The following is a 113,990-nucleotide window of genomic DNA, read 5'->3' as shown; positions in this document are numbered from 1 at the left end:
CGTGATTTTTATAAACATTATCCCTCTTTTTTCCTTCTTCTCTATATTAACAAAAAATAGCGGTATTGTACACCTTTTTGCATACAACACCGCCATCTACATAGTATCTCAGTTACTGTACACACATACGTGTCCAGTAACTGAATTTGCCGTGGCTTCGCATTTAAATACGGCAAATTCCTGCTGCCACCACGTTTTCTTACGGCACTTTCGGTTCCAAAAGTGCCTACCCATGAACCAATGTCAGTAAGTTAAGCTTTAGCGTTAAATCCCCTATAGGAGTCTAACATATTTTTAAATTGATACTTGACAAAAATGTCAAAATATGCGACCGCTCTCGCTATTGATCTTTTTCAGAAGTAGCGAGAGCGGCCCCTGTAATTAGAAATATACTTTCATTTACAGGAGGCACATATATGACTTTCGCTAGTAAAAGTTAAATAACAAATAACAGTACATAAAATACTTTGTTAAATAACATTCTTATAGGGATAGTTGAGCTTAATGCTCTTCTATCCCCATTTTTTACAAGTTTTTACTAATAAAAAATCACAGATTTGATAATATTCACGAAATATAAAAATGGAGAGATTATTGCAAATTAATAATCTCTCCTGTTTTTGACCACATTTTATAAGCCATAAGTTATAGTTGCTAAAATCTACCCAAAAACACCTGTTAAACACCCTCTTGAAATGGGCTAAAAATGGGCTAAAATGCGAAAAATGGGTTAAGCAAAAATCGCTTAACCCCTTATTTTTCAATACTTGTAGCTTAGTCTTCTACTTTAACGATTTCTTTCTTGTTGTAGCTTCCGCAAGCTTTGCACACTCTGTGAGGCATCATCAGAGCACCGCACTTGCTGCACTTTACTAAGTTCGGAGCACTCATTTTCCAGTTAGCTCTGCGGCTGTCTCTTCTTGCTTTGGAAGATTTGTTCTTAGGACAGATAGACATGGTTACACCTCCTTAAATTCATTGAATATCTCCTGGATAACCGACATCCTTGGATCGAGCGACCTAGTGTCACAGGTACAAGTCCGAAGATTAAGATTTGTACCACATCTATTGCAAATCCCCTTGCAGTCTTCTCTGCACAGGACTTTCATAGGCAAGCTCAGTAGCAGTTCGTTGCAAACCAACTGGTCTACATCCAGATTGTACCCCTTCATAAAGGTTCATCATCTAAACTCTCCTCCTGACCGTCCTGCACCTCAAACTCTCGTCCAAAATCCAGTTCGCAGTCGAAAGATACTGGCTCCAGACAACGCGCACAGTGACCTCCCACCGTCAGCGTCGCATGACCACTCATCGTATACTTATGCCGTGTCTTAGCCGTCAGTTCCAGTTCAAAAGGCTCAGCCTTCTCAATCTGAAACGTCTCTCCGTCAAAATCAACAGAGTCCAGCGCAGTCTCGACTGTATAGACTTTCTTTCTACCCTCGCAGTTAAAAAGTTCCGATAAATGAATCAGCATACTAATCTCCTAATACGCACTTTGATATTATACAAAGGTCGAGCGCGTTTGTCAATGATTAATTTTACATATTTTTGCAAATTTTAATTCATATTTAATTATTTTACCAGTGCAAGAGTCTCGCGGGCGATAGCCAGCTCTTCGTTGGTCGGAACCAGGAGAACCTGAACCTTGGAGTCGTCAGCAGAGATGATTCTCTCCTCACCTCTTACGTTGTTCTTCTCCTCATCCAGTTTAACGCCTAAGTAGGTCAGGCTGCTGCAAACATCTTTTCTCATCTTGATGTTGTTCTCGCCGATACCAGCGGTAAATGCGATTGCATCTACACCGTTCATAGCTGCTGCGTATGCACCGATATATTTGATTACGCGGTAGTCGAATACGTCCAGAGCCAGCTGTGCTCTCTTGTTGCCAGTCTCAGCTGCTGCTTCCAGATCACGACCATCGCTGGATACGCCGGAGATACCGAGCATACCGGATTTCTTATTCAGGACTTCGTTCATCTCATCCAGGGACAGACCTTCTTTTTTACCTACGAAATCGATGATAGCCGGATCGAGGTCACCAGAACGTGTACCCATAACCAGACCTTCCAGTGGAGTCAGACCCATGCTGGTGTCTACGGATTTGCCGCAGTTTACAGCGGAGATGCTGGCGCCGTTACCCAGGTGGCAAACGATGATCTTCATCTGATCATACGGTTTTCCAACGATCTCAGCGGTTCTCTTAGATACGTAGCTGTGGGAAGTACCATGGAAGCCGTAACGTCTAACTTTGTATTTCTCATAGTATTCATACGGAATACCGTAGGTGTAAGCGACATCTGGCATGGTCTGATGAAAAGCGGTATCAAATACAGCTACCATCGGTACGCCTGGCATAAGTTCCTGGCAGGCACGAATACCGATCAGGTTTGCCGGGTTGTGAAGCGGTGCCAGATCGTTGCACTCTTCGATCGCTTTCATGGACTCGTCGTTGATTAAGCAGGAAGAAGTAAATTTCTCGCCGCCGTGTACGACACGATGTCCAACTGCACCTACCTCAGACAGGCTCTTGATAACGCCGCTCTTCTCGTTAGTCAGGGCTGCCAGAACTGCGTTGATAGCCTCTGTATGGGTCGGCATAGCGATCTCAGATTTCTCTTTTTCGCCGCCCTCCGGCTGGTAAGTCAGCATACCGTCGATGCCGATTCTCTCGCAAAGACCCTTAGCCAGAACGCCCTCTGTCTCAGAGTTGATTAACTGATACTTTAAGGAAGAACTTCCGCAGTTAATAACTAAAATATTCATGGTAATAGATTCCTTTCTTTATAACATCACAATTCAGCCGCAGGTATTCTCTATATGCGGTTCACACGGAAGCATCTGCAAAAGCGTCTGCACTGCCCTGTTGTGAACTGCAGGATTATGTATGAATACCGGGCTGAACTGTAATTATCACTTTTAATTCTTAATTAAACGGATTTAAGATTCTCTGACGCGGTGCCAGTTCTCCATCCATTTGATTCCAATTGGTATTAATTATGCCTGCTGAGCCTGTACAGCTGTGATAGCTACTACGCCTACGATATCGTCTGCGAAGCATCCTCTGGACAGATCGTTTACCGGCATGGACAGACCCTGAAGAACCGGGCCATAAGCGCCAGCTTTTGCAAGTCTCTGAACCAGTTTGTAACCAATGTTGCCTGCTTCCAGGGACGGGAATACTAAGGTGTTAGCATGTCCAGCTACGGTGCTGCCCGGTGCCTTAGCCTCGCCTACAGACGGAACCAGTGCTGCATCAAGCTGAAGCTCGCCATCCAATTTCAGTTCCGGGAACTTCTCATGAGCAATCTTAACTGCATCTGCTACCTTGGTAACATCATCATGTTTAGCGGAACCCATAGAAGAATAGGACAGCATAGCTACCTTCGGCTCTGCGCCAACCAGCATCTTGAAGCTCTCTGCGGACAGACCAGCGATCTCAGCCAGCTTGTTGGAATCGAAGTCAGTGTTTACTGCACAGTCAGCGAATACGAACAGACCGTTCTCACCGAACTCGCAATCCGGAACTTCCATCAGGAAGAAGCCAGATACAGAGCTGATACCCGGTTTGGTCTTCAGAAGCTGCAGAGCCGGACGAATGGTGTTGCCGGTAGAATGGCATGCACCAGATACAGCGCCGTCAGCATCGCCGCACTTGCACATCAGGCAAGCATAGTACATATAGTCTTTCTCCATCTGCTCTTTTGCGACTTCCGGAGTAACACCTTTTTTGCCTCTTAATTCAACGAACTTGTCGATGTATTTCTGCTTATTCGGATCATTGTACGGGTCAACGATGGTGGCACCGGAAATGTCGAAGCCTTTGCCGTTTTTCTCAATCTCTTCCGGAGTACCGATGATGATCAGATTTGCGATACCCTCTTTCAGAATTTTCTCAGCTGCCTCGTATGTTCTCTTGTCCATTGACTCTGGAAGAACGATGGTTTTCTTGTCTGCTTTTGCTCTTTCCTTAATCTTGTCAATAAATGCCATGGTTATAAAACCCCTTTCATAAGTGTGTGTCTATTACTGCTAACATTATATACCAGTTGTTTATTGTATACAAGAGCGATTTTCAAATTTTTGATTAATTAAATTTTTAACAAGATGCACTATAATTTTTCCTTTACGCTCCCGCACTTCCACTATATAATGTAAATGAAGCAGAAAATGGCTGCTATTTTTTACAGATTTTTCTGCCGCAACAGCAACAGTCTTTTATTTTTATTTCTATTATAAATAGGCTGCTACAAAATTCCTCGCAAAAATGCAAAAAACAGGATTGAAATTTATGAAAATCGTTGGTTTAATTACCGAATATAACCCGTTCCATGCCGGACATCTGTATCATATGCAGCAGGCAAGGGAACTGACCGGCGCAGACTACTGCGTCGTCCTGATGAGCGGCAGCTTCGTCCAGCGCGGCGAACCCGCCATCTTTGATAAGTACCGTCGTACAAAAGCCGCTCTTCTCGCCGGTGCCGACCTGGTACTTGAGATGCCGGTCGCTTTTTCTACCGCTTCGGCGCATGAATTTGCCGCCTATGGAGTCGCGCTTCTGTCGGCGATCGGTGTGGATGCCGTTGTGTTCGGCAGTGAATGCGGGCAGATTGAATTCCTTAAGCAGGCTGCTTCTGCGCTGAACCACGAATCGGCAGAATTTCAGGAACGGCTGCGGAAAGGGTTGAAGGCGGGACTGACTTATCCGCAGGCACGGGCGAAGGCGCTGGGAGAAACACAGGCGGGCGGGACAAGAGTTGAAAATGTGGAAGATTTTCACGCAAATACAGATGTGTCGAACTCTCATATATGGTCTTCCATTTTAAACTCCCCTAATAATATCCTTGGGATTGAATATCTGCGGGCGGCGGAAGATCTGCACAGCCCGATGGAATTTTATACGATTTCGCGGGAGGGAAGCGGATATCATGAGGATGCACTGTCTGAAGCAAAGTTTCCATCCGCTTCGGCAATTCGCGGGATAGTTCGGAAGAGCTATGAAAAACTGTCAGCAGATGGTCCAGCTTCACTAAAACAGGAACCGGGTTCTGATTCAAAAAGTGAGATTTCATTTAATATTTTAATACCTCATCTGCCAGCCGTGACGCATCCCGCATACGCAGGGGCGCTTCCCGTTTTTACGGATGACTTTTCAGAACTTTTAAATATGGCTGTTTTACAGATGCAGAAATCTTCAGCGAAAGGTTCCATTGCTGCCACAAACGCTGTTATGCCTTCCAGCACTTTGTCTGTTGATACCAATACGCAGGCTATATCCCGCATCGCAGATCTCTCCCCGGAGCTTGCCGCCCGTCTTGCAAAACCACCTTACTTTCCTCTCTCTTTTGAAGAACGGATTCAGGCGTTAAAGACGCGCCAGCTTACCTACACGCGTGTCAGCCGGGCGCTTCTGCATCTGGTACTCGGTATGCGCGAGGAAGATATTTCCCGGTGGAAGGACGAGGGCTATGCACTCTATGCACGGATTCTCGGTTTTCGCAGGCAGAGCAGCCCTCTGCTCTCCTGTCTGCATAAAAAAAGCAGCATCCCCCTCATCACTAAAATGGCAGATGCCGCCCAGAACCTCTCCCCGTCGGCGCTCGCGCTGCTGGAGCAGGAGGTGTACGCCTCGCATTTATACCAGACGGTGCGGATGAAGCGCAGCGGCGTATTTCAAAATGAATATACAGAAGGACTGGTTTTTGTATAAAAATGAACCAATCTTCAAGTCGAACGTCCGTGAGACTTGGCGCGTGATTCTGGTCAGCGAAGCTGACATATTCCATACAGAATCACTGCGCATCTCCGCGGAGCATTTATCTCAGTCGGAGACCCACCTCCCACTGAGACAAATTTGCTATTACTCGCCACCTAAAGAGGTGGGACTCTTCTCGACTGAAATAAAACTTACAAATGGAGGAAACCACAGTGAATAGAAAACCACCTATTATCATCGGAATTGCCGGAGGAACCGGTTCAGGAAAATCCACTTTTACAAACCGTCTGAAAGACGCATTTGGTGATCAAGTAACCGTGCTTTACCACGACAACTACTACCGCGCCCACGATGACATGCCATTTGAACAGCGCAAAAAGCTGAACTACGACCACCCGGATGCATTTGAGACAGAGCTGCTTCCTGAGCACCTTAATAAACTGAAAAACTGGGAGGCGATCGACTGTCCAACCTACAACTACGCCAACCACAACCGCGCCAAAGCAACCATTCACATCGAGCCGCGCCCGGTTATCCTGTTGGAGGGCATTCTCGTTCTCTATGACGAAGCACTCCGCAATCTGCTCGACATCCGCATTTTCGTCGATGCCGACGCCGACGAGCGCATCCTCCGCCGAATCTTACGTGACACGAAAGAGCGCGGACGCGATATCGAAAACATCATCGACCAGTATCTGACTACCGTCAAACCGATGCATGCTCTCTTTGTTGAACCGACCCGCGCCTATGCAGATGTCGTTACAAACAGTGGACGGAATGAGGTTGCATTCTCGCTGGTGCGGGGGAGATTGCACGGCTGCTGGAGGAGGCGAAGGCGGAAGAATAATATTTCAAAATATTGGGATCATCGAGGTCACAAATGAGGTCATCGAGGTCATGATTTGATTTCTGACCTCAATGACCTCATTCTGACCTCGATTTACACGCCAAAAAGCAGCGGTATCACACAGTCAGCGCTCCATTCTTTTTTGAATGTCTCGCCACTGCCGATACCGCCGCTTTTTCCTATATACTTTTTCTATGATGCCTGCTCTAACATAACATTTTATTTAATTCATAACCACACAGCTCTGCTCGATCTCAATTTGGCTCTCCGCAATCACTCCCTGAAACCGTTCATATTCCGCCGGTTCCATCCGCCAGGCAATTCCACAGCCTGCTGAGAGTTCGCGTGGGACAGGCACCAGGCGCCCTCTGATTCCCTGTTCCCGGCAGAATGCCTCCATCTCCATCGCCGCAGCCGTCGTGTGAAAGGTAAAAATCCGATATTCCCGTTTCTGCCTCATCATTTCCACCTATTTAATATTCCAGAGCAGCATCACGCTTCAAAGGTAATGGTGAAACAGCCGTTTTCCAGCACCTTGGTGTGCCCCTCTTTTCCATGATACTCCAACGTGCGCTCAATATTCGCCCGGGTGTGTGCCTCATCGCCAAGCACACGGATCTGTTTTCCCGGATGTTCATCCATCGCATCCATCACCATCAAAACCGGTTCCGGACAGGAGAGTCCCCGCACATCTACCTCAACAAAATCTGACATTTTCCGTTTCCTCTTTTCTTTATTTCTTTCTACGTTTCATATTTGCCGCTGCAATCACGAATAACAGGGCAATACATACAATTACGGCAATTTTGCCCGGCATCGCCGGACCACCCAAAACGGCTGCCTCTGTCTCGGTTGCCGCTTTTGCTGCCGCACCAACCAGGTTAAAATTGTGTGCAAGTGCCGCCCCTAACAGCATTCCCAGAAAGGTTACCGCACTGTCCGAGGAGCCCTGCCCTGCCAGAATGATCTGACGCAGCGGGCATCCGCCAGCCAGAACGGCTGCAAATCCAACGGCATACATACCCAGAATATTCCAGAGATGCTGGGAGTGCGCGATCGGCTGACCGGAAAAGCTCAAATGGAAATTGCCAGTTGCAAGGTTAAAAATCAGCATGACTGCAAACAGTGCGCCGATAATGCTGAGCAGATCAAAGTTTTTCATCAGAATCACATCACGGATGCTACCTGCAAAACACATACGGCTCTTCTGTGCCAATGCACCAATCAGGAGAGCCGCAACCAGGGAAATCAGAACCGGTGCGTGCTTGCTTCCCGGTCCTTCCGTGCTGGCTGCGTATACGCCTGTTACTGCTCCAATGATAAAAAGCGCCAGAAGGAGCACCGGAAGCACATATCCGCTTGATTTCTGCGTCTCATACGCTCTGCCCAGCGAAAATCCCTTTTTCAGGAAGAACGAACCAGTTGCAATACCGCCTGCAAATCCAACCAGCGCTACATACGCATTCAGGTCACCGGCTGCCATACGCAGAACCATACGCAGCGGACACCCTAAGAATACCAGCGCGCCGATTACCATGATCGCACCCAGAACAAAGCGGATCATCGGTGAAGAACCTGCTGTCGCCTTATACTCGTTCGTCACCAGTGAGATTGCAAATGCTCCCACTGCAAATCCTACAATCTCCGGACGGAAATACTGAACCGGTGCTGCTGAGTGAAGTTTCAGCGCGCCCGCCGTATCACGTACGAAGCACGCAATACAGATCGCCATATTGGCCGGATTTCCAAAATACGCCAGCAATGCTGCCAGCACACCCACAAGCGCGCCTGCCACTGCCAGCTTCCATGTCTTGTCAAATACTTTCATACCTGCCTCCTTTTTTATTTCATGTACTCTTAAAGTTTTTCTCACACTCGTCATTGTGGGTGATTTCACGCACCACACTCGCATTTCATCAATACATATCAGAAATTTGAGTGCATCTGGCAAAAAAATCATCTCACAAAATCAAACAAGAAAAATTTCAAGCGCGTACATTTCATGGATCTATCCATACTTTCCGCAGACAAGTATAACATCCTGTATTTTTATGGTAAAATCGTTTATATTGATATTTGCTATAAACTTATTGATATTTTCAATAAATAAAGCTACACTCTTCTTTAGAGATTGTTTTCACCTGTCTACTATTCATTTTAATTTTGGATTTTATCACAGAATCATTAAAAATTGATTTTATCTATAGAAAGGATTTTAAATATATGGACATCCGCCAATTAGAAGCTTTCGTGTACACCGTCAAATATCAGAGTTTTTCGCTTGCCGCCCAGAAGCTGTACATCTCACAGCCGACTGTCAGCGCCCACATCCGCAGTCTGGAGGAGGAATTTCACACCCAGCTTTTAAAGCGCACCACCAAATCGCTCTCCCTGACTCCTGCCGGGACAAAATTATATTCCTATGCCACGGAGATTCTGACCCTGCAGCAGAAAGCAATCGTGGAACTCGCCAACGAGACGAAACCGCAGCTTCGGATCGGCGCATCCTCCGTTCCGTCCCTTTATTTTCTGCCGGAACTTTTAAGCGCTTATCACGCAGTTCATCCTGATATCCGTGTCTATGCCTCCTGCTCAGACAGCCTGGACGTTGTACATAAGGTGGATGACGGCATCTGCGACATCGGTCTGGTCGGAACTACTACCTCGGACACCTCCTGCGAATTTCTCCCCTTTGCCTCCGATGAGCTTGTGATCGCCGCCCCCGCCACGCCACATTATCAGGCTTACCAGACTATGCCATCACCGCTGGATGCCCTCTTAAAAGAACCGTTTCTGCTCCGGGAAGATAATTCCGGCACAAAGCAGGAAACCCTTCATTTCCTAAAAAATAAAGGGCTTTCACTCGATGATTTAAATGTTATTGCCGTGATGGACGATGCCGCCGCCCTCAAGCAATGTATCATGCTGGGAATGGGCATCTCCATTCTCTCAAAAGCAACTGTGCAGGCAGATGCACGGCAGGGGAAACTGCTTCTCTTTCCGCTTGGGGAAGCTGCCTTTCTCCGGAAACTCTATCTGGTGTATTCGCCGGTTAAGTATATGGCAGAGGAAGGCGGGGTGTTTTTGGAATTTGCGAAGAGGTTTTATCAGCTATAACTGTCCAGCATTATCAACCCCCATAAAAGTGCTTTCTAAATTTCCTACACCTCTTCCCCCACCAACAATCCATACAATGTCGGCTTCACATGCAATTCCTTCATCATTGCCTCTAATGCCGCCCCGTCTGCTTTCTTGCCCTGGCGGATCGCACGGATCATGATGTTTTTCGGTGTGTGTTCCATGTCGATGAATTCGAGAATCTGCGTCCGGTAGCCGGACATTTCGAGGAGCTGCCCACGGATTCCGTCGGTCAGAAGCGCCGACATACGCTCTTTCAGAAGGCCGTACTGTAAAACCGGCGACAGAAGATCGTTCTGAATCTGCTTGTTAATCTCATGCTGACAGCATGGAACGGAAAGAATGACTTTTGCGCCCCATTTGACCGCTTTTGCCAGCGCATAATCGGTCGCTGTATCACAGGCGTGCAGCGTCACGACCATATCGACCTGATCGACGCCCTCATATCCGGCGATGTCGCCGTGCAGGAAGGTCAGGTTCTCAAATCCAAACTTCTTGCTCAGGCGGTTGCAGAGCGCAATGACATCTTTTTTCAGATCCAGACCGATGACACGGATCGAATATTTTTTCAGCACATGCAGATAGTAATACATCGCAAACGTCAGATATGATTTCCCACATCCGAAATCAATGATCGTATTCGTCCGATTCGGATCGAGATTCGGAAGTACATCCTCAATAAATTCCAGGAAACGGTTGATCTGGCGAAATTTGTCGTAGCGGGATTTCACAACTTTGCCTTCTGCCGTCATGACACCGAGATCTACCAGAAATGGGACTGGGACGCCTTCCTGAAGGACGTATTTTTTAGTACGGTTATGGGATAACGACGCCAGACGTTCTGAAAACGCTGCGGCATCCATGCCAGCCGACAGTCCTGTTCCGGCATTTTTCTGCTGTTTCGCATTGCTCTGCAGTTTACCATTTCCCTGTATTTTAGCACTTCTCTGCATCTTTCCGTTTTCGTGACTTGACTGACTCTGACCCGATTTTTCGAGCGAATTTTCTTTCACATCTGCATGACTCTTCGCCGGCATCTGCTTTCCAGCTTTCTGCACATCACCTGCTGCCACCGATACCGTCCGATTCTCTGCCCTTTTAACCCCCACCTTCTTCTCTTTGATCGTCACCGTCCCCTTCTTACTGATCAGAATATTGACAATCCCGTGAAGCGACGCGATCTCCGCATTGCGGTAACGGTTTTCCAGCTCTCCGAGCAGATACTCGGCGGTCTTTTCTGCGTTCTGATTTTTCTGAAATGCCTGTTTTTCCGTAAATTCTTCCGTCTGAAAAGCAAGCGCCCCCCGCAGAAGCAGAGGACGCACAGTTAATTTCAGATAGGATTCACGGGTTCTCGGGTTGCTGAAAATGATTCGCTCCAGATCGGCATCGAGATACCGCAGAAGCACCTCTCTCAGTTCCTGTGATTTATCCATATGAAACTCCTATTAGTTCTTAAAGCTGTGTACTGGTGCCGGGATACGTCCGGTACGTTTGACAAAGTTGTCGCAGGAGAAACGGTTGACCGGAATGATCGGCGCATAGCCAAGCAGACCGCCGAACTCTGCCGTATCGCCCACTGTTTTTCCGATGACGGGAATCAGGCGGACTGCCGTTGTCTTCTGGTTGATCATGCCGATTGCCGCCTCGTCCGCGATGATACCGGCGATCGTGGTCGCTTTCGTATCGCCTGGGATCGCAATCATATCAAGACCTACAGAGCAGACACAGGTCATTGCTTCCAGCTTCTCAATCGTAAGCGCACCCTCAGAAACTGCATCGATCATGCCCTGATCCTCGCTGACCGGAATAAACGCACCGCTGAGTCCGCCAACATAGGAGGACGCCATAATGCCGCCCTTCTTAACCTGATCATTTAACATTGCCAGCGCTGCTGTTGTACCCGGTGCACCACTGCGCTCTAAGCCGATCTCTTCCAGAATCTCCGCCACACTGTCTCCGACTGCCGGAGTCGGTGCCAGCGACAGATCAATGATGCCAAACGGAACGCCCAGACGTTTGGATGCCTCCTGTGCTACCAGCTGTCCAACACGGGTGATCTTGAACGCCGTCTTCTTGATCGTCTCACACAGCACCTCAAAGTTCTCGCCACGTACCTTTTCCAGAGCTGTCTTTACAACTCCCGGACCGCTGACGCCGACGTTGATGATCGCATCCGCCTCAGTCACGCCATGGAATGCACCTGCCATGAACGGGTTATCATCCGGCGCGTTGCAGAATACAACCAGCTTCGCACAGCCGAGGGAATCATTGTCCTTCGTTGCCTCTGCGGTTGCCACAACCATCTCGCCCATCAGACGGACTGCATCCATGTTAAGACCTGTCTTGGTAGAACCGACATTGATGGAGCTGCACACACGGTCGGTGCAGGCAAGTGCCTGCGGGATCGAGCGGATCAGAAGCTCTTCCGCCGGTGTCATTCCCTTGGAAACCAATGCGGAATAGCCGCCGATAAAGTTGACGCCTACTTCTTTCGCTGCCTTATCAAGTGTTTTCGCAATCTCTACAAAATCCTCGCTCTTCTTACAGGCGCTTCCACCTACCAGCGCGATCGGAGTAACCGAGATACGTTTATTGACGATCGGAACCCCAAATTCACGTCCGATGGCATCGCCGGTCGATACAAGATCTTTCGCATAAGTTGTAATCTTATTGTAGATCTTCTCATTCATCTTCGCCAGATCACTGTCCACACAGTCTAAGAGGCTGATACCCATCGTGATCGTCCGCACATCCAGTTTTTCATGCGCGATCATGTTATTAGTTTCCAGAACTTCCTGCATGTTAATCATTGGTTTTACGTCCTTTCTGAAAATATTTGCTTAGATTCTGTGCATACTGGTAAAAATCTCTTCTCTCTGACAGAGAATCTTTACGCCGATCTCCTGTCCCAGCTTGTCCAGCTCATGCGCCATATCATCAAAGGATGTCTTGGAACCGGAAATATCCACGATCATCATCATATTGAAATATTCCTGCAGGATCGTCTGCGTGATGTCAAGAATGTTCATGTTGTGGTCAGCCAGATAATTACACGTTTTTGCAACGATACCGACGCGGTCCTGTCCAACGATAGTAATAATAATCTTACTCATAGCTTTCATCCTCCTGTGTGCTCTCCGTCCTATGGCGGAAATGTTTTTATGACTTACTAATTTCTATAAAAACTCAACTGCCATCCGGCTGCTGACTTTTATATCTAAAATGATATTTCGTTACTGTACACGGGTAGGCACTTTTGGAACCGAAAGTGCCGTAAGAAAACGTGGTGCCAGCAGGAATTTGCCGTATTTAAATGCGAAGCCACGGCAAATTCCGTTACTGGACACATATGCGTGTACAGTAACGATATTTCTGTCAACCCCACACGTTTGTTCATGCCTCCAAGCCATAACCCCAAATATATCTTCTGGCTTGTTTTCAGACTTTGTATAACCAATTTTAATACTTTTACGTCTTCTACACCGTCACAATCTGCGACACTGCATCGCGTTTTGCCACTGTGATCGGGAAATCATTCGCCTTATACGGCGTATCTCCCTCTGTGATCTCCAGACGCACCGTTTCATATGCCAGCTCTTCGTAATTATTTTCCTTACTCAGATGCCCCAGGAAAATGTGCTTCAATTTGTCATGCAGAATGGAACTTAAAAGCCGCCCCGCATTTTCATTGGAAAGGTGTCCGTAATCGCCTAAGATACGACGCTTCAGGTAATACGGATACGGTCCTGCCTCCAGCATTTTGACATCGTGGTTGGCTTCCAGCAAAATCGCATCCAGCCCCTGCAAATGGTCAATGATGTACTGGGAATAATGCCCCATATCCGTCGCCACCGCCACCGATCTTTTTTCATTCTGAACCCGGTAGGCAACAGGATTCGCTGCATCATGGTCGATCCGGAACGGTTTGACTTCCAAATCTCCTACCATAAAATCAACATCCGGCATAATCGGGTGCATCAGATCTTCCGGAATCTCGCCAAGACTCTTGGAATCCTGAATTTCCTCTAATGTCTCTTTTGTGCTGTAAATAGGTGTGCCATATTTGCGCGCCAGCACGCCGAGCCCTTTGATGTGGTCGGAATGTTCATGCGTGATGAGAATTCCATCCAGTTCCCGCGCATTCAGCCCCAGGTCATTTAACCCCATCTCAATACGCTTGTTGCTGATCCCCGCATCCACCAGAACGTGGGTGTTGTCGCTTCCTATATAAATACAATTCCCGCTGCTGCCGCTGGCAATACTAACCATCCGCATATGTATCCTAATCCTCTTTTCCTAAAAATGACGCTATCTGCTTCCGAATATCCTCAATCCCGCCGTTGTTGTCCAACACACGCGTCGCAAAACTCCGGTAATCGTCCTCGGATGCCTGATTTGCCATGATGCCCCGGCATTTTTCCTCGCTGTAGCCGCGGCTTGCCATCAGACGCTTGATGCGGTTTTCCACCGATGTGTATACATACCAGATTTCATCAAACATCGCATTATGGTCGTCATCATAGAGAGCTGCCTCCACAACGATGATCTCCTTGTCAGAATGGTTGATCGCATAGCGGATCTCCTCCCACGCCATCGGGTGGATGATGGCGTTCATCGTCTCCACCGCCTCTTTATTCTGGAAAATAAGCGCCGCCAGCTTTTTGCGGTCAATGCTGCCGTCCTTATTTAAAAAGGAATCACCCAGCGCCTCTACCACATGCTGATAGCCTTTCTTACCCGGCTCCATGAGCTGGTGAGCCACTTCATCTGCCTTAATAATTTCCGCGTCAAATTCCTCCTGCAGCACACGCAGGACCTCACTCTTACCGGAACCAACGCCTCCGGTAATACTGATTATCTTCATGTTTATCTGTACCTTTCCATTATTTCGTTTCAAACCACGAATTTCCCATCTTCATATCGATTTCCAGCTCCACCTGCAGCTGCGCCGCACGTTTCATCTCCGTCGCCAGAATCGACTGCACCTGTTCCAGCTCTTCTTTCCAGGTTTCAATCAGGAGTTCATCGTGCACTTGGAGGACAATGCGGGAACGCAGTCCTTCGCGGCGCAGGCGTTGATCGACGCGGATCATCGCAATCTTGATAATGTCGGCTGCAGTTCCCTGAATCGGGGAATTCATCGCCACACGCTCACCGAACGAACGCTGCATAAAATTGCCGGATTTCAGCTCCGGAATCGGTCTCACACGCCCATACATAGTCTTGACCTCGCCGTATTTCCTGCCCGTTTTTACCAGACCATCGAGGAAACGTTTGACATCCGGGTAGGTTTCAAAGTAGCGCTCAATGTACTCGGTCGCTTCCTTGCGGGAAATGCCGAGATCTTCGCCCAGCCCAAACGCGCTGATACCATATACGATACCGAAATTGACTGCTTTTGCATTGCGGCGAAGCTGCGGTGTTACTTCCTCAAGCGGCACATGGAATACCTGCGACGCCGTGATCGCGTGGATGTCCTCCGCCTGCCGGTATGCCTGGATGAGGTTCTTGTCATTCGACATATGCGCCAGCACACGCAGCTCAATCTGGGAATAATCAGCGTCAACCAGCACACAGCCCTCGCGCGGTACAAACAGCTTCCGGATCTCGCGTCCCAGCTCCATACGCACCGGAATGTTCTGCAGATTCGGCTCTGTACTGCTGATACGTCCTGTCGCTGTGATCGTCTGGTTAAAGGTTCCGTGGATTCGTCCATCCTCCCGGATAAATGCACCCAGCCCGTCCGCATAGGTCGATTTGAGTTTCGCCACCTGGCGATAGTCTAATACTTTCCGCACAACCGGATACTCCGGCGCCAGTTTTTCCAGCACATCCGCCGCCGTCGAATAGCCGGTCTTCGTCTTTTTGCCGCCCGGCAGGGACATTTTTTCAAATAAAACCTCACCCAGCTGCTTCGGGGAATTAATATTAAATTCACAGCCCGTCTCGGCGTAAATCTCCTGCTCCAGTTTCTCTACCTGCGTCTGGAGGCGTTCGCCGTAGGCTTTCAATTCCTCCCGGCGCACCTGAATACCTTCCTCTTCCATATGGTAGAGGCTGTAAATAACCGGCATCTCTATCTCATAAAAGAGATGCAGCATTCCATGTCTTCGAAGCTGCCCCAGCAGGATTTCCCGCGATTTCCACGCCGTATATGCCATGTAGCAGACACAATTCAACGCTTTCTCCGGCATTGTCTCAAATGCATCCGACAGCGCCGTTTTTCCAAGCAAATCGACCTGTGACGGCACGGTCATATCCAGGTAATCGCGCGCCAGGTCATCATATCCATAGGTATCCTTGAGCGGATTTAACAGATACGCCGCCACGCCTGCGTCCATAACCGCACGGTTTCCTTCTGCATTCCGGATGCCGTCCACGATCCGGCGGCTGTGATTTTTAAGAAATGGAAGCTGGATCTTGAGATCCAGAACCGTCACAGACGGAACCACCTCCATCAGGCGTTCCAGCTCCTCCGCCAGATACTGTCCGGTCAGGAACCCAACCGCCGGGATCGCATAGATCGATGTCCCGTCCAGGCAGAGTGCCAATGCCACAACCTTTCCTTTTTCAATCACCAGCTGCGCGCCGATCTCCTCCGCGCACTGTGCACGGTCAAAAATCACCTGTGCCTCGCCAAAATCATTTACCAGACGGAAAGATTTTTCCATTTCTGATGACGCAAAGGCGTCCTCACCAAATTTCTGCAGAATGGACTTAAATTCCAGCTGCTTCATATACTGATATGCCTCCGGCGTATAAAGCGAATCCAGCTTCGCCTCCTCCAGCGAAAAACCAATCTCGCAATTGATGCGGATCGTTGCCAGATCCTTGCTCATCTGCGCCATGTCATAATGCTCCCGAAGCGCTTTCTGTGCGCGCGGCGGCTTTACCTCATCAATGTGTGCATACGCATTCTCAATGCTTCCGTAGGTGGTAATCAGGCTGGTTGCCGTCTTTTCACCGATCGATGGCACGCCCGGAATATTATCCGAAGTATCGCCCATCAGCGCCTTTACATCAATAAATTCGATCGGCGTCACCTGATACTCCGCCTTCACATCCTCCGGGTAATAGTCGCGTATCTCCGTCGTACCTTTCGAAGTACGCGGCATCCGAATCTTAATGTGCGTATCTGCAAGCTGCAGCAGGTCACGATCTCCTGATACGATAGAAACCTCCACGCCCTCCGCCGCACAGCGTTTCGCGATCGTTCCCAGAATATCGTCTGCCTCATACCCCGCCTTGGTAAGAATCGGCACGCCCATCGCTGTCAGCACTTCCTTCATCACCGGAACCTGCTCATGCAGCTCCTGCGGCATCGGTTTTCTCGTTCCCTTGTATGCCGCATACATTTTGTGACGGAATGTCGGCTCTTTCAAGTCAAATGCCACTGCCAGATAGTCTGCCCCCTCATCTTCGATCACCCGGAACATGATATTTAAAAATCCGTACACTGCATTGGTGTGGAGTCCCTTCGAATTTGTCAACTCCGGCACCCCGTAAAATGCCCGGTTGAGTATACTATGACCATCTATCAGCACTAATTTGCCCATCTGTTTCCGTCTCCTGTTCTATCACTTGTTGCTTTTTTCTATGGTGCCAGCCAAATCCTGACCTGCAGCATCACCGTCACCAATACCGCCATCACGCCCAGCGTATTGACCGCATACTCCATTTTCCGGAAGCGCCACATCCGGCGCACGCGGGCATATGACTCAGCAATCCGCTTCTGCAGTGCGCCCATGATATCAAAAGTACCCGATCCGGTGTCCAGCTGTTTCAGTCCGACATCCACCATAAAATAAATTTCCAATTCTTCCTGACAGTTGCGGCAATGTTCCAGATGCTCCAGAAACGCTTCCAGCTCATCCCCGCTCAGTTTATCCTGGATATACGGCGTCACAAGACGCTCCGCTTCCCGACAGGTCACAGACGCCACCTCCTTTTCCAGTCTGTCATTCCATATGAATTATCATTCACGCATGACGCGTTCATAAACCCATTTGAACCTAATCATACCTTATTTTAATGAAACACGCAAGCCCCTGCGAATGCTTCGCTTCTTAATTTCAAAACAAACAAAAAAACAGTTGCAATCTGTCTCCAATTTTGGTAAGATAAAAAGCGTCGATAGACAGCCGGCTTGTCGGAATGGCAGACGAGGTGGACTCAAAATCCATTGGTGGCAACACCGTGCGGGTTCAAGTCCCGCAGCCGGCAGATTTGAAACCCCTTGAAAATATTGGATTTTTCCTTTATTTTCAAGGGGTTTCGGTGTTTTAGAGGTAAAACATGTAAATGTAAAAACAGGCTTTTTAAAGGTATTATGCAACACGAATGCAACACGAAAAAAGGACTATTTTTACATCACTTCACACATTCTGGATATGTCCGTCCTCTGCTATCCGATCTGCAGTAATCATCCAGCCATCCGAATCAAACGCATACGCCTGCCCGTCAATCAAGTAGACCGTATCATGGTGGTAGGTGTAACCGCTCAGTAGATACCACCAGCTCCCATCCTGTAAAAGCCAGCCCTCAAGGTATTTGCCGGATATCCAGCCGTCTGCAGTCTGGATCCACGGATCGCCGTCGGCAAAGCATTTATTAATTGGCTGCACACGCTGATCCTTGGTGTAGCGCTTGCCTGTGTCTGTACCTTTTGGAGTTGTTCGGATGATAAGTGAGGACGCAGTGACTCTCAACCCGCGTATGCCGCTCTTAATTTCTTTAAGATCGGTGATCACCGTTTTTGACTGTTCTGGTACCCTGCTGTTCTCCGCCGCCCAGGTCTTTTTAAACGCCTCAAATGTGCCATAGCGCTGTTTGAGAATGTTGGTACCGCTGCCCCAGTCCGGCAAATAAAGATGCGGTTTGTCTTCCAGACTCTTCCAATCTCCTCCCCAGGCAAGGCCTAACCCCTTCGCCAATTCCGACGCCTTTTTAAACATGCCAGTACTGTCATTAAAAGCATCGTCAGACGTGCTACCGTCGCCATCGATATCCATTTTTAAATAAAAATCAAAGGCGATTCCCCACTGATGTTGTGAGCTGTAGCTGCTGCCCCGCGCATTGGTTACCTTATTTCCTGGTTTTGTACGTCCCTGCGCGTACAGTGCGTCCTGCTCTGCCACCGTCCGCAGAGTTTCCCCGATGGCTACCGTGATGCCCTCGGTCGCACAGGCTTTGATCCAGGCGGACGCAATGCGCTGGAGGCGTGGGTGGCATAATGTAATATCTCTCATAGATTTGTCCTCTTTTCTTTATGATATGAAAAAATATAAAATTTTGTTTTTGGGGTATCTTGCAAAGATTTTCCGCATATGCTATAATGCCGATAGGCAAAAAGATATCAGTATCCACGATGATACAAAACGAAAGCCCCTGAGTGGTCGAGACTCAGGGGCTTTCTTCCTGTTTTGAACAGTCAGGCATCTGCAGGCTGGTTACCGTTTACTTATCGTCGTCCAACCATTTGATGATGTAGTGGCAGGCTACACCAGCCGCGACGGCGATAATAAAAGATATCAAGTATTCCACGATGGCACCTCCTTCCTGTCACCAGTTTCGGAGGCGGTAACTCTGACATTATAGCATATAAATTTCTTTCATTCTACCGGCTTTCGTCGATTTTCCCCTCTTGTTGCGATATCGCAATAGCAGCCATGACCCGGACTGCCGCGGGAGATATCCGGATCACCTCCTTCTATGCATGGTTGTCTCCGTTTTCACCTTTGCTGTCAATCTTGTTTTTAAGGACGGCTATGTATTTTGCAAGCCATTCCGGCACTGGTGCTCCCATGCGCCCAGCATTTTCAGTAATCGACAATGCCTCATTGAGTAAATACCAGACCGTTACCAGTAATGACAGCATCGTATTAGGCAGCGATGCTCCCAGCACACTTGATGTCTGGATAATAACGTAATCAATTACCATCGCCACCGCGATCACAAACAGATAAGCCACTTTTTTGGCGATCCCGATCGCCCCCTTGCGGCTACTCCACCCATAAGTCTTATCGTTTGGATGCTCCAACGCCTCTACCCTGCTTGCTGCCATACCGGACAGATAATCAATCACCATGAGAGCCAGAAGCAACCCCAGCAAATAAAAAGTAACTCCCAGCTTGTTGCTGAGGTAGGCCACCAATCCGGTCGCCAGCATCTGCATTGTTACGCACGCATTTCTACTCATCTTTCCACCTCCTCCGGATGTTCTTTCAGCCATTTTTCAGTCGCTTTTTTCCAGTAAGTCGGCACCTCTTCCAGTGTCATTTTCCCGCTTCTGATTCTTTTCCCATAAAACGCCCCCATTACTCTACACCTTCTTTCTCTGCCAGTTCGCTGGTGGCTTCCCCCAGGTCGCTGATCGCCTCGTCCTGCACTGTCTGCCCCTCTTCCAGAGCATCCAAGCGTTTCTCTGTGTCAGTTTTCGCACGGAAAGAAAACGTGGTCTGTACGCCATCAGATACTTCCTGCGAGGCTTCAGATTCAAGAATCAAGTCCTTATATGTCCCGACAGTCATTCCAGCATTATTCTGGAATTTTACTTCTGCCAGATTTTCTGGGGTCAGTGTTTTCCAAGCCACCAGCATATCATCTTTGCTGTTAAACTTAGCCGTCACTGCCGACAGAGATGCGCCTGTCTGCAGTTCGATTGTTGTGTTGTCTTTGAGAATCATTTTGTCCATGTTCTTTTTCCTCTCTTTCTTTTTTGATATATAAATAAAGAGCCTTTCGGCTCAGTATTTTCAAATTCAGTTATTCTTTTAAATAGCGACCTGAAAAATACCATTTCAAGTAACGAAACTGTTATTAATCCAAACATCGCAAAAAGCGTCTTAACCGTTTTTAATGGTTGGGATTCAAATGCAGCCAATTATAACTCATTTTTTAAAAACAAACTATCCATACTAATCACGGTCTGGGTATGGAATAATACAATCGGCAATTTGGAAGCTGAGCGCGCACAATGTATGATACACAGCTCAAAAATCATGTATAGATATTACGATTACAATCATAATTGGAGCGAATGGGGATAACACAGTAAAATAGCGAGGCTTCCACTCATCTAAAAGAAAGTGGTAGCGAAAATAGCTTTTGCGCTGCTTTTCAATCGAGATATCAATATTACACTAATGTTAATTATATGCTAGCAAACGGAATCTACAAAACGGGCAAAACGGGCTTGAATCTTCCGTTTGAGAGCTATTGGATCATAATAACCTTTAACACATCCAACAACCTTGGAAATAGTTCGACCGCTTGGATCACGCAATTTGCCATTTCGACCGATTGGAGTGATAAAGCTATTTATTTTCGAAGAAACATAAACTACACCCCGACCACTTGGGAATCCTGGAATAGACTTGTAGCAAGTTAAATAGCGAGGCTTTTTTTGTTCCCGTATCCTATTTCAGAGACAAAATAAATAAATCCTATTCAAGAATAGAAGTTTTCATCTTCGGAAAACTTGTAGTGATAAGGATTAACGTACTTATTGATGATTTTGATAAATATTACGGTGAAGCAACGGATGACTTAAGAAATATCCCAGCTTTGGCACATTTAAGTGATACTCTTGAAGTTCGAACACCCGGAAGCCTTAGAACAAGTGACAACGTTACCACCCTGAAACAATGCGGAACCGTCCTAATAAGTGGCGGAAAAATATTCGCCGCTATTCCTGAAAAGATAATTTCATCAGGATATATAAGTGGTCAAATCATCACATATTTATTACAGTGAAATAGCGAGGCCTTATTTACCAATGCTCTTCATACTGTCAGTGCCAACGACAGTAACGGCATAAAAAATGACATGTATGCTAATTGGAATACTTTTAAAACTGGTGTAGCTGCACTTCTGTACCGAAATTCTGCCGAGGCATGGATCGGACTTATCAATAAATACGATAATGCTAAAGGAAGCGTTTTACTGATCAACTCCTGGGGCTCAATTAAAGTTTACCGACACTATGGAACCGTTTTAACTGACATATATGTGGCATCTTGAAATCGTAATTTAACTGTGGAAAACTTACTCTGTTTTTGTCACAGATCGTCCCCCACTCCCCTGTCCTCTCCCATCTCCTATTTTTGCGCACAGCAAAAAAGCCGCCATTTCTGCCGACCTAAAAAGTTATGCCACTCTCCTACCTACGCTGCATATTTACGATAAGACTCTCTGACATTGTCCTGTTTTATATTACAGTATATCAGTGTCGTCTCAATCTTGGTATGCCCCATCAACACCATAACCTCCTCTATTCTCATTCCGCGGTTTAGAAGGTCCGTGGCAAAAGTCCGACGGAACCGGTGCGGATGCACATTTCCAACGCCTGCCTTTTTGCCAAGATTCTTTACAAGATACTGCACTCCCGCCACCGTCATGCGGCTGTACGGCTTCTTAGCTGACACAAAGAGCGGCTTGCTCGCCAACTCTTCCATCGTTAACCCTTCTTTACTCATCCGCCAGCGTAGATAACGATAGAGATGAAAACACGCACCGTCTGATATATACAGCCGGCGTTCTTTCCTGCCTTTTCCCATCACTTTAAACTCCTGCTTATATAAATCAATATCGCCCGCATTAAGGCTGCACAACTCCGACACACGAACGCCCGTGGCATATAAAAACTCTATGAGCGCCCGATCCCGTGGACGGACGCAAGCCATCCGGAGTGCTTCCAGTTCCTGCGCCGAAAATGCCTTTTTGATAGTACTTTCGATCCGGAGTGATTCAATCCGCGCCACAGGATTATCTTTCACAAGGTTTTCTTTTTGCAGGAAGGTCCAGAAGCTATTTAGATACCGCATCCGCCCCTGCAGAGTGACCATGCTGATTTTATTCCGCTCCCGGAGCATTCCAAAATACCACCTCAGATCCATCGTGGTGATGTCCTCAATGTTCTTCCGGAGTGCATTCCGGCAGTTGGTAACCTCCCGGATGTACTGCGCCAGCGTATTGTCCTGGCGCCCAGACACCTTTTTAGACGCCACAAACAAACGCATCTTTATGGTATCGCTGTCTGTGCCCGTTGCCTGGAGCTCATTCTTCTCTTCTACTACTCTCACATCGTGGAAATTGATGTACAGGACATTCTGCAGCTTGTCCAGCTGCTCTTCATCCAGGCAACTACTCATTGCGTTTACCACATTCATTAATAACTCTTCTATCATATAAAATCTCTCCTTCCGATACTTTTAAGGTAACAAAAAAGAGAGATTCTGTAAAATTTTCTCAATAAAATTACGATTTTAGATATATCCCATCATTTTCGCGCCCCGTGAAAATGGTTTTTAGTTTCTCTTTTGCCACGTGGCTGCATTTGGACTAGCGGTATAAATACATCCACTAGAACTGATTGCCACTATCAAGTAATTCCAAACAAAGGCAATAGTAACATTTTGATCCGGAGCTAGAGTTGTATCCCAGTTTATAATTCCAATCACAGGGATGCTGCCATTTTTGCTATATGTTTTAAATATATCGCCAATACTGGAAAGTGAAGAAATATTTGTTATTTTTGCCTTTTCGGAGAGCTCGCTATTTAACTTAGTAACCGCATTCTCTGCCGCCACCAGCCTTTTATCCAGCGCCGCGCCCTGCGTTCCTGCCAGAACGGTGGAGGCATCCGTTGCCAAAAGGTTATTTACAATCTTATTTTTGTTGATGAGCTCATTCATAACCTTATTGGCGATCGCGTCAATCAGCGCCTGCGCGGTACTCTCCCCCAAGGCACTCACTACCAAACCGTATGTATCGGTAGTCTTGACTTTCGCAGCCGTTCCGTCAAAATCGCCCAAACCCTGAGCAATCTTTTTTGCTTCCGCTGCCGATGCTGCCGCTTGTGTCTTTGAATTATCCGCTGCCGCTGCGCTACTTGCCGCCGCTTTCTTCGAGGTATCCGCTGCTGTTGCACTTCCGGCCGCCTCACTCGCTTTGCTTGTGGCAGTTTCGATTGCCGACTGGATATCATCAACCGCTTTCTGTGCATTCTGCGATGCGCTGGAAGCATCCTTGGACGCCTGATTAACATTCTGCACCGTATCGTTCACAGTTCCTTGTATCTTCTCAAATGCCGCCACATTTGCCGCCCTGACATCCTTGCCGTAAGCCGCATCTTTCCAGGCTTTAATCTCTCCGCTTAAATCAATGTTATCAACCGCCATCTTTAGCCCTCCAATCCATCTACAAGCTCCTGTGCATAGTTCGTCACTGCTGCCACGCTTTTGAGGATGTCTTTATCCACTATGATACGATCCAGACGGACGTTGTCCTTTGTGATAACTCCCTCATCGTTGATCTCACTGTAAACGATGCTCGCCCGCATTCCTGCTGCCGTCTCAAAGGTTGTGATTGCCGTTACTTTTTTCATTTTATCAAGCCCTCCATATATTTTTGATAATATTCAGTACCAGAGATTCCCAACGTCTCTTTCTGCCGCTTCTCTTTCCGGTTCCATCGGTCAAGACGCTCCTGCTCATGACCTGCCTGTTTTGCCTTAACCTCCCAGTCAAACCCAGCCCCCGGCGGTCCCTGCACCACAAAGCGCTCCGCTGACCGTTCAGAGATATAAAACAGCGCATCCGCATATCCTTGTAAAAACACTTGATATTCTCCGGATATGACCTGCGTAAGCATCGGATCCAGCCAAACATAAGATTGTCCATCCTCACCTATCTGCCCGCTGCCAACATCTCCAAACATTGGAGATGCGGTCTCATAAGCTGACAAGCAAAGTTTTCCATAGTTTGGCGTCTGCACAATCCGGTGCTTTTTTCCTGTTACATTCAGATCTCCGCCGACCGTAGCGTCTCCGGCAACATACATTTCATCCGGGTTGAGTCCTGCTGCCCTTTCTCCGTTTTCGCAAAATTCAATTCCAAAATGATATATTTCACAATAATTTCCGTCTAAGTTTTCTCCTAACCCATCAAATATTCTAATATCATCTGGCGTCATTTTGATACATGTACCTTTGTCAGCAATTCGAACAGCCGACCATACTTCATTATCATCACTAGAATCGCCTATATAATGAGATACATCAAAATCCACCGTTACTCCATCTCCACATAATGAAAATGCTTCGTTATTAAGTGAGCAGATCATATTGCCTGTTTTGTCGTAGGCTTTCAAAACCCCATTGCCATTACCTGATCCGCCCAGTGCCAGCGTCCCGCCCTTAATCCGATCCGCATACATCGTCCCAGATGTGATAAAATCTGCAATCAGATTTCCGTCGATGGTCCATGCATTCCGGTATACGCCATTATATCCGCTGGTAGAGAACCCGATACCGTTCTTATTGAGCCGAATTACGTTCTTGGCGTTGGTTTTTGTTGGCGCGTCCAGAATCAGTATTTCCTCCGGCTGACCATTTTCAGACCGCCCGATCACTACATAGCCGCCAAGTCCGCCGCTGATGAGCTGCGTTGCATTGTTGATCTTCTGGTCAATGCCTTTTGTTGCCGCCTGTCCTATCTGTTCGACTTTTGCAGACAATTCTTTCTGTGACTTTGCTGTGCTTCCTGAGAGTGTCGCAACCGTGCCGCCCAGGGAAATCGTATCCTTTCCTGGCTCCTGAAGGTACCGGGTGCGTTCTTCCAGGATATAAAGTACATCCACACCGTGAGGGCGGGAGATTACTTTTGTCCAATATCCTGTTTTCAGGCGTTTTATATCCACATTCACATTCGCCAGATCCACCGCTGTCAGCTTCAGGACATCGCTCAAATAGATAGACTGTTCCAGGTATGCCCGCGCTTTTTTGATGAGGTTCTCCGGCAGTGTGACATCTTCCCATTTATGCTGTTGGAAGATCCATCCATATTTCCGCACCGCATCCTCGTCATAAATAAAGTCTTTCCCTCCGTTGACCGATGTGATATCGACTGCTGTAGTAATGCTTTCGCCATCCGAAGATGTTGTTTCCAGATCTGCACCGATCGGGATGAGCGCCGTGAAGAGTTCCGTTGCATCCTGTGTCTTACTGTAGTCTGCAAGGTTGACACCATATCGAATAACCTGGTCATTTATTCCACCGCCATCTGTTAAATAGTCCAGATAACGTTTTCCGTCCTCATACCGTGTTCGAAGATATCCGCCATGCGTTTTTACCAGCTTATCCCGCAGACAGTCCAGGAGTTCGAATAATCTGAGTTGCTTCGATTGATGTAGTTGTTGCTATCCACCACATTGACGCGCCCCAGAAGGTACTTCTTCCGCGCTTCCACCTGCGCGTTATGGCTATTCAGCACCTGCGTCAGAAACTCTACAATACTACCCTGAAAGTCAAACGGGCGAACGATGCTGTCACACAGATAGGCAAGATCCGATTCACAGGTAATCTGATGTGTCCGGTTGAACTCTTCCTCCGTGGTTGTACTCCGGCCACGGAAGATCTCCACTCCATCCTCATAGACAAACAGTTCTGATGAAAGTGGGTGTATCTTGCCATAATATGGATGCTTCGGCGTGATTTTGAATTTCAGATATCCCGGAGAGTTGCCAGCATAATCTTTCAGAGTTGGGGATTCCAGCCGAAGGATCTGGTTCAAAAGTGGATATTCTTTCCCGTCTGTAACTACCGCAATCCTGTACATTACAAAACACCTCCTCTGAAATCAATCGACACTGTTCCATTTCCTGTAAATTTCATCATGTTTCTACCACTTCCGAGAACGATATCATAGTTCTTATTAACTCCTTCCACCAGTTCAAACACCTGTCCGCCTATCTCAACGTTCATAGCCGCACTGCAGGTAATCTCCGGCACAATCGGCATATCCGAACCAATTACTTCCAAAGTCAGCGATCCGGAGACAGATATCTCACTATAGCCACGAACGATTCCGTTCTCAAATGAAAACAGATCCCACAGCCAGTTTTCTGCCGCTGTGTATCGTTCCATCTTGAACGGCTGCACATCTCCAGAGAACACGAAGTCCGCAAGAACATCACTATTCTTCGTGCTCTGCAATGAAAATCGCCCCTCATAGTAATAATTCGGATCGTCCGGAAGAATGCATTTTACAACTTTTCCATGCAACGCCCTGGCGATTTTACTGCTCAGGTCATGCCACTCTGTATAATCGTCCAGAAGGGAAAAATTCAAGGTCAGTGTTCGGTTTTTATAGCAAATCTGACCGTTCACTTCCGACAAATCCAGGAGTCCGTTTGCTCCCGGAATGTCTACCTGGTCTGTCTTGGCTTCCGGAAAGGAAACACTCATTGATTCCAGCTTGAGACCCCAGTCTGTAAATGTTTTAAATTCGCCTATCTGCACATCTGGATAAATCATCGTTCACTCTCCTTCCGCGCTTTTTCAATCTCAATATCGACCGTCGGTGCCACGATTGTACCAACTTTTTCTCCATCCATCGTTACCTCTCCGGTTATGCTACCTTTTTCAAGGACAACCACTGTGTTTCCTTGTCCGCCGCCCGGCGTTGGTGCCGGCGATACCTGATTTCCTGCTACCACAGTTCCGGATCTCTGTAATGCAATTCCCTGCATACTCTCCACCGCCCTTTGAGCAGAGCCAGCCGACGTTTTTTCCAGATTCGGTGTTTCTGCCACGATACCGCTCTCAAATCCGGCGATCATGTTTTTGCCGATAACGTCCCGCATCAGCTTCGATGGGGAATGAATACCAAGGAAATCCTTTGCCGCGTCAAACGCTTTCTTCGCTGCATTCTTCGCCGCCTCTGCCAGCTTTCCAACCGAACCCGTGATTCCGGCTGTAATGCCTGTGATGATATTCTTTCCGATATTGCCCCACGACTGCCCTGTAAATCCCTTGACGATGCTCTGGGCGCCATTTTTCGCAAGACCTAAGAGTTTGGACGGCAGCGATGTGAGAGCACTCACAATGCCACTCAGGATGCTGGTAGCCGCTCCTTTAATCGCTCCGAGCATCCCTTTTAGGCCACTTGAAATTCCTTCACCTGCCTTTTTGGCAATTTCAAGAAGCTTTTGCGGTAAACTCTGTATTGCTCCAACAATTGCTTTAAGTATCTCTACGGCAGCTGAGGCAATCGCACCTACCATTGATATAATGCCATTTCTCAGCAACGTAATAATATATATTCCAGAATTAACCCAGTTAAATGCCTGCAAGGTACTTACGATCGCCTGGATAATTTGCGGCAAGGCTGCAATAAGATCCGGAATTGCCTGAATCAGTCCTTTTCCAAGAACCACTATCAACTGTACACCGGCCATTAACAGCTTTGGTGCGTTGTCATTGATGATTCCGGCAATGTTTATGATGATCTGCGGAACATACTGAAGCATCGCGGGCAACCCGTCCATCAGACCCTGTGCCAGCTTTAATATCAAATCAATGCCGCCATCAACCAGTTTTCCGGCGTTGGAACGTAAGTTTTCGGTAAAGCCCTCTACCAGCGGAAGCCCTGTTCGATAATCGATGGAAGATTCTCAGCAAATGCACTCGCCATCTGACCGGCAGCGTCGATCATTCCCATGACGCCGCCTGTTTTGAAGCCTTCTGTCAGGTTTGATACTGCATCAATGCCAAGCTTTGTCATATCCGTCAGCGGACCTTTGACAGACTCATAAATCTCCAATGCAAGGCTTTCTGCTGTTGAGCCTAGGATTGTAAGCTGACCGCCCAGATTATTCTGCATGGTTTCTGCCATATTAGCGGCAGCACCGCTACAGTTATTGATAGAATCTGTCAGTTTTTGATAATCCCCGTCCGATGCGTTGACAATCGCCAGAAGACCAGACATTCCATCTGTTTCGCCAAGCGTAGCCGCCATATTGACCTTCTCGGCCTCAGACAATCCACTAAAGCCAGATCTTAGGTCGTCCATAATCTCGTGGAGCGACTTCATGTTTCCATCACTGTCTATGACAGATACACCGAGCTGATCCATTGCCGTCTGGACTTCCTTGGTTGGCTTTGCCATACGTGTCAGAATGGTTCGCAGGGATGTACCTGCCTGGCTCGCTTTGATTCCGGAATTTGCCATCAGTCCGACCGCCGTTGCAACATCCTCCGCCGAATATCCCATTGCGCCGGCGACTGGCGCCACGTACTTGAACGTCTCGCCCATCATGCCGACGTTGGTGTTTGCATTGGAGGATGCCTGTGCCAGGACATCCGCAAAATGCGTGGAGTCCTGTGCCGACAAGCCGAACGCGGTAAGTGCGTCAGTAACGATATCAGATGTGGTTGCCAAGTCCTCGCCGGATGCTGCAGCAAGGTTCATGATACCCTCGATGCCGTTCAGCATATCGCCGGTTTTCCATCCAGCCATTGCCATGTACTGCATCGCTTCGGCGGACTCGGTAGCGCTGAACTTCGTCTTTGCGCCCATCTCCTTAGCTTTATCCGTCAAGGCTGCCAGGTCTTCGCCGGATGCGCCGGAAATAGCCTGCACTTTCGACATTCCGGATTCGAAATTCATGCCGATGTCCAGGACAGCTCCCGCAGCATTCTTAGCCTGGGAGACCACTTCTGTCAGCATATTTCCGAGAAGAACTGAAAAAGCATTGCTCCAAGTTTCGCTAACTCTCCTCGAATTTTTTTCGTGAGAGTCTCCTATATCCTCTGCATCATCCTCTAGCTTTTTTTTGCTTTTTTCGCTGTAAACCCCCATGTCTGAATAGGCTTTTTTGTACGAATTTGGAATGTTATATCCTTGCTTTTGATACTCTTCCGCTATCTTTTTCGCATCTGCTTTTAATTCATTGACGCTTTTTCCACTCTCTTTTGCAAGTTCTTCAAAAGTCTTTTTTGCCGACTTCTCTGTCTCTTGCAGTCCTTTTTTTATCCCGCTGCCGTCCAGCTCTGTGCCAATCTTTACAGTTCCATCATAAGCCATTTATTCCACCTCACTTTTCAGTGAGAGAAATCATCGGCTCATAATGGCTCTACTTGATTTGCTCTCCATTCTTTATCTTAATTTCAAATTCTTTTCCACAATTCCGCCCTTTACACGGTACGGTTATCCCATGACAATCTGATTTTTCAGAAAAAAAAATAAGCATGGAATAACCGCAGTAAGGGCACTTTACCCGTTTTGGCATTCTTCCATCCTTCTTTTCACATACGCCCGCATATCTGCGTTACGCTTTGCCAGTCTCAACCGGCTATCCATCGTTGCCTGCGGCTCTTCCAGGGAATAAAGTGTCCGCATCTGCTTGATATACGCTTTTTGCTCTTTTCCCATTCCTTTGGTATCACAGGTCCGCCAGTACATGACTTTCGCCATCCGGGTGTTTTCGTCCAGTGCCTCAAACATCGCCAGGAACTCCCACCAATGCAGGGAGTCGTTCAGCGTCTGCCTGAGATTGATGCCGTACTGCTGCCGGAATGCCGCATAAATCAGCGGAGCATCCTTTAAAAAGCAATATCCCCGCCGCGTCGTCCGACGTTTGGAACCGCCACCTTTCCGCGCTGGTTCTCCGCCTCGATGGAACCACAGCATATAATCTACCGCAGCATCCAGATCCGGCGGGATATTTCGAACGTAGAACAGATTCAGCGCATTAAGCATCTTCTGTTCATCGCTAATATCCTGCCGGAACATTTCTATTTCTGCTGCCATCATCGTCCGATAACCAAAGGCTACATCATACACCACTCCGCCAATAGTCGCCGTACTGGGGAGCCTGTCAAAAGTTACAGACCATTTCATCATTTGATTTTATCCATCGAAAAGCCGAGCGCCTCTTCTTTCTGCTTTGAAACCTCGCAAAGCATCTCGATGTAGACATTTTTTGCTTCTTCCACATCGTCGCAGTCTTCGAGGACATCCTCTCCGGTAGATTCTTTCACAAAATTGCGGAACATTTCGATAGTGGCTGACATGATTTCTGTGAGTTTCCCCTTGCGGTTGATTTTCTTCTCGCTTTCAGCCATGTGGTCAAGGGCTTTTTCCATTGCCGCCGCATCCTTTAAACGGGTAATCCTAAAATCTACTTCTCTACCTCTGATCTGCATCTTTCATCCTCCTATTCTGCCGAATACGTATACTCCGCCGGTTCTGCCCCAATCTTCTGCAGGTTGACATCGATGGACGATGATTCTCCCGCATTGCCGCCACCCTCTGAATTGACGATTACGGACACCTGACCTTTCTCACCTTTACCATTGAGCATACAGAAGTACACATAATTCGTTACCGCTGCGTTACCTTTCGCATATTTCATCGCATGGGACAGCATGAAATCCTGCGCTGGATCGCCAATATAACGATCACCAGATACCGCAAAGGATCTTGCTGTTCCAGTCTTCTGGGTAGATTTTCCGGCACGGATATAGGTTTTTTCTGACGTTACCGGGTTAAGATTCGCATCCAGACCCTCGACACCCATCTGCACAACCTCATAATTTTTTACTTCTGTAGTTACTCCCTCTGACGGCTTGGTATCAATCGCCAGTACCCAGTCATCTGCCGTTACCCAGCCTTCATAGGACGCGTTCGGCGTTACGCCTGCCATTAATTCACTAATTTTCATCGCTTGTCTCCTTTCTCAAAATAGACAATCCGGCACTGTACCATGTACCGCGCCATTCCTTCCTTTACATTGACGCCCGCCAGATTTGGCATATTCTGGAGCGTCTCCATCTTCTTTATCTGGCAACTATTCGGAAATTCCGGATAGTTCCGCTTTTTATTCTGCTCTTCCAGCCAATCCATGAAAGCCTGGGCGAAATTCATCGCCGTGAGGTTCAGATCGTCCGTATCGGTCGAATACGGCTGCACAATTATAATCGAGAAACCATATTCTTTTTCAGACCCCCAAAGATACTTTTTAAGCAGCTTGTCCGAATAGTTTGTTACCAGCGAAATGCCGCTGTAATCATCCGAATAGTTAAATTCCAGGTACTGACCCGCCAGCTCCTCGGCTTTTGGTTGGAAGAACGCCGCCACTGCATCATGCTTTGTCATGTCACTTACCTCCGAGATAGTTTTCCAGTGCCCGCACCAGATCGCTCTTGCGCGCCCTCATCATAGCCTTGTCCCATTCGGATGTAGCCTGCGGATGGCGGAAATGGCTGTATTTCAGCTTCTTTCCGGTGGAGGACTTGTGTGGTGGGGAATAATATCCCATCACAGCGCCGCCATCCATCAGCGGATAGTTCGGACCGTATGCCACGCCCTTGTATTGGTAATGAGCATATGGCGATTGATACTCAATCACACCAGTGTCTCCCTCTACATGGACGCTGACATTCTGGGCAAGTGCCAGGCTGTCAGCCGGAACATACGGATCCATCAGCCGTTTTGCTTCGTTGGCGAGAAACAGAAGACCATCATTGCCCCTTGTTTTCTCTTTGGCAATCTGATCCGATGTTTTATTCCATTTGATTTCGACATCCATCATCAGCCCCCCAGTCTGTAGTGCTTCGCCATCCGATAGGCGGTGTTGTCTGAATATGCGCTGACAAGAAACGCATTCGGCTTATTCCGGCGCAGGACTTCCGCCGCCGTGTTAGGGCTTTTTCCAGTGATCTCGTCCGCACATTCGCCTAACACTACTACATCCCCCGGAGACGCCGAAAAATCGCTTCCGGCCGCTTCCAGAGGAATACGTACTGTGTAGGTGTTCGTCTGCGATGCTTCAGTATCATTCTGAACCACAGTGATCCCAGACTTCCAAAAACATTGCTCGAACACACTCTTGCTCCACGCCGTTCCAACCTTCCGGAAGACTGTAATTATCTGATTGTAATTCGGGTTCATTCTCACACCCCCCGATAAAGCAGTGGCGTATTTCCCAGATACCGGCAGATGATCTCCCGGCACTTTTTCTGTTTCCCCTCTTCGGTGTAAATCGACCGTGACAGGTCAATCGTGCCGGATTCTCCGTCGTTGGAATACGATGTCAACGGACCGCCAAAATCAGATGTGCTCTGCGAAGCCTTGTCCGCCCGATAGAGCAGTTCTGTCAGCTCACAGGTGCAATCTTTCACATCCTCCGTCAAAAGGCTGATATTCGCCTTGATTCGGTCGAATGTGCAGCTGTCTATGATTCGTTCCGCCTGCTTTTCCCAAAACGGGAAGTCTGTATCCGGCACTGCAGGGGAACGCCCCTGCAGATATCCGGAAATGTAATAGTCCCGTGTTACATAAGCCATTGCATCAGCTCCTTACTAGGCCTGCGCTACCAGAGTGATTGCCTTGTTTACGGCAGAAGCGTCAACTGTGAACGTCTCTGTTACCGGAACAAAGCCTTTCTTCGTGATCTTTGCCGCATAGGTGCCTTTTCTCAGGTTAAACTCCGCTTTACCAGCCGAATCCGTCTTAAGGATCGCACCATCTACGTTGATACGGACATCCTCATAGGCCGTCGGGCTGGACTCTTTGCCATCCGTTACCGTAAAGGTTACCTTCTGGGTAACAGCCGGAGTGCCCGGCTCCAGATAAGCAAATGTGCAGCCGGTACGATCCTCATTGAGGCGGGTTGCCGGATTCGGGAGCGCCCAGCCCATGCGGAATACTACACGAAGCGCAATCATATCCTGCTGTGCCAGGTTATAAACGATATCCTTCGTATTCGGATCCTGGATAACACCCTCTGTCAGCAGTTTTACGGTAATATCCTGGCGAATCGCGTAAACAGCCTTGGAGAAATCGCCGACAACCAGCTGTGCGATATCCGGCATGAAGGAACCGTTCTCCGGGAACTGGATCGGTACGCCATCCAGCGCATACTTGCTGGAATCCTGCATATTATGTGTGAAAATCGGCTGCTTGTTTGAATCACGCAGTCCTCTCAGCTTGGACTTGAACGTCATCGGGGCGATTGCTCCGGTTACCGCATAGCCATCATCCTCAACTTTAGAGAATACACCGCCCTCTCCGAGTGTCAGATCGTAGTAGTCCTTACCGGAAGATGGGGAAACATTGTTCCCAGCCTGACGCGCCAGGGTAATGATATCTGCCTGCCACTCTCTCGGTCTGTTATCGCCAAAGATAATTGCCGCATCGACTCTCTGACCGATTGCCTCATTGACTCTTGGGGTAATCTCGCCCAGAATATCAATCTCGGCATCATCAAATACAGACTCCGGGATCGGCACGATAACCGCCAGCTCTGCCGCAGTCAGATATACATTATCCCATGCCTGCATAGAAGTCTGCTTCATCCCGGTGTCGCCATCCACCCAGTATGCGGTCGGAAGGAAGTCCAGAACGCGGATACGGGTCTGCTTGGATGTCATATTTGGAAGCTTGCGCGCCATTCCCATGAATGCGGACTGTTTCGGTGCATCCTGGAAGATGGTAGATACAATCTGCTCACGAATTAAAGCTTCAACTGCTGATCTATCTGTGATATTTACTGCCATATTTTACTCTCCTTTTCCGAACAGGTTTCTCAGTGCTTCGTTCGCCTGTTCTCTCTTTGTCTGTGCATCGTTATTGATGCTGATGTGCTGCTTACCACTCTCGGAACCGGCGCAGAACTGCCAAACAGGTAATCATTATCCTTTTTAACCGCTGCCAGAGCCGCGTCAATGTCCTGTGTCTGATTCTTCGATGCCTTTAAGCCATCCACATCCAGAAGCGCCATGATCGCGCGCTCGTTCTTGCCGGATGCCTTCCGGATCGCCTCCTTGACCGCCGCATCAAACGCATAATCAGATTTGATTTTCTCGATCTCCGCATCCTTGCCCTTCATCTGCTCGGATAATTCATTGATTTTGGTCTGGAGTCCCGCTGCATCGATGCCCTCCATCGCTTTCAGGGATGCCTGCGCGGTCGCAAGCTGATTCTTATAGCCGTCCCTCTCCGCTGTCAGGGAGTTCACCTGCTTTCCAGCCTCCGCCATGATATAATCAATCTGTTCCTGCGTCAGTCCTTTTTCCTTGAGTGTCTCAGTCTTAAAAATTGCCATGCTGCTTCCTTTCTCGGCTTTTTGCGATGGGTAGCCGTCCATCTTAAAAGTAGGCTTTTACGGCAGCCACGCCAAAAGAGTATAAAAATAACACGCATTTCTGCGTGCTGATAACTGATTTTGGTTATAAAAATACCACCTATCTGCTGACGGGTGGTATTTAATCGTCCCTATGGTTCGGACATTGCAAGCATATTTTTTTATAATCTGGAGTTTCTAACACCTTCTCGGGAATTGTCCATTCTGGTGCCAGCCCTTCCACATTCATGTGGATGTCATAGCATATTCCTTCATCAATTTCCGTATCCATTAACGGACAGCTAAGTTTTTTTATTGCCATATCATTCTGCCACCACAAATCAATAACCATGCCACTTGCAATTCTTACATATTGTTTCCCAGTCGGATTTTTTCTTAAATCTTAACGGGACAGTTTCTTTCTTTATGATCCCATCTACCGCATCTGAGTTTTCAATACAATCAATATTTTCTATTTCTACATCCACCAATGGACATAATACAACATCAGGCGCCTCCATGCTTTAACACCTCCATCGCTGCCTCAGCAGCATCATCGTATTGCTCTCTCTTAAACGCTGTTCTGATAGAATTGTTCTCGTTATTAACAAAAGCCGCACCTTTATCACTGTAATAATTCGTAAATGCTCCATTCCATTTTGTTGTCGAAAACAACGCATTCTGAATATAACTTTTAGCTTCTAATTCCGTCACGCCGTGGTTTCTTTCTTTGTTTACATGAGCATCATCAAACGACAGCTTACTAACATCCGGAATGCTTGGATTCAATGTGATTTCTCCCCTCATTCCGGCTTGCTTTATACCTGCCTTTATTTTATCATTTTTCTCCGACTCTTCAAGCCTTTTCTGTTCTGTCTTTGTTGGTGTAAACCGCCCGCGCAGACCATCTTGTGTGATCCGCTGCTTCTGCTCTGGCAGATGCATTGTCTTTGAAAAATCAGCATATTTCTGCAACTGTCCCTGATACTTGGCTTTTTTGAGAATAACATCCTTTTCATCCGCGCCGCCCGTCTGCAACAGCTTCACCTGCTGCCGGGTCGCCCGCATATTCCGTTCCATCTTACGCTGTTCCTGTAACGCCTCATAAGTGGTGTAAGACTTGCCGTAGTAATCTTTCGGAGTGTTTTCCTCGTCTAGCATCTCTTGCAGCTGATCGTCGGTGTATGTCCGCGTGGACACGCCAGGAATAAACGGGCTGTAATCATGATAGCAGTTTGCTCCATGCAGACCCGTCACGGTACCAAGCCCGCAAACGCTCTGTAGCTGCTCCATTGTCCAGACACGCCCTTGCCAGGCTGATGCGACGGACGGGCGCCCACATGATAGGACACCTCATAAGTGTTTGTCCCGAGGTCTGCTGCCACCTGCTCATTTATCTTGCCCTGCACCTGCCGGAAGCCGGTCATAACTGCCCTTCTGGCCGCTACATCTACGCGGCTGTGAACGCCTGAATCATAATCAATCCAACGCAGCCCCGAGTTTGTCATGCGGCTAACAGTCCGTTTGAGGACAGTGCCATAATCAAAACCGCCAGACTGTATATCCAGAACAGCATTATCCAGCGTGGAGCGGTAGAACGTCATAAGCGGCGATACCTGTATACGTCCATCAGGTCCGCGAATCGCGAAGCCCATTGAACCGGCGATATTCTTATATTCTCCCGAAAGCTGAGACTTGACCGCTTCGGTCAGTCGGATGAGCGGCGTGTTCTCTTCGAACGGCAGCATCTTGACGCCGGATGCTTTGTAGGCTCTGGAGTGCTGATAATACTGCTCATACACTTCATCTGAAAAAATGTGTTCCATTTCCTCGTCACTCTTCTGCAGTGTTTCCTGCACCCAGTCTTTTATTTCTGATTCTGCCTTCCCGAGTTCCTCCAACCTCCGGATCTGCCAGTCAGACGAAGCGGTCGAAAAGCCTGCGTCTTTGATTCGCCTGGCAACATCCGACATGATCCGGATCTCCAATTCTGAAAACAGATTTCCAGTTTTCAGCGCCAGTTTTTCAAGTTCTCCCTGCGTCACTCAATCACTTCCCCTGTGCTGCTGATTTCACTGATTGCAGCTTTGGCTTCCTCTTCGGTTTCTCCGTACCACTTCATTCGGTACTCATACAGAGCCATCGCACCCATCGCCACATCGGCGCGATCGTTGTCGCGCTCGGCCTTGGCGTCAACTACGATGGAATCATCCCACTGGAAGGACAGATGATAGTCTCCGGCAGGGCACAGATGGTAGATGTCGCACCAGAATGCCATCGCGTCAACCAAATCTGTCAGCGCTTTCTGCAAAGCTCTCTGGCAATCCGAAATAAAATCATAAGATCGCTGCTTGCTGGCTTTGATTTCCTCTGCCGTCTTGTCCGTGTTGTTTGGATCTGACAAAGTGCCGTAAGCCAGATTGCACCGGAACTCAATCAGGCGCATCTGTTGATTCCAGCCATTGTAGTACGCTGTGTCGCGGATAGCCGGAGAAAAGACATCCAGAAGCGGCTTGTCCTGCGCGCCAGCGGCATATTCGACGCCCCTGTACAGACGTTCCTTGCCGCCCGGATACTCATAGCTGTTTGTATCTGGATTGTATTTAAGCAGGCTCTGAGCGATATGTACCGCTGTCTCCTTGCTGTCATACTCCCAGTTGATTTGCATGTACCGCCGATCCGCATCCTCTATCTGCTTGATCGCCCGCGAATACACCGACACGCCCAGAGGACTGCCGGAATCTCTGTTATTTCCAAGCGGTACGGTAAAATACCCGATCGGAAGTTTCTGGATCCCTGAAAACTGCATTTCTTCTGCCAGTTCCGCCCATCTTGGCACCGTGCCGATCGGAACCTCCGTCCCCAATATTCCCTCCGTCCGTGCTATAAAGACGTGGTTTTTGATTGAGAGCACATCCCCACTCAGACTATACAGTTCGATGCGGCTGTAAATTTCATTGCCCTTCCGAAACTGATCCAAAAATGCGCAGCGCGTCATTTTTTCGGAGTCAAAATCAAGTGGGAAAAACATATCCGCCTGGATATACTGGACCGCGATGGTTCCGTCAGGTGTGATGTACGGTTTAAACACCATACTGCCTTTCGCAAACGCATATTCTGTCTGTACTCGGAGTTTTCCAAGCACCTGCTGATAAACCGCATCCATGCATTCAGCCCTTGGACTTCCCTCCACCTTGCTCTGCAGCTCCAGCGTAGTAAGTCTTGCAATCTCTCCCGCTATCGTCGCCGGAATGTTGGCATTGTCTGTGTTATGCAGCCAGGGAGCCTTTTCTTCGTACATCCGGGACCACAATTCAATTAAGGCACTGCTCCGTCCGGACATGGCAAAATCAATCTGCTCATTTCCGAGGACTTTCCGCAATGCCTCATACATTTTCGTATAATTCATTTTTCATCACCCATATTTAATAAGCTGCTGATCCGCCGCTCCAATGTGTACTCAAAACTATCCAGTGAGTCGATATCACTGGTACCATCATCCAACCGGACATTCTTTGTCAGTTCCTTCGGGTCCCACACTGCTGTGCACAGCGCATTTACCAGACTGTTGCACTCTCCCTCAACATACCAAAAGCGCCCCTGCGCCATCAATATTAGCACCGCGTTGATTCGGTCATTGATGGGAGCTTTCAGCGCATTCTCGACCCGAATCCAACCGAGTCCGTTGTGCCGGAGACTGCTCCGGATGCCTGCGATCAGCGTCTGCTCTGCGCTATCTGCATAAACCGTCGTAATATAGCCGTACTGCCCTAAGACTTTCTGGACGAAGTTACAGAACATATCTCCCAGCATCTGAGGATCTATCTCTATCTGGTTGCCCGACTCATCCTTGCATCGAATCCACTCCGATGCAAGCACCACCACATTGTGGTAACTTCTTGTAATGGCGGTAGCCGTGAATGAATGCCCCGACCCGCTGCCACCGAAGTCAATCCCCAGATTGATCTCCATGAGGTCCGTTGGCTTGCCCTGAATCTCGAATGTGCTGGATCCTGTGCTGATAGCATCTGCAAAACGGCGGTAAATCAGACCCGTTGCCACCACGCGCATCCCCTTGATATCCCGAAGATACCAAATCGAATTAATATCGTATCGGCTCTCAATCTCATGCAGACGTTCCGGCGTGATGTTGATGTTATCGTAGATGGTGCAATGCATGTAGTTGTATCCACCAGGGAACTCCCCCGCCTCCTGCTGCTTCTGGTATCGGTCAATGTACTCTGAGTAGATGGCAGCACGCGGGTTATCCGGGTTTAAGTCCCAAAAGACCTTTAAGCGTTTCGCCGCCAACTGACGGTTAAACGCCTCTTTGATGGTTTTATCATGATGCAGGTTGATCTCCGTGGCAATCCACATTCCGTAAGAGTTGCCTCGGATCTTCTTGTAGCTGTCTTCCTTGCCGCCACCTGCGAAGATAACTATCTTCTGTTGCCAGCGTGTCGATGGTCCCTTGACAAATAAAGCCTCATTGTCTTTGTATTTGCCCCAGTGGCATTGACCGCGGAAGATTCCTTCCAGGCCCAAGCCATTACAAACCCCAATATTCAGTTTGGCGTTGCCGACCGTTGATCCAGTCGCTAAGTGGATTCTATCCGGTGTTGTCTTGAGCTCATGAGCAAAAGCAAAAATGTTATCCACCGTCTTACCGGCACGAACCGCACCCTCCGCCACATTGTAAGAGCATTCGCGGCACTTTCGGATGTACTCCTTATGCTTTTCCGAGAAGTTAAATTCTATGGTTTTCTTTTTGACAACCTTACTCGCCATAAATCTCACCCTCTATCTCATCCAGATCTTCTATCTCCTGTCCCTGTCCAGTTATCTTATCGGTCTGGGCTTTCAAATGCTCCATCCGGCTCCGCTGTTCGTCAGTGGCTAAGTCCATATGAGCCGCCAGCCATTCCAGCGCTTTCATGCGGTCAGCCAGCTTTACGCTCGCCCCATCTTTACCCTGCTTAACTTCGGCAATGATGCTGCCGTCCACATCGCAGGACTCCCGAAAGCGAACTGTATTGATGACTTTGGTAACTGGTACCTTCTGCCCTGTTTCCTCATCCGTTATCATAACTGGTCCGAACGCTCCCATGACCTGAACCTTTTCCCGCCCGAACTCGACATAATCGGTAATGTCCGCGAACGCGATATCCATGTACTTCTGGAAGATATCAGACTCATCCAGAAGCTCCCGGTTAAGGCGCGCCTGCTTTAAGCGCTGGATTTCGGCTCTAACTCCATCTTTCGCCAACAATCTATATCCGACAGATGCCGCCGTTGCATAATCACAACCGTACGCTTTCTGGTAGGCTTTTGTAGTGTTGAAGCATCGAACGTAATACAAGCAAAAAAGCCGTTGCTTGTCATTCAAGTCAGGGTTTTCTATAACCTGTCCCACTTCCTCTGCAACCGCTTTCTTTACTCTTTCCGATCGTTCGTTCTTCTTTTTCGAACGCTCGCTTTTCTTTCCCGAACGTTCGCCATCCCATCCGTAGGTGTGTTTCCACCTGCGGACGGTTCCTTCTGGTACTCCAAGCTGCGCCGATATCTCAACCAGCTTCTTGCCCTGCTGATATAATTCTTTCGCCTGATCTACTCTGGCGTCCGGCGCTCTTGCCATACCACCACCTCTCAATCGTGTTTGTTTTTGGGGATAAGAAAAGAGCCACGCTGGGCGACCCTTTAATATTCAAATATGCATTTATGCCTGTGAAAACTCATATAATTTATATTTTTTCCAAAACTCAGCATACTTCTCAACTTGATTCTTCAATTCTTTCATTTCTAAATCATTGAAATTAAATTCTTTTATTTCTTCTTTGGGTTTCTCACATTCGCCCGCCTTGTCCCTCACAAATTCTGCAATAAACTTTAATTTCTTGAAAATGTCATTTGCTTCATGCTGAGACACAGATTCATTAAATGCTTTACAATATCTATTATATCTTAGTTCCAATGCCGGGATGTTCATTTTACATTCAGCACAAACTCGAATTCCAAACGCATAATACTTGCCACTGATTTTGTAAATAAAAACATGTTGACTAAATAATTTATCCAAGTAATCCATATAATTTTCCCCTCTCTTTTCTTTCATCATACCTCATATTCTGACAAAAGAAAAGCACCCATCTCGCGACAGGTGCTATCTCGAAAGGATATTTATTACCATGAACCACAAAACAAGTGGATCGGCGTGCTGTTCCGCCAAACAACCGCCAAATCGGGACGGAAGGACTCGAACCTTCGACACGCTGGATATAAGCCAGCTGCTCTAACCGACTGAGCTACGCCCCAGGGGGTCCCCGCCGGGTCACTGTCCAGTGGGGTTGAAGTACATACGGAGGAGCATTCAACGCTCTTGCAAGCGTGTCCGTTGAAGCTGTCAGCTATAAGCCTTTAGCTTCATGATACACTATACCACTTTGATTCGTGACATGTGTGACATTCGTGACAAAATTTATTTTTATCCCATAAATCTCGAATACTCTTTTTTCATGCTAATTTCAGTCGCCCCGCGCCCCATGCGTATAGCTACCTGCTCCCATGTCATTCCTTCAAAAATCCGATATCGGATAATACGCTGCATCCGCACCGGAATCGTATTGATCCACACTTCCACGTCCTGTTTAATCCGCGCCGCATTCCGCAGGCGCTCTTTTAACACTTCTTCCAGACGATCCTCTGCACCTGGCTCTTGCATTGATGCATACGCAAGTCCCTCAATCCGATACGTCTGCATCGTATATGGAAAATCATGTGATGAGCCTTTGACAACATCCTGCTCTTGCCGTTTTTTTGCTCTCCTAATCTTTTCCAGCTCTGCTTTTGTCTCCTTGACCTGGGCGCAGGCATCTATGTACTGCTCCAATATCCGTTTGTCCAACGGTACCACCTCCCTCTATTTTCCTACGCGAACCTTAACTGCCCGCTCGCATCCTCGCCCAGACGATCCGCCCGGCAGTTTGGCAGCCTCTTCGCAACGCATAACTCTTTCAGATTCGCCCGCACCAGTGCCGTAGGTATCGGCGGACACACAGCGTTCCCGCAACGCCGTACCTGCTCCGCTCTCGGATATGGCTTCCCGTCGCAGTCCCGGTCGATGATGTAGTCGTCCGGAAATCCCTGGCAGCCGTATAGCTCTTTCGGTTCCAGCATCCGCAGTCCGATATCCACAATCTGATATTCAGTACCATATATCGTTACCAGTCCAAAGCGATCCTGTGCTGTGATAGTATCAAGCGGCGCTTTTATGTCCTGCCCAGTACCGGCACCGTAATACTTCGTCAAAAACGCCCGCACCTCTCCAAAATGCCCCGGGGAGGTCGTCACTGTATGTAATGGCTCCCTTATATCTTGTCCGGTACCGCTCTTATAAAATTTACTGATAAACGATGTAACAAGACCGTATCTGTTCGAACCATCTACCGTCATAAGCGGATCTTCTATTCCTTGACCACGCGTTTCATTTTGCGTCGTTTCCGTATGGTACTGAATCAGTATCGGCGCAGCCACAAAATTTCGATTTCCGGTTGTTATTGTCGGGAGCGGACTTCTTATATCTTTTCCGACATTATTTTCGTTGTTGCACATAATACACGGTGCCAGCGTTGCCTCCACAAGTCGATTGTGATCGACCGTCGTAATAGTATCTATCGGATCGTTTACTCTACTCCCCGCGCCGGAATAGTTCCCGCCATATGCTTTGTCAATAATCGGGGCAAGTTTTGGCTCAACGACTCCAAAACCATGCTTTCCCGTAATTGTCGGCATTGGCTGCCGGATATCCCCCGGTTTACGTTCGCCGCCATGATTGCACTGGATCAAGAACGGCTCCGGGTTATCCAGAATGAATTTCTTGATTCCACGGGCAATGCGATCCATTGTCTTCTTCGCCAGCGGACGCACCGCCCGGATTCCGTACTTTTCTTTAATTTCTTCAGCGCTATCGAAGATGCTCGGACATGGGAGTGAAAAATCCAGCTGTGTATACGCCCCCACATAAGGTTTCAGCAAGCCAGCTTTTACCTCCGGGCTGTCTGCCGGTCCGTGGGTATGTCGCGCCCATGCGATCGGCTTGCCATCGCATCGCGCAATCAGGAAGAACCGCTTCCGCATGGTAGGAGCTCCATAATCTGCCACCACCAGCTCCCGGAACTGCACTTCGTATCCCAAATCAGTAAGCTGCTGGATAAATTTATGAAACGTTTTTCCCTGCTTTGCCTTGATCGGATGCTTCCGACGCCCCAGCGGTCCCCACGTCTTAAACTCTTCGACATTCTCCAACATTATCACGCGTGGACGTACCAGACCTGCCCAGCGGCAGCAACCCACGCCAGACCGCGAATAAACTTGTCCTTTGGCTTCCCGCCCTTTGCTTTGCTGAAATGCTTACAATCTGGAGAAAACCACGCCAGCGCCACCGGATGCCCGCCACATACTTTGACCGGATCTACCTGCCACACATCCTCGCAGTAATGCTTCGTGTACGGGTGATTTGCCTTATGCATCTTGATCGCCTCTGGATCATGATTGATCGCGATATCTACACAGTACCCTGTCGCTTCTTCGATGCCGGTGCTTGCCCCGCCGCCCCCAGCAAAGTTATCTACTATCAATTCTCCGTTAATCATCGTTGTTCCGTCTCCTCACTTCATAAAATCCGCCATACTCATTTGAACAGGTTGATTTTTCTCTTCTACCGCCCGCTTCTGTCTGATTTCTTCCAGCTCTTCCAGACGTTCCGGCTTCAGCCATTTGTCAGCTCGCATTTGGTCTACGGTCTGTAAATTCTCATATCCAAAGGCGATCAGTTTCCTTTCCAATCTCTCGATTTTCTTTTCCTGCGCCTGCTGCCGCTGCTCTTTCTTCCTCGTTTGCTCGGACTTTTGCAAATCTGATTCGTGGTATACAGTGATTCCATTCTGGATATCCTGTAAATCCTGCATCAAATCCCGTGCTTCCGTCCTGGCTGCCCGGACATTGAGGACTTCTGCTTTTAGGCTCTTATCTATCAAGCGATAGAAGGCGTTATTCATTTCCCACTTCTCCAAGATCTCATCCCGTTGCACTTTTATGTACGCCCGGCAGATATCTAGGCTGACAGGCTTATCAAATACCTTCAATCCTTTTGTGATGGTCGCCCACTCTTCGCCGTCGAACAAGGATAGCTGCTCTCCTTCGCGTCGCCTGCCACTTTTTTTCAGGTCGTAATATACATTGCCTTTTTTCTTGTCCAGTTCTTTGCCAAGTATCGGACAAAAGCCATAGTTTCTTTCGCACCAGTGCGTGCACCGTTCAGGTCTATAGTTGATATGCCATTCTCTTGCGCGTTCGTTATAATATGCATGATTTCTGCACACCCGCCCATGATGTTTTTCGACCAGCTCCTTATATTTTCTTTTTTCTTCTTCCAGACGCTCGTCGTTCTTTTTCTCAACACTGGCGTTGTAACTATAATCATCCTTTGTTCGATGGCATACGCACCAGCACTGTATACACAGTCCGCCGCCTTGCGTTCCATACAACTTTGGATCGTTTTGTGGACAATCTGGCTTGTCATACGGACATCTTATAACAGGGTTATCGTTTTCATAGCACCAGTCAATTCCAGCCGTTGACATGTTTCCAATCACATTTCTGCCCTTTACATACAAGCCGCAACCTGTTTTGTAGACAAAATTATCACTATATCCACGGACATATTCAAAACCCCCATAAATGTTCTCCAGTGGGCTTTTACCATAACATCCACCGGGCAGCCTAACCTTGTCTGTCGGGAAATTGTCCACGGTGTATCCTGCTGCCAGAAGGGCTTGTGTCAAAAGATTGTACTCCGCCACTTTTCCACCTTCTTTAAATCCCTTGGCAAGGACGCATCCCGAAAAAGTTTTCCATTTGCTCCCGCAGCTCCCCCGGCGTCTTGTCATATTCTTTTGCGATGCACTTTTCGCAACATGGGTATTTGTACGCCAGTGTCTTGGATATTCTGGCATCCCAGCTATTCAGGCGCGCACCACAGCTATTACACTCTTTATCTAGCCACTTAACCCTCTTCATCTGCTATGTACTCCTCGCACGCATCTTCATCCCCCGCCGGATGCCAGTCGCAAAACTCATCATACCAGCAGTTCCAGCACGCTCTATTGCATTTTTCGCTCATACTTCCCCCTTGCTTATTAACTCATTGATTTCATGCCCCTTCGGCTTCCAAAGATGCAGGCAGTTCTCCACAGCATTGACATATTCACTCTTTTTCGGATGGATCTGATAGGCTTCTTCCTCATCTTCGAAAAAGACGTCTTTCAGCACGCACATATCGTCCCAAGTGGGAACTCTGAACTTTTTCTTCGGAGACACGGATACATGCTCCATTCCGTCCTCGTTTTCACTCCATATCACACTGCACGTCCCACAATCAGGAAGTTTGATCCATGCGCTATGAACCGGAAATACGATGGTGTGCCCCCAAATCCGCTCGCTGTTTAATATATCTTCGATTTTTTTCATTCTATGACCTACCTTCCTGCAACTTTTTCCGCGATCACATCACACGCAGCATCAAAGCCTTTCGAGAACTCATCCGATGCATCGCAACCGCCCATCTCTTTCACTTCCTCGAGGATTTCATCGCGGATCCGGGCTCTCTCCTTATTCAGCACTATCTCATCCATGCGCTGTTTAAAACGTCGGTTTTTCGCGTCAATCTGCCGCCAGTCAGTTTCCAGTTTTAATTCTCCGGCGCAGTGCTGCACATCTGTAAATTCCGCCGTCAGATTCATTTTTGCCTCTTCTAGTGTCACAGGCGTCGGATTTTCCGCTCTTAACACCCGCGCCAGCTTAAGCGCCGCCTGTGCCAGCTCCGCTGCTTCTTCTGCCATCTGCTCCAGCATGGCAGGCGTACCGATTTTCTCAATCATCATCGTTCTGACCTCCTTTTACCGCCAGTCTGGCTCGACTCCGCGGTCAAACATTACCAAATCCGCGTATGTAATACTGTGCCCGCCAGTAACCCGCACCAGATGCCGGTGCTTGCTGATCACTTTCACCTTGCGGTGCAATGTCAGCGATTTCTCGATCGTGTCCGACACCTGGACTGTGACCGTATCGCCTACCTGCACCCGCTCTCTCATCTTGTCGATGTCGCTCGCCCAGATTCCGCCCGCGGCATCTGGGTTTTTCTTTTTAGCCTGGCATTCTGGTTCTGTCGATACTTCTGCCTTGTCCTGACTTTCTGTCTGTACTTCCAGCACTGGTGCCAGAAAATAGACTGCTTTAATTCCACGCAGTCCGCCGCCCTCCCGGTAGACCTGCCCGAGCTCACACATTCTCTCCAGCGCCGTTCTTGTTCTCGATTTATCCTCATCGATTGCAGCTGCAATCTTCTGGAGCAGCATCTTTTTGCCACCAGTGAGTGCCTTACGGATAAGCGCATACCGTTCATCCATGCTTTTCATCGTCCTCTAACTCCCTTCATCCCGTACCGGGTTCCACAGCGCTTCCAGCCTCGCCCTGCGCCGCTGCGCCCACCATGCCCCACACCATCGCATCGTAGTCGTAACCATGCTCTTCCAGGTTGTGAAAGCGGTTCTTCTTGGAGACTTCGGCGGCCCCATCCTGCCTCTGCGGATTCTTTTCTCTCCTGTCCCAATTTCTAACCGCTGCTTTCCAGTCCTTCATGCGATTCTTACCGACCATCCAGCCGTTACTGGTGTAAAAGTCAATAAAGCGTGCTGCATCCACGTTCGTATAACCCATTTCCCGGCAATATTCACTCACATTCTCCAGGGTGGGCGGCGCGAAGCGCTTTTCTTTTACACCCTCTAGGGTGTTTTCTTTTAAATCATTATCATACTCATTATCATTATCAGCTTTTTTTGCTTTTTCAGAAAAGCATTTGCTTTTTTTGCTTTCCTCAGAAACCATTTGCTTTTTATCAGAAGCATTTGCTTTTGGTCTTCCGCCTTTCTTCCCTGCTTCGGATCTGGCAGCACACACTTCTTCATAGCGCTTATTGTCTTCTTCGAGCTTCTGTTTGATAATCTCGAATACGAATGCAATAGCAGGATCCTCCGGTACTACGTCCGGATTCTTCTGAAAGGCATAGATAGCTTTGATGAGTTCGCCAGCCTGCTCATTATTCATTTTTTCAATGGCTGCTCCCCAGCTCTCATACATTACAAAACTTTTTTTATCTGCCATCTAAGCCCATCTCCTTTCCTGCCTGCCAGTCCCTGTAGTAGCAGATCCACGCATCCAGCAGCAGGGTCACAATGCCACCCCGAATGCATGGCTTTAAATCGTCAAAAACATCATCCGAATAAATCTTGCGGAAGTTCTCCATCCACATGGATACCTTCCAGGGTTCCCGGTTCCTGCGATGCATCACGACCGGAATCTCGCCCGCCCTGGCGTCCCTGGAGGACTGTTGCAGCGCTTTCCGGAGTCTCAGGTCTTACACCCGCTTGACCTCGATATGTACGTCCGGCAGTCCGATCACATCCGCATCGCCGGAAGTCCCGCAATACTGCTGACCCCGGCGGCAATTATATCCATAGTCCCGCAGGATGCCAGCAAGCTCACGCTCTCCGCGTTTTCCTTTTTCTCTCTGCATCTTCCCCATCCTGCTTATCCTCCATCTCTGAACATGCTGAGCTGTCCATATACGCCTTTAGGTTCTCTTCGGCCCATTCCGATAAATTTAAGCGCTCCCGCCTGCGATGCGCGAATCGCTTGTACTCGACGTTCCTGCCGCTCATGCCACCGTTTTGTGTCTGCGCGCCCTGAATCCGTTTCTTCTGGAAGATAATAACCTTTTCCATCATCGCGATTCAAAACTGCATAATCAGCCCGCAAAACTTCTATTCCATCCCGAAGCATCCGATCATCACATCTAAGGCGCTTACACAGCTCCTTGCGCGTCTGCGCATTTTTATGTCCTACTCCCAATGCATTGTATAATGCACTGGTAAACAGCTCCATCTGCGGCGTCACTTTCTTCTTCGCCAACTTGCTTCCCCCTTCCGGAGCGGGAGGGTCGGTCTCCCTCCCGGTAAACCAATGGCATCCTGTAAAGGTTGGTAATATATAACACGGTAAGGCGTGCCAGGATGCTGTCTACGGGTTGCTATGTACAAGCCCTGTGGCTGTTGTACCGTTATAAATAACTCTTGCCAAACTCGGCAATAAACTGCTCCCTGGTGCCGATGTGCGCTTCATAATACTCCTGTGCTCGGCGTTTCAGGCTCTCGTCGAACTCTTGATTCATATGGACGCTGTACGGCGTCATGTTATGCCAGTCCGGGCGGAGCGGAACGATAAAGCCATATGCCTCCGATCTGCTCCGGTTGGCTCCATTAAAAACATGATGGATTGCTACGTTGCTACTTCCAGTGATGATGCAGTGCCCCAGATCAGCCGTCAAAACACTATGTAGTCTTTTCATCTTTTCTCCTGTTCTGCTCATACAGCTGTTTCATACGCTCCAGTTCTTCTGGCGTTGCCGTCTCAATACCAAGCTGCTTGCATTCGCTTATCAGCCGTCCAAGAGATGCGCCATTTCAGCACTATCATACCGGCTGGAACCTTTTAGCATAACGTAGGTTCGATAATTTATTCCGTCTGTTCCTTCGATCACCTGCGACGTTGGCTTCAGATGAAACATTTCTCGCTCCATTACATCATTTTCAGCTTCGTCTGTATCGGGAATCCTCACATAGTAACGGGAGCCTCCTACTATTTCCACTTGGCCGTAATCCCGTAACATTGTATTATGAGCCCGAGGTTTTGAGATTTTACGGTCTTCCGCTAATTTCGATAGAAGCACCCAGTAATACGCATTCGCATCCAAGCTCCGTTTGTCGCGCCATTGTTTAACCGTGATCCGCAATACTTTGTCCTTGATTTCGTCGATGGATGCCGCCACATCTGACTCAAATTCGAATGTCAGCCGCAGCCGCCCAGTCTTCCAATCCCTTGACACATCTATTAAAGTTCCTTTGCTCTCCACATTTAATCATCTCCGTACTTTGCCTTCAAAGCATTCAGCATGGTTCCTGCTTCATTTCCTGTAAGACTATCCCATGCACGATTATTAGATGCAAGCCAATACTCCATATCTACCTTATGCTTTTTACCTAAATTCTTAAGGGTTTGTATCTGCGCTTTGCTTGCTAAAGGCTCGTCCCCGGGAATAACATTGTCAAATGGCTTCTGTTCCTCTTTGAGCCACAAATCAAAACCAAGTCCAGTGTGAATTGCCACACACTTCACAAACGAACGCGTCATGCTATTCCAGACACGCTGTTGATTCATGCTGTTGTCCTTTACAGGATTGCTTCCGTTCATGACCGGTGACTGCATGATGTATTCCTTGCCATCAATTACAACTCTGATGCGAGTTTCGTAGCAACGATTTCTAATTCCGCTCTTATCTTCAAATTCAAGATCAGTATAATAAAGGCTTCCGCCTGTTTTGGGGTTTGGAATTGGTTCAAAATAAACCTCTTCTGCTCCGTATTCGCGCAGAATGTCAATGCACTTCGCCCAATTTAAATATTTAATTCCTTCTCGTTCCATGCAATATCGAGATATGTCCACTTTTCTGAGTTCACTATATGGTTTCAGCATGATCTTCCTCCTTTGTCCAGTCGCCGGAAAAGAAGAACCTAACAAATTCTTTCTTGTCCTCCTCCGGCATCTCATCCAAATGCTCTTTAGCATATGCGTATGCATTTTCAACTCTTACTACTTTCCCGGCTTCTGGTGTGCCGGTCATTCCCCTGTAAACACCGCAGCAGTCACATCTTTCCAGCATCCTGTAACTCCTTTTTCTTTTTCGCAAGCTCTTTCAGCAGTCGCTCCATATCTCCAGCGTGGTCGAGGAAGGCTTGAGCACTCCAACGTCCTTCCGCGCCGCGTGTAAAGCTCCATCCATTTTGATACACGATAACATCTACGTCTGCTACGTGACCCGAAAACCAAAAGAACGCCGTAGGCTTGCGTCCAGTAAGCTCCTGACTTCTTACCTGCGTGGTATTGATCTCCAACACCATCTCCAGCGCCTCATGAATCTTCTTCCGGCGCATCTTCTCAATTTTCTTTGCCAGTCTCTTCTTCATCAGAATCCTCCCGTGCTACTTCCACAGTTGCAAGAAATGCTATATAGAAATCTGCATATGCTTTCGCCAGCTCTTCTCCCGAAAAATACGTTTTCAGAAGCGCCGCCGCCATTCTTGCCAGGGCTCCCGGAAGAATTGAAAATTTAACATCACCGATGATAAACGCCCCTGAATCTCTGATTGCATCATACTGGATCGTGGTACCAAGGATCATATCCCCCTCCAGCTCCATCGGCTCCCTTTTACCTTTAAATGTTGCTTTTACCATTGCATCCTCCCGAATCTCTTGATATAATTAAGCTGTTAATATTTTTATTAATGTGACCGTTCAGCTCTGCCAAGCTGGCGGTCTTTTTCTTTGGTTTCCCATAACCGGTGTACCGGCTGGCGTTTACCATCGCCCCGGCACGGTTGGTTCCGTTGGTTCTCCTGCTCATCTTTCTTATTCAATGCCATTGCAGACGCTTTCCAGCAATTCCGCAATCTCCTTTCCGCTGTAAACAGCTCTGTTGTTTTCCGGTGTTTCATTCCCCAGATAGCCTATAAGGTAATGCGTCGCAAGCTTGACGCGTAATCCATCATCACGGTAATCTTCTCTGACTCTCAGATCTTCCCGTGGCATACCTCTGAGGATTTCTTCGACTCTCTTCGACATACTCCTGTCCTCCTTCCCCTGCTGCCAAAAACAGCCTTTACTGCTTCTCCAGCCTCAAACAGCTCTCGCCCCCCCTCATCACACGGAACGCTGGGCATTTTTCTTTTAAGCATAATTCAAATCTCGTCCGTGTAACGTCCCCTTGTCCAACAAGTACGGCTGGAAATGTCTCCATCACAGTTCTGAACGGGCAAAACTCCATTTCTCTTTCTCTCATTTAGAACATCCCCGCCGCCTGTGCAATCGCCACCATCGCCCCGGTCGCCACCGCTGCAATCGCCAGACCGGTAAAGGCTAATCGCCAAGCAAACTGCAGATCTGCCTGTGCTCTACTCAGTTCCTCGCCCAGCACCTCAATGATCCGCTGGTTCTGACTTCTCAGTTCCATGCATTTCAGTTCTCTTCTCATTACGCTTCCTCGCTTTCTTCTTATAATCTTTGCACGGGTATTCCCGATCGGATTCCATACACCGCCAGCAACTCCGGCAGGTCTTACACGACTTTTCTTTCATTTTCATATTTTGCAATCACATTATTGCGAATCTCCAGAAGCCGCAGCACATACGCCCCAGACACCTTCCACGGCGCAGATTTAATATTATGGAGCGTTGACAGCGATACTCCCAGCTCACCAGCAAGTTTTTCATTTGTCCAACTGGTTCGAATCTTAATTTCGTTTATCCAATCCGCCGTGCAATAGCTCCATGATGGCTTTTTCTTAAATGCAGTTCTTTTCATTTCTTACACCTCCTTCTCATCCTCTGTTGCGAACAGAATTCCCCCTACTCAGCTAATGACATCTGAGCATTGGCATCCCGAATCAATCCGGTTCTATCGGCAAATCATCCGTCACACGCTTTTTGAACTTCTTCTGAATTTCTGCCGTTGATACTGGAACTCCTACAAGTTGTACAAAATGTCTCTCTCGCCCGCTGCTGTATGCAACATGGCACTCCTTGAATTTTCTGTCATATATCATGAACGCCATTCGCTTACTGGTAGCTTTCTGGTAAAGTTTAAAACCAGGACTGGAGTCCGGCCAAACCAGATAAAGGCATTCTTTTCCGCCGCCCTCCAACTCCGCATCCAGAAGCCAGTCCACTGATCTGTTTAAGACCTTTGACAGCTTTTCCAAATCATCCAAATCGATCCGGATCTTTACATTTTCAATTCCCACCAGCCGATGGGGTTTGATTCCTGACTGCTCTGCCAGCTTCTTCTGGGTCCATCCCATTTCTGCTCTGGCTTTGACAATGTTATTTGCAATGTCGCAATAAAAATCAAAGCCAATACGTTCCAGAATCTCGTTCTCAATAAAACGCATCTCTTTTGCCTCCCTTCTAGGTTCGCTCTCTTTATTGGAATACGCCTCTTTTTAATTGCCATCCCCATCCTTTTGTCCTATACTGTACCTACAGGCTCCTGCCAGAGCCGAGTACAACAAGGAAAAATAAAGCATGAAAAAAATCATTATCTTTTTTCTTATCATTTCAACATATAAGGTATCAACCAACCTCTACTACTTCTTTCGTATACGACATTTAAGTCAAATGCATTTAGAATGGTTATCAGATAGAGCACCTAATTTTCCAACTTACAAAGCCGAAATTATCTCACTTTTCAAAAAAGCTGGTGTAAAAAACATATCCATTCCAATAACTCAGTCCGTTGGCTTTGGCAGAGCTGCAACCTTTGAAGCAGATGTTTTTACCAACTTTCCCTCCGCTCACTCAGACATCTCTGGTGGAGCCGTTCGGATGTTTTATGAAGCCGAAGGTATTTTTCGACAACGCATATTCGAAACATTCAGCCCTGTGTTTTGGATAAATTCGGTTGTTTTCGCACCAAAAAAGTTGCTTGAATATCTCGGTTTTGACGAAAATAAATCTCTTTTTAAAGCATGCAATGTTTTGCTAACTTTTATTTGGTGGGTATTCGGAATTACTATCATGTTCTTCCTGCCTAAGCTCAAAGAAATCATCATCGAATTGTCTGGAAAACTTTGAAATAAACTTCGTTAGCATGATCAATGATTCAGCGCTCCCATAATCTGCTATCTGTTTATGTGCGGATAGCAGATTTGTTATTATCGGCGCCGAATATCTTTTCCAACAGATATCTTCATCCCTCTCACCTCCCTACTCCAACAGATCCTCGATCGCTATTCTGCTTCCGCGAAATACTCCACCGGAACGTCGAAGTATTTTGCAAGAATCAGAAGCTTGTCGAACTTCGGCGCATAGTTTCCATTCTTCCAATTAGAAAGTGTTGCTGTCGAAATTCCAGTATCTGCTGCAACTCTATAGTCTGTTATATTTCTCTTGTCTCGCAGCTCTGCATATTTTTTATACAAAATAGACACCTCCTTCTTTAAAATCTATTGACTTTAGCTAAGGTTTCTTATATAATCAAAGTACCACCTAAGTTATTTAAGAAACCAAAGCCTATGTCATTGTTTGTAGCTTAGATATCTTAGCTACATCCATACAATAGCATAGATATCTTAGCTTGTCAATATTTTTAGCTAATTTTTCTAAGCTATTCAGGCGGAAAGGAATATAATGTATGAGATTTTTGAACAGCTACTTTCCAAGTATGGAGTAACCGCCTATAAAGTAGCTAAGGAAACTGGTATTACTACTGCAACGCTGTCTAATTGGAAACAAGGGAAATACACTCCCAAGCAGGATAAGCTACAGAAAATTGCTGATTATTTCGGCGTGTCTTTAGAGTATCTGATGACCGGAAAAGAAGATGTCGTAAAAGAAAAAGCCCCAGAGCTTACAGCCCGGGACGAAAGAGATATAAAGAAAGACCTCGACTCCCTGCGTAAGAAACTGGCCAATAAAGAATCTGGTCCAGCGGCATATGACGGGCAGGATATTCCGGAAGAAGATATTGATCTGTTTTTGGGACAGGTGGATCTTATGCTCCGACGAGTGAAAATCAAAAACAAAGAAAAATACAATCCGAATAAAAACAAAAAGTAGGTGATCTGGGTTGAATGACTATGTCAGAAAAAAGGCCTTAGCTTATAGAAGAAAATTTAATACTTCTGATCCGTTTAAACTGGCCGACGCTCTTGGCATCGAAGTCATGACCTGCGACATTGGTTCCCGGCTCGGCTGCTATATGTATCTGAAACGGTCAAAGTGTATCTGGATCAGCGAATCTCTCGAAGGCAATGAGCGAATGTTTGTTATGGCTCATGAGTTGGGGCATGCAATTCTGCACCCGAAAGAAAACTGCTATTTTTTAAGGACTCACACCTTGCTGAATACGAAATTAGAAGTCGAAGCAAATAAATTTGCTGTGGAATTTTTAATTCCGGACGAAATATTAACAGAATATCTTAAATACAAAGAATGCTCCATCGAGCAGGTATCCAGATTATTGGGGTATCAAAAAAAATTAATTGAACTACGATTAAAATAGCTTTGGCATTTTAATAAAAAACACTAAGGAGAAAAGGTATGAAAAGAAAAATATTTTTTGTAGCATTGCTGTGTACATTCTCTTTGTCGGCTTGCGGCGGTGGAAACACATCGACAACCGAAACGCCAACAGAAAGCTCCGTCGAAGAAACTGTTGCCGAAGAAAGCACTGCAGAAGACAGCTCCGTTTCCACTGATAACGATTCCGATGGCTGGGGAAGTGTACGAGCGTTAGGACTTGATAATTCAACCATGCTTTCTATTTATCAAGACTATCAGACCGCTTGGGAATCTTCTCCAGAAGATCCGATTGCGAAAAGAGATTATGAAGCACAGGTTAATGAAGAGATTGCAAAAAAATATGGTATTTCAACAGATGATGCTTCTCACGTATATATGTATGTACTGGGAAACTACGATAAAATAGCTGCTGAAAACGGTGCTTCCGATACATCAGAAATTCAACTTCATTATGGCGATTTGCTTAGTACCACTGTAAACGGGACAACCATCGTCCTGAAAGCCAAGATTACATCTAGTTTGACTAAAAAAATGACCGTAGATAGCTGCTTTTACGATGTATATGACGCGGTCGAAAAATATGGTCTGGATCAATATGATGAATTGCAATACTGGGCAGTCGCTGATATGACAGACGGAAGCGAACAAAAAGTTATTAGCTTTACTGTTCCACATGATACTCTTGAAAAAATCGCCAATGGGTCGATTGTAGAGGGGCAGTTACAAAGCTATTCGACCGATGTATGGTTAAGCCCTGCTTTACAGTGATTTCCTAAAGCGGTCGATTTCGACCACTTTAAATAGCAAAACCGCCCGGTATTGGCGTACCGAACGGCTTTACATAGATTTTCTCTTACAGGATCACTCCCGGAAGATATAATCAAACTTGAACACTTTGAATTATATCATTCTTCCGGGCGCTGCAAGGGGTGTATTTCCTATACCCACCAAGGAGGATGATATCATTATGGCAAAACGCAAAAATTCACTCCCATCCGGGAACTTTCGTGTTCTGGCTTTAGATTACACAGATCCGGATGGTAAACGTCATTATAAGTCCTTTACCGCGCCGACCAAGAAAGAGGCGCGGATGCTTGCAGACGAATGGAAATTATCAAAGAAAAGGAACCGCGCCGAAAATATATCCGTTCGTGTCGCTGTCCAGCGATACAAGGACATGAAAGCAGCCGTCCTTTCCCCGTCTACCCTACGCGGCTATGCAGGACTCTTGCGGACGCACTTCCAGGGCGATTTCGGCAGCACACGCCTTAATGAATTGAACAGCCAGATTGTACAGATCTGGATATCTGATTTATCGAAAAGGCTTAGCCCTAAGACCGTCCGAAATGCCTATGCGCTTCTGACAGCGGCTCTCGATATGTTTGCCCCCGACCTTTCTATCCGCGTACAGCTTCCCGCCCGGAAGCACCCGGAGCTATATTGTCCGAACGACGCAGACATCCAGCGGCTCCTGGCTGAATCTGCGGGAACTGATCTGGAAACAGCCATTCTTCTGGCGGCATTTGGTCCGCTTCGCCGCGGCGAAATCTGCGCCCTGACTTCCCGTGATATCAAGGGGAACACCATAACTGTCAGCAAAAGCATCGTGCGCAGCGAAGACAATGAGTGGATAACCAAATCGCCCAAAACCTACGGCAGCTATCGGACCATACAAATGCCAGAATTCTTTTTTAAACATATACGCGGTAAAAAAGGGCCGCTGTGTAATCTGAACCCCGATCAGCTCACGCGAGAATTCGAACGGGTTCTGGATCTCTGCCAGCTCCCCCACTTCCGCTTTCATGACCTGCGGCATTACTCCGCGTCCATCATGCATGCGATCGGAGTTCCGGATCAATACATTATGCAGCGAGGCGGTTGGTCCTCTGACAATGTGATGAAATCCGTCTACCGGAATGTCATTGATTTGGAGGCAGAAAAGCAGAGTCAGCTGATCCTTGAACATTTCCAAAAAGTTGCAAACGTAAAATCATGCAACACGAAATGCAACACGATGCCTGAAAAGCATTGATATTAAAGGCTTCTTCGCGGGTTCAAGTCCCGCAGCCGGCAGATTTGAAAGCCCTTGAAAATATTGGATTTTTCCTTTATTTTCAAGGGCTTTTGGTGTTTTCAAGCAAATATCTATCAGCCTTTCTTATCCTGTTTCATCTCCCGCCTTTTCTTCGTCATCAGACCGCCAATCCGCCCGCTCTCCTTGGCAGTCAGGCTTCTCCAGCCATACTGCCGTACCTTGTCTGCCAGCCCAATTTCTTCCGCCACCTCATATTTCAGCCGCTCTGCCGGGGTCATTTTCTCAAAATCCACCTTATTTTCATCCATAAAAAATACTCCTTTCCACCTTGTGTACTCAGAGTATGTCCATTTTCTGGAAATCTATTCGTATTGTCTTTCTCCGTTCAGCTGCTCTTTTACCTCATCCGACTCATCAAGCTCTTCCGGCAGCTGCTCCGTATCATCCCATATTTCCTCCGAATCACCCCAATTATATTTATCCTGAAAATTTTTTTCCTGATCGATCAGAAAATCCAGTCCGGCAGCTGCGCCTCCAATGGCAGCCCCGATCGATGTCACACCGATTCCACCTACAAAGAGGACAGCGCCAATGATTGCCATTTTTTCATCCATTTTTTCATTTTCCTATCCTCCTATGCCCTGGCTGACAGATAACCTGCTGCCTGACGGCAAAGCCGAATGATTTCCTTGACTGCCCACGGTAGGAATACACCGTAAAACAGGACACAACCACATATCAGAAGCAGACAGCTGCCCTCTGCCGCAATACCCAATCCGATGAACATCAGTCCCATCGCAAAATGTTCAAACAGACTCGCTGCACCCAGAACGAACAGCATAATTCCGCCAACAAATACCAGCACCGTCATCAGTCCCAGCACCACAAGTATCGCTGCCAGTGCGACCGCCAGCCAAAAAAAACCTCCCACGGTTCCCGTCACCAGCTTAAAGATAAACGGAAGAACTGCAAGCACTACCAGAACTGCCACAACCATTCCAATCTTGGAACCGGTTATTTTTTCTTTTAAGCAATGCAGCATCTCGCTCAGACGGCTTCTTTGATTCTCATTGGATGCCGCATTTTCTCCCGTTTCCTCATCCCGAAATTCCCGGAATGGGGCATCCTCGGTTCCAGCCTGAAATCCTGCTTCTTTTTCTCGTTCTCCCTGTTCTGCCCCACCGCTTCTGGATAAAGTCGTCCGCCTTTCTTCAAACCGGCTGTCATTGTACCCCCGGTCTGTAAATTCGCCGCCACTCCATTCACTCTGCAGCTCCATCCGGATTACCTCGGCAATATGCTCCGGACTCTGAAATTCTGCAAGTACCTCTTCTTCCTTCTCCGGTCCTGCCTCCTCCAGATAATCGCGGTAATAGTCAATCGCATCCCGTTTTTCTTCTTCCGGAATATCCTGCAAGAGCGCTTCCAGCCTCTCTAAAAATACTTCTTTTTTCATGATCTGCCTCTCCTTATCCCTCTTTCAGTATCTCTGAAATTTTTCCTGCATACACGTTCCACTCACCCCGGTAAAGATTCAGCTGAATCCGTCCCGCCTCCGTTATTTTGTAATACCGTCGGTTTCTGCCGTCGATCGCCCGGTCATATGTTTCCAGGCAGTCATCCTTCTGAAGCCGCCGCAACACCGGATAAAGCGTGGACTCCGATATTTCGATTGCCTGACGGACATCCTGCGTGATCTTATACCCATATGTTCCTTCTGCAGATTTTGATACAACTGAAAGGACGATCGCATCCAGAAGCGCAGCTCCTGTATTAAAAACCATCTTATCCCTCCTACGATTCACTGATTTAAAATATAATATTTTTTCTTGTTTAATATTATATGTTATATAATATTGTATTTGAATTATATATCAGTGTTCCTTCTTTGTCAATATTTTTCCAAATATCCTTATGACTCACTCCAATCCATCTTTCTGCTCCCACAACCCTTCACCACGCCGTATCCCGCTCCTCATCACGCAAAAAACAGACCGTACAACCTATGTTCCATCACATACGCCATACAGCCTGTTTTCATTTTTATCTTAATAAAATCACCAAATAGCTTTCTACCACACCAGAAAAACCCTGCTCTTTCTTCCAATCCCAGAAACACCCGACTGCGTTCCGGTCAAGAATACCATGCCCCACGCCATCACAAAAACGGCTGCCACCTCCACATTCTTCCTGTGGAAGCGACAGCCTGATGATTCTTTCATCCTCCGTCTGACGCACTATCTGTCCGATGGGAAACTGGCGTCAACCGTTTGATTAGTTTTCTTCTGCTTCCTGATTCTCAAGAGCTTTCATGCTCAGGCTGATCTTGCGGTCTGCCTCGTTGAAATCAACTACCTTAGCAGTGATAACCTGTCCTACGCTCAGTACATCGGATGGTTTGTCAACATGCTCTCTGGAAATCTGGGATACGTGAAGAAGTGCATCTACACCTGGCTCCAGCTCAACGAATGCGCCGAAATCAGTCATACGTGCTACCTTGCCTTCTACTACGTTGCCTACAGCATATTTCTCAGCTGCGTTTGCCCACGGATTGCTCTCCGGGAACTTTAAGCTCAGAGCGATCTTCTCGCCGTTGATATCTTTGATCAGAGCTTTTACTTTATCGCCTACTTTGAAAACCTTCTTCGGGTTCTCAACTCTGCCCCAGGACATCTCAGAGATGTGAAGCAGACCGTCAGCGCCGCCAAGGTCGATAAATGCACCGAAATCAGTTACATTCTTAACAACACCTTCTACGGTCTGACCAACAGCGATCTTCTCGAATAATTCTTTCTGCATAGCAGCTTTCTTCTCAAGCAGGATCTGCTTGCGGTCGCCGATGATACGGCTTCTTCTTCCGCTCGGATTGAACTCGGTAACTACGAACTCAATCTCCTGACCTGCGTACTTGGATAAGTCTTTATCATAAGTATCAGAAACCATGCTTGCCGGAATGAATACACGGGTTCCCTCAACCTCTACTACGAGGCCTTTCTCCATAACCTGTGTAACTTTCTCTTTCAGAACTTCCTTGTTCTCGAAAGCTTCTTTCAGACGTTTCAGACCCTTATCAGCAGCCAGTCTCTTGTAAGATAAAGCAGCCATGCCCTCTCCGTCGTTTACTTTCAGAACTTTTGCTTCCAGTTCGTCGCCGACCTGAACTTTGGTTCTAAGATCTACGCCCGGCTCATTGGTGAATTCGCTTCTTGTGATGATGCCTCGGATTTGCTTCCAGCGATGCTGAGAATGATTTCGTCTTCCTTGACACCGATAACCTGACCGGTAACAGCCTCTCCTGTACGTAATCTCTTGAATGATGATTCTTCAAACATTTGTTCAAAACTTAATTCTGACATTAGTATGAACCTCCTCGATAATTTGATTTGGGGTCGATGCCCCGGCTGTAATACCTACGCTGCGCACAGTACCTGTTATCTCAGGCTTGAAATCTTCCAGTGTCTGAATGTAGTAAGTGTGTTTACATTCCCTGCGGCAAATCTCATACAACTTTTGTGTGTTAGAACTGTTCTTGCCTCCAATCACAATCATAACATCAACCTGTGAAGCTATCTGCCTCGCCTCAACCTGTCTCTCCTGTGTTGCATTGCAAATCGTATTTAAAACAAGTATATCATAATACGTTTTTGAAATTTTTTCAACTAAATCTTGAAATTTATTGTAGTTAAATGTCGTCTGCGCCACGATACAGAGCTTTTCATCCGGTCTGAGTGCCAGATTTTCAAATTCCTCCAGTGACTCGACTGCCAGAGTATACTCATTTCCCCAGCCTTTGATACCCTCGACCTCCGGGTGGTGCTCATTTCCCACGATAATCACGCGGCGTCCGGCTTCGCACTGTTCCCGGACAATCTTGTGGATCTTTTTGACAAATGGACAGGTCGCGTCCACAAGCTCCAGTCCCTGGCGTTCCAGGAGTTCATAGATCTCCCTGCCTACGCCGTGGGAACGGATGACGACCACGCCTTCTTTCAGGGCTTCCAGTTCCTCCTTCGAATGGATGACCTGTACGCCCTTCTCTTCCAGATCCCGCACCACCTCTTCATTGTGGATGATGGGACCGTAGGTATAGATCGGCTTCTTCCCCGTCGCTATCTGATCATATACCTTCTCGACTGCCCGCTTCACGCCAAAGCAGAAGCCAGCCGTCTTCGCAACTGTAATTTCCATGTTCCTGCCCGCCATTCCTCCTATTCCTCATCGTCTTGGATAAATAAATCCCCTCTGTCTCCTTCATAAAATCCACCTTTGCTCCTGTCTCTCATAGCATCCCGCGAATTCTCCAGAATAGAAATTCTTCCGCCTTTAATCGGCAACTCATTTACCCTCATTCTTATAGTTTATCATACTTTAGACTGCTGGTAAAGTCTAAATCGACGTAAAATTATATAAAATTTACACGATTAACTGATTTTGCAACCGCATTTCGGAATTTACGCCGCATTCAGTCCCTGTCTTCGGAAATTGCCGTTACTCCTTTTGCCTCCCGGCAGCCGGATCGGCGTCCGGATCATCCGACCGGATGCCTGCCAGACGCATAAACTCACGCATCGCCGCCGTCACATAACGCCCCCTCTTGACCGAAAATGTGATCTCCCGCTCAGACAGCGGGTCGTCCAGCTTATAATAGACCAGCCTCGGGTCCTCCGGACGCCACTGTACAATATCAGAACGCACAAACATCGCTCCAACCCCGTTGGAGACGATATTTAAAGAAGTCAGCACCTGATCCACCATCATCACAGTTTTCATCGTAAAACCGCCGTTGCGGCACATTTTCGCGCCTCGTTTATACATATCATTGCCCGGTTTCATCGTGATAAACGGCACATCCTTAAAGTCCTTTAACGGAACCGCCTCCACCTCCGGTTTTAAAAAGGACTTGGACAGAATCTCCTGCCTGGACAGTCGGTATGGCTGCAGCTTCCGGTTAACCGGAAAACTTTCCGGAACTGCCAGAATCAGATTTTCCTTCCGGAATAAATACCGTTTGATCGAAGTATCGTCCTTCTCCATCGCCGTCTCCAACACCAGATCCAGCGACTCATTTTCCAACCCCGCTTTCAGCTCCCGCGTATTTCCTTCTGTTAGGTCAATCGTAACCTGCGGATATTTTGTCTGAAAACGGGCAATCAGATCCGGATACACAAACGAGCAGAAATAAGATGCACCGCCGAGCGCCAGCGTGCCGCCCTGAAGCCCCGCAATATCTTGAAAATACCGTTCCAGATTCCGTTCCAGAAAAAGAATCTTTTCAACGGTACGGATGTAATACGCGCCCTCCTTCGTCACCGTCAGCGGAATCGTACTGCGATCAAAAATCGGCGCTCCCATCTCTTTCTCTGCCTTCCGCACCATGTTGCTGAGTGCTGGCTGGCTGATAAAAAGCTTCTTCGCCGCTTTGGAAAAACTCTTTTCTTTGTAAACCTCATACACGTACTTCATTTCATTCAGCATTTGTCAATTCCCCCTGTCCATTTTCCATCCTGCTTTGCTTAAATGATGTTACGATTCTTGCACACATGACCCGTAACGAATTTTGCCATAGTTCTGCACTTAAATATGGCTGATCCACTTTCCCATATCTCTATGCTAAAATCTGCTATAAACGAATATAACCGCCATATCTAACAGTTATTTTTTATTGTTATTATTTTATCATAAGATTTCTATATCTGTAAACAAATAAACTGTATTTTCCGTCCGTTTTCAGGCAGAATCCAACTTATTTTACAAAACTTCCAGGTGCGTGAATCAGCACTCAAAAGAAGCTGCGAACACCTGCGCTCTACACATCTAAGGCAGCTAACCTGCGTCCACAGCTTCCATTTTTAATATGGAGGTTTATTCAATTCCTAAGCTTTTACAAATTCCTGATGTTTTATATTGCGACTGCTCAAGGGGAAATCACAGCCACAATTCATGCAGTCTTTCATTGACAATTCGTTCTTGATACTTCTTAATATATAGCCATATTATTTGTCGCCCAAACAAACAACCTTGCCGTCTTTTACGATCAGAACTTCTTCTGGTGTTCCCTCGTCGAAGATAACGGTCGGATTGTACTGTACCATGTCGATATGTACGGTCGAACGTGCAGGCTGTCCATAGTAGAATCCGTTGCCCATTGCGATGTGGCAGGTTCCTCTTGCCTTCTTCTCTTCCTCGAAGTCTCCGTTAAACATACAAGCCGGATTAAGTCCAAGTCCGATCTCTGCGATGTTGTCGGAATCTTTAACTTCTGCGATCTGACGGCGGATTTCTTTACAAATCTTCGGATCGCCGCCAACTACCTCTACGATACGCCCTTGTTCGATTCTTAACTCAACCGGTGTGGTCGGGCATCCATAGTAGCAGATAGGTCCATCAATTACCAGTTTGCCATGGGTTGTGTCGATCACCGGTCCTAAGGAAACCTCGCCGTCAGACCAAGCCATTGCATCGCCCGGATTTCTCGCGATACCACATTCGATGATCGGCTCCATCTGATTCATTTCCATGTACAGGTCGGTACCAGCCGGTGTGGTGATGTGAGCCATCTTATGACCTCTCCAGATAGCCTGCAGCTTCTCGCCATCTGCGTAAACTGCTTCGTAGTCTGCCAGAGCGCCGCCTCGTGTGAAGTTATCGATACTTCTTAAGCAGATGGAAACCTCACGGAGTTTCTTCTGGTTGATGAGCTCTTTCAGATGGTTATTGTATATAGCTGCACCGGATGCAGTTGTCATGCCGACAAATACATCGCAGGCATCCATGCCAAGTTCCAGAGATTTCGGGAAAATGGTTGCTTTATCTTTTCCACGAATCGGCATCATGTATACGCCGTACTCAGCGCCGCAGTTTAAAGCGGCTGCTGCCATCGCCTGGGTCATTCTCTCGTCGGTCTGAGGGTCAACGACAATCAAAACTTCCTCGCCCGGTTTAACAGCCATCAGGTTGCCAAGAAGATACTGCGCACGTTCCATACATTCGATAATTCTGTTATCACTCATAGTTCATTCTCCTCGCTTTTTTTATTATTTGACAGTTTCTGCATCCAGCCGATTTAAGCTATCTGCCTGTCATTGTTCTCTGTTTCATAACTGTTTATTTAGTTTTTCTGTTCCTCATGAGGTTTGACTATATACTATCAAACCCGCACACACTTTATAAACAAATATACCCATTTGCGAATATGTTATAAATATTTCGTGATAAGGGGTTTACCATCCTGCTGGAAGCATTTCCAGTGCGCTGAAAATTGCGTAGAATACGGTACTGCCGTACAGCAGGACGATAATCGCCTGCATCGGCTTGCTTGCCATCCAGCCGCAGTTCCATACCGGCTCAATGTCACCTGTTTTTCTTGCTCGGGAGGCGGTGCTTCACATCCAAATCAGACTTAAAAATACCAAGAATCCCCGTTCAGCCGATACACTGGCCGAACGGGGATTCCTGGCGTCATACAAAACAGTAAGGTATATTTATATGGTTATAATTGGGGCGAACTGTCTAGTTGGATGCAATAGTTTTATTTGTCGCCCAAACAAACAACCTTGCCGTCTTTTACAATCAGAACCTCTTCTGGTGTTCCCTCGTCGAAGATAACGGTCGGATTGTACTGTACCATGTCGATATGTACGGTCGAGCGTGCCGGCTGTCCATAGTAGAAGCCGTTGCCCATTGCGATGTGGCAGGTTCCTCTTGCCTTCTTCTCTTCCTCGAAGTCTCCGTTGAACATACAAGCCGGGTTAAGTCCAAGTCCGATCTCTGCAATGTTGTCGGAATCTTTAACTTCTGCGATCTGACGGCGGATTTCTTTACAAATCTTCGGATCGCCGCCAACTACCTCTGCGATACGTCCTTTTTCGATCCTTAACTCAACCGGTGTGGTCGGGCATCCATAGTAGCAGATAGGTCCATCAATTACCAATTTGCCATGGGTTGTGTCGATCACCGGTCCTAAGGAAACCTCGCCATCAGACCATGCCATTGCATCGCCCGGATTTCTCGCGATACCACACTCGATGATCGGCTCCATCTGATTCATTTCCATGTACAGGTCGGTACCAGCCGGTGTGGTGATGTGAGCCATCTTATGACCTCTCCAGATCGCCTGCAGCTTCTCGCCGTCTGCATAAACTGCTTCATAGTCTGCCAGAGCACCGCCGCGTGTGAAGTTGTCGATATTTCTTAAGCAGATAGAACCTCGCGAAGTTTCTTCTGGTTGATGAGCTCTTTCAGGTGGTTATTGTAGATAGCTGCACCGGATGCGGTGGTCATGCCGACAAATACATCGCAGGCATCCATGCCAAGTTCCAGGGATTTCGGGAAGATGGTTGCCTTGTCTTTTCCACGAATCGGCATCATGTATACGCCGTACTCAGCGCCGCAGTTTAAAGCGGCTGCTGCCATCGCCTGGGTCATTCTCTCGTCGGTCTGAGGGTCAACGACAATCAAAACTTCCTCGCCCGGTTTAACAGCCATCAGGTTGCCAAGAAGATACTGTGCACGTTCCATACATTCGATAATTCTGTTATCACTCATAGTTTTAATCTCCTTTTCTTGTTTTGTCTGGTTCCCTTAAATTTTTGCACCTTTGCAAGTGGGAATTATTTCTGTTTTTTTCCTTTTTATCCGGAAAACGTGGACTTTTCAGAACCGGGGGTTCCATATTCCATCTTTGATTCACGTTCTGCACAAATTTGTCGTTTCCCCGCTTTCCGGGTTTCATACATAACTACTGCCCAGATATATTTCACATTTCATACGAATCCGGGATGTTTCTTTCTAAAACTCAAGCTGCCTTTTTGGCTTCTTCCTGATTGAAAATATCGTGATCCAGTTCACCCTCCATCTGAGAAATGCAGACAGATGCTACCAGGTCGCCTACAGAGTTAGTAGATGTGTGAATCTGGTCGATGATACGATAGATTCCAGCTACCAGTGCGTATGCATCCAGCGGAAGTCCCATCTGCGTCATCAAGGTTAAGCTGATAACCAGACCAATCTGCGGAGTTGCTGCACAGCCAACGCTTAAGAAGGTTGCCTGTACAACCAGCATAATCTGCTGCTGAATACTTAACTCTACGCCGTACAGCTGTGCGGCAAAGAGAACAACGATACCAAAGTATGCACACGTTCCGTTCATCTGAGCGGTACATCCAAGTGGAAGTACGAAACTCGCAATATCTCTCGGAACGCCCATCTTCTTCGGTGCTACTTCCATTGATACCGGAAGAGCTGCTGAAGAAGTACAGGTACTAAATGCGATCATCCAAGGTTCAAACGCTTTGCGCCAGAACTTCATCGGATTTACCTTTCCAATCACGATAAGGAAAATGCTGTATCCAACAGTACTCATGATAATGCAGGCAAGATAATCAGTTAAGATGAATTTCAGAACCGGTCCGAAGATGGCAACGCCATATTTTGCAAGTGCTACAGTCATCAAACTGAATACGCCGTAAGGGATGATTCCAAGAATCATGTCGATAACCTTAAACATCGTCCGTGAACAAAGGCTGATGATGTCACATAACTGCTGTGCTTCCTTGCCAATGCTGATGATGGCAAATCCAAGAAACAGGGAAAAGACGATAATCTGCATCATCTCGCCGCTTGTCAGTGCCTGGAATGGGTTGGACGGAATTAAGTCGAGCAGTGTCTGGTAGATACCCGGAAGTTCTTTCACCTCCATTGCTGTCTCTGCCGTTCCCAGCTGCAAGCCACGTCCCGGTTTGATGATATTGGCAAGTATCAGACCGATGGTTGCTGAAATACCGCCAGTTGCTAAAAACCAGATGATGGTTTTAACGCCGATGCTTCGAAGTTTCTTGATATCGCCCAGCGAAAGTGCCGCGTCGATGATACAGAAGAACACCAGCGGGACGACAATCATCTTGATCAACTTGATAAACAAATCTCCGATGAACTGGAAGAACGGAAGGACATATCCGTTAATGATCTCATTCTCCACGCCGCCCATAAAATTTAAGACGTAACCAAACGCGATACCTGCAAACAATGCAATGAATATTTTCACGTACAACGGAGTTTCTTTTTTCTCCGCCCCATTTTTAGTTTTCTCCACCATGTAATACCCCCTTATGTAATGTTTTTTTATTTCTCGTGTTCCTCATGAGGTTTGACTACATAGTATCAAAAAGCCAGATTATTATAAACAAATATATCGAATTGCGAATAAGTTATAATAATTCAGTGATATAAAGTTAGTTCTGACTTACTTTTTTAGATATTGTCTCCACAATAAAAATAATTTTATTTTTGCAAATCAGTTCCGTGCTGTTTTCTGTAAAATACTAAAAGCGGGTAAAAGTTTTTCGCTTTTACCCGCTTCTTGCTTGAACCTTCTTCTTAAAGGTTTCTATTTTATTTCGTCTGTATCATCTACTTTTTTAGAAATGGCATTATATGTGAATCATTTTAGCTTTTACTGGTTATCCGAAACATAAACCGCTGCTTCTGTTCCTGCAGTCGAACCAAACACAACCGCCTCGGTCAGCTCATTGCCGGAGAGCACACCTTCACCGTCTACTGCCGCTGACAGGATCGGACCTGCTGCATAAAGACCATTGATCAGCTCGCCGCTATCTTTGTTTAGCTGTTCCGCATTGTTGCTGACAACCAAGGCAGCTGCCTTTCCATCTGCCTCATATACCTGAGATTCCTCAAAAACCGGAATCAGGGAGACATCGGTCGCTACCAGTGCCAGGCAGTCAATTTCCTGATCCTTGCCGTCCACCGTCACAGTGATGCGGTCAAGCGCACCTTCTTCATCGTAAGCGACGCTCTTTAATTCTGTCTTATATTCAACTGGAATCTTCAGCTCTTCGACTTTTTTAAGCAGCGCTTCCTGTGCAAGCTCATTCAGATTTCCCTCTTTTGCCGGGAAACTGCGGGCTACCGTGGAACCTGCCTCCTGTGTCAGATCGCCGTACTCCATTCCCAGTGTGTCGGCAAGCCAGTCTTTCGCCTCTTCGCTGTTCTCCGATACATCTGCCGCCATATCCGAATTGTTCGTATTATTTCCTGCCGTCATAATATCCGACAGATAAATCTCAAAATCATCCGTAAGATTCGCCTGGAACTGCTCATCTGTATTGGCTGCATTGACATACGGCGCCATCTCCGCCATATCTGCCGCCAGCTCTTCGCCCGGTGCCAGAATCAGGATCTTCGACGGATCCATGCCCTCGGCTGCCGCCTGAACCGCCGCGATCAATCCGGCGCTGTCTCCGCCTGCGATGACAAGCTGTGCATCCGATGCTTCTGCTTCTCCGACCGCTTCGGTTGCTTCCTCGCTTGCCGCTGCACTCTCTGCCATATCTGCCTTACTGCCGCATCCCGCCAGTGCCGCTGTTCCCAGAACCGCTGCCGCCGTCAGAATCCCTGCCTTTTTAACTGTATGGAATGATTTTTTCATAATCGTTCTCTCCTTTCCCTCTCGCCAGAGTTCCTGCAGCTGTCTTCAAACATGCACAGTACCTCCCGGTTGTGGATTTCAGTCTAACATAGAACCTGCGGCGAATCAATTAAGGTTTCTTTAATTCTTACGGCGGAAAAAACGAAATTTTCTGTTACTTACACAAATCCGCAATCACCTGTGCAAAAATCTTCGCGCTTGCCACCAGATCACTCACATAGGCAAATTCATCTGCCCCGTGCATCCGGTTGTCCACGCCCGGCATCGACGCGCCAAATGCAACGCCGTTTTTCAGGTCATGCACATATGTGCCGCCGCCGGTGTAGTTGCACTCGCCCTTGTTGCCGGTATAAAGCTCATAAGCATTCAGAAGTGTTCTGACAAACTCGGAATTGCCGTCTACAAAATGCGGCTCTCGCAGCTGCGGGGACTCTAACTTCATGCCGTGGGACGCAAGTTTTGCCTCCACCGGTTTCAACAGGTTGTCATCATTGCCGCCGATCGGGAAACGTCCGTCAAAGTACGCTTCCATCCGTGTCTCCGTCATCGTAAGCATCGTGAATGCCAGAGACAGCGCTCCGGATCCTTCTGCCTGCATCGCCACGCCAAGCGCCTTTCCCTCGGTATCATTCCACGGGAAGCACTCAGTCAGGCTGTGAATCAGCTTCGTCTGTCCGCAGGATGCAAATGGCAGGCGATCCAGAAGCAGAAGCAGGGATGCCAGCGCATTTTTGCCTTCCTCTGGTGTCGAGGCGTGTGCGCCCTCACCGACTGCGGTGATCACGATCACATCTTCCTCTGCCTGCAGCTCAAACTGTACGCCAGTCTCCTTCGTCACGCCCTCTGCCATCGGACGTACCTCTTCCTCGGTCAGTCCTGTAATTGTCGCATGCGCCTTGCCCGGAACAACATTGATCTTGATGCCAGCCTCGATGGACAGGATCCGCGCATTCTCCGTCGATACCTCAAAAGAAGCTGTCACATGCCCCGGGAAACGTCCTTTTTCGATATTGATAACCGGGAACGAAGCATCCGGGGAAAATGTCATCGGCGCTTCCTTCTCCACTTTATAATAATGTTCAATATCGCTGCTGCCGCACTCCTCATCTGTTCCCAGAATCAGGCGGACATTTTTTGTCACCGGGATTCCCAGTTCTTTGACCGCACGCATCGCATACAGAGCTGCTACCGCCGGTCCCTTGTCATCCGCCGTGCCGCGTCCGTACAACTTTCCGTCTTTTACAATCGGTTCAAACGGCTGTGTCACAGTCCAGCCCTCGCCTGCCGGGACAACATCCAGGTGTGCCAGAATATCCAGCTGGTGCTCACCGTCGTTTAAATCGGCGGTTCCTACATAATTATCGTAATTGTTGATGGAAAATCCATACTCTTCCGCCATTTTGAGTGCCTGTGCCAGTGCGCGGCTCGGACCTTCGCCGAACGGATCGCCCTCCTGGTATGCCGAACGCTCGCTGTTGATGCTGCACAGCGTGCATATGTCATCTAACATCTCCTGCTTGTGCGCCTCGATATACTGCTCGATTTTCTTTTTATACATAAATCTTCCGCCTCGTTCTTTTCCTTTGGTTATTATTTGGACAGAATTCCAGCCAGTACCTGGTTCACTACCTTTCCGTCTGCCTTGCCCTTTACCTTCGGCATCAGGGTTTTCATGATTTTGCCCTTGTCAGACGGTGCCGGATTTTCAATGTCAAGCTCTGCCAGAACACTTTTGATCACCTCTGCGATCTGCTCTTCGGTCAAATCCTCCGGTGCAAATTCCTGATAAACTGCCAGACGTGCCTGTGCCTCCTCGCGGATATCCGCACGATCTGCCGGAGCCAGTTCCAGAGTCTCCTTCGTCTGCTTGATCTCTTTCTTTACAACTGCGTCCGCCTCTTCCTCAGTCAGCGGGGAACGCTTGTCGATCTCCGCATTTTTCAGTGCGGATAACAGCATGGATAAGGAATCTTTTCTTGCTTTGTCTTTTGCTTTCATGGCTTCTACCATGGCTGCACGTACTACATCTACTCTGCTCATATGAAATGTCTCCTTTTCTGATTTTTTCTATATTTTCACCATGCCCAGGGGGGGGCGATGGGGACTCTCTCTTATTTCGCCATGCCCAGGGGTGCGATAGGGACTCTCTCTTGTTTTACCATGCCCAGGGGTGCGATAGGGACTCTCTCTTGTTTTACCATGCCCAGAGGTGCAAAACCTGCGGTTTCACACCCCTGTCCGGCTGCGCCGTATAGCAGAAATCCCCCTTTCAGCGCCTGAAAAATAAATTTTCCATTCGCTGAAACAGTGCTTTCCGCTGCATGGCTTTAGTTACGCCCAAACTCGCTTAACTTAAGCTTCGGATTCCGCTCTTCCACCATTCCCACACTCCAGCTGTTGACAAACAGAAGCAGTGGATTGTCTTTGAGGTCTTTGATCCGCTTCATATCCGAAGTTCCCTGAATCTTGGCAACGTCGATCTCGTCAGCGTTTTCTACCCAGCGGATGTACTCGTATGGAAGTTTTTCCAGCTTGACTTCTACATTGTACTCATTTTCCAGACGGTAGGTCAGTACCTCGAACTGGAGGACGCCGACTACGCCGACGATGATCTCTTCCATACCTGTGTTGAACTCCTGGAAGATCTGGATCGCACCTTCCTGGGCGATCTGGCTGATGCCCTTGATGAACTGCTTGCGCTTCATCGTGTCCATCTGGCGCACGCGTGCAAAATGTTCCGGTGCGAACGTAGGAATGCCTTCAAATTCTACCTTTTCACCTGTACAAAGTGTATCACCGATCGAGAAGATACCCGGATCGAATACACCGATGATATCGCCCGCATATGCCTCCTCGACGATCTTTCGATCCTGCGCCATCATCTGCTGTGGCTGGGAGAGACGGATCTTGCGTCCGCCCTGCACATGCGTTACTTCCATGCCTGCCTCAAATTTGCCGGAACAGATACGCATAAATGCGATACGGTCGCGGTGCGCCTTGTTCATATTTGCCTGAATCTTGAAGACAAACGCGCTGAAATTCGGAGAGAACGGATCCACCATGCCGGTTGTCGTATTTCTCGGCAGCGGCGAGGTTGTCATTTTCAGGAAATGCTCCAGGAATGTCTCTACACCAAAGTTTGTCAGCGCCGAACCAAAGAATACCGGGGATAAATTTCCGCGGCTGACACGCTCCATATCCAGCTCATCGCATGCGCCGTCCAGAAGCTCGATATCATCCATCAGCTGCCGATGGTAGTCTGGACCGATGATGGAGTTAACCTCATCGCCCTCTAACGAGAACTCCTGAGATGCGACCTCCTTCTGTCCGCCCATTGCTGCTGTGAAAGTTGTGATCTTCTTTGTGGCACGGTCATACACGCCCTTAAAATTCTTACCGCAGCCGATCGGCCAGTTGACCGGACAGGTACGGATGCCAAGCACGCTCTCGATCTCATCCATCAACTCAAACGGATCGCGCGCCTCGCGGTCCATCTTGTTGATAAAGGTAAAAATCGGGATGTGGCGCATAACGCAAACCTTGAAAAGCTTGATCGTCTGCGCCTCGACACCCTTAGAACCATCGATGACCATGACCGCCGAATCGGCTGCCATCAGAGTACGGTAGGTATCCTCCGAGAAATCCTGATGTCCTGGTGTATCCAGGATATTGATGCAGAATCCCTCATAATTAAACTGTAATACGGAAGAGGTAACCGAAATACCTCTCTCCTTCTCTATCTCCATCCAGTCAGAAACCGCGTGCTTGGCCGCTTTTCTTCCCTTGACCGTACCAGCCAGGTTGATCGCGCCTCCGTAGAGAAGAAACTTCTCCGTCAGGGTTGTCTTACCAGCATCCGGGTGGGAAATAATGGCGAATGTACGCCGTTTTTTGATCTGCTCCGCTATATTTTCCAAAAAAATCTTCCTCCAAACTTACTACCATTCTTTAACTTTGTCTAAACGTATTTATTCTATATTATTTTAAACGAATACGCAAGTCCAAGTTACGGTTCACTCACGCGCGATCGGTAACAGATCTTAAAAACATTTTTCATCTTCTTCTTGATCCTTTTCTTTAAAAAACATATAATCATACTATTAACGTGGATATATAATAAATAGTAACAGTTGAACATATGAAACCGTTGCGATAACTATACAATCAACATTTTATAAGAGATGTTGATTATTGTAGAGATGCAGGAGATATAAAGGAGTTATTTTATGATTCTAGCTATCGACGTTGGAAACACCAACATTATTATCGGCGTGATCGACGCAAAAAAAACGTATTTTGTAGAACGCATCACGACCACCATCGGAAAACCGAATCTGGAATATGCCGTGGCGCTGAAAAGTATTCTTGAAATTTACCATATCGCCCCAGATCAGCTTGATGGTGCGATCGTCTCCTCGGTCGTTCCGCCGCTTAACCGGACGATTCTTGCCGCCATCCGTAAAATAACGGGACTAAACGCAATGCTGGTCGGTTCCGGCATGAAAACCGGCTTAAACATCCTGATGGACAACCCGAAATCCGTCGGCAGCGATATGATCGTAAACGCAGTCGGTGCCCTTGCAGAGCATGAACCGCCAATCATCATCATCGAAATGGGAACCGCTACGACCATGTCTGTCATCGACAAAAACGGACGCTATGTCGGCGGCGCGATCCTGCCGGGACTTCGCGTTTCCCTCGACAGCATGAGCGCCAGCACTGCCCAGCTGCCGCGCATCAGCCTCGATACGCCGCGCCGTGTCATTGGCAAAAATACCATAGACTGCATGAGAAGCGGCGTCATATTTGGCAATGCCGCGATGATCGACGGTATGCTGGATCGCATCGAGGAAGAACTCGGAGAGAAAACTTCCATCATCGCCACCGGCGGCATCTCCAAGATTGTCCTGCCGCTCTGTTCGCATACGATCACGTATGATGGGGCGCTGTTGATGAAGGGATTACTACATTTATATGAAAAAAACAGGAGAACCGAATAATCAAAAAGGCTGTCTCTCGGCAGATGTATCTATATGATACATTCTGATGGGAGACAGCCTTTTCACCACAGTTTATTATGCTGACATCTATTCATTACCGGTCACGGTCACAGCAGCATTTATTTTACAACCTTCAGCTTCATATTCTCTTTCTCAATCCGATCCAGCTTCTCGCCGTCCAGACGGAGTGCAAATCCAAACGGATTTACCACGATTCCATTCACGTAATCCAGATATTTTTTCAGATCGCGGAAGCGGACTTCCATTGCTCCAAACTGATGTTTACGGTCAAATTTGCCAAATTCTACTAAATCCGTAAATGCCGGGTAATAGCGTACACCCTTTCCAGTGGTCAGAACCGGCACTGCCGTCGTCTTCTGCGGGTCAGCAACCGGAACCAGCAGACGCGCACCGTAAAGCTCTTTGCACATCAGATCCTGCATCTGTGGGAATGCCTGGTGCTGTACCAGTGCCTGATAGAACTGATTTGCAGAACGGACCAGGGACGGGTTCATCACGATCTCGGATGTATCCTTTGGTTTCTCGATGATGCTGAACAGCGACATGGACATATGATTTTCCTGTCCCTTGTCGATCACAACTGCCTCAAAACCGCTGCGGTAGAGGTCGTTGAAAAAGGAAATACGCTGTAATGGGCGGATCTCCAGTACCTTCGTCTCTACGCCGACCATCTCCAGCCCTTTCACGAACTCATCTGCATACTCGCGGCTGGTGTAAAGGAAAGCAGCCGCCTTGCCGTTCTCTGCACCCAGGAAGAAGTTTTTCGTCGCATGGACAGTCACAACAAACAGTCCCGGCTCTCTCTGAAGCAGCTCCAGAACCTCTCCCATCACTTTTTTATCTGCTTTATCCTGATGTTCTTTCATCAGTTCACGTAATTTCTCCATTTGAATTCCTCCGGCTCTTTTTAATGTACTCTCGGAATCTTTCTGTGCTTGATTTTGTGAGATGATTTTTTGTCAGCTGTGCTCAAATTTCTGAGGCGTACGCGGTGCGTACGTTGATGAAATTCGGGTACGGCTGGCGGAAAATCAGCCACAAAAGCGAGTGCAGAAAAGACTCCGAGAGTACATTTTATCATGCGCGGGGCTCAATCCGCCTGCGCCTGTCTTTTCTACTCTGTCTGCTGTCCATGACTGCCTGAGTGTCGCATCGCCAAGCTGCCTTTATCACTATATCAGATGGAATACTCCGCTCAACCCCAGTCAGATAACAGTCATCTGCTTGATTTTCAGATTCTTTTTGCAGACTATATCCTCTATATTTTAACACAGAGCCGCCAAACAATCAATCAGAAGAATCTCACACAATCCCTATAACACAATCCCTATCAACATTCAGCTCAAATAATGCTTCATGCTTTTTAACGCACTCTTCTCCAGCCGTGACACCTGCGCCTGCGAAATATGGATTTCTTCGGCAACCTCTGTCTGGGTCTTTCCCTCAAAAAAGCGCATATCAATAATGCGGCGTTCCCGGTCCGGCAGGCGCTGCATCGCCTCCCCCAGCGACAGATCCTCGACCCAATGTTCCTCTGAATTTTTCTTGTCACTGAGCTGATCCATCACGTAGAGCGGATCACCGCCGTCCGTATAGACCGGTTCGTACAGGCTGACCGGGCTCTGGATAGCATCGAGCGCATACGCAATCTCCTCTTTGCTGACTCCCAATTCTTTGGCAATCTCGCAGAGTGTCGGCTCCTTTGACTGCTTTTTCAGCAGATTTTCACGGGTATAGATCGCTTTGTATGCCGTATCGCGGAGCGACCGGCTGACCCGGATTGAATTGTTATCCCTCAAATACCGTTTCACCTCCCCCAGAATCATCGGAACCGCGTACGTCGAAAAACGAACATTCTGGGTAATATCAAAATTATCAATCGCCTTGATGAGGCCGATACAGCCAATCTGGAACAGATCGTCCACATTTTCCCGGCTGCCCGAAAAGCGCTGTATTACACTGAGCACCAGCCGCAGATTCCCCTTGATATACTGTTCTCTTGCCTCCCGATCGCCCTTTAGAATCCGGCGAAACAGTTCTTCTTTCTCCTCATTACTTAAAAGAGGCAGCTTGGATGTATTGACCCCGCAGATTTCCACTTTATAGACCGGCATTTCCATTCCCTCCGTATGATGGACGATCAACGCAAATAGTTGAATCGTTTTGATTTTTGTTTTGTCACCTATACATTAGAATGGACAATTCAAAGCTCATTTATACCCGGACAAATGAGAACCGTTTTCACTCATTCCAATTTCTTGCCTTTTCTGCCGTTCCATAGTAAAATATATTTTCAGGGATTTTACGATCAATATTATTTATAGAAAATAGAATTCAACCACAAGGAGATCCATTCATGAACACACAAAAAAAAGCCCGTTCCCTCTACTGGGATATCGTAAAGGGATGGGGCATTATTGCGATCGTGCTGGGGCATACCGGATATTTCGCCGGTGCGTTTGTCTATCTGTTCCACCTGGCGCTGTTCTTCTTTATCACAGGCTATTTTTATAATGAAACGAAATACGGGGATACGCCGTTTCTCTACTTCGGCTCCCGTCTCGCCGGTGCATGGCCCAGGTATATGTTCTACACGCTGTTTTTTGTCCTGCTTCACAACTTTTTTGTAACGCACAGGCTCTATGCGGGACAGGAACTTTACAACCATACCAGAATGCTTACGGCATGGATGAGCAGTCTTTCCTTCAACTCCCCGGAACAGGTTCAGGGTGCCCTCTGGTTTCTGCCGGTCTGGCTGGTGTCCTCCGGACTCTTTGCCGGATGCGTCTGGTTTGGACGCGCAGCTGCCCGCTTCACCCGGAAAGATAATGTCAAGCTTCCCGTATGTGCATTTGCATGCATCCTGATTGGCCTTGCCGGTGTCTTCTTAAATATGAGAAGCTGCCCGCTCCCTTACAATCTGCAGGCGGCGCTGCTCGTTGTTCCGGTCTATCTCATCGCCTGGCTGATGCAGCAGTTTTTCTCCAATTTCCGCCACTATACAGTCTGGTACGGCTGCCTGATAAGCGCCCTGCTTCTGCACCTGACGAACACAAAGCTTCACATTTTCATCGATCTGGCAAGCATGCACATTCCGGGCGTCTTATTTTATCCGATCTCCATCATTGGAATTTACTTCGTCCTTTCGCTCTCCGACCTGTCCGAGCGCATCAGACCGCTGGCAAAGGTCCTTGCCTTTTTAGGACGCCATTCCTTTGACATTATGGCGATTCACTTCACGCTGTTCAAGCTGATCGATTTTGCCTATGCCCGCTTCATTTTGAAGGAAATACCGGAAACGCTTTCCAACTTCCCGGTCTCCTTCCGCTATGAAATGGGTCCGTTTTACATCCTGATCGGTCTGTTTCTTCCAGCACTTATCGGCTGGTGTATAGACCGCATTGCTGCGAAATTTCTTTCTTGAGGCGTTTCATAATCTTCTTTTCCAGCCTCGATATGTATGACTGCGAGATACCCAGAAGGTCGGCAACCTCCTTCTGGGTCATTTCATCTTCCTGCTCTCTCCCCAGACCAAAGCGCAGCTTCACGATTTTCTGTTCCCGCGGATTCAGGCGGTTGATCGCCGCATTCAACAGTTTCCGCTCTGTCTCATCCTCCAGATCCCGGTAAATAATATCCTCATCCGTTCCCAAAATATCCGACAGAAGCAATTCATTTCCATCCCAGTCCACATTCAACGGCTCATCGATCGAAACCTCGAGCTTCGTCTTATTATTTCTCCGGAGATACATCAGAATCTCATTTTCAATACAACGGGATGCATAGGTCGCCAGCTTAATATTTTTATCCACGTCAAACGTGTTGATCGCCTTGATGAGACCGATCGTCCCGATCGAAATCAGATCTTCCACGCCCACGCTGGTGTTGTCAAACTTTCTTGCTATGTAGACCACCAGGCGCAGGTTGTGTTCGATCAGCGCCGAACGCGCCTCTTTATCCTCACTGGTTCCAAATTTTCTTAAAACCTCCGCCTCCCGCACACTGTCAAACGGTGCCGGAAGGATATCGGTTCCCCCGATATAATGAACTTCCCCGTCCCGGTGCATCAGAAATGACCGGAACGACGGCATCATTTTTAAACGAAACTGACCTGGAACTGAAACTTTTATAAACATACGCTTTTCCCCCTTATGTTGTTCGCTATGGTTCAGACCATAACGGCTGTTTTTCTTCACAACCAATATTTTTCATTGAGCAGCATCTGATACTCGCCCTTCTGCGACAGCGCCTCCTGTGAAATGGCAATCCACGGCTTCTCAATCACCCGCATACCGCCCTGACCGGACACTTCCATCCGCTCCGCCTGATATGCCGGAATCACGCCGCCGCCCTTTCCGACACTCCGAAATGGGATGTATTGGACACCGTCCTCCCAGGAAAAAAATCTCTCTGCCGCACACGCATCCAGCACCTGCACCGGACGCCCCGAAAGCGGCATCGTCAGATGGTTGCCTGTGTCGAGAATCGCCTGCACATGCCGCTCCCTGCCTTTGTTAAAAAGCGTTACCGCGTACTGGTGTTCCAGCTTCATACACCGCTGCATACCAAACCGCCACACCGCAGATGGAATCAGAAAACTGCCCCCCGCGGTAAACAGCCAGAACAGAAGATTCACCCGTATTCCAAGCGGCTGAACCAGTTCCATGCAGCCAGCCGCCAGCATAGATGCTATGTAAAGCCCGATCGCAGCTTCTGCCGCCTCCGACTTCCTACGGATGGAAAATGCCGTCCATACCATCAGCACGCTCATCGTGGCGCTTAGGAGCATCCGCCCGGCATATCCCAGCGGAACCGGAGCTAACACCATTCCTAACGCATACACGGCTCCCAGAATACTCCCTGCCAACCGCCCATACCGGCGTTCCGGCAGACGCAGGCAATTCTTCACCACCGACAGAAGCAGGAAATCCGCTGCCAGATTTTGCAGCAGGATGACATCCGCATACACACGATAGGTCACTGTCTCTTCCCACCTTTCTGTCCGACACGGGATATTATAAGAAAAAAGTTCCGCAAAATTTGTCAAACCGAGGGCGCAAAACGCCTGTTTTGATCGCCAAAAATCGGGGGGAAAACGTAAAATTTGAATAGATTCGACATAAGTCGAAGGTCTGAATCGACGATAAAAAAGAATGTGCCTTGGCACGTTAGTACTTTTTGTGTAATAGGGGATTCCAAGGAATTTCCTATTACACAAAAAAACACGCATCAGAAATTTTCACTTCTAATGCGTGTCTCTTCCAAAAGCAACTGCTTCTGTATATATTTTGTATTTTTACTAAAGCAAGAGCAGCTCATCTCTCACTCTTATATTATTTCTTATTTCTCAGAAAATCCGGAATATTGATCTGTGTTTCCTGGCGCATCGGGCGGAACGGCTGTGCCGGTGCCGACTGCGGTGCTTCCTTCGGAGCGACTGGCTGTGCCGGTGCTGCTGCAGATGGTGCACGGAAGGTCGGTGCCTTGTAGGTCGGCTGCGCTGCCGCTGCAGTCTGTGCTGCCGGCTGAGCGTATGTATTGCCAGTCGTCTTTGCCTTGAACGGAGTCTTGAACTCAGTCATCGCTTTTGCGACCGGTGTGTTCACACCGTGGGAATCCAGTCCAGTCGCAATAACAGTGATCGTCGCCTCATCCTGTGCATTCTCATCGTACATCGCACCGAAGATGATATTGGCATCGTCGCCTGCAAGCTCCTGTACATAACTGGCTGCGTCATTTGCCTCGATCAGGCTGATATCGCCGGAAATATTGATGATAACGTGGCTTGCACCCTCGATGGTTGTCTCAAGCAGCGGGCTGGATACAGCCTGCTTAACAGCCTCAAGTGCTTTGTCATCACCCTTCGCATGACCGATACCGATATGAGCGATACCCTTGTCCACCATAACGGTCTGAACATCTGCAAAGTCAAGATTGATAAGACCCGGAACATTGATCAGGTCGGTAATACCCTGTACTGCCTGCTGAAGAACCTCATCTGCTTTCTTCAGTGCATCCGGCATCGTGGTACGGCGGTCTACGATCTCAAGAAGTTTATCATTCGGGATAACGATCAGAGTATCGACAGCTGCTTTCAGTTTTTCGATACCATTGAGCGCGTTGCTCATACGGGTCTTTGCCTCGAAACGGAACGGCTTTGTGACAACGCCGACCGTCAGGATGCCCATATCTTTTGCGATACGTGCAATAACCGGAGCTGCACCTGTACCGGTACCGCCGCCCATACCTGCGGTAACGAATACCATATCTGCACCCTTGAGAGCCTGTGCCAGTTCTTCCTGGCTTTCCTCAGCTGCTTTCTCACCGATCTCCGGCTTTGCGCCTGCACCAAGTCCCTTGGTCAGCTTCTCACCAATCTGCATAGCTGTGGACGCCTTGCAGAACTGCAGTGCCTGCTTATCTGTATTGATACCGATAAATTCTACACCGGCAATATCTTCATCGATCATACGGTTGACAGCGTTGTTACCGGCTCCGCCGACACCTACTACTATAATTCTGGCAGAGTTCTCTGCTTCATTTATCTTTATCTCTAACAAGATACTTCCTCCTTCATTTTCCCATCTGTTCCGGTTTTATCATCTTTATACTAAAATTAGGGTCTTTTAAATCTAGCCTACCTAATACTATATTTGATTTTCAGCAAAAAATCAATCGTTTCTTTTATAAATTTTCAATAAACCAGTCACAATGTTACTGTTCACGCATACGTGCCAGTAACGGATTTTGCCGATTCTTCCTAGTTTTTATCAAACCGGTACATCGGATTTGCATTCGATTCATCGTAGCTGTCCAGATAGAGGGTTCCGGACAGATCCGGATAATCCCGCAGAATATCCGTCAGCTCCGAAAGTTTCCCGTTCATCTCACTGTTGCTTCCCAGCTCAACCTTCAAGCTCCTGATTTGAAGCGTCGCTTCCTTTTCCTTATTAAAACGGATCTCGTCCACCGCAACCTCGTTGACCGACAGCACCTGCGTCAGGTTCAGAATCTCGTTGAAAACGCTGATATCCTCGACCGGCAGCGGCTGATGCAGCACGATATGTCCAAAGGAAAGTCCGGCAATCTTCGGCACACCCGGCAATGTCTCGCTTGTGCTCTCCACAATGATGCCGTCCTTGTCAAAATACATCCGGCTGTTCATGTAGGAAACGTAACCAACCACACTCTTCTCGTAGACGATCACCTCCACGTCCGACGGGCTGCGGAACACCAGCTTGTAATCCTGCACGAACGGAATTGACTTGTGCGGCCGGAAGCGGTACTGCAGATAGCAGAACACCGGATTCCGGCTCAGCCGCGAATCGAAAATAGACGCCTCTATCTGCTCTGCCGTATATTGCCGGTTTCCACTGACATGGATTGTATTGATCTGAAGCAGCGACAGACCGACAAAAAACGCGGCCGCCACAAGAAGTGCTGCCGCCGTGATCCAGATATGTTTTTTTCCACGGCGGCGCCATACCTTTTCCTCTGTTTTTTTTTCAATCTGTATCTTCTCTATCTCCATCATCCTCCCGGCGCCGGATCTCTGCTCCTAATGCCCGCAAATCCCGACAAATATCTTCATATCCCCGCTCAATATGTTCACATTCTGATACTCTGGTCCATCCGTCCGCCCCCAGGGCTGCCACCGTCAGGGCTGCACCGCCCCGCAGATCACGGGCACGCACCAAAGCTCCCCGCAAGGTTTCCACTCCGTCAATTCGGGCAATGTTCCCGCTGCATTCGATGTTCGCCCCCATTTTTTGAAGCTCCGCCGCTGTGCCAAACCGGTTTTCAAATACCGTCTCCCGCAGCATACTGGTTCCATCTGCCCGTGACAGCGCCGCCATCAAAAACGGCTGCAGATCGGTCGGAAACGCCGGATACGGTCCGGTTTTCACCGATACCGCCCGCAGGCGCTGTCCGCCGTGTACATATATAAGTTCCGGTTCCTGATAAAGCGAAACGCCCATATGCTCCAACACCCCGGTCAATGCACGCAGCTCCTGTGTCTGCACGCCGTCCACGATCACCTCACCGCTACAGGACGCAGCGGCAAGAAGATAGGTCCCGGCTACGATCCGGTCGCCGCCGATCACAAACCGGCTGTCATGGAGCGGCAATCCGCCTTCTATGATCAGCGCATCCGTCCCGATCCCCCGGATCGATGCCCCCATACCATTTAGGAAATGGCACAGCTGTCCAATCTCCGGTTCCCGCGCGCATCCCCGCAGAACCGTCCGCCCCACCGCTGCCACAGCGGCAAACAGGGCATTTTCCACCGCGCCGACACTCGGAAACGGAAAAATAATCTCTGCCCCGCGAAGTCCCGTTGTCTGTGCATGCAGGAAGCCGTCCGGCTCCGGTTCCCGTATTTCCGCGCCCAGCGCACGGAGTGCCCGCAAATGCCAGTCGATTGGACGTTTTCCGATCATACATCCGCCGGGGCTGTAGACACCCGCCTCGCAAAAGCGTCCCAGAAGCGCTCCCAAAAGCATAATGGACGAGCGCATTTTCCCCATCGCTTTCTGCTCGATCCGCCAGCCATTCATCTTCGAAGTATCGATTTCCAGACGGTTTCCGTGCAACGCACACCGGCATCCCAGAGAATCAAGAATCCCCATCATACAGAACACATCCTGTATTCTGGGGACATTTTCAAGCACGGTAATTCCGCGGTTTAACACTGACGCCGCCATCATCGGCAAAACTGCATTTTTCGACCCCTGCACCGTGAGTCCGCCCTGAATCCGGCACGGTCCGTGAATCTCGATGAAAGCCAAACAATCCCCTCCCACCGGCATCTATGTATTATTATATGCCAACGAGAGAAAATGGTTCTCATTTTCTACATTTCCCGAAGTAAATATGTAACTCCGCCAAATATTCCTACTGCTCCAACTTAATCTGGTTCGAGACGCTTAACACCATCCCCATCTCCAGCATCAGGAACATGACGGACGTACCTCCGTAACTGATAAACGGCAGCGTAACACCCGTGTTCGGGATCGTATTCGTAACAACCGCGATATTTAAGATAACCTGAATCGCGATGTGTGCCATCACACCGATCACGATCATCGCACCCATCAGATCCGGTGCATTTCCAGCAATTACCATGAAGCGGTAAATCATAAACATGAAAATCAGAATGACCGAAATCGCGCCAAACAGACCTAATTCCTCACAGATAATCGAAAAAATCATATCATTCTGCGCCTCTGGCACGAAACCGAGCTTCTGGAGACTCTCGCCCAGTCCCTTTCCAAACAGACCGCCGGAACCGATCGCGTACAGACCCTGGAGCACCTGATAACCGCCGGAACGTGCATACTGCACCGGGTTGACCCAGACATTGATTCGTCCCAGCTGATAATCCTTCAGGATATGGAGCTTTACCAGCAGATGCCCTATATAGGGGGCGACCGCCAGAAGTCCGACGCCGCCTCCGATGCAGAGGAAAAACGGCCATTTGATCTTGCACGCCACAAACAGCATCACAAACACGATGCCGCAGATGATGATACCAGAACTTAAGTTGTTCGCCGTAACCAAAAGTGCCAGCGGCGCCGACAGCGCCACGATAAATCCGACTGCCCGCAGCTGGTTGATCCGCACGCCCAGATTGGCAATCAGAACCGCCAGAAGCAGAATCAGGGAAATCTTGACAATCTCGGTCGGCTGGAACTGGAGCGGTCCCAGGCGCAGCCAGCGCTTCTTACCATGCGATGCCACGCCCAGAGGTGTAAAACGCGTCAGAAGCAGCGTCACGTATGAAACGATATATCCCAGCATCGCAAACCGCGCAAACCAGTGATAATCTATCTTGGAGACGATATACATCGCAACAAAGCTGACACCCGCGATGCCCGCCTGACGAAGCATAAAATATCCCGGATTGCCGTAATCAAGCTGCGCCTTATAGGAGCTCGCGCTGTAAATCATGATCAGTCCGAATACCGTCAGGAAAATGATGGTAAACAGCAGACTGTAATCATAAAACCGATGTGGTTTTTTCTTTTTAATTTTTCCCGGTTCCGGCATACTTCCACTCCCCTGCTTTTTGTTGTTACAGTTTCGAAATTCTGCCTGTAAACGGCAGTTTTTCCTTCAAATCAGGGCTGCCGCAGACAAATGCCGGCTGCGACAGCCCCCTTAAATACATTAAGCCTTTATTCTTCCAATACCGAATTGCTGCGTGCTTTGCACTCCGCAATTCTCAAAAGTCACAATTCCTCCTGCAAGCAATCTTGCGTCGGATTTCCGACCTTTGAACCTTGGTATTACAAATTTCTCACAAACTCTTTGAATTTGCGTCCGCGCTCTTCAAAGTTCTTGAACTGCCCCCAGCTTGCACATGCCGGTGAAAGCAGGACGTTATCGCCCGGATTTGCGTAGGATGCACATACCTGTACAGCCTCCTGCAGATCTTCCGCGTACATGATATCATTGAAGCCGTGGCGTTTTGCACACTCGGCAATCTTGTCGCGGGTCTGGCCGATCAGCACCAGATAGCGTACCTTTCCGCCAAAGCTCTCGATCCACTCGTCAAACTCGGAATGCTTATCATATCCGCCTGCGATTAATAAGGTCGGTCCCGGCATCGCCTTGATCGCCTGCATCGCTGCATCCGGGTTGGTTCCCTTGGAATCGTTGTAGTATTTGACACCAAAACGCTCGGTTACGAACTCAATGCGGTGTTCAACTGCCTTGAATTCCTTGATCACCTTCTGGATCTTCTCCAGCGGAACGCCCATGTTCATACTGATAGCAACCGCTGCCATAACATTTTCATGGTTATGACGGCCAAGTAGCTTCAGATCGTGGATATTGACAATCACGGTCTCTTTCTCGCCGTCGTTGTATACAATCTCATCCTCTTTCAGGTAGAAACCTTGTTTCAGGGTACGCAGACTGGAAAAATATACCACCTTGATGTCTTTTAAAGTCTCACCAAATTCACGCAGTACCGGATCCTCATAGTTCAGGACGCAGACATCGCCCTCTTTCTGGTTCTTGGTAATGCTCTCTTTCGTCTCGATGTAGCATTCCATCGTCTTATGACGATCCAGATGATCCGGGGTAATATTTAAAATAGCGCTTACATTCGGGTGGAAATCAGTCATGGTCTCCAGCATGAAGCTCGATACCTCTGCGACGGTTACGGTCTCATCCGTTGTCTCCAATGCGTGGAATGCAAACGGCTCACCGATATTTCCAACTACAAATACGCTGTCATAGAATGACTTCATGATCTCGCCGGTCAGGGAAGTCGTTGTTGTCTTTCCGTTCGTGCCGGTAATGGCTGCCATACGTCCTTTGGCACAGTGATATGCAAGCTGCATCTCGCCCCAGATCGGAATACCGGTTTCACGAATCATCTCTACAAACGGTGCATCGGTCGGGATGCCTGGCTTAAAATTGCCAGCTCCACGCCTAACAAATCCGTCTTTTTCAGCTCTCCGAGGACGAACGTGATCGTCGCGCCTCGTCAAATTTCTTTTTCAGCTCCTCTTGATCCAGTTTTTCATTGCCATCGTAAAGCACTACCTCCCCGCCTTTTGAGAGAAGGAGCTTTGCAGCTGCAATACCGCTGATACCTGTTCCTGCTACTAATACTTTCTGACTCATAATCTTCCTCCTATAATCCTAAGTATGCTATAAGGCAAAGGATTGCCGTAATAATCGAAAATACGCCTACGACCCTGGTCTCAGACCATCCGCAGAGCTCGAAATGATGATGGATCGGCGCCATCTTGAAAAAACGCTTTCCGCCCGTCTTCTTAAAATAGGTTACCTGAATAATAACAGATAATACTTCCACCAGATAAATCAGACCCACGATCGCGATAAAGATCGGCATCTGCATCATAAAGGCACTGGAAGCGACAAAACCGCCGAGTGCCAGTGAACCGGTATCGCCCATGAACACACGCGCCGGATAGACATTGAACAGAAGAAAGCCCAGAAGACTTCCAACTACTGCGCCGGTAATCGGGCTAATGCCGCTGTTCTCCCCGATCGCCACGATCGTAAAGAACGTTGCTACCAGAATCGTCACACTGGTGCACAGACCGTCCAGACCATCTGTGAAGTTCACGCCATTGTCAGTTCCCAGAATGATGAAGAACAGTGCCGGTACAAACAGCCAGACCGGAAGCTGTAAATACTTGCCGGTAAATGGAATCAGCATCCCTGTTCCGATGTCCGGTGAGGTTACAATATAATAGGCAAAAATACCTGTGATCACAAACTGTCCGATCAGCTTCTGAATCGGATTTAAGCCCTCTGAACGTTTCATCACGATCTTGATGTAATCGTCCAGAAATCCAACCACGCCGAATCCAACGGTCATAAACAGCACCGGAATGATCTTCGGATAATCCCGGATATATAGCAGGGACGTAATGATGATGCTGGAAAGAATTACCAGACCGCCCATCGTCGGGGTTCCCTGCTTTTTCAGATGCGTCTGCGGCCCGTCATCGCGCACCTGCTGTCCGAATTTCAACCTGTGGAGAAACGGTATCACGATCGGGCACAGCACTGCGCTGACCACAAATGCGATGATAACCGCCAGTATTGTTTCATTTACCATGTCACACCTCTAACTTATCTTCCTATGTATACAGAGATAGTTCCTCAAATTATACACTTCAATAGTATACGTCTTTTTAGGGGAATAATCAACCTCTTTTCTCCACCCCCAGATACGGCAAAATGACCTCAAACAGATCGCGGATCACCGGGGCGGCAATCGTCCCGCCATAGTAGATTCCTTCCGGTTCATCGATGGTGATAAGCGCGATCACCTGCGGATCGTCCGCCGGTGCAAACCCTAAAAATGAGGAAATATATTTTTTCCGGCTCCTTGGAAGTTTCTCCGAGGTTGCCGTCTTTCCGCCGATCCGGTAGCCCTCGATCCGGGCGTTTTTTCCACTCCCCTCCGCCACCACCTGTTCCAGAATATAACGCAGCGTCTCACTCGTCTGCTCCGATAAGATTCTCTCCCCTTTTGGATAGGTAAACACGTGGACTGCCTGACCATCTGCTCGCACGGCACGGATCCCGATGTGCGGTGTGATGCGCGTGCCTCCGTTGATCAGGGAGGATGCCGTTGTAATGAGCTGGATCGGCGTGATCTGAAACGACTGCCCAAAAGAGACGGTCGCCAGCTCCACCGGTCCGATCTGATCCGGCTGGTGCATGATCGTCCCCGCCTCACCCGGCAGATCAATCCCAGTCTTTCCCAGCAGACCAAACTGCTTAAAATACTGATAGTACCGCTCCGGTCCCAGCCGCTGTCCGACATCGATCAGAACAGGATTGCAGGAATTCATCATTCCCTGTAAAAACGTCTCCCCGCCGTGTCCGCCCACCTTGTGACACCGAATCTTCCGATCTTCCACGATCCGGAATCCTGGGCAGGAAAACTGATCAGTCAGGTTGACCACGCCCGCCTCCAGTCCCGCAGCGGCAGTCACGATTTTGAATGTAGACCCCGGTTCGTATGTATCATTTAAACAGGGATTGCGCCACATCTGATTGAGGAGAGCTTGTTTATTTTGCGCTGATGCTGCGTGTGACTGCACTTCATTCTTCCAGGATATGTCTTCTTCTGTTTCTGAATCTTCGTTTTTTCCATCTGTCACCAGCTCAAACGGCTCATTCAATGAAAACTCCGGTGCATTTACCATTGCATAGATTTCCCCGTTCTTCGGGTTCATCACGATGATCGAGACGCGGTTCGCATTCTTTTTCTGCATCGTCTGGTACGCCGCCTGTTCCGCGTACATCTGGATATTGACATCCAGACTCGCCTGCAGATCCCGCCCTGCCTCCGGCTCGATGCGATCCTCCGCCTCATTTTCCAGCTCGATCCCCGCCGCGTCCGTGAGCGTCAGGATCTTGCCATCCGTGCCCTTTAAATACTTCTCATACTGTACTTCCAGACCGATGATCCCCTGGTTGTCTCCCCCGGTAAATCCCAGTACCTTCGATGCCAGACGTCCATATGGATAATATCGCTTATAGTCCTCATCTACCTTGACCCCCTCCAGGCGCCTTGCCCGGATCGCATCGCCCCGCGTTTTCTCTACATTAGACTTGATCACCTCTCTGGAAGATCGTTTTTCCGTCTTTTTCCGCACCTCCGCCTCCGGAAGTCCCAGTTCTTCGCTTAAAACCCGGATAACTGTCTCCGGATCTTTTACCTGATTATGAATCACTGAGATAGTACACACAGTCCGGTTATCAGCGATCACCGTTCCGTTCCGGTCAAGGATCCGCCCGCGCGGCGCTTTGATACTGCGCTCCCGCCGATGCAGCTCCTCCGCCATCTGGCTGTAATAATCCGCTTTATACAGCATAAGGAAGAACAGTCTCCCCGCCAATCCTGCCATGCACAGGCAGATGGCGGCGCACAAAAAGACAGTTCTTCCTCTGTGATGCGTCCGGTTCCGATTCATACTGCTTCCTGTCTGATCTCATTGCTACAGTATATCATAAGAACCGTTTCTTTATTCTGTATTTTCGTTACTGTTCACACGCGTGTGCCCAGCAACGGGATTTTGCCGATGCTACGCATTCCAAATCGGCAAAATCTGCTGCCAGAACTGTATCGTACGGATTTTTCAGTTCAGAAAATTCCTACCTGTGAACAGTTACGTATTTTCCACGCAGGATAGATAACTCTTCCCGACAGGCACAATTCTTAATCTCCCGCTGCCTGCGCTTCCTGGGAAGATGCCGTTTCTCCGGCATTATCCGCTGTTCCGGTGTCTCTGCCCGTTCCAGCCGTTTCACCGTTTCCAACCGCCGCCGATTCATCCTGCACATTTCCCATCGTATCCGGATAGCTGTACTCGTCTCCGGAATCGATAAATTCCTCATCGTAGTTCGCCCAGCCGCCCTCCGGAGCCGGAGTCGTCTCTGCCGGTGTTTCAGCTGCATTCGGATCCTCGGTCGCTGTGCCGCTTATAATGCCTTCTTCCTGGCTGGAAAGATTGGTCTCGAGATCCTGTGCCGCGCCGCCTGCCGGGAATACATTCTTATATGGAAGGACTTCCGCCATGATCTTGCTGAAAATCTCGCTGGCAAAAGTCGAATGTGCCTGCTGCTCGCCCGGCAGATGCGGAGTATCTACTACCACATAGCAGAGCACCTGCGGATTGTATGCCGGTGCATATCCGATAAAGGAAACCAGATAATTCTTCTCCGCACGCGGCTGCTTCTGCGCCGTACCTGTCTTACCAGCCACTTCGTAACCGGCAACTGCCGCCGCGCCCGCGGTACCGCCATCACCTGATACTGTCTGGTAAAGCGCATTATTAATGAAGTTCGAGGTCGATTCCGAAACCGTCTCTCGCACCAGATTTGGGGAAACGGATTTGACAACGGATCCTTCGTCGTTCAGAATCTCTTTTACCACATGCGGCTCATAATAGGAACCGCCGTTGATTAAGGACGCATATCCGGCTGCCATCTGCACCATCGTACAGTTATAGTTCTGTCCAAATGCGTTGGTCGCCAGAGAAGCCGGATCCATATTGGACGCCTGATAAATCAGACCGGACGCCTCACCCGGAAGGTCGATGCCCGTCTTCTCGCCAAATCCGAAAATCTTCTGATACTGGACAAACTTCTCTTTTCCCTCCAGTGATACAATACGCATCATAACGACGTTGCAGGATTTCATCAATCCCTGTGTGATCGTCAGCGGTCCGTGACCGGCTCGGGCAACACACCGGATATCCCAGTCTCCGAAATGCAGTTTTCCGCCGCACTCAAAGACCTCGTTTCCGGAAATCGCGCCTTCCTCGATCGCCCCGGCTACCGTAAATGCCTTCTGTGGAGAACCCGGCTCATAGGAGTCGCTCACGCAGAAGTTTCTCCACATTTTATACCACGCCTCGGACTTCGCCTTTTCATCCATCGCCTGAATTTCCTCATCCGTATAGTAGGTGCTTAAATTGTACGGATCATTCAGATTGTAACGGGTCGTCGTATCCATCGCCAGGATCTCACCGCTGTTCGGATCCATGACGATCGCCGCCGCCAGATTACTTCCAATGCCCGCCTGCCACTCATCCAGATATTTCTGGACAATCTTCTGGATGTTGACGTCGATCGTCAACTCCAGCGTCTTTCCGTTCTGCGCCGGTTTTACCGTTCGCTCGACGTTCGAATCGCCGTTTAAATAACCATACTCACGACCGCTCACACCGTTCAGGATATCATTATAATACTGTTCAACACCGCCGGATGCATTGCCATCCTTGAGGGCAAAACCAACCACATTGCATGCCAGCTCATTGTACGGATACGTTCTCTTATATTCTTCCTCGAACCATACGCCCGTGATACGCTGGTTGCCGCCTTCCTCCGTCGGCAGCGCCCGGTATTCCTTGTTCTTGTCCTTCTCATAAGTCTCAAACTTCTCTTTGTCTTCCGCTGGAAGCTGTTTCGCATAGATCACATACTGGCTGTCTTTTTTCTCCTCGATCATCGCCTGCAGCTCGTCCCGCTTGTAACCGAAGCACTCCACCAGCGCGTCCAGCGTGGCATCGAGATACTGGTAGTTCTCCTCCGTATCCAGAATCTGCTTCGGATCGACGACCAGATTGTAAACTTTCTCGCTAATCGCCAGATACGTCCCGTTCCGGTCGATAATATTGCCGCGCTTGTAGGGAATCGTGCGGCTCTCATAGTCCTGATGGCTCAGGACTATCTGATTGTACGACTCGCCCTTACTTTTTACCAGATTATAAAGCACCAGCACCAATGCAAACAAAGCCAGCATAATTACCAGGACGGTAATTGCCAGCTTTTCCTGCATATATTTCCGAAAGGTCTGTCTGCCGTTAGTGTTTTGGGATGTCCTCATACTGTCTTACATACTCGCTTTCCGTCTTGTCATATAAAAGAATCTGATCCTTATTTGCATATACCATGCCGAGCTCTTCGGTCGCCACTTTATATACATGATCCAGATCCACATACGTGTCAATCCGGGTCTGAAGTGCATCATTCTCGGACTTCAGGTTCTCCAGTTTCAGCTCCAGATCCTCAATGTGGTTGATACGGGTCGTGATCGACGCCTGCTTATGCAGATAATTCATACATAAAACCAGCGTGATCAGCGCAGCGATGGTCAGCGCCAGCACATACGGTCCGTTCATGTAAAGCGCCTTTTCCTGGTTGCGGCGCACGGCGTGTTTATGCCGGTACTCCTCTCTCTCATCTCTTTCTGGTCTTATCTCCACGGTTCTCTGAACTTTTCGCACGGTATTACCGTCCACATACGTGGAGGCCGATACATGTTGTCTCCTTCTGACAGACATAACGTTCCCTCCCTGCTCTTTCGCTTTTTCTCTCTTTTATCTCCCCCGCACCTGAAACGATCTCTGTTCTGAGGTGCAGTTATGCTTTTGTTTATGATTTTTCAAATACCCGGAGCTTTGCGCTCTTGGAACGCGGGTTTTCTTCCATCTCCTGATCGGTCGGAAGAATCGGTTTTCTTGTAATCACCCGGCCGCGGCTTTTGCGTCCACAGACACAGACTGGAAAATCCGGCGGGCAGATGCATGGATTTTCATTCGTCCGGAAACGGTTCTTTACGATTCTATCTTCCAGGGAATGGAACGTAATGATCGAAAGCCGTCCGCCCGGTGCCAGGCGTTCAATCATCGTATCGATCGAATCTTCCAGCACATCCAGTTCCCGGTTTAACTCGATCCGGATCGCCTGAAACGTACGCTTTGCCGGATGACCGCCGGTCGCCCGGACCTTTGCCGGAATCGATGCCCGGATGATCTCCGTCAGCTCGCCTGTCGTCTCAATCTCTTTTTTCTGTCGTGCCTGTACGATGTGTTTTGCAATATTCTTCGCAAACCGCTCCTCACCGTAGTCCCGGATGATCCGGTACAGTTCCATCTCACTGTAGGTATTGACGATGTCCTTCGCGGTCTGCTCATTTCTCTGATCCATCCGCATATCCAGCGGCGCATCGTCCTCGCGATAGGTAAATCCCCGTTCCGCTGTGTCAAGCTGGAAAGAAGAAACACCCAGATCCAGATAAATTCCATCCACCTGCGGAATCTCCAGCTCATCTAACACCTGTGCAATCCGCTCATAATTGCTCCGCACAACGGTTATCTTATCTCCAAAGGGAGCCAGACGTTCTGACGCAGCCGCAATCGCGTCCGCATCCTGATCAATCCCAATCAGGCGTCCGCCGTCTCCCAGCCGTGCCGCCACCTCGCTCGCGTGACCGCCGCCTCCCAGTGTCCCATCCACATAGATACCCTGGGGCTTTACACAGAGACTGTCAACCGTCTCATTTAATAATACTGATTTGTGATTAAATATCATATGCCAAGGCCTTCCATATTTTCTGCAATCTCTTCCATGTCATCATAGACATTCTTCTCCGCCCAGGTCGCCTTGTTCCAGATCTCGATCCGGCTTCCGACGCCGACCAGGACAACCTCCTTCTCGAGTCCTGCAAAATCCCGCAGAACCGAAGGAAGCAGGATTCGTCCCTGACGATCCACCTCACACGCCGAGGCACCTGCCAGAAAGAAACGGGAGAATTTTCTGGCATTCTGATTGGTAAGTGGGAGTGCCTGTAACTTCTCTTCGAACTTTTTCCACTCGGTGTTATCGTACACAAAAAGACAGCCATCCAACCCCTTTGTCACCACAAATTCGTCTCCAAGCTGTTCCCTGAACTTCGACGGAACGATCAAACGTCCCTTCGCATCGATTGTATGATTGTATTCTCCCATGAACATATCAATCACCCGTCATCCGATGTGTACCACTTTTGTGTCCCGAAAATCCATTTCGTTCCACTTTTCACCACTTTCTACCACTTGTTATGTTTATTTTAGTACATGCCCATCAAAATGGCAAGGTCTAAATCGAAAAAAATCAGAAAACTCAGGCACCGGTTCTTTTTCCGAACACATGTACCTGAGTTTTCTGTACTTATCTATATTTGTTTCTATTTCCACTCTTATTTTATAGCGCCGTCTCCAGCCCTCTTTCAGTCTCCGTCTCCAGCCCGATATACTGATTTAAGAGTTTGTCAAGCTCCACACTGTAGTGATAAATTATGTCATATGCTGCCTTTGTGTCAATATTTTGATTCAGCTGCTGTCTTGCCCGTTCAATCTTTTGAACTAATTCTTCTCTCATATCCGCCATCCTATGCATTCTCCTTTTCTATTCTCTAGTGCCATTCCTCCTTACTTCACTGTCATTTTACGTCTTCCACCAGCAAAAAGCAAACTATTTCGACCGATTAAATTCGACAAAAAACGACGTTTGTTACTGTTCACACACGTGTGCCCAGCAACGGGATTTTGCCGATGCTACGCATTCCAAATCGGCAAAATCTGCTGCCGGAACTGTATCGTACGGAATTTTCAGTTCAGAAAATTCCTACCTGTGAACAGCAACCGGCGTTTGCATATAACAATAGGGCAGAATCCCGAAGAATCCCACCCTACTATATAAATACATTATTCAGAATAAATCTGCTCGATCCTATTTCACGCCAAAGATAGCCATGAATGTACCTGCTGCTACGGCAGTACCGATAACACCAGCTACGTTCGGTCCCATTGCGTGCATCAGAAGGAAGTTGCTCGGATCTGCCTCAGAACCAACCTTCTGGGATACACGTGCTGCCATCGGAACTGCAGATACACCTGCGGAACCGATCAGCGGGTTTACCTTACCATGAGTTACCTTGCACATAATCTTACCGAAGATAACACCTGCTGCAGTACCCAGAGCGAATGCAATCAGACCCAAAACTACGATCTTGATGGTATCCAGGTTTAAGAAAGCCTCTGCACTGGTAGTAGCACCTACGGAAGTACCCAGGAAGATAACGACGATGTACATCAGGGCGTTGGAAGCAGTCTCTGTCAGCTGCTTAACAACACCAGACTCACGGAACAGGTTACCAAGCATAAGCATACCAACCAGCGGAGCAGTTGTCGGCAGAATCATGCAGACAACGATTGTAACAACAACCGGGAACAGAATCTTCTCCAGTTTGGATACCGGACGAAGCTGCTCCATACGGATCTCTCTCTCCTCTTTGGTGGTAAGGAGTTTCATGATCGGCGGCTGGATAATCGGAACCAGAGCCATGTAGGAGTAAGCTGCTACGGCAATCGGTCCCATCAGACCTGTCTGACCAAGTTTACCAGCCAGGAAGATAGAGGTCGGGCCGTCTGCACCACCGATGATGGAGATAGCAGCCGCAGCCTTATCGTTGAATCCCATGAAGATAGCCATGAAGTAAGCGCCGTAGATACCGAACTGAGCAGCTGCACCGAGCAGGAAGCTCTTCGGGTTAGCGATCAGCGGACCGAAGTCTGTCATCGCACCGACACCCATGAAGATGAGGGATGGTAAGATACTCCACTCATCCAGTAAATAAAAGTAATGTAAAAGTCCACCAACTCCGTTCGATGAGTCTTCAATCGATCTCATAATATCCGGATAGATATTTACAAGCAGCATACCAAAGGAAATCGGAAGAAGCAGTAACGGCTCGAATCCTTTTCCGATTGCCAGATACAGGAAAATCAGCGCTACGAAAATCATAACGATGTTTCCAAATGTCAGGTTTAAGAATGCTGTCTGCTGAAGAAGATTGGACAATGTAGTTGTTATATATTCCATATTAATTCCTCCAAACGGAATAACATATCCCGTATTTTTTCAGCCAGTTTTATAAAAATTAGATTAGTTTAATGTAGCAAGAACTGCGCCCGGTTCTACCATATCGCCTACTGCAACATTAACACTGGCAACGGTACCGTCCTGAGGAGCTACGATCTCGTTCTCCATCTTCATAGCTTCCAGAAGCAGGATAACCTGACCACGTTTTACAGCTGTGCCAGCTGCTGCCTTAATACCAAGGATCTTACCTGGCATCGGGGATGTGATGGTTACGCCGCCTGCTGCCGGTGCTGCTGCTGGAGCCGGAGCTGCTGCCGGTGCTGGAGCTGCTGCTGGAGCCGGTGCTGCTGCGCCTGCAAATCCTTCTTCTACGGTTACCTGATATGCTGTACCATTTACGGTGATAGTATAATTCTTCATTTTAAATTCCTCCAGATTTTATCGATGATTATTTACGTGTAATGGAGCGGATATTTACGCTGTCTGCCGGTACGCCGGTTGCTGCTGCGATCGCTGCAGTGATAACTGCTACCAGTTCTCCATCGTTTGCCGCATTGCCTGCTGCTGGTGCTGCGGTACGTGCCGGCGCTGCTGCCGGTGCTGCAGTCTGTACAGGTGCCGGTGCTGCTGCCGGTGCCTCTGCTCCTGCTTTTTTAGCCTTTACATTTGCCTCAATCTCGTTAACCTTCTTGAAGCTGCTGATAATTAAGCTGATGAAAATCAGTACCAGGAATACGGTACCCATACCCATCAGGGTATTTAATGCTGCCTTCTCCATCTTCTCACCGAAGCTGTAGTTTACAACAAAGGATAACTCAGTCGGTACCAGAGAAGTACCGCCGTAGCTGCTTACGCTCTCCTCAGCGGTCAGGGAGAAAGTCAAGTTTCTCTTCTCAAAGGAAGCCTGAACAACTGCTGTGTAGCTGTCATCATCGGCGCGCTCTACGGTCACGCTCTGAATCTCACCCATCTTGCCTAAATCGTCCTTAGAACTGGTCCAAGAAGAAATTGCAGACTCAATGACTGTGTTTTTCTGCTTCTCAGCCTGTTTCAGCTGTGCTGCCAGATCTTCGTCACTGTAGCTGGCGAACTGCTCCAGATAGCTCTTAGCGCCATCGCTCATGGTCTGCTCGATCTCCGGAGAAATCGGCTCTACCGCTTCTTCAGAAGCGCTACCACAGGCGGACAGAGCGAAAAAGCAGACTGCCATGCAAAGTACAAGCAGCATTCTTTTCATATTCTGTTTCATAAATGTGTCACCTCGTAATTAGATCGTTCCATGCTTTGACGGACGTCCCTCTTTCTTCGTGAATCATATCCTGACAGCATCCATGTTTCTTTCATGGCGCCATCCGTGATACTTCCCACCTATCTGTGTTTGCAGGTGTTTTTGCAAAATTTCCAGAGCTTGTCATCCACTCCGGGAATTCTCCATCTGACACGCTGCGGCAGCAGAGGATTGTACAATCTCCTCTGCATACATAAATGGCATGCACTTCCGTCTATGCGAATCCGACTTTAATAGCCATGCATACATAAACATCTGTACCACTGACTTGTTATTCGATTCTCACATAAGCGCTGTCCGGTGCCTGACTGATGACAAACACTGCCCTCATCCCTGTTTCCGGAAATGATTCCGGCAGCCAGCCGCACTGACATCCCTTTTTTAGCACTACAACTCCGCCGACGGTTCTGATTATATAATCATTATACAATATGTAAAAACACGCTGCTTCCATGCAGTACTAAATCCGGAATCTGCATTCTCCGACCTTTCCCTGCCTGCGTCTTAGCGCAGCTGCCTGCCTGCGAACCACTGCTTTCACAGTTTCCTGCTGACAAACGCCCCCGCTTTCGCACTACTTCTGTGCCCGCCATCCCGATTCCGCGCTTCTGCCGATATAACGCATACCGAGGCTCTTCTTAATTTGCAGCCAGAAGAGCCTCGCATCTTTCGTCAAATCCGCACCGGAACAGCCGCAGCTTATCTTGCACATACAGTTGATATAGCAGCTTGAAACGTCATGTTATGCCAGATTACTTATGCTGGTTTCCTCCATCCCATAAGCAAGTCCTTTTTTTGCCTGTTTAACATTGTATAATGAGGTCGGCAAAAAAGCAAGTTATTTCCGTTCGAATTTGTTTACTTTTTCATTTTTTTAACTGAATCAGCTCCAATATCTGGGTACTGGTTCAAATCATATTTATATTATACCCCTGCCGGACCGGACGGCTGCACCGGTGACTGGCTTCCGGTTATCGGAGTCTGTCCATCCGTCGAACCGCCATTTCCCGCCGCATTCTCCTCCGGCAGAACTACCGTGCAGCTTCCGTCTGCCGCTGCCTGCCAGGTATTTCCATCCATCTCGAACGTAATACCTGCGTACATCGCGCCGCTGGCATCCAGGTAATATTTCTTACCGCCAAGATCCAGCCAGCCGGTCCGCATCACGCCGGACTCATTCATGTAATACCACTTTCCGCCGACTGCCTGCCAGCCCGTCGTCATGGCGCCGGAGCCGTCAAAGTAATACCAGCTTCCGCCCAGGTTCTGCCAGCCCGCCTGCATCGCGCCGGATGCGTTCAGATAATATTTCTTGCCGCCCGTCTCCAGCCAGCCGGTCTGCATCAGACCATTGTCCGCCATGAAATACCAGCTTCCATCGACCGCACGCCAGCCCGTCGCCTGTTCGCCGGATGCGTCAAAGTAACGCCAGCCGCCGTCCAGCGTCTTCCAGCCGGTAATCATATGACCGTCCGCCTCCAAATAATACTTTTTGCCCGAAAGCTCCAGCCATCCTTTAGACGGATTGCCCGCCGCATTCATATAGTACCAATTCTGACCATCGTTGATCCACGCCGCTTTCTGCATCACATGGTTCTGATAATAGTAACGGTTCCCCGCGATCGTCCGCCAGGTATTGCCCGGAATGATCTGCGTATAATCTTTATACAGATAATCAATATCCACATTGCCGTTCACGCCCTTGACCGAACCGGTGTTGGACGCCTGCCACATCGAGGTCTTTGAATATGTATACTTCTGCTGGTATTTTGCCACCCATATATCATACGAAATCTTCGACATATCGATCTTATTGGCAATCCAGTATTCATTTGCATAGACCATCGGATAATATCCTGCATCCTGAATCCGCTTACAGAACGCGTTGATCACATCGCTGACCTGAGACTGCGTCAGGGTTCCCAGCGTATTAGCATCCTCGGCATCAAAGACAACCGGGAAGGAGATAGGATAATCCTTGATAAGATTCAGGACAAAATCCGCCTCCTGCTGCGCCATTTCGACCGAAGTCGCATACGAATAAATGTACGCGCCCAGCCGCAGCCCTGCCTGGCTCGCATTTGCCGCGTTCATAGCGAAAAACGGATCCACATTACCGCGGAACCGGGTTGCCAGCATCGCAAACTGTACATTATCCGATGCCACCTGGCTCCAATTTACATTCTGCTGCCAGTAGGACACATCCACGCCGCGCGCAATCGCACCGATCCCCTCATTCTCCGTCACCCGGTACACGCCAAGCCCCGATGTGACCGCGCTCACACCCCCATTGGAAACAGAAGTCGAACCGCCAGAGCTGCCTGTACTTCCCGAATTGGAGCTGCCCGAACCGCCGCCCGGCCCCGCATTCGAGGATGACGATGTAAGAGAAGAATCTCCCGCCGGTCCTGCCAGCGCTGTCATCGGCTGAAAACACAGCGCTGCTGCCAGCATGCCAGCCGCTGCCCGTGAAAGCACACGCGCGCGCCCCATCCTTTTTTTGTTCATTCTATTCCGATTCATGCCAAAAAACCTCCTTGATTATCCTTTTATACCTGTTGTCTGTTCACCATTTATATACATTTCCCCGCCTGATCCGGCGGGGGCATATGCGAAACAAATATGGTTCATCCACACACTGTGTAACCAACAGCAGAACATTTCCTATTATAACCTAGTTTAACAGATACTCCCCATCCACTTCAATAGAGAAACTTTAAATAAAATCTGTCAAATTTATTACAGAATGCTTCCCTTTCTGCTAAAAGAATGAAGCCGTCCATGCCAAAAACAGGATTTTCAAGCAGAAAAACACAATAATGCCGGAACAAAGCTTTCCCCCGTTCCGGCATTTCATTTTTGCATATTCAGTTTTCCGCAAAATTCCACTTTTCTTTATTCCTGCAAAGGAACTTCTGTTCTACTGAAAGATTTTTTCCTATTTCCGATTCCGGTTCATCAGGCGGATAATGTACAGAAACAGGTTGATAAAATCGAGATACAGCTGCAGCGCTGAGAATACCGATGCTTTCTGAAGCAGCTCCGGATCCGCGGAGAAAATCTGGTAATTATCCCGGATCTTGGTTGTATCATAAGCGGTAAAGCCTAAGAATACCACGATACCGGCATAGCAGAGCACTGTCTCAAAGCTGCCTAGATTTAAAAACATTGAAAGCAGACCAAAGAGAATCAGAAACAGCAGTCCGCCAACGAGCAATGGACGGATTCCGCTCAAGTCCAGCTTGAAGATCAGGCTGACGCCCGCCATCATTCCGAAGAACAGCGCGGTCGCCGCAAATACAAACACCATCTCCACAACACCGAAGATCAGGAAATACATCGAGAAAACAACGCCGTTTAAAGCTGCATAGAATAGAAACAGCCCTCTCGCCGCTCCCACCGATAACTTGTGAATCCGGGCACTCAGCCAGATCACCGTCAAAAGCTCCAGTCCCGTCAATGCGAGGGTCGCATACGGAACCTGAAATACATACAAAATCGCTCCCGTCACGTATCCGGCTAATGCGATGCCAAATGTCACAAGAAGCCCTGCAAACATCCATAAATATGTCTTCGCCACATACTGTCCCAGTGTCTCATGGCGTTCCCCCGCCATCTGCCAGGACTCATTCATTGGTTCATAGCCCATAATTCTGCCTCTCTTTCTGACCAGCGGCAAGTGCCTCTGCCCTCTGTTTCGAATCTCCGTTTTATCTGCCGCTTGCGCGGCATCCATCCAGGAAGAAACACTGTCACCTATCTTTTGTAACATAAGAATATCACACTTTCTGAAAAAAATCCAGTACCACCCCGTTTTGTCAATCATTTTCGAAACCATGCATAACTATTTACAGGTTATGAAGCTCCCGCCTCTTTTTCTTCCACGGAAGCGGCACATTCCATTTTTTCAGCGCACTGAAAAAATAATAATAAATATTAAAGAGAACCGTTGTGATCGTCCAGGTCAGCGGATAGCTGAATACCACTGTCAGGATATCCGGGCGGATCGGAACAGCGATCAGGATCCAGACAACCCGCAGGACGCACACGCCCAGCGCCGTCATAATCATCGGAATCCAGCAGTCTCCCACACCGCGCAGTGCGCCGGAATAAATCTCAATACAGAGGTATGTCACAAATGCCGGCACCAGGAAGTGAAGAATCTTCATGCCGATCGCGATTACCTCTGCATCCGTTGTGAACAACAGATAAATATAGCCGCCCGTCAGATACAGGATCGTGCTCAGCCCCACCGTGATAATACAGGAAATTCCCAGGCAGACGTACACGCTGCGTTTCACACGGTCCAGCCGCCCCGCGCCGTAATTTTGTCCGACAAAGGTCGTGATGGAGATCCCCAGCGCATTAATGATCATCCAGTAAGTGCTGTCGATCTTTCCATATGCAGCCCACGCCGCCACCGTATCTGTTCCCAGTGCATTGACGCTGCTCTGGATCACGAGGTTGGAAAAGGAATACATAACCGACTGGAGTCCAGCCGGAAACCCAATCCGGATGATCCGCACCAGAATCACCGGTGTGATCCGCGTTTTCCGGATCTCAAACCGGTACGAGCCATCCGCACGCATCAGCGTTCCCAATACCAGACACGCGCTGACCACCTGCGAAAGGATCGTCGCCACCGCCGCACCACGCACGCCCATCCGAAGTCCTACTACAAACAACAGATCGAGCGCAATGTTTGTAAAACAGCTGATCACAAGGAAATAGAACGGTCTTTTGGAATCACCAATTGCCCGCAGGATTCCGGCACCCATATTATATAAGAGGTTCGCCGTGATTCCGACAAAATAAATGTGCAGATACCCGCTTGCATTGTCCATGATATCCTCCGGCGTCCCCATCAGGCGAAGCGCCGTGTCGGAAAAAAGGAGTCCGCCAACCGTCATAAGGATACCGCACAGCAGCGAAAAGGCAATCGCCGTGTGGACTGCCTCGCTGACCCGCTGACCGCGTCCCGCCCCGTAAAACTGGGCGATGATAACTGTCGCACCCGAAGAAAGTCCTACAAAAAAGCCAACCAGCAGGTTCGTAAGCATCGATGTGCTTCCGCCGACCGCCGCCAGCGCTTCCTTTCCGACAAAACGGCCTACTACCACCGCATCTGCCGTATTATAGAGCTGCTGAAAAAAAGTTCCAAATAAAATTGGGAAGAAAAATAGCAGAAGCTGTTTCCAGATCACTCCCTCTGTGATCGCATTTGCCCGGCCAGTCCCCCCGGGTTGTCTGACTCCCTCTTCCCGTCTGGTATCTTTCATCCAATCCACCCCCCTCTTATGTTCTTTGTCTCTGTTTCCTGTATGCATCCTGCTCACAGATATTTCACCTATAGGAATTCATATGTCTTTTCGTTATTCTTCTCCCGCAAATCCCATTTCCAACTCAATTCAGCTCCGCAATCCGCGAGATCCCCACATAGATATGAGAAATCTTGTACCAGGTAGCAAAATCGACCACGCCCGTCTGCGGAAGTCCAAACACCGACTGGAACGCCCGTACGGACGCCTCCGTTCCGGATCCGTAGATCCCGTCCGGCGTAACCCGCGGGATCGCTGTATACACAGTCGCCACCGCGTCAAGCTGCTGCTGCAGCTGCCGCACCTTATCGCCGCTGGAACCCACCTTAAGCGGTTCCCCCGGATAGGAGATCGGGATTCCTGATATCTGTTCCGCAGTGTTGATGTAAATACTATTTCCATAGAAGCGCCGCAATATCTCGATCGCGCTGTATCCCTGTTCTCCCAGACTGCAGGATCCCCACTGGGTCATCCAGCCCGGGCAGGACACCCGCCGCCCGTCGCAGTACTGCGTCAGAATCGGCTGCCTCACACCGGGGCGGGACAGATAGTTGTCAAAAATGTCATCCACCACCTCTGAGATCGGCTCAAAAATATCGCGCCCGTAAATCCATTTGTGATCGAATGCCGTTGAGGATGTAATCGTAAAATCGTAGCCCTGGTTCCGATACCACTCCGTATACACCCGGTTCAACGTAAACGACATGATTGCCAGCACATTAGCGACGATTGTGCTGCGCGGCCAGGTCGCATAAATCTCGCTCGATGCCACGTTCTTGATATAATCCCGGTATGCCACATAGTAATCTTTTGCGGACGCATTGGTCGGTGCACCGTCATGCACGACGATCGTCTGCGGCACCACCACGCGGCTCAGCACGATCTCTCCGCTCTCCTGCACTGGTTTTACCTCATCCTCGGCAATCTTGGGCGGATAGGAACCATATAAGGTATGGTCCGGAATCTGGATATTCTCCTCCGCTCCGGTCTGAGCCGGAAGCGGAATCATCCGGATCGGCTGGACTGCCAGCACGCCCGCCAGCACCTCCGTTCCCTTTACCTTCACCGGCCCATAGCCCTCTGCCCGCACTTCCACCGTATAATCCGCATACGGCTTTTCCCGGTTCTGTTCTTCCAGTGAAAGCAACGCAGGAGGCGCCGCTACCGCAATCTCCTCCGTCTGCCCGGATAAATTGGTTCTAAGCACTTCCTGCGTCTGTCCTGATTCTCCATAGCTGATCGAAGCCTCTGCTCCCTTAATTGGAAAATTGTTTTCACTGTTTACCACATCGATCCGCAGATAGCCGTCCTGCATTCCAGTTGTCTCACAGATTCGGACACGGTCGAACGAATGATAGCGCATACACGCAGCCTCGCATTTATTTTACATGGTCATTTACAGTTTATATCCAGCATCTTTTATCTATGCCGGTTTTTATCCGATTTTTTAATGTTTTGCTGCCGTATCTTCCTTATTTTTCTCCTCTAAATCGCTCTCGTCGCCTCTGCCAGCCACACCTTCTCTTCCTCCGTCATATACGGAGACAGCTTCTTAAACACGCCCTTGTGGTACGCGTTCAAAAGCTCGCGGTCACGCCCTTCCATCAGCGATACATCGATCGTGTCCAGATCAATCGGAACCCAGGTCAGATTTTCAAATTTCATGAACTGACCAAATTCATTCTTCACATCTTTCACACAGAGCATCAGATTCTCCGTCCGGATGCCAAATTTTCCTTCCAGATAAAGACCCGGCTCATCAGAGGTAACCATGCCTTCCTCCAGAACCGCATTTTCAGCGGGCGATGTGAGCAGCCTCCATCGGATGGAATTCGGGCGCTCATGCACACAGCCCAGATAGCCGACACCATGCCCTGTTCCATGGTTGAAATCCAGGCCGTTTTTCCACAGGAGTTCGCGCGCAATATAGTCCAGATTGATACCGCGGCAGCCATACATAAACTTCGCATCCAGCAGACGCAGCATCGAGCACGCCACCAGCGTACAGCAGCGTTTTTCTTCCTGCGTGATCGGTCCGACCGCGATGGTACGCGTCACATCCGTCGTTCCCTCATAATACTGTCCGCCGGAATCGACCAGATACAGCCCCTTCTTCGGTACACTACTCTTCTCTGTCTCAGACGCCGTATAATGGCACATCGCCGCGTTCGGTCCCCACGCAGAGATCGTCGTAAAGCTCATATCCAGGCAGTTTTTTTGTTCCAGGCGCAGCTTATCCAGATATTCCCCTGCGGTCCACTCGTCCAGTCCTTTTTCGCCTGCATGTTCCTTCACCCAGCGCAGGAAACGGGTCAATACCAGACCGTCCTGCACATGCACACGGCGCATATTTTCCTGTTCCACTGGATTTTTGACTGCTTTGGCCGCTGCCGTCGGATTCATCGCCTCGATCACTTTCACGCTCGCATCCAGGCACCGGAACAGACGGTAATTGATCTTCGACTTTTCCAATAAAACGCGCTCATAGCGGAATGCGGATGCAATCTGGTATACCGCCTCATATGGCATGATCCGAACGCCCAGTCCATGCAGATAGGCACGTACTTCTTCGTTCAGCGTCTTCTCATGAATAAAGAGGAATAATTCCTGTTTTGTCACAATCAAGTAGGACAATACAACCGGCGTATGTACAATGTCATCACCCCGGATATTTAAAAGCCACGCGATATCATCAAGACTCGTCAGCAGATGCACCGTCGCCTGACGCTTTTTCATCTCCCCGCGCAGATCTGCAATCTTCTCCTCCGCCGGTTTTCCCGCATACTTCTCTTCCAGAATCCAGACCGGGTTCATCGGAAGCGCCGGGCGGTCGTCCCAGATGCTTCCAACCAGATCCTCACCCTCCGAAATGCGTACCTTTTTCCCGGACAGTGCTTTCGCGATGCGCTCGCCCTCTGCCGTATCGACCACTCTGCCGTCAAAACCCAGAACACCCTGTTCCGGCATATGTTTTTTCAAAAATTCCAGCGTCGTCGGCACGCCCTCCTGACCGGAGCGGTAAAGTTCCACCCCGCTGCCGGAAAGCTCTGCTGCCGCCTGCACAAAATATCTGCCATCCGTCCAGAGACCTGCGTCCTCCATCGTAATGACCGCCGTTCCCGCCGAACCGGTAAAGCCTGTCATATATTTCCGGCATTTGAAATACCCGCTCACGTATTCCGAGCCGTGGAAATCCGATGTTGGAATCAGATATGCGTCCATTCCACGCTCCGCCATCTTCTCGCGAAGCTGTTCAATTTTCGCCCGAACCTCACGTCCCATTTTTCTGCCTCCTGTTGTTTCTCTATTATCCATTTTTCAACGCATCTTCGATCGCCTCCGTGATCGCCTCACTGTACGTCGGATGCGCGCGCATCGCCGTCGAGAGCTGATATGCCGTAAGACCGTTGGCGATCGCCGTTGCCATCTCTCCGATCATGTCCGTCGCACGCGCACACATGATCTGCGCCCCGATCAGCGTGTTGGTATACGCCTCAAAAATCAGGCGCACAAAACCGCGGCTGTTTCTCGCCAGAAGCGCTTTTCCATTTTCCGTCATATATGCCACACCGCACTTGATCTTCATATTATAAAGGCGGGCGTCATTTTCCGTAAATCCAACCGCCGCAATCTCCGGCTCCGTATAAATACAGGTCGGCACAACCGGAAGCACGACATACATACCGTTCGGCACGACCGAAAGCTGCATCCGGTGTCCGCGTCCCGCCAGGTTTTCGACCAGATAAGCCGCATGGGACGCTGCCACATGGGCAAGACGTTTCCGCGCCACGGTATCGCCGATCGCATAGACATTTTCCTGCGTCGTGCGGTAGGTTCCCTTGATGAGCGGACGCCCATTTTCCAGCTGTACCTGACAATCGTCCGCCAGAACCTTCGACATATTCGGGCGTCTGCCGACTGCCACCAGCACGCGGTCCGCCGGGCTTTCCTTCCAGCCGCGCTCACAACGGTAATTGACCGACACCGTGTCGTTGCCGCGATCCTTGATCTCCATGACCTGTACATTGCAGTGGACTTCAATACCCTTAGAACGCAGATTCGCTTCCATCTGCTCGGAAATCATCGGATCCATCGACTCCAGCAGACGGTTTGCCTGCTCCAAAAGCGTCACGCGGGAACCGAGCGCCGCGAAGATCGTCGCGATCTCCACACCGATGACCCCGCCGCCGATGACCGTCAGACAGTCAAAATTCCAGTCATCCATCCGCAGAATATCACGGCTTGTCATAACCTGCGGCAGATCAATTCCCGGGATATCCGGAATCACAGGGCTGGAACCGGTTGCCAGAATCACATTTTTTCCTTTCAGCGTCAATGCGCCTTTGGAGGTCGTCACACGCACCACATTATCCGCATGCAGGCGCGCATCGCCGTGAATCATCTCCACCTCCGCTTTTTCTAACATTCCCTGAATCATCGAGCGGAATGATTCCACGGACTCATTTTTATAAATCTGCATCTGCCGCCAGTCAAAGCTGACCTTCTCCGCCACGATGCCAAACCGGAATGCTTTCAGCATATCCCGGTAGACTGCCGTTGCCTGCAGAAGCGCCTTGGCAGGAATACAGCCGGTATTGACGCATGATCCGCCCAGCGCTTTTTTCTCGATCAGGACTGCATCCATCCCCATCGCTGCCGCACGCAGCGCTGCCGTATATCCCGCCGGTCCCGCACCGATAATAATTAAATCATAGATATGATCCGCCATATAAATATCCTATCCTCTCATTCTATGGGCTTCCCATTACATAAAAAGAATGTGCCTTTTTGTGTAATGGGGAATTCTAATGAATTTCTTATTACACAAAAAACTGCCGCAGAAAATCACTTTCCCGGGCAGCTTTTCATCAATTTTATTTTTACAGCAGATGAATGTTGTGAGCCTCTGCCTCTGCGCGCACACCGTCCGGCCAGATCGACGCCTGCACCTCTCCGATATGTGCTTTCCGCAGGAAGAACATACAGATACGGGACTGACCGATACCGCCGCCGACTGTATACGGAAGCTCTCCCTCCAGAACTGCTTTCTGGAATGGCAGCTCCGCGCGTTCCTCACATCCCGCCTTTACCAGCTGCTCTTTCAGGGAATCCTCATCAACACGGATACCCATGGAAGAAAGCTCCAGTCCGATATCCAGAACTGGATAATATACCAGAATATCGCCGTTTAATTTCCAGTCATCATAGTCCGGAGCACGACCATCGTGCTTCTCACCGGATTTCATCTTGTCACCAATCTGCTCAATAAATACCGCACCATGCAGCTTCGCAATCTTGTACTCGCGCTCCTTCGGTGTGCAATCCGGATACATATCTTCCAGCTCCTGGGTCGTCACAAATGTGATATTTTCCGGAAGATAACGTCCAATGTACTCATACTCATATGCCATATAGTCCTCGGTCACTTTCAGTGCCTTGTAAACCGAACGGACAATGGATTCCAGTGTCTCACGGGTACGATCTTTTTTACTGATGATCTTCTCCCAGTCCCACTGATCCACATAAATGGAATGGATGTTGTCTGTATCCTCATCACGACGGATCGCGCTCATGTCGGTGTAAAGGCCTTCACCTTCCTGAAATCCGTACTCTTTTAATGCCTGACGTTTCCATTTGGCGAGAGAATGTACAATCTCAGCCTTCCGATCTTTCTGCTCCAGAATTCCAAAGGACACCGGGCGCTCTACGCCGTTTAAGTTATCGTTCAGACCAGATTCCGGCAGTACAAAAAGCGGTGCGGACACACGGGTCAGATTGAGCTGTTTTGCCAGTTCTCTCTGAAAAAAGTCCTTGATTTCCTTGATAGCAACCTGTGTTTCTCTCAAATCCAATACCGGTTTATAACCAGCCGGAGTAATTAAATGTTCCATCTGTTACATCCTCTCTTTTTTCCCGGTGCGTGTCCGGTTCCCTGCCGCACTGCCGATTTCTGCAGCCGCAGTTCATCCTTTTAGTCAAAGCTTGCAGGCACGCGCCTTTTAAGTCATTTCTTGTTATTGTACTGCATGGAATTTCTACTCAAAGAAACTCACCTGTGGACAATAACCGTTTGGTAGCTATTATATCATTTATATAGGAAAATGGGAACAGGTAAAATAGGAAAATAACTTCTTTAAAATAAATGAAGGTGTTCGCACGCTTTATAAATTCCATCTTCCCCGATCGGTGCCGTCACGTAATCGGCTACTTTTTTAAGCGCATCCACTGCATTTCCCATCGCCACGCCGATGCCGGCTTCCTGCACAACCTCAATATCATTCATGCTGTCGCCAAATGCCACTGTATCGGAGAGATCTTCTTTTTCTCCAAAATACACCGCCAGCCTGCGGAGTCCGTCCGCCTTGGAATTGCCTTTCTCGACCACATCCGCGCCATGTCCGCTCGCAAACATCGGCAATTTCAGGGTCGGAAATTCCCGTTCCATCTCCTTCACCTGTTCACGGCTGCCGACAAACGCCAGTGTCCGGACCGGCATCGTGAGCATCTTCCACGGATCCTGGAACTGCCGCCCGCAGCTTCCCCAGAAGCGGATATCATTAGCCGCAATGATCTCCGGATGGATATAGTAATCTTCATCCCCCACCGTCATGCCGATTCCGAATCCCTTTTCATCGCAGAAACTCAGCACCCGGCGCAGGAGTTCCGGATCAAAGATGTGCTCAAACAGCAGCTTATCTCCCACTGTGATCTTCGTCCCGTTCATATGTACAATCGCATCCGGACGGACGATGTCCCGGTACGATGTACTGTAATAATTATCCATATCGCGCCCCGTTGCCAGCACAATCTTGTACTTCGGGCGCAGCTTTTCAATCGCCTCCAGCGCACTCGGTGTGATCTGATCCGTCCGGTGGTCTAAGAGGGTCATGTCGAGGTCAAAACTTATCATGATGTTCTCCTTGGGGTTGGTTACTACAAAAGGTCACAGCCGAAGACTCTGCTATGACCTTTTCTTTTAATTATCCACGTTTTCATCATACCATTTTTCAAATTTGGAGTCAATATTGGGAAAATTTTCATTCTGTTGATCCATTCCATTGATTCGTAAAATTCCACTCAACCATCAAAATTACATCAAAAAACAAACATCCGGCAGCGAAAATTTAGAAGTCATAGTTGATTTTTGATGTAATTTTGATATAATGATATGCATATGATGTTGGGGGCAAAAGCTTTTGACCCCTCTGATACCGAATTGCTCTGCACTGCGTGCTCCCGCAATTCTCAAAAACATTCGCAATTCGCTCATTTTTCTTTGAAAAATGGCTACTTACTCATGTTTTGGCGGGTCAAAAGGTCAAAAATTCTCCTGCAAGCAAGCTTGCGTCGAACTTCTGACCTTTTGACCCTGGTATCATGCATATAATACTTCAACAAATGGCGGTATATGTCAGCTGAAAATTTGGCAAAGTGCAGCTATGATTTATTTTCGGGGTATGGCGTAGCTTGGTAGCGCGCTCGGCTGGGGGCCGAGAGGTCGCAGGTTCAAATCCTGTTGCCCCGATTTTTAGCGTATTCTTAGAGTTCTTAATAACTGAAGGGAAGAAAGCCGGGCAGCTCTCACCGCCCGGCTTTCTTCCTCTCAGTTCACACCCCATGCAAGCTGAATCTCCATCTCTAATTTCCGCAGCCACAGCCGCCATTATTACTGCAGCCGCAGCCAGACTGGCTGTCTCTTCCTGCATCGTAGCCATCCCGGTAGCCGATGGCATAACCATCGTTGAAACCTCTCCGATAGGAATTTCTTCCGTTATTTCCACAGCTATTCCAGCCCCATCCATTGTTTCCGCAGCCGCCGCATCCTCCGCAGTGTCCACAACCATTACCCCAAGACCAACACATATGATAATCTCCTTTTCATTTTTCATTGATACTATATCATATGCCTGTCAACGCAAAGTGTGTCCCACTTCCCCGGAAGCCACACTGTCAGCCGTTTCAAGCATCTGTCCCAAAACAAGCCACCAGCCATTTTCTCTGCATCATGGCAGCAAAAATGGGCGCATGCCAGACACATCACGCCCACTTTTATCTACTTACACCCGGAAGTTCCGGCTCTTAAACACATACACATGTGCGAACAGTGTCACCAGCACAACTGCCGCCAGCACCAGATCGCCAGTACCGCCGCCCAGATGAAACGCCATGCCAAACAGCGACAGCGTATCAATCGCAAACAGCCATTTTTCAACCGCATACACCTTTTTCAGGTTATATTTCTTCGGATCGATCGAATCCGATATAAAAATCAGGAAATCTTTGCCGCAGAACAAATCAATTGTCTCTGCCAGTCCCAGACACCCCGTTAAAAAGAACAGTATATCCATCCGTATTCTCCTCCCCTAGAACCGTTTCCAGGTTTCCCTTGAAAACAGCAGAAGTAGCGGAAAAATCTCCAGACGTCCTGCCAGCATATCAAAGATTAAAACCACTTTTGAGAAATTACTGAAAAACCCAAAGTTTCCAGTCGGTCCGACCAGTGCCAGACCCGGTCCGATATTATTAAACGTAGCCGCAACCGCCGTAAAATTCGTCACCAGATCGTATTCATCCAGAGAAATCAATAGAACAGATACCGCAAAAATGAGCACATACGCAACCATAAACACATTCGTCGAGCGCACAACCTCATGCTCTACGATCTTTCCATCCATTTTGATCTTCTCCACTGCACTCGGATGCAGGTACTGCTTCAGTTCCTTTTTTACCGATTTAAGCAGAATCAAGACACGTGACACCTTGATACCGCCGCCTGTACTGCCCGCGCAGGCGCCGATAAACATCAAAAGTACCATAATCGTTCTTGAAAGCTGCGGCCATTTATCAAAATCCACCGTGGCGTAACCGGTCGTCGTGATAACCGAACCGACCTGGAATGCCGCATCCTGGAATGCCTGCAGTGCATTGCCGCAGAGTGATACCGTATTGACTGTAATGATGCCAACCGCCGATGCAATGATTAGAAAATATGCCCGCACCTCCTGCATTTTAAAGGCCTGTCCTATTTTTCGCATCAGCAGGAAGAAGTAAAAGTTAAAATTCACTCCGAACAGAATCATAAACACCGTCACGACATTTTTCTGAAATGCCGTGTAGCTCGCCAGACTATCATTCCGGATTGCAAAACCACCCGTACCTGCTGTTCCGACCGTGATCGTGATCGCGTCGAAAATCGGCATTTTCCCAAGAATCAGAATCACAGCCTCGAGGATCGTCATTCCCAGGTAAATCTGGTATAACAGCTTCGCCGTCATCTGGACCTTCGGAACGAGACGGCTCACGATCGGTCCTGGGCTCTCCGCCTTCATCAAATTCATATGGGAACCGCCCACCATCGGCAGGACACTCAGAAGGAATACCAGAACGCCCATACCGCCAATCCAGTGCGTAAAACTCCGCCAGAATAATAAGCAGTTCGGCAGCTGCTCCACACTGCTCAGAATACTTGCACCGGTCGTCGTAAAGCCCGATACCGTCTCAAACAGGGCGTCGATCGGATTCGGAATATAGCCGCTTAATACAAACGGCGCTGCTCCCATCACACTGAGTAAAACCCAGCTTAGAGAAACCGCCACAAAGCTCTCCGCCACATAAAAGATCTGATTTTTCGGTTTTCGGCGTACCAGAAGCATACCAACCATCAGGCATACTGCCATCGTTGCCAGAAAGCACCATACCTCCGACTCACGGTAAATCAGTGCCACTGCCGTCGGAAGCGCCATAAAAGCCGCCTCAAAATTCAGGATCCAGCCTATGATATAAAATACAATCGAATAATTCATCTATGCCGCCTACTTTCTCAGGATGTCACGGATATCCCGCAGACCTTTCTGGCTCGTCAGGACAATCACTGTATCGCCCTGCTGGATGCAGTCCTGTCCACGCGCGATCTTGATATTGCCGCCGCGGTTGATGCATCCGATCAGCAGGTTGCTCTTGAGATTCAAATTCATCAGCGGAATGCCCGTCACTTCCGACTCCTCGCGGATCACAAACTCCAGTGCCTCCGCCCGACCATCGAGAATATGATACAACGTCTCCACATTGCTGCCGATCGTATTCTGCATCGCGCGCACATACTGTAAAATGTAGTCCGCCGTGATGTATTTCGGATAAATCAGACTTCCCAGGTCCAGCTTGCTGATCAGCTCGTCAAAGGCGATCCGGTTAACCTTCGTCACCAGCTTCGCGCTGGAATTTTCCTTCGCATACAGCGCAAGGAAGACATTTTCCTCATCCATATTCGTCAGGGTGACAAATGCCTCCGCCGTCATCAGCCCCTCTTCCAGAAGAAGCTGCCGATCCGTTCCGTCGCCGTTGAGGATCAACGCATCGTCCAGAAGCTCTGTCAGAACCTCGCAGCGCGCTTTATCTTTCTCCACAATTTTAACCCGGATCTTCATCGCCGCCAAAAGTTTCGCCAGATAATAAGCAATCGTACCGCCTCCGACAATCATCGTATTTCTGACCTGGTTTGTCTGGATGCCGATCTTGCGGAAAAATTCTGCCGAATTTGCCGGGGAGGCGATAATCGACACCATATCCCCGTTTTTAATCACAAATTTACCATCCGGGATCGCCACCTCATCGCCGCGCTCAACACCGCCTATCAGGACATCGCAGCGGAATTGGCTGTCAATATCCATGACCGAAAGCCCGTCCAGCTTAAACTCCGGTTTTACCTTAAATTTCAGAAGCTCTACCTTTCCCTTAGCAAATGGATCGATCTTGATCGCTGACGGGAAGCGCAGAATTCTCGAAATCTCCGTCGCCGCCGCATATTCCGGGTTGATAATCATGGAAATTCCCAGCTGCTGCTTGATAAAGGTAAGCTCGTTGCTGTAAATCGGATTCCGCACACGCGCAATCGTGTGGCAATGCCCCACTTTTCTCGCAATCAGGCAGCAGAGAAGGTTCATCTCATCCGACCCTGTCACGGCAATCAGCATGTCCGCCGTCTGCACACCTGCCTCGATCTGCATGGAAATGCTGGCACCATTTCCCACCAGCTTGATCGCATCGATATCATCTGACACCCGCTGCATTCGCTCCGCAGACGTATCGATCATCACCACATTGTAATCCTCCCGGACAAGCTGCTCCGCCAGCGTCGTACCAACCTTGCCGCATCCGATAATGATTATATCCATAATTTCCTCCGTTATTTTCTGTTTATCCGCCATACCGATACAGATTTATATACAAAATAAAAAATGTGCCTTAACACTTTCCTATGACGGAAAAAGGGTGCCTGAAAACCGCGCCCTAATCCATACGGAATTATTATAACACCTTCTGCGAGTTTTTGAAATATAAATTGTGTTAAGAGGGCATTTTGTGGGTGTTTTGAATATATTTGTCTCTTTCGATCCCAAAAGTGCCTACCCGTGTACAGTAACTTTCCTCCCTTTTTGGCAAGATAAATTTCTTGACTTTTTCAGAAAAAACAGTATACTTAATATATATTTGCAGATATGGTTCATCGGTAGAACGCTAGCTTCCCAAGCTGGAAAGGCGGGTTCGATTCCCGTTATCTGCTTTTTTTGATGGATGCGGAAACCCTTGTAAATGCTGGATTTTTCCTTTATTTACAAGGGTTTCCGGTGTTTTTGGAGCATCTACCACGAAAGCATATTTCAGTATAAAGAACCCCTTTTTCTGGGGAAATATCACACGAAAAAGGGCTGTTTTTCCTTTATTTTCAAGGAATGACAGCCCCTTATTATGCGCTTATATTGTGTTTTTCATCATATTTTATCGTATATGTCCGTCCTCTGCTATCCGATCTGCGGTAATCATCCAGCCATCCGAATCAAACGCATACGCCTGCCCGTCAATCTGGCAGACTGCATCGTGCCGGTAGGTGTACCCACTCAGCAGATACCACCAGCGCCCGTCCTGGCACACCCAGCCACTAAGATACTTGCCAGACACCCAGCCGTCCGCAGTCTGGATCCACGGTGCTCCGCTGACAAAACACTTCCGGATCGGCTGCACCTGCTGATCCTTACTGTATCGCTTGCCAGAGTCAGCACCTGCCGGAGCTGTCCGGATGATGAGTGAGGACGCAGTGATGCTCAAGCCGTGTGCGCCGCTCTTGATGTCCTTGAGATCCGCCGCTCCGGCATCGCTGTCGGCTTTGACTGTCGCTACATCCATTTTAGGCCAGGTCTTTTTAAACGCCTCAAAGGTGCTGTAACGCTGTTTAAGAATATTGGTGCCGCTGCCCCAGTCCGGTAGATAAAGATGTGGCTTGTCTACGATGCTACGCCAGTCTCCGCCCCAGGCAAGTCCTAAAGCTTTTGCCAGCTCTGCGGCCTTTTTAAACATACCTGTGCTGTCATTGTAGGCATCGTCTGACACGCTGCCATCGCCGTCCACATCCATCTTAAGATAAAAATCAAAAGCAACCCCCACTGATGCTGACTGCTATAGCTACTGCCTTTGGCATTGGTTACAATGTTGCCAGGCTTGGTACGTCCTTGCGCGTACAGAGCGTCCTGCTCCGCCACCGTCCGCAGTGTCTCTCCGATGGCTACTGTGATACCCTCGGTCGCACAGGCTTTGATCCAGGCGGACGCAATGCGCTGGAGACGTGGATGGCATAATGTGATATCTCTCATAGATTTGTCCTCTTTTCTTTATGATATGAAAAAATATGAAATTTTGTTTTCCAGGGTATCTTGCAAAGAATTTTCGCATATGCTATAATGCCGATAGGCTAAGAGATAGTAGTTGTCCATCACAGGCAACGACAAAACCCCCAAGGATCGCGACTCCTTGGGGGTTTTTATTCCTAATTTCACGACGGGAAGGCTTAAACCCGCAGGCTAGTTACCGACTATTTGTGACCGTCTAACCATTTGCAGATGAGATGGCTAATCACACCCGCCACGACAGAAACAATAAGAGATAATCGTATTTCCACCGCAGACACCTCCTTCCTGACACCAGTTTCGGAGGCGGTAACTCTGACATTATAGCATATAAATTTCTTTCACTCTATCGGCTTTCGTCGATTTCCCCCTATTGTTGCGATGCCGCAACGGCAGCCACGCCCCGAACTGCCGCGGGAGATAGTCGGATCGCCTCCTTCTACTCTTCTTTTCCTGACTGCTTAAAAATCTGGTTTACATACGTAGACAATCCCGCCACAAGGACGCCCTGTGTAAGTGCCGTGAAAACTGCCAGCGCGATATCCTGACCACTGCCGCAGGCACAGGTGGCGAACACATAGATGGCACAAATCGCAACGCCAATCAGCCCATTAATGAGTGGGATGTATTTGTCTTTCACTGTCTCACTCTGCTTCAGCCACATCCCAATAAAGTACAGCACTACTGCTACCACAAGTAATTCCGGCTTTACATAATCTTTAATCTGCATACCTTATCCCTCCATCTGCTTTTCCAAATCTGCGATCCGATGGTTTGCCACCCGGATCTGTTTCTGCATCACTGCCTCGGTCTCCTCTAATTTATATGTACGCTCAATTACTGTATGAAAGCAATTATGAATGATGAAGTCATGGAACGACTGATTGATACGCTGATGGAGTTGCAGAAGAAAGAAAGCACCGATCTGCCTCTTTTGAAAAAGCAGCTTGCAGAAACGGAAAAAGGTATTAACAATATGCTCAACGCCAGTGAACCTCACATGGCTAAAGTCACGTGCTTCTCGGCCGTTTTAAACGGCAAGACTAAATATCGGCGGATACGCCAGTAACTTAGAATTCGTGCGGATACGCACTTTTCCCATGCCGGATACGGCTGGTTTCCACATTACAGGTAGTCCGCTGTATATCTGCCTGCATTTATACCGCTTTTAAATTGTTTACTTCTACATAAAGCTTTCTCAAATCTGCATAAACACAGGAGGTTCTACGCTTCACTGCAGGTACTTTTGCCTCCAGTGAAGACCTTTCCGTTTCCGGCAAGGGTTTTAAAAATTCCCGTATAAAATATCTCGCTCCGATATTATAGGATGCTGACAGGTCGCAGTTATACTGTTTTCCGGTCCGGAAGGTACATAGGCTATGGTTCTCCTGGTTTCTTACTACCGCTCCGCTTCCGTCACAGGCCAGCCTGCTGGTGTTCCGGGCACTGACCCTGGACACACGAATTCCGTTCCGATGTGCCTGATGTTCACACAGTTTCTGAATATCCCGCTTTCTCCATAAATGAAGCTTTTGTTTCTTTTTTCCGGATATTTTTCCCTGCATTTCCAGATACTCAAACACAATTACATCTGCCTGATACTCTGCGGCATATTTCGTGATCTCCGCAGCTATTTTGCGGGACA

The 113,990-nt window shown here is 48.5% G+C and carries 127 protein-coding genes, 4 tRNA genes and 3 pseudogenes; 15 read left to right on the top strand and 119 right to left on the bottom strand.

Features of this window, described 5'->3' with window-relative positions; genetic code table 11:
* Positions 1–774: 774 nt before the first annotated feature.
* From rpmF to pta, 5 genes are all read right to left on the bottom strand, one after another.
* Positions 775–957 (bottom strand): 50S ribosomal protein L32, encoded by a 183-nt coding sequence (gene rpmF, locus DWZ16_RS04665; RefSeq protein ID WP_003499726.1) that lies wholly within the window; start codon positions 955–957, stop codon positions 775–777.
* A 2-nt stretch (positions 958–959) separates the two neighbouring features.
* A complete protein-coding gene (locus DWZ16_RS15945; protein ID WP_347474960.1) occupies positions 960–1,172 on the bottom strand; it encodes a DUF177 domain-containing protein in 213 nt (70 codons plus the stop codon).
* Positions 1,169–1,477 (bottom strand): YceD family protein, encoded by a 309-nt coding sequence (locus DWZ16_RS15940; protein WP_243015177.1) that lies wholly within the window; start codon positions 1,475–1,477, stop codon positions 1,169–1,171. Before DWZ16_RS15940 ends, DWZ16_RS15945 begins: the two co-directional genes overlap by 4 nt.
* Positions 1,478–1,575: 98 nt before the next feature.
* Positions 1,576–2,766, bottom strand: a complete 1,191-nt coding sequence (locus tag DWZ16_RS04655; RefSeq protein ID WP_022360442.1) for an acetate/propionate family kinase — start codon at positions 2,764–2,766, stop codon at positions 1,576–1,578.
* A 231-nt stretch (positions 2,767–2,997) separates the two neighbouring features.
* Positions 2,998–3,993: a phosphate acetyltransferase gene (pta, locus tag DWZ16_RS04650; protein ID WP_117795259.1), complete on the bottom strand. Its 996-nt coding sequence runs from the start codon at positions 3,991–3,993 to the stop codon at positions 2,998–3,000.
* A gap of 298 nt (positions 3,994–4,291) precedes the next feature.
* Between pta and DWZ16_RS04645 the strand changes: the two genes are divergently transcribed.
* A complete protein-coding gene (locus DWZ16_RS04645) occupies positions 4,292–5,710 on the top strand; it encodes a nucleotidyltransferase family protein (RefSeq protein WP_118522362.1) in 1,419 nt (472 codons plus the stop codon).
* Between the two features lie 218 nt (positions 5,711–5,928).
* Positions 5,929–6,600: a uridine kinase gene (gene udk, locus DWZ16_RS04640; RefSeq protein WP_243021923.1), complete on the top strand. Its 672-nt coding sequence runs from the start codon at positions 5,929–5,931 to the stop codon at positions 6,598–6,600.
* Positions 6,601–6,786: 186 nt separating this feature from the next.
* On the opposite strand, the gene DWZ16_RS04635 is transcribed toward udk, so the two are convergent.
* Genes DWZ16_RS04635 through yedE form a run of 3 tightly spaced genes read right to left on the bottom strand, consistent with a single transcriptional unit; the run spans position 6,787 to position 8,445 of the window.
* Complete coding sequence (locus DWZ16_RS04635) at positions 6,787–7,026, bottom strand: DUF3343 domain-containing protein (protein ID WP_243021922.1); 240 nt, start codon at positions 7,024–7,026, stop codon at positions 6,787–6,789.
* Positions 7,027–7,055: 29 nt separating this feature from the next.
* Positions 7,056–7,277, bottom strand: coding sequence for a sulfurtransferase TusA family protein (locus tag DWZ16_RS04630; protein ID WP_118522360.1), 222 nt, complete (start codon positions 7,275–7,277; stop codon positions 7,056–7,058).
* A gap of 19 nt (positions 7,278–7,296) precedes the next feature.
* Complete coding sequence (gene yedE / locus DWZ16_RS04625; RefSeq protein ID WP_333489852.1) at positions 7,297–8,445, bottom strand: YedE family putative selenium transporter; 1,149 nt, start codon at positions 8,443–8,445, stop codon at positions 7,297–7,299.
* Between the two features lie 341 nt (positions 8,446–8,786).
* Here yedE and DWZ16_RS04620 point away from each other — a divergent pair, with 341 nt between their 5' ends.
* A complete protein-coding gene (locus DWZ16_RS04620; RefSeq protein WP_118637455.1) occupies positions 8,787–9,680 on the top strand; it encodes a selenium metabolism-associated LysR family transcriptional regulator in 894 nt (297 codons plus the stop codon).
* Between the two features lie 44 nt (positions 9,681–9,724).
* Here DWZ16_RS04620 and DWZ16_RS04615 read toward each other — a convergent pair whose 3' ends face one another.
* The 7 genes from DWZ16_RS04615 to DWZ16_RS04585 all read right to left on the bottom strand — a co-directional run bounded on the left by DWZ16_RS04615 (position 9,725) and on the right by DWZ16_RS04585 (position 17,637).
* A complete protein-coding gene (locus tag DWZ16_RS04615) occupies positions 9,725–11,137 on the bottom strand; it encodes a class I SAM-dependent methyltransferase (protein ID WP_243021921.1) in 1,413 nt (470 codons plus the stop codon).
* 12 nt (positions 11,138–11,149) lie between these two features.
* The gene (locus DWZ16_RS04610; protein WP_106999746.1) at positions 11,150–12,514 is read right to left on the bottom strand and encodes a PFL family protein; all 1,365 of its coding nucleotides are present in this window, start codon (positions 12,512–12,514) and stop codon (positions 11,150–11,152) included.
* A 30-nt stretch (positions 12,515–12,544) separates the two neighbouring features.
* Positions 12,545–12,817, bottom strand: a complete 273-nt coding sequence (locus DWZ16_RS04605) for an ACT domain-containing protein (protein ID WP_022360436.1) — start codon at positions 12,815–12,817, stop codon at positions 12,545–12,547.
* A 364-nt stretch (positions 12,818–13,181) separates the two neighbouring features.
* Positions 13,182–13,979: an MBL fold metallo-hydrolase gene (locus DWZ16_RS04600; RefSeq protein ID WP_118522358.1), complete on the bottom strand. Its 798-nt coding sequence runs from the start codon at positions 13,977–13,979 to the stop codon at positions 13,182–13,184.
* A 7-nt stretch (positions 13,980–13,986) separates the two neighbouring features.
* A complete protein-coding gene (gene coaE / locus DWZ16_RS04595; protein WP_333489851.1) occupies positions 13,987–14,601 on the bottom strand; it encodes a dephospho-CoA kinase in 615 nt (204 codons plus the stop codon).
* A complete protein-coding gene (gene polA / locus DWZ16_RS04590; protein WP_118522357.1) occupies positions 14,588–17,260 on the bottom strand; it encodes a DNA polymerase I in 2,673 nt (890 codons plus the stop codon). The genes coaE and polA overlap by 14 nt, the downstream gene beginning before the upstream one ends.
* 38 nt (positions 17,261–17,298) lie before the next feature.
* Positions 17,299–17,637 (bottom strand): zf-HC2 domain-containing protein, encoded by a 339-nt coding sequence (locus tag DWZ16_RS04585; protein WP_022360432.1) that lies wholly within the window; start codon positions 17,635–17,637, stop codon positions 17,299–17,301.
* Between the two features lie 207 nt (positions 17,638–17,844).
* Between DWZ16_RS04585 and DWZ16_RS04580 the strand changes: the two genes are divergently transcribed.
* A tRNA-Leu gene (locus DWZ16_RS04580) sits at positions 17,845–17,927 on the top strand.
* Positions 17,928–18,079: 152 nt separating this feature from the next.
* On the opposite strand, the gene DWZ16_RS04575 is transcribed toward DWZ16_RS04580, so the two are convergent.
* The 4 genes from DWZ16_RS04575 to DWZ16_RS04565 form a co-directional block, all read right to left on the bottom strand.
* On the bottom strand, positions 18,080–18,952 hold the full coding sequence (locus DWZ16_RS04575) for a M15 family metallopeptidase (protein WP_118522356.1): 873 nt from the start codon (positions 18,950–18,952) through the stop codon (positions 18,080–18,082).
* 461 nt (positions 18,953–19,413) lie between these two features.
* The gene (locus DWZ16_RS04570; RefSeq protein ID WP_118522355.1) at positions 19,414–19,902 is read right to left on the bottom strand and encodes a phage holin family protein; all 489 of its coding nucleotides are present in this window, start codon (positions 19,900–19,902) and stop codon (positions 19,414–19,416) included.
* Positions 19,899–20,021 (bottom strand): CD1375 family protein, encoded by a 123-nt coding sequence (locus tag DWZ16_RS16585; protein ID WP_279220582.1) that lies wholly within the window; start codon positions 20,019–20,021, stop codon positions 19,899–19,901. The genes DWZ16_RS04570 and DWZ16_RS16585 overlap by 4 nt, the downstream gene beginning before the upstream one ends.
* On the bottom strand, positions 20,021–20,398 hold the full coding sequence (locus DWZ16_RS04565; RefSeq protein WP_118522354.1) for a hypothetical protein: 378 nt from the start codon (positions 20,396–20,398) through the stop codon (positions 20,021–20,023). The genes DWZ16_RS16585 and DWZ16_RS04565 overlap by 1 nt, the downstream gene beginning before the upstream one ends.
* A gap of 790 nt (positions 20,399–21,188) precedes the next feature.
* On the opposite strand from DWZ16_RS04565, the gene DWZ16_RS15330 reads away from it, so the two are divergent.
* The gene (locus DWZ16_RS15330) at positions 21,189–21,458 is read left to right on the top strand and encodes a hypothetical protein (RefSeq protein ID WP_147353402.1); all 270 of its coding nucleotides are present in this window, start codon (positions 21,189–21,191) and stop codon (positions 21,456–21,458) included.
* Positions 21,459–21,868: 410 nt separating this feature from the next.
* On the opposite strand, the gene DWZ16_RS04560 is transcribed toward DWZ16_RS15330, so the two are convergent.
* The 48 genes and pseudogenes from DWZ16_RS04560 to DWZ16_RS04335 form a co-directional block, all read right to left on the bottom strand.
* Positions 21,869–22,891, bottom strand: coding sequence for a tyrosine-type recombinase/integrase (locus DWZ16_RS04560; RefSeq protein ID WP_118522353.1), 1,023 nt, complete (start codon positions 22,889–22,891; stop codon positions 21,869–21,871).
* Between the two features lie 120 nt (positions 22,892–23,011).
* The gene (locus DWZ16_RS04555; protein WP_118522352.1) at positions 23,012–23,884 is read right to left on the bottom strand and encodes a hypothetical protein; all 873 of its coding nucleotides are present in this window, start codon (positions 23,882–23,884) and stop codon (positions 23,012–23,014) included.
* A 2-nt stretch (positions 23,885–23,886) separates the two neighbouring features.
* Complete coding sequence (locus DWZ16_RS04550; protein WP_118522351.1) at positions 23,887–24,090, bottom strand: hypothetical protein; 204 nt, start codon at positions 24,088–24,090, stop codon at positions 23,887–23,889.
* Positions 24,087–25,838: a phage tail spike protein gene (locus tag DWZ16_RS04545; protein ID WP_243021930.1), complete on the bottom strand. Its 1,752-nt coding sequence runs from the start codon at positions 25,836–25,838 to the stop codon at positions 24,087–24,089. Before DWZ16_RS04545 ends, DWZ16_RS04550 begins: the two co-directional genes overlap by 4 nt.
* Entirely contained in the window at positions 25,832–26,320 is a 489-nt protein-coding gene (locus tag DWZ16_RS04540) for a hypothetical protein (protein ID WP_118522349.1), read from the bottom strand. Before DWZ16_RS04540 ends, DWZ16_RS04545 begins: the two co-directional genes overlap by 7 nt.
* Positions 26,320–27,018: a mtfA protein gene (locus DWZ16_RS04535; protein WP_118522348.1), complete on the bottom strand. Its 699-nt coding sequence runs from the start codon at positions 27,016–27,018 to the stop codon at positions 26,320–26,322. The genes DWZ16_RS04540 and DWZ16_RS04535 overlap by 1 nt, the downstream gene beginning before the upstream one ends.
* Positions 27,015–28,058 (bottom strand): hypothetical protein, encoded by a 1,044-nt coding sequence (locus DWZ16_RS04530; RefSeq protein ID WP_118522347.1) that lies wholly within the window; start codon positions 28,056–28,058, stop codon positions 27,015–27,017. Before DWZ16_RS04530 ends, DWZ16_RS04535 begins: the two co-directional genes overlap by 4 nt.
* 59 nt (positions 28,059–28,117) lie before the next feature.
* Positions 28,118–29,569 (bottom strand): phage tail tape measure protein, encoded by a 1,452-nt coding sequence (locus tag DWZ16_RS04525; protein ID WP_118522346.1) that lies wholly within the window; start codon positions 29,567–29,569, stop codon positions 28,118–28,120.
* Positions 29,570–29,758: 189 nt separating this feature from the next.
* Positions 29,759–30,388 carry a bacteriophage Gp15 family protein gene (locus DWZ16_RS04520; protein WP_118522345.1) on the bottom strand — a complete coding sequence of 210 codons (630 nt, stop codon included), beginning with the start codon at positions 30,386–30,388 and terminating at the stop codon, positions 29,759–29,761.
* On the bottom strand, positions 30,385–30,690 hold the full coding sequence (locus tag DWZ16_RS04515; RefSeq protein ID WP_118522344.1) for a hypothetical protein: 306 nt from the start codon (positions 30,688–30,690) through the stop codon (positions 30,385–30,387). Before DWZ16_RS04515 ends, DWZ16_RS04520 begins: the two co-directional genes overlap by 4 nt.
* 11 nt (positions 30,691–30,701) lie before the next feature.
* Complete coding sequence (locus tag DWZ16_RS04510; RefSeq protein ID WP_118522343.1) at positions 30,702–31,208, bottom strand: phage tail tube protein; 507 nt, start codon at positions 31,206–31,208, stop codon at positions 30,702–30,704.
* Positions 31,205–31,642: a hypothetical protein gene (locus DWZ16_RS04505; protein ID WP_118522342.1), complete on the bottom strand. Its 438-nt coding sequence runs from the start codon at positions 31,640–31,642 to the stop codon at positions 31,205–31,207. The genes DWZ16_RS04510 and DWZ16_RS04505 overlap by 4 nt, the downstream gene beginning before the upstream one ends.
* Before the next feature lies 1 nt (position 31,643).
* A complete protein-coding gene (locus DWZ16_RS04500; RefSeq protein WP_118522341.1) occupies positions 31,644–32,078 on the bottom strand; it encodes a minor capsid protein in 435 nt (144 codons plus the stop codon).
* Positions 32,078–32,437 (bottom strand): DUF6751 family protein, encoded by a 360-nt coding sequence (locus tag DWZ16_RS04495; RefSeq protein ID WP_118522340.1) that lies wholly within the window; start codon positions 32,435–32,437, stop codon positions 32,078–32,080. The genes DWZ16_RS04500 and DWZ16_RS04495 overlap by 1 nt, the downstream gene beginning before the upstream one ends.
* Before the next feature lie 2 nt (positions 32,438–32,439).
* The gene (locus DWZ16_RS04490) at positions 32,440–32,832 is read right to left on the bottom strand and encodes a hypothetical protein (protein WP_118522339.1); all 393 of its coding nucleotides are present in this window, start codon (positions 32,830–32,832) and stop codon (positions 32,440–32,442) included.
* A gap of 15 nt (positions 32,833–32,847) precedes the next feature.
* Positions 32,848–34,044 (bottom strand): phage major capsid protein, encoded by a 1,197-nt coding sequence (locus tag DWZ16_RS04485; protein WP_118472267.1) that lies wholly within the window; start codon positions 34,042–34,044, stop codon positions 32,848–32,850.
* Positions 34,045–34,073: 29 nt separating this feature from the next.
* Positions 34,074–34,592: a phage scaffolding protein gene (locus tag DWZ16_RS04480; protein WP_182427296.1), complete on the bottom strand. Its 519-nt coding sequence runs from the start codon at positions 34,590–34,592 to the stop codon at positions 34,074–34,076.
* A 160-nt stretch (positions 34,593–34,752) separates the two neighbouring features.
* Positions 34,753–34,932, bottom strand: coding sequence for a hypothetical protein (locus DWZ16_RS04475; RefSeq protein WP_147353322.1), 180 nt, complete (start codon positions 34,930–34,932; stop codon positions 34,753–34,755).
* Positions 34,933–35,117: 185 nt separating this feature from the next.
* Positions 35,118–36,655, bottom strand: a pseudogene (locus DWZ16_RS15935) (phage minor capsid protein).
* Positions 36,652–38,019, bottom strand: coding sequence for a phage portal protein (locus tag DWZ16_RS04455; RefSeq protein WP_118522333.1), 1,368 nt, complete (start codon positions 38,017–38,019; stop codon positions 36,652–36,654). The pseudogene DWZ16_RS15935 and the gene DWZ16_RS04455 overlap by 4 nt, the downstream one beginning before the upstream one ends.
* Positions 38,016–39,398 carry a PBSX family phage terminase large subunit gene (locus DWZ16_RS04450; protein WP_118522332.1) on the bottom strand — a complete coding sequence of 461 codons (1,383 nt, stop codon included), beginning with the start codon at positions 39,396–39,398 and terminating at the stop codon, positions 38,016–38,018. The genes DWZ16_RS04455 and DWZ16_RS04450 overlap by 4 nt, the downstream gene beginning before the upstream one ends.
* Positions 39,388–40,245: a terminase small subunit gene (locus DWZ16_RS04445; RefSeq protein WP_118522331.1), complete on the bottom strand. Its 858-nt coding sequence runs from the start codon at positions 40,243–40,245 to the stop codon at positions 39,388–39,390. Before DWZ16_RS04445 ends, DWZ16_RS04450 begins: the two co-directional genes overlap by 11 nt.
* 81 nt (positions 40,246–40,326) lie before the next feature.
* The gene (locus tag DWZ16_RS04440) at positions 40,327–40,695 is read right to left on the bottom strand and encodes a hypothetical protein (protein ID WP_182427295.1); all 369 of its coding nucleotides are present in this window, start codon (positions 40,693–40,695) and stop codon (positions 40,327–40,329) included.
* 153 nt (positions 40,696–40,848) lie between these two features.
* Positions 40,849–40,922, bottom strand: a tRNA-Ile gene (locus DWZ16_RS04435).
* Between the two features lie 169 nt (positions 40,923–41,091).
* On the bottom strand, positions 41,092–41,511 hold the full coding sequence (locus tag DWZ16_RS04430) for an RNA polymerase subunit sigma-70 (RefSeq protein WP_118522329.1): 420 nt from the start codon (positions 41,509–41,511) through the stop codon (positions 41,092–41,094).
* A 23-nt stretch (positions 41,512–41,534) separates the two neighbouring features.
* Positions 41,535–42,914, bottom strand: a complete 1,380-nt coding sequence (locus DWZ16_RS04425) for a DNA cytosine methyltransferase (RefSeq protein ID WP_412694283.1) — start codon at positions 42,912–42,914, stop codon at positions 41,535–41,537.
* A gap of 2 nt (positions 42,915–42,916) precedes the next feature.
* A complete protein-coding gene (locus DWZ16_RS16580; protein WP_412694282.1) occupies positions 42,917–43,258 on the bottom strand; it encodes a DNA cytosine methyltransferase in 342 nt (113 codons plus the stop codon).
* Positions 43,259–43,273: 15 nt separating this feature from the next.
* Positions 43,274–44,467 (bottom strand): sarcolemmal membrane-associated protein, encoded by a 1,194-nt coding sequence (locus DWZ16_RS04420; protein ID WP_118522328.1) that lies wholly within the window; start codon positions 44,465–44,467, stop codon positions 43,274–43,276.
* 13 nt (positions 44,468–44,480) lie between these two features.
* Complete coding sequence (locus tag DWZ16_RS04415) at positions 44,481–44,684, bottom strand: hypothetical protein (RefSeq protein ID WP_118472711.1); 204 nt, start codon at positions 44,682–44,684, stop codon at positions 44,481–44,483.
* A 99-nt stretch (positions 44,685–44,783) separates the two neighbouring features.
* Complete coding sequence (locus tag DWZ16_RS04410; protein WP_118522327.1) at positions 44,784–45,134, bottom strand: hypothetical protein; 351 nt, start codon at positions 45,132–45,134, stop codon at positions 44,784–44,786.
* A gap of 8 nt (positions 45,135–45,142) precedes the next feature.
* Positions 45,143–45,547: a hypothetical protein gene (locus DWZ16_RS04405; protein WP_118522326.1), complete on the bottom strand. Its 405-nt coding sequence runs from the start codon at positions 45,545–45,547 to the stop codon at positions 45,143–45,145.
* 15 nt (positions 45,548–45,562) lie between these two features.
* The gene (locus tag DWZ16_RS04400; protein ID WP_182427294.1) at positions 45,563–46,072 is read right to left on the bottom strand and encodes a hypothetical protein; all 510 of its coding nucleotides are present in this window, start codon (positions 46,070–46,072) and stop codon (positions 45,563–45,565) included.
* A 25-nt stretch (positions 46,073–46,097) separates the two neighbouring features.
* Positions 46,098–46,826: a DUF6291 domain-containing protein gene (locus tag DWZ16_RS04395; RefSeq protein WP_118522324.1), complete on the bottom strand. Its 729-nt coding sequence runs from the start codon at positions 46,824–46,826 to the stop codon at positions 46,098–46,100.
* Entirely contained in the window at positions 46,816–46,974 is a 159-nt protein-coding gene (locus DWZ16_RS16575) for a hypothetical protein (protein ID WP_412694281.1), read from the bottom strand. The genes DWZ16_RS04395 and DWZ16_RS16575 overlap by 11 nt, the downstream gene beginning before the upstream one ends.
* 105 nt (positions 46,975–47,079) lie before the next feature.
* Positions 47,080–47,247, bottom strand: coding sequence for a hypothetical protein (locus DWZ16_RS16570; RefSeq protein WP_412694280.1), 168 nt, complete (start codon positions 47,245–47,247; stop codon positions 47,080–47,082).
* A 5-nt stretch (positions 47,248–47,252) separates the two neighbouring features.
* The gene (locus tag DWZ16_RS04385; protein ID WP_118522323.1) at positions 47,253–47,633 is read right to left on the bottom strand and encodes a hypothetical protein; all 381 of its coding nucleotides are present in this window, start codon (positions 47,631–47,633) and stop codon (positions 47,253–47,255) included.
* Positions 47,634–47,781: 148 nt separating this feature from the next.
* A complete protein-coding gene (locus DWZ16_RS04380; RefSeq protein ID WP_118522322.1) occupies positions 47,782–48,069 on the bottom strand; it encodes a phosphoenolpyruvate carboxykinase in 288 nt (95 codons plus the stop codon).
* A gap of 90 nt (positions 48,070–48,159) precedes the next feature.
* Positions 48,160–48,633 (bottom strand): hypothetical protein, encoded by a 474-nt coding sequence (locus DWZ16_RS04375; protein WP_118522321.1) that lies wholly within the window; start codon positions 48,631–48,633, stop codon positions 48,160–48,162.
* Positions 48,634–48,635: 2 nt separating this feature from the next.
* Positions 48,636–49,253, bottom strand: a complete 618-nt coding sequence (locus tag DWZ16_RS04370) for a DUF1071 domain-containing protein (protein WP_118522320.1) — start codon at positions 49,251–49,253, stop codon at positions 48,636–48,638.
* Complete coding sequence (locus tag DWZ16_RS04365) at positions 49,237–49,440, bottom strand: hypothetical protein (protein WP_118522319.1); 204 nt, start codon at positions 49,438–49,440, stop codon at positions 49,237–49,239. Before DWZ16_RS04365 ends, DWZ16_RS04370 begins: the two co-directional genes overlap by 17 nt.
* Positions 49,424–49,744 (bottom strand): hypothetical protein, encoded by a 321-nt coding sequence (locus DWZ16_RS04360; RefSeq protein WP_118522318.1) that lies wholly within the window; start codon positions 49,742–49,744, stop codon positions 49,424–49,426. The genes DWZ16_RS04365 and DWZ16_RS04360 overlap by 17 nt, the downstream gene beginning before the upstream one ends.
* On the bottom strand, positions 49,716–50,012 hold the full coding sequence (locus DWZ16_RS04355) for a hypothetical protein (protein WP_118522317.1): 297 nt from the start codon (positions 50,010–50,012) through the stop codon (positions 49,716–49,718). Before DWZ16_RS04355 ends, DWZ16_RS04360 begins: the two co-directional genes overlap by 29 nt.
* Positions 49,993–50,181, bottom strand: a complete 189-nt coding sequence (locus DWZ16_RS15325) for a hypothetical protein (RefSeq protein ID WP_147353400.1) — start codon at positions 50,179–50,181, stop codon at positions 49,993–49,995. The genes DWZ16_RS04355 and DWZ16_RS15325 overlap by 20 nt, the downstream gene beginning before the upstream one ends.
* 5 nt (positions 50,182–50,186) lie before the next feature.
* Complete coding sequence (locus tag DWZ16_RS04350) at positions 50,187–50,399, bottom strand: hypothetical protein (RefSeq protein WP_118472892.1); 213 nt, start codon at positions 50,397–50,399, stop codon at positions 50,187–50,189.
* A gap of 37 nt (positions 50,400–50,436) precedes the next feature.
* The gene (locus tag DWZ16_RS04345; protein ID WP_118522316.1) at positions 50,437–50,616 is read right to left on the bottom strand and encodes a hypothetical protein; all 180 of its coding nucleotides are present in this window, start codon (positions 50,614–50,616) and stop codon (positions 50,437–50,439) included.
* Positions 50,617–50,808 (bottom strand): hypothetical protein, encoded by a 192-nt coding sequence (locus DWZ16_RS15410; protein ID WP_118523740.1) that lies wholly within the window; start codon positions 50,806–50,808, stop codon positions 50,617–50,619.
* Between the two features lie 83 nt (positions 50,809–50,891).
* A complete protein-coding gene (locus tag DWZ16_RS04340; protein WP_118491242.1) occupies positions 50,892–51,137 on the bottom strand; it encodes a hypothetical protein in 246 nt (81 codons plus the stop codon).
* 82 nt (positions 51,138–51,219) lie between these two features.
* Complete coding sequence (locus DWZ16_RS04335) at positions 51,220–51,723, bottom strand: helix-turn-helix domain-containing protein (protein WP_118522315.1); 504 nt, start codon at positions 51,721–51,723, stop codon at positions 51,220–51,222.
* Positions 51,724–51,856: 133 nt separating this feature from the next.
* Here DWZ16_RS04335 and DWZ16_RS04330 point away from each other — a divergent pair, with 133 nt between their 5' ends.
* The gene (locus DWZ16_RS04330; RefSeq protein WP_118522314.1) at positions 51,857–52,405 is read left to right on the top strand and encodes a hypothetical protein; all 549 of its coding nucleotides are present in this window, start codon (positions 51,857–51,859) and stop codon (positions 52,403–52,405) included.
* A 155-nt stretch (positions 52,406–52,560) separates the two neighbouring features.
* Here the strand turns inward: DWZ16_RS04330 and DWZ16_RS04325 are convergent, their stop codons facing one another.
* Positions 52,561–52,761 carry a helix-turn-helix domain-containing protein gene (locus DWZ16_RS04325; protein ID WP_347474711.1) on the bottom strand — a complete coding sequence of 67 codons (201 nt, stop codon included), beginning with the start codon at positions 52,759–52,761 and terminating at the stop codon, positions 52,561–52,563.
* Between the two features lie 199 nt (positions 52,762–52,960).
* Between DWZ16_RS04325 and DWZ16_RS04320 the strand changes: the two genes are divergently transcribed.
* From DWZ16_RS04320 to DWZ16_RS04305, 4 genes are all read left to right on the top strand, one after another.
* On the top strand, positions 52,961–53,389 hold the full coding sequence (locus DWZ16_RS04320; RefSeq protein WP_118522313.1) for a helix-turn-helix domain-containing protein: 429 nt from the start codon (positions 52,961–52,963) through the stop codon (positions 53,387–53,389).
* Positions 53,390–53,399: 10 nt separating this feature from the next.
* Positions 53,400–53,834 (top strand): ImmA/IrrE family metallo-endopeptidase, encoded by a 435-nt coding sequence (locus DWZ16_RS04315; RefSeq protein ID WP_243021919.1) that lies wholly within the window; start codon positions 53,400–53,402, stop codon positions 53,832–53,834.
* Positions 53,835–53,872: 38 nt separating this feature from the next.
* A complete protein-coding gene (locus DWZ16_RS04310) occupies positions 53,873–54,622 on the top strand; it encodes a hypothetical protein (protein WP_118522312.1) in 750 nt (249 codons plus the stop codon).
* A 199-nt stretch (positions 54,623–54,821) separates the two neighbouring features.
* Positions 54,822–55,886, top strand: coding sequence for a site-specific integrase (locus DWZ16_RS04305; RefSeq protein ID WP_118522311.1), 1,065 nt, complete (start codon positions 54,822–54,824; stop codon positions 55,884–55,886).
* A gap of 116 nt (positions 55,887–56,002) precedes the next feature.
* Here DWZ16_RS04305 and DWZ16_RS04300 read toward each other — a convergent pair whose 3' ends face one another.
* From DWZ16_RS04300 to DWZ16_RS04230, 16 genes and pseudogenes are all read right to left on the bottom strand, one after another.
* Complete coding sequence (locus tag DWZ16_RS04300; RefSeq protein WP_106999744.1) at positions 56,003–56,197, bottom strand: small, acid-soluble spore protein, alpha/beta type; 195 nt, start codon at positions 56,195–56,197, stop codon at positions 56,003–56,005.
* A gap of 54 nt (positions 56,198–56,251) precedes the next feature.
* Positions 56,252–56,503 (bottom strand): hypothetical protein, encoded by a 252-nt coding sequence (locus tag DWZ16_RS04295; RefSeq protein ID WP_118522310.1) that lies wholly within the window; start codon positions 56,501–56,503, stop codon positions 56,252–56,254.
* A gap of 20 nt (positions 56,504–56,523) precedes the next feature.
* A complete protein-coding gene (locus DWZ16_RS04290) occupies positions 56,524–57,345 on the bottom strand; it encodes an HAAS signaling domain-containing protein (protein WP_118522309.1) in 822 nt (273 codons plus the stop codon).
* A 13-nt stretch (positions 57,346–57,358) separates the two neighbouring features.
* Positions 57,359–57,673: a PadR family transcriptional regulator gene (locus tag DWZ16_RS04285; protein ID WP_022360428.1), complete on the bottom strand. Its 315-nt coding sequence runs from the start codon at positions 57,671–57,673 to the stop codon at positions 57,359–57,361.
* A 288-nt stretch (positions 57,674–57,961) separates the two neighbouring features.
* Complete coding sequence (locus DWZ16_RS15930; RefSeq protein ID WP_243015175.1) at positions 57,962–58,111, bottom strand: hypothetical protein; 150 nt, start codon at positions 58,109–58,111, stop codon at positions 57,962–57,964.
* Positions 58,112–58,163: 52 nt separating this feature from the next.
* Positions 58,164–59,245 (bottom strand): annotated as a pseudogene (gene rpsA / locus DWZ16_RS04275) (30S ribosomal protein S1).
* Positions 59,226–60,077, bottom strand: coding sequence for a 4-hydroxy-3-methylbut-2-enyl diphosphate reductase (ispH, locus tag DWZ16_RS04270; protein WP_106999741.1), 852 nt, complete (start codon positions 60,075–60,077; stop codon positions 59,226–59,228). Before ispH ends, rpsA begins: the two are co-directional and overlap by 20 nt.
* 300 nt (positions 60,078–60,377) lie before the next feature.
* Positions 60,378–61,364, bottom strand: coding sequence for a LysR family transcriptional regulator (locus DWZ16_RS04265; protein WP_118481745.1), 987 nt, complete (start codon positions 61,362–61,364; stop codon positions 60,378–60,380).
* A gap of 518 nt (positions 61,365–61,882) precedes the next feature.
* Complete coding sequence (locus tag DWZ16_RS04260; RefSeq protein ID WP_106999739.1) at positions 61,883–62,899, bottom strand: aminopeptidase; 1,017 nt, start codon at positions 62,897–62,899, stop codon at positions 61,883–61,885.
* 518 nt (positions 62,900–63,417) lie between these two features.
* Positions 63,418–63,981, bottom strand: coding sequence for an aminopeptidase (locus DWZ16_RS15925; RefSeq protein WP_243015174.1), 564 nt, complete (start codon positions 63,979–63,981; stop codon positions 63,418–63,420).
* Positions 63,982–64,079: 98 nt separating this feature from the next.
* Complete coding sequence (locus DWZ16_RS15920; RefSeq protein ID WP_243015173.1) at positions 64,080–64,433, bottom strand: hypothetical protein; 354 nt, start codon at positions 64,431–64,433, stop codon at positions 64,080–64,082.
* Positions 64,434–64,683: 250 nt separating this feature from the next.
* Positions 64,684–65,982, bottom strand: a complete 1,299-nt coding sequence (locus tag DWZ16_RS04250; RefSeq protein ID WP_118481744.1) for a dicarboxylate/amino acid:cation symporter — start codon at positions 65,980–65,982, stop codon at positions 64,684–64,686.
* Positions 65,983–66,339: 357 nt separating this feature from the next.
* Entirely contained in the window at positions 66,340–67,332 is a 993-nt protein-coding gene (locus tag DWZ16_RS04245) for an FAD-binding protein (RefSeq protein ID WP_118481743.1), read from the bottom strand.
* 154 nt (positions 67,333–67,486) lie between these two features.
* Positions 67,487–68,890 carry a dipeptidase PepV gene (gene pepV, locus DWZ16_RS04240; protein ID WP_106999736.1) on the bottom strand — a complete coding sequence of 468 codons (1,404 nt, stop codon included), beginning with the start codon at positions 68,888–68,890 and terminating at the stop codon, positions 67,487–67,489.
* A 32-nt stretch (positions 68,891–68,922) separates the two neighbouring features.
* Positions 68,923–69,372 (bottom strand): GatB/YqeY domain-containing protein, encoded by a 450-nt coding sequence (locus DWZ16_RS04235; RefSeq protein WP_118481742.1) that lies wholly within the window; start codon positions 69,370–69,372, stop codon positions 68,923–68,925.
* Positions 69,373–69,659: 287 nt separating this feature from the next.
* Positions 69,660–71,249, bottom strand: coding sequence for a peptide chain release factor 3 (locus DWZ16_RS04230; protein ID WP_106999734.1), 1,590 nt, complete (start codon positions 71,247–71,249; stop codon positions 69,660–69,662).
* A 309-nt stretch (positions 71,250–71,558) separates the two neighbouring features.
* Here DWZ16_RS04230 and DWZ16_RS04225 point away from each other — a divergent pair, with 309 nt between their 5' ends.
* Entirely contained in the window at positions 71,559–72,332 is a 774-nt protein-coding gene (locus DWZ16_RS04225; RefSeq protein WP_106999733.1) for a type III pantothenate kinase, read from the top strand.
* Between the two features lie 119 nt (positions 72,333–72,451).
* On the opposite strand, the gene DWZ16_RS04220 is transcribed toward DWZ16_RS04225, so the two are convergent.
* Together DWZ16_RS04220 and sigG are read right to left on the bottom strand one after the other, a co-directional pair.
* The gene (locus tag DWZ16_RS04220; protein WP_022360225.1) at positions 72,452–73,240 is read right to left on the bottom strand and encodes an SseB family protein; all 789 of its coding nucleotides are present in this window, start codon (positions 73,238–73,240) and stop codon (positions 72,452–72,454) included.
* A 450-nt stretch (positions 73,241–73,690) separates the two neighbouring features.
* Positions 73,691–74,467, bottom strand: a complete 777-nt coding sequence (gene sigG, locus DWZ16_RS04210) for an RNA polymerase sporulation sigma factor SigG (RefSeq protein ID WP_106999731.1) — start codon at positions 74,465–74,467, stop codon at positions 73,691–73,693.
* A gap of 242 nt (positions 74,468–74,709) precedes the next feature.
* On the opposite strand from sigG, the gene DWZ16_RS04205 reads away from it, so the two are divergent.
* Positions 74,710–75,777, top strand: a complete 1,068-nt coding sequence (locus DWZ16_RS04205; protein WP_022360223.1) for an acyltransferase family protein — start codon at positions 74,710–74,712, stop codon at positions 75,775–75,777.
* Here the strand turns inward: DWZ16_RS04205 and sigE are convergent.
* The 25 genes and pseudogenes from sigE to DWZ16_RS04075 form a co-directional block, all read right to left on the bottom strand.
* Positions 75,731–76,489 (bottom strand): RNA polymerase sporulation sigma factor SigE, encoded by a 759-nt coding sequence (gene sigE, locus DWZ16_RS04200; protein WP_118481741.1) that lies wholly within the window; start codon positions 76,487–76,489, stop codon positions 75,731–75,733. The genes DWZ16_RS04205 and sigE overlap by 47 nt on opposite strands.
* A gap of 56 nt (positions 76,490–76,545) precedes the next feature.
* On the bottom strand, positions 76,546–77,334 hold the full coding sequence (locus tag DWZ16_RS04195; protein WP_182427293.1) for a sigma-E processing peptidase SpoIIGA: 789 nt from the start codon (positions 77,332–77,334) through the stop codon (positions 76,546–76,548).
* 352 nt (positions 77,335–77,686) lie between these two features.
* Positions 77,687–78,913 carry a cell division protein FtsZ gene (ftsZ, locus tag DWZ16_RS04190; protein WP_022360220.1) on the bottom strand — a complete coding sequence of 409 codons (1,227 nt, stop codon included), beginning with the start codon at positions 78,911–78,913 and terminating at the stop codon, positions 77,687–77,689.
* A 200-nt stretch (positions 78,914–79,113) separates the two neighbouring features.
* Positions 79,114–79,887 carry a cell division protein FtsQ/DivIB gene (locus DWZ16_RS04185; RefSeq protein WP_233430135.1) on the bottom strand — a complete coding sequence of 258 codons (774 nt, stop codon included), beginning with the start codon at positions 79,885–79,887 and terminating at the stop codon, positions 79,114–79,116.
* Positions 79,859–81,142, bottom strand: coding sequence for a UDP-N-acetylglucosamine 1-carboxyvinyltransferase (murA, locus tag DWZ16_RS04180; RefSeq protein ID WP_118522308.1), 1,284 nt, complete (start codon positions 81,140–81,142; stop codon positions 79,859–79,861). The genes DWZ16_RS04185 and murA overlap by 29 nt, the downstream gene beginning before the upstream one ends.
* A 106-nt stretch (positions 81,143–81,248) precedes the next feature.
* Positions 81,249–82,403, bottom strand: coding sequence for an FtsW/RodA/SpoVE family cell cycle protein (locus DWZ16_RS04175; RefSeq protein ID WP_117795227.1), 1,155 nt, complete (start codon positions 82,401–82,403; stop codon positions 81,249–81,251).
* Positions 82,404–82,642: 239 nt separating this feature from the next.
* Positions 82,643–83,990: pseudogene (gene murD, locus DWZ16_RS04170) on the bottom strand (UDP-N-acetylmuramoyl-L-alanine--D-glutamate ligase).
* A gap of 10 nt (positions 83,991–84,000) precedes the next feature.
* Positions 84,001–84,957 carry a phospho-N-acetylmuramoyl-pentapeptide-transferase gene (gene mraY, locus DWZ16_RS04165; protein ID WP_022360215.1) on the bottom strand — a complete coding sequence of 319 codons (957 nt, stop codon included), beginning with the start codon at positions 84,955–84,957 and terminating at the stop codon, positions 84,001–84,003.
* Between the two features lie 88 nt (positions 84,958–85,045).
* Complete coding sequence (locus tag DWZ16_RS04160) at positions 85,046–86,827, bottom strand: peptidoglycan D,D-transpeptidase FtsI family protein (protein WP_118481738.1); 1,782 nt, start codon at positions 86,825–86,827, stop codon at positions 85,046–85,048.
* Positions 86,828–87,072: 245 nt separating this feature from the next.
* On the bottom strand, positions 87,073–89,244 hold the full coding sequence (locus DWZ16_RS04155) for a peptidoglycan D,D-transpeptidase FtsI family protein (protein ID WP_243015172.1): 2,172 nt from the start codon (positions 89,242–89,244) through the stop codon (positions 87,073–87,075).
* Positions 89,222–89,701, bottom strand: coding sequence for a hypothetical protein (locus DWZ16_RS04150; protein ID WP_022360212.1), 480 nt, complete (start codon positions 89,699–89,701; stop codon positions 89,222–89,224). The genes DWZ16_RS04155 and DWZ16_RS04150 overlap by 23 nt, the downstream gene beginning before the upstream one ends.
* A 91-nt stretch (positions 89,702–89,792) precedes the next feature.
* The gene (gene rsmH / locus DWZ16_RS04145) at positions 89,793–90,731 is read right to left on the bottom strand and encodes a 16S rRNA (cytosine(1402)-N(4))-methyltransferase RsmH (protein ID WP_118481736.1); all 939 of its coding nucleotides are present in this window, start codon (positions 90,729–90,731) and stop codon (positions 89,793–89,795) included.
* Complete coding sequence (mraZ, locus tag DWZ16_RS04140; protein ID WP_022360210.1) at positions 90,728–91,153, bottom strand: division/cell wall cluster transcriptional repressor MraZ; 426 nt, start codon at positions 91,151–91,153, stop codon at positions 90,728–90,730. The genes rsmH and mraZ overlap by 4 nt, the downstream gene beginning before the upstream one ends.
* A 229-nt stretch (positions 91,154–91,382) precedes the next feature.
* Entirely contained in the window at positions 91,383–91,568 is a 186-nt protein-coding gene (locus tag DWZ16_RS04135; protein WP_022360209.1) for an aspartyl-phosphate phosphatase Spo0E family protein, read from the bottom strand.
* A 342-nt stretch (positions 91,569–91,910) separates the two neighbouring features.
* Complete coding sequence (locus DWZ16_RS04130; protein WP_022360208.1) at positions 91,911–93,062, bottom strand: sodium ion-translocating decarboxylase subunit beta; 1,152 nt, start codon at positions 93,060–93,062, stop codon at positions 91,911–91,913.
* Positions 93,063–93,125: 63 nt separating this feature from the next.
* On the bottom strand, positions 93,126–93,482 hold the full coding sequence (locus DWZ16_RS04125; protein WP_106999722.1) for a biotin/lipoyl-containing protein: 357 nt from the start codon (positions 93,480–93,482) through the stop codon (positions 93,126–93,128).
* A gap of 28 nt (positions 93,483–93,510) precedes the next feature.
* Positions 93,511–94,311, bottom strand: a complete 801-nt coding sequence (locus DWZ16_RS04120; protein WP_022360206.1) for an OadG family transporter subunit — start codon at positions 94,309–94,311, stop codon at positions 93,511–93,513.
* A 963-nt stretch (positions 94,312–95,274) separates the two neighbouring features.
* On the bottom strand, positions 95,275–96,873 hold the full coding sequence (locus DWZ16_RS04110; protein ID WP_243015171.1) for a GH25 family lysozyme: 1,599 nt from the start codon (positions 96,871–96,873) through the stop codon (positions 95,275–95,277).
* 415 nt (positions 96,874–97,288) lie between these two features.
* Positions 97,289–97,999 carry a Bax inhibitor-1/YccA family protein gene (locus DWZ16_RS04105; protein WP_107000382.1) on the bottom strand — a complete coding sequence of 237 codons (711 nt, stop codon included), beginning with the start codon at positions 97,997–97,999 and terminating at the stop codon, positions 97,289–97,291.
* Between the two features lie 199 nt (positions 98,000–98,198).
* Positions 98,199–99,629 (bottom strand): MATE family efflux transporter, encoded by a 1,431-nt coding sequence (locus DWZ16_RS04100; RefSeq protein ID WP_118481735.1) that lies wholly within the window; start codon positions 99,627–99,629, stop codon positions 98,199–98,201.
* 124 nt (positions 99,630–99,753) lie between these two features.
* Positions 99,754–101,031, bottom strand: coding sequence for a peptidoglycan-binding protein (locus DWZ16_RS04095; protein ID WP_270252552.1), 1,278 nt, complete (start codon positions 101,029–101,031; stop codon positions 99,754–99,756).
* A gap of 122 nt (positions 101,032–101,153) precedes the next feature.
* On the bottom strand, positions 101,154–102,950 hold the full coding sequence (locus DWZ16_RS04090; protein WP_118481734.1) for an aminopeptidase P family N-terminal domain-containing protein: 1,797 nt from the start codon (positions 102,948–102,950) through the stop codon (positions 101,154–101,156).
* A 25-nt stretch (positions 102,951–102,975) separates the two neighbouring features.
* Positions 102,976–104,397, bottom strand: coding sequence for a dihydrolipoyl dehydrogenase (lpdA, locus tag DWZ16_RS04085; protein WP_106999716.1), 1,422 nt, complete (start codon positions 104,395–104,397; stop codon positions 102,976–102,978).
* Between the two features lie 151 nt (positions 104,398–104,548).
* A complete protein-coding gene (gene asnA, locus DWZ16_RS04080) occupies positions 104,549–105,559 on the bottom strand; it encodes an aspartate--ammonia ligase (protein WP_022360200.1) in 1,011 nt (336 codons plus the stop codon).
* Between the two features lie 242 nt (positions 105,560–105,801).
* On the bottom strand, positions 105,802–106,578 hold the full coding sequence (locus tag DWZ16_RS04075) for an HAD family hydrolase (RefSeq protein ID WP_022360199.1): 777 nt from the start codon (positions 106,576–106,578) through the stop codon (positions 105,802–105,804).
* A 541-nt stretch (positions 106,579–107,119) separates the two neighbouring features.
* On the opposite strand from DWZ16_RS04075, the gene DWZ16_RS04070 reads away from it, so the two are divergent.
* Positions 107,120–107,193 (top strand) — tRNA-Pro (locus tag DWZ16_RS04070).
* 113 nt (positions 107,194–107,306) lie between these two features.
* On the opposite strand, the gene DWZ16_RS04065 is transcribed toward DWZ16_RS04070, so the two are convergent.
* The 4 genes from DWZ16_RS04065 to trkA form a co-directional block, all read right to left on the bottom strand.
* Positions 107,307–107,531 (bottom strand): hypothetical protein, encoded by a 225-nt coding sequence (locus DWZ16_RS04065; protein ID WP_022359096.1) that lies wholly within the window; start codon positions 107,529–107,531, stop codon positions 107,307–107,309.
* Positions 107,532–107,725: 194 nt separating this feature from the next.
* Positions 107,726–108,016, bottom strand: coding sequence for a hypothetical protein (locus DWZ16_RS04060; protein ID WP_022359095.1), 291 nt, complete (start codon positions 108,014–108,016; stop codon positions 107,726–107,728).
* A 15-nt stretch (positions 108,017–108,031) separates the two neighbouring features.
* A complete protein-coding gene (locus DWZ16_RS04055; protein ID WP_118522306.1) occupies positions 108,032–109,471 on the bottom strand; it encodes a TrkH family potassium uptake protein in 1,440 nt (479 codons plus the stop codon).
* A gap of 9 nt (positions 109,472–109,480) precedes the next feature.
* Positions 109,481–110,839, bottom strand: a complete 1,359-nt coding sequence (trkA, locus tag DWZ16_RS04050; RefSeq protein ID WP_022359093.1) for a Trk system potassium transporter TrkA — start codon at positions 110,837–110,839, stop codon at positions 109,481–109,483.
* A 318-nt stretch (positions 110,840–111,157) separates the two neighbouring features.
* On the opposite strand from trkA, the gene DWZ16_RS04045 reads away from it, so the two are divergent.
* Positions 111,158–111,228 (top strand) — tRNA-Gly (locus DWZ16_RS04045).
* A gap of 215 nt (positions 111,229–111,443) precedes the next feature.
* On the opposite strand, the gene DWZ16_RS16565 is transcribed toward DWZ16_RS04045, so the two are convergent.
* The 3 genes from DWZ16_RS16565 to DWZ16_RS04035 all read right to left on the bottom strand — a co-directional run bounded on the left by DWZ16_RS16565 (position 111,444) and on the right by DWZ16_RS04035 (position 113,075).
* Positions 111,444–112,076, bottom strand: coding sequence for a M15 family metallopeptidase (locus DWZ16_RS16565; protein ID WP_412694285.1), 633 nt, complete (start codon positions 112,074–112,076; stop codon positions 111,444–111,446).
* On the bottom strand, positions 111,983–112,312 hold the full coding sequence (locus DWZ16_RS15915) for a M15 family metallopeptidase (RefSeq protein WP_412693869.1): 330 nt from the start codon (positions 112,310–112,312) through the stop codon (positions 111,983–111,985). The genes DWZ16_RS16565 and DWZ16_RS15915 overlap by 94 nt, the downstream gene beginning before the upstream one ends.
* 472 nt (positions 112,313–112,784) lie before the next feature.
* Complete coding sequence (locus DWZ16_RS04035) at positions 112,785–113,075, bottom strand: phage holin family protein (RefSeq protein WP_022359091.1); 291 nt, start codon at positions 113,073–113,075, stop codon at positions 112,785–112,787.
* A 126-nt stretch (positions 113,076–113,201) separates the two neighbouring features.
* Here DWZ16_RS04035 and DWZ16_RS15405 point away from each other — a divergent pair, with 126 nt between their 5' ends.
* On the top strand, positions 113,202–113,414 hold the full coding sequence (locus tag DWZ16_RS15405; RefSeq protein ID WP_182427292.1) for a hypothetical protein: 213 nt from the start codon (positions 113,202–113,204) through the stop codon (positions 113,412–113,414).
* A gap of 88 nt (positions 113,415–113,502) precedes the next feature.
* On the opposite strand, the gene DWZ16_RS04025 is transcribed toward DWZ16_RS15405, so the two are convergent.
* Positions 113,503–113,990, bottom strand: a 488-nt coding sequence (locus tag DWZ16_RS04025; RefSeq protein ID WP_243021918.1) for an IS200/IS605 family accessory protein TnpB-related protein, incomplete at its 5' end; no start/stop codon positions are given.

Source organism: Clostridium sp. AF29-8BH, from assembly GCF_003478145.1.
Taxonomy (GTDB): domain Bacteria; phylum Bacillota; class Clostridia; order Lachnospirales; family Lachnospiraceae; genus Otoolea; species Otoolea fessa.
The sequence above is the reverse complement of the archived record's forward strand: the minus strand, read 5'-3'. Positions and strand labels throughout refer to the sequence as shown.

Bases quoted from the DNA above. Each gene is read 5' to 3' on its own strand.
- rpmF (WP_003499726.1), bottom strand. From the start codon at position 957: ATGTCTATCTGTCCTAAGAACAAATCTTCCAAAGCAAGAAGAGACAGC.
- DWZ16_RS04295 (WP_118522310.1), bottom strand. From the start codon at position 56,503: ATGGATGAAAAAATGGCAATCATTGGCGCTGTCCTCTTTGTAGGTGGA.
- DWZ16_RS04540 (WP_118522349.1), bottom strand. From the start codon at position 26,320: ATGTACAGGATTGCGGTAGTTACAGACGGGAAAGAATATCCACTTTTG.
- DWZ16_RS04175 (WP_117795227.1), bottom strand. From the start codon at position 82,403: ATGCCGGAACCGGGAAAAATTAAAAAGAAAAAACCACATCGGTTTTAT.
- DWZ16_RS15325 (WP_147353400.1), bottom strand. From the start codon at position 50,181: ATGAGCAGGAGAACCAACGGAACCAACCGTGCCGGGGCGATGGTAAAC.
- DWZ16_RS04350 (WP_118472892.1), bottom strand. From the start codon at position 50,399: ATGTCGAAGAGAGTCGAAGAAATCCTCAGAGGTATGCCACGGGAAGAT.
- DWZ16_RS16580 (WP_412694282.1), bottom strand. From the start codon at position 43,258: ATGATTAACGGAGAATTGATAGTAGATAACTTTGCTGGGGGCGGCGGG.
- DWZ16_RS04125 (WP_106999722.1), bottom strand. From the start codon at position 93,482: ATGAAGAATTATACTATCACCGTAAATGGTACAGCATATCAGGTAACC.
- DWZ16_RS04355 (WP_118522317.1), bottom strand. From the start codon at position 50,012: ATGGTAAAAGCAACATTTAAAGGTAAAAGGGAGCCGATGGAGCTGGAG.
- DWZ16_RS04380 (WP_118522322.1), bottom strand. From the start codon at position 48,069: ATGAAAAGACTACATAGTGTTTTGACGGCTGATCTGGGGCACTGCATC.
- DWZ16_RS04570 (WP_118522355.1), bottom strand. From the start codon at position 19,902: ATGAGTAGAAATGCGTGCGTAACAATGCAGATGCTGGCGACCGGATTG.
- DWZ16_RS04630 (WP_118522360.1), bottom strand. From the start codon at position 7,277: ATGTCAGATTTTGTTGAGGTAGATGTGCGGGGACTCTCCTGTCCGGAA.
- DWZ16_RS04525 (WP_118522346.1), bottom strand. From the start codon at position 29,569: ATGGCTTATGATGGAACTGTAAAGATTGGCACAGAGCTGGACGGCAGC.
- DWZ16_RS15930 (WP_243015175.1), bottom strand. From the start codon at position 58,111: ATGAAAGAATCATCAGGCTGTCGCTTCCACAGGAAGAATGTGGAGGTG.
- DWZ16_RS04160 (WP_118481738.1), bottom strand. From the start codon at position 86,827: ATGAATCGGAACCGGACGCATCACAGAGGAAGAACTGTCTTTTTGTGC.
- DWZ16_RS16585 (WP_279220582.1), bottom strand. From the start codon at position 20,021: ATGGGGGCGTTTTATGGGAAAAGAATCAGAAGCGGGAAAATGACACTG.
- DWZ16_RS15925 (WP_243015174.1), bottom strand. From the start codon at position 63,981: ATGGCTCACATCACCACACCGGCTGGTACCGACCTGTACATGGAAATG.
- DWZ16_RS04550 (WP_118522351.1), bottom strand. From the start codon at position 24,090: ATGAAAAAAGTAACGGCAATCACAACCTTTGAGACGGCAGCAGGAATG.
- DWZ16_RS04225 (WP_106999733.1), top strand. From the start codon at position 71,559: ATGATTCTAGCTATCGACGTTGGAAACACCAACATTATTATCGGCGTG.
- DWZ16_RS04450 (WP_118522332.1), bottom strand. From the start codon at position 39,398: ATGGCGAGTAAGGTTGTCAAAAAGAAAACCATAGAATTTAACTTCTCG.
- DWZ16_RS04560 (WP_118522353.1), bottom strand. From the start codon at position 22,891: ATGATAGAAGAGTTATTAATGAATGTGGTAAACGCAATGAGTAGTTGC.
- DWZ16_RS16570 (WP_412694280.1), bottom strand. From the start codon at position 47,247: ATGGGGAAGATGCAGAGAGAAAAAGGAAAACGCGGAGAGCGTGAGCTT.
- DWZ16_RS15410 (WP_118523740.1), bottom strand. From the start codon at position 50,808: ATGAGAAGAGAACTGAAATGCATGGAACTGAGAAGTCAGAACCAGCGG.
- DWZ16_RS04515 (WP_118522344.1), bottom strand. From the start codon at position 30,690: ATGCAGATCAGAGGTAGAGAAGTAGATTTTAGGATTACCCGTTTAAAG.
- DWZ16_RS04405 (WP_118522326.1), bottom strand. From the start codon at position 45,547: ATGATGATTGAGAAAATCGGTACGCCTGCCATGCTGGAGCAGATGGCA.
- DWZ16_RS04610 (WP_106999746.1), bottom strand. From the start codon at position 12,514: ATGATTAACATGCAGGAAGTTCTGGAAACTAATAACATGATCGCGCAT.
- mraY (WP_022360215.1), bottom strand. From the start codon at position 84,957: ATGGTAAATGAAACAATACTGGCGGTTATCATCGCATTTGTGGTCAGC.
- DWZ16_RS04340 (WP_118491242.1), bottom strand. From the start codon at position 51,137: ATGAAAAGAACTGCATTTAAGAAAAAGCCATCATGGAGCTATTGCACG.
- DWZ16_RS04490 (WP_118522339.1), bottom strand. From the start codon at position 32,832: ATGGCTTATGTAACACGGGACTATTACATTTCCGGATATCTGCAGGGG.
- DWZ16_RS04250 (WP_118481744.1), bottom strand. From the start codon at position 65,982: ATGGTGGAGAAAACTAAAAATGGGGCGGAGAAAAAAGAAACTCCGTTG.
- DWZ16_RS04505 (WP_118522342.1), bottom strand. From the start codon at position 31,642: ATGACAAAGCATGATGCAGTGGCGGCGTTCTTCCAACCAAAAGCCGAG.
- DWZ16_RS04155 (WP_243015172.1), bottom strand. From the start codon at position 89,244: ATGAGGACATCCCAAAACACTAACGGCAGACAGACCTTTCGGAAATAT.
- DWZ16_RS04415 (WP_118472711.1), bottom strand. From the start codon at position 44,684: ATGAAGAGGGTTAAGTGGCTAGATAAAGAGTGTAATAGCTGTGGTGCG.
- DWZ16_RS04425 (WP_412694283.1), bottom strand. From the start codon at position 42,914: ATGTTGGAGAATGTCGAAGAGTTTAAGACGTGGGGACCGCTGGGGCGT.
- DWZ16_RS04285 (WP_022360428.1), bottom strand. From the start codon at position 57,673: ATGGTTTTTAATACAGGAGCTGCGCTTCTGGATGCGATCGTCCTTTCA.
- DWZ16_RS04500 (WP_118522341.1), bottom strand. From the start codon at position 32,078: ATGATGGATGTCGAAATCAAATGGAATAAAACATCGGATCAGATTGCC.
- DWZ16_RS04120 (WP_022360206.1), bottom strand. From the start codon at position 94,311: ATGAAACAGAATATGAAAAGAATGCTGCTTGTACTTTGCATGGCAGTC.
- DWZ16_RS04090 (WP_118481734.1), bottom strand. From the start codon at position 102,950: ATGGGACGTGAGGTTCGGGCGAAAATTGAACAGCTTCGCGAGAAGATG.
- DWZ16_RS04130 (WP_022360208.1), bottom strand. From the start codon at position 93,062: ATGGAATATATAACAACTACATTGTCCAATCTTCTTCAGCAGACAGCA.
- DWZ16_RS04445 (WP_118522331.1), bottom strand. From the start codon at position 40,245: ATGGCAAGAGCGCCGGACGCCAGAGTAGATCAGGCGAAAGAATTATAT.
- polA (WP_118522357.1), bottom strand. From the start codon at position 17,260: ATGGGCAAATTAGTGCTGATAGATGGTCATAGTATACTCAACCGGGCA.
- DWZ16_RS15920 (WP_243015173.1), bottom strand. From the start codon at position 64,433: ATGAGTGATAACAGAATTATCGAATGTATGGAACGTGCACAGTATCTT.
- DWZ16_RS04495 (WP_118522340.1), bottom strand. From the start codon at position 32,437: ATGAACCCGAATTACAATCAGATAATTACAGTCTTCCGGAAGGTTGGA.
- lpdA (WP_106999716.1), bottom strand. From the start codon at position 104,397: ATGGCGGATCATATCTATGATTTAATTATTATCGGTGCGGGACCGGCG.
- DWZ16_RS04535 (WP_118522348.1), bottom strand. From the start codon at position 27,018: ATGATTTATCCAGATGTGCAGATAGGCGAATTTAAAACATTTACAGAC.
- DWZ16_RS04620 (WP_118637455.1), top strand. From the start codon at position 8,787: ATGGACATCCGCCAATTAGAAGCTTTCGTGTACACCGTCAAATATCAG.
- DWZ16_RS04480 (WP_182427296.1), bottom strand. From the start codon at position 34,592: ATGGCAATTTTTAAGACTGAGACACTCAAGGAAAAAGGACTGACGCAG.
- DWZ16_RS04235 (WP_118481742.1), bottom strand. From the start codon at position 69,372: ATGAGCAGAGTAGATGTAGTACGTGCAGCCATGGTAGAAGCCATGAAA.
- DWZ16_RS04645 (WP_118522362.1), top strand. From the start codon at position 4,292: ATGAAAATCGTTGGTTTAATTACCGAATATAACCCGTTCCATGCCGGA.
- DWZ16_RS04565 (WP_118522354.1), bottom strand. From the start codon at position 20,398: ATGGACAAAATGATTCTCAAAGACAACACAACAATCGAACTGCAGACA.
- DWZ16_RS04475 (WP_147353322.1), bottom strand. From the start codon at position 34,932: ATGGCAATAAAAAAACTTAGCTGTCCGTTAATGGATACGGAAATTGAT.
- DWZ16_RS04555 (WP_118522352.1), bottom strand. From the start codon at position 23,884: ATGGCGGTTGATAACATTGATTTAAGCGGAGAGATTAAAGCCTGGAAA.
- DWZ16_RS04265 (WP_118481745.1), bottom strand. From the start codon at position 61,364: ATGCTGAATGAAATGAAGTACGTGTATGAGGTTTACAAAGAAAAGAGT.
- DWZ16_RS04360 (WP_118522318.1), bottom strand. From the start codon at position 49,744: ATGAAGAAGAGACTGGCAAAGAAAATTGAGAAGATGCGCCGGAAGAAG.
- sigG (WP_106999731.1), bottom strand. From the start codon at position 74,467: ATGCCGGTCTATAAAGTGGAAATCTGCGGGGTCAATACATCCAAGCTG.
- DWZ16_RS04065 (WP_022359096.1), bottom strand. From the start codon at position 107,531: ATGTGTTGGTCTTGGGGTAATGGTTGTGGACACTGCGGAGGATGCGGC.
- DWZ16_RS04345 (WP_118522316.1), bottom strand. From the start codon at position 50,616: ATGAGAGAAAGAGAAATGGAGTTTTGCCCGTTCAGAACTGTGATGGAG.
- DWZ16_RS04455 (WP_118522333.1), bottom strand. From the start codon at position 38,019: ATGAATTATACGAAAATGTATGAGGCATTGCGGAAAGTCCTCGGAAAT.
- DWZ16_RS04520 (WP_118522345.1), bottom strand. From the start codon at position 30,388: ATGATGAAATGGTCTGTAACTTTTGACAGGCTCCCCAGTACGGCGACT.
- DWZ16_RS04055 (WP_118522306.1), bottom strand. From the start codon at position 109,471: ATGAATTATTCGATTGTATTTTATATCATAGGCTGGATCCTGAATTTT.
- DWZ16_RS04100 (WP_118481735.1), bottom strand. From the start codon at position 99,629: ATGAAAGATACCAGACGGGAAGAGGGAGTCAGACAACCCGGGGGGACT.
- DWZ16_RS04310 (WP_118522312.1), top strand. From the start codon at position 53,873: ATGAAAAGAAAAATATTTTTTGTAGCATTGCTGTGTACATTCTCTTTG.
- DWZ16_RS04060 (WP_022359095.1), bottom strand. From the start codon at position 108,016: ATGGATATACTGTTCTTTTTAACGGGGTGTCTGGGACTGGCAGAGACA.
- DWZ16_RS04575 (WP_118522356.1), bottom strand. From the start codon at position 18,952: ATGAGAGATATTACATTATGCCACCCACGCCTCCAGCGCATTGCGTCC.
- mraZ (WP_022360210.1), bottom strand. From the start codon at position 91,153: ATGTTCATGGGAGAATACAATCATACAATCGATGCGAAGGGACGTTTG.
- trkA (WP_022359093.1), bottom strand. From the start codon at position 110,839: ATGGATATAATCATTATCGGATGCGGCAAGGTTGGTACGACGCTGGCG.
- ispH (WP_106999741.1), bottom strand. From the start codon at position 60,077: ATGGAAATTACAGTTGCGAAGACGGCTGGCTTCTGCTTTGGCGTGAAG.
- DWZ16_RS04205 (WP_022360223.1), top strand. From the start codon at position 74,710: ATGAACACACAAAAAAAAGCCCGTTCCCTCTACTGGGATATCGTAAAG.
- rsmH (WP_118481736.1), bottom strand. From the start codon at position 90,731: ATGATATTTAATCACAAATCAGTATTATTAAATGAGACGGTTGACAGT.
- DWZ16_RS04300 (WP_106999744.1), bottom strand. From the start codon at position 56,197: ATGGATGAAAATAAGGTGGATTTTGAGAAAATGACCCCGGCAGAGCGG.
- DWZ16_RS04365 (WP_118522319.1), bottom strand. From the start codon at position 49,440: ATGCTGGAAAGATGTGACTGCTGCGGTGTTTACAGGGGAATGACCGGC.
- DWZ16_RS16565 (WP_412694285.1), bottom strand. From the start codon at position 112,076: ATGGATGTGGACGGCGATGGCAGCGTGTCAGACGATGCCTACAATGAC.
- DWZ16_RS04635 (WP_243021922.1), bottom strand. From the start codon at position 7,026: ATGATGAGGCAGAAACGGGAATATCGGATTTTTACCTTTCACACGACG.
- DWZ16_RS04655 (WP_022360442.1), bottom strand. From the start codon at position 2,766: ATGAATATTTTAGTTATTAACTGCGGAAGTTCTTCCTTAAAGTATCAG.
- DWZ16_RS04220 (WP_022360225.1), bottom strand. From the start codon at position 73,240: ATGGAGAAATTACGTGAACTGATGAAAGAACATCAGGATAAAGCAGAT.
- DWZ16_RS04395 (WP_118522324.1), bottom strand. From the start codon at position 46,826: ATGGCAGATAAAAAAAGTTTTGTAATGTATGAGAGCTGGGGAGCAGCC.
- DWZ16_RS04320 (WP_118522313.1), top strand. From the start codon at position 52,961: ATGTATGAGATTTTTGAACAGCTACTTTCCAAGTATGGAGTAACCGCC.
- pta (WP_117795259.1), bottom strand. From the start codon at position 3,993: ATGGCATTTATTGACAAGATTAAGGAAAGAGCAAAAGCAGACAAGAAA.
- asnA (WP_022360200.1), bottom strand. From the start codon at position 105,559: ATGGAACATTTAATTACTCCGGCTGGTTATAAACCGGTATTGGATTTG.
- DWZ16_RS04035 (WP_022359091.1), bottom strand. From the start codon at position 113,075: ATGCAGATTAAAGATTATGTAAAGCCGGAATTACTTGTGGTAGCAGTA.
- DWZ16_RS04400 (WP_182427294.1), bottom strand. From the start codon at position 46,072: ATGGATGAACGGTATGCGCTTATCCGTAAGGCACTCACTGGTGGCAAA.
- DWZ16_RS15940 (WP_243015177.1), bottom strand. From the start codon at position 1,477: ATGCTGATTCATTTATCGGAACTTTTTAACTGCGAGGGTAGAAAGAAA.
- DWZ16_RS04440 (WP_182427295.1), bottom strand. From the start codon at position 40,695: ATGGATTACTTGGATAAATTATTTAGTCAACATGTTTTTATTTACAAA.
- DWZ16_RS04330 (WP_118522314.1), top strand. From the start codon at position 51,857: ATGAAAAAAATCATTATCTTTTTTCTTATCATTTCAACATATAAGGTA.
- DWZ16_RS04290 (WP_118522309.1), bottom strand. From the start codon at position 57,345: ATGAAAAAAGAAGTATTTTTAGAGAGGCTGGAAGCGCTCTTGCAGGAT.
- DWZ16_RS04305 (WP_118522311.1), top strand. From the start codon at position 54,822: ATGGCAAAACGCAAAAATTCACTCCCATCCGGGAACTTTCGTGTTCTG.
- DWZ16_RS04185 (WP_233430135.1), bottom strand. From the start codon at position 79,887: ATGATGGAGATAGAGAAGATACAGATTGAAAAAAAAACAGAGGAAAAG.
- DWZ16_RS04245 (WP_118481743.1), bottom strand. From the start codon at position 67,332: ATGAAAAAATCATTCCATACAGTTAAAAAGGCAGGGATTCTGACGGCG.
- DWZ16_RS04370 (WP_118522320.1), bottom strand. From the start codon at position 49,253: ATGCTGAAACCATATAGTGAACTCAGAAAAGTGGACATATCTCGATAT.
- DWZ16_RS04605 (WP_022360436.1), bottom strand. From the start codon at position 12,817: ATGAGTAAGATTATTATTACTATCGTTGGACAGGACCGCGTCGGTATC.
- DWZ16_RS04075 (WP_022360199.1), bottom strand. From the start codon at position 106,578: ATGATAAGTTTTGACCTCGACATGACCCTCTTAGACCACCGGACGGAT.
- DWZ16_RS04410 (WP_118522327.1), bottom strand. From the start codon at position 45,134: ATGAAAAAAATCGAAGATATATTAAACAGCGAGCGGATTTGGGGGCAC.
- DWZ16_RS04335 (WP_118522315.1), bottom strand. From the start codon at position 51,723: ATGCGTTTTATTGAGAACGAGATTCTGGAACGTATTGGCTTTGATTTT.
- DWZ16_RS04260 (WP_106999739.1), bottom strand. From the start codon at position 62,899: ATGAGTGATAACAGAATTATCGAATGTATGGAACGTGCGCAGTATCTT.
- DWZ16_RS04095 (WP_270252552.1), bottom strand. From the start codon at position 101,031: ATGCGCTATCATTCGTTCGACCGTGTCCGAATCTGTGAGACAACTGGA.
- sigE (WP_118481741.1), bottom strand. From the start codon at position 76,489: ATGTTTATAAAAGTTTCAGTTCCAGGTCAGTTTCGTTTAAAAATGATG.
- DWZ16_RS16575 (WP_412694281.1), bottom strand. From the start codon at position 46,974: ATGTGGATGGAGAACTTCCGCAAGATTTATTCGGATGATGTTTTTGAC.
- DWZ16_RS04510 (WP_118522343.1), bottom strand. From the start codon at position 31,208: ATGAAAATTAGTGAATTAATGGCAGGCGTAACGCCGAACGCGTCCTAT.
- DWZ16_RS04600 (WP_118522358.1), bottom strand. From the start codon at position 13,979: ATGCGGATGGTTAGTATTGCCAGCGGCAGCAGCGGGAATTGTATTTAT.
- pepV (WP_106999736.1), bottom strand. From the start codon at position 68,890: ATGTATAAAAAGAAAATCGAGCAGTATATCGAGGCGCACAAGCAGGAG.
- DWZ16_RS04105 (WP_107000382.1), bottom strand. From the start codon at position 97,999: ATGGGCTATGAACCAATGAATGAGTCCTGGCAGATGGCGGGGGAACGC.
- DWZ16_RS04615 (WP_243021921.1), bottom strand. From the start codon at position 11,137: ATGGATAAATCACAGGAACTGAGAGAGGTGCTTCTGCGGTATCTCGAT.
- DWZ16_RS04135 (WP_022360209.1), bottom strand. From the start codon at position 91,568: ATGGCGGATATGAGAGAAGAATTAGTTCAAAAGATTGAACGGGCAAGA.
- DWZ16_RS15405 (WP_182427292.1), top strand. From the start codon at position 113,202: ATGAATGATGAAGTCATGGAACGACTGATTGATACGCTGATGGAGTTG.
- DWZ16_RS04110 (WP_243015171.1), bottom strand. From the start codon at position 96,873: ATGAATCGGAATAGAATGAACAAAAAAAGGATGGGGCGCGCGCGTGTG.
- yedE (WP_333489852.1), bottom strand. From the start codon at position 8,445: ATGACGAGTGTGAGAAAAACTTTAAGAGTACATGAAATAAAAAAGGAG.
- DWZ16_RS15915 (WP_412693869.1), bottom strand. From the start codon at position 112,312: ATGAGAGATATCACATTATGCCATCCACGTCTCCAGCGCATTGCGTCC.
- DWZ16_RS04150 (WP_022360212.1), bottom strand. From the start codon at position 89,701: ATGTCTGTCAGAAGGAGACAACATGTATCGGCCTCCACGTATGTGGAC.
- DWZ16_RS15945 (WP_347474960.1), bottom strand. From the start codon at position 1,172: ATGAAGGGGTACAATCTGGATGTAGACCAGTTGGTTTGCAACGAACTG.
- DWZ16_RS04485 (WP_118472267.1), bottom strand. From the start codon at position 34,044: ATGGCAGTAAATATCACAGATAGATCAGCAGTTGAAGCTTTAATTCGT.